98 protein-coding genes, 1 tRNA gene and 3 pseudogenes (2 of these 102 running past the window's edge) are annotated in these 115343 nt (G+C 71.2%); 57 read left to right on the top strand and 45 right to left on the bottom strand.

The features are described from left to right. Positions 1 to 251, top strand: the 3' end of a protein-coding gene (locus tag OG432_RS00560; protein ID WP_443058312.1) for an MFS transporter. The gene continues 1273 nt to the left of window position 1, outside the view; the window shows 251 of its 1524 coding nt (coding positions 1274–1524); its start codon lies beyond the left edge, outside the window; its stop codon occupies positions 249 to 251. A gap of 246 nt (positions 252 to 497) precedes the next feature. Here OG432_RS00560 and OG432_RS00565 read toward each other — a convergent pair whose 3' ends face one another. Further along, positions 498 to 1763 carry a hypothetical protein gene (locus OG432_RS00565; protein ID WP_328306550.1) on the bottom strand — a complete coding sequence of 422 codons (1266 nt, stop codon included), beginning with the start codon at positions 1761 to 1763 and terminating at the stop codon, positions 498 to 500. A 232-nt stretch (positions 1764 to 1995) separates the two neighbouring features. On the opposite strand from OG432_RS00565, the gene OG432_RS00570 reads away from it, so the two are divergent. Then, the gene (locus tag OG432_RS00570) at positions 1996 to 3243 is read left to right on the top strand and encodes a NucA/NucB deoxyribonuclease domain-containing protein (protein ID WP_328306552.1); all 1248 of its coding nucleotides are present in this window, start codon (positions 1996 to 1998) and stop codon (positions 3241 to 3243) included. Between the two features lie 128 nt (positions 3244 to 3371). Here the strand turns inward: OG432_RS00570 and OG432_RS00575 are convergent, their stop codons facing one another. Next, on the bottom strand, positions 3372 to 4127 hold the full coding sequence (locus OG432_RS00575) for an anti-sigma factor (RefSeq protein WP_328306554.1): 756 nt from the start codon (positions 4125 to 4127) through the stop codon (positions 3372 to 3374). Further along, positions 4124 to 4240 (bottom strand): annotated as a pseudogene (locus OG432_RS00580) (sigma factor-like helix-turn-helix DNA-binding protein); the annotation flags it as partial. The pseudogene OG432_RS00580 and the gene OG432_RS00575, both read right to left, overlap by 4 nt. 698 nt (positions 4241 to 4938) lie before the next feature. Here OG432_RS00580 and OG432_RS00585 point away from each other — a divergent pair. From OG432_RS00585 to OG432_RS00595, 3 genes are all read left to right on the top strand, one after another. Next, positions 4939 to 6537 carry a sulfite oxidase gene (locus OG432_RS00585; protein ID WP_328306556.1) on the top strand — a complete coding sequence of 533 codons (1599 nt, stop codon included), beginning with the start codon at positions 4939 to 4941 and terminating at the stop codon, positions 6535 to 6537. Positions 6538 to 6640: 103 nt separating this feature from the next. Next, on the top strand, positions 6641 to 7300 hold the full coding sequence (locus OG432_RS00590) for a fasciclin domain-containing protein (RefSeq protein ID WP_328306558.1): 660 nt from the start codon (positions 6641 to 6643) through the stop codon (positions 7298 to 7300). Between the two features lie 346 nt (positions 7301 to 7646). Continuing rightward, positions 7647 to 8228: a fasciclin domain-containing protein gene (locus tag OG432_RS00595; protein ID WP_328306560.1), complete on the top strand. Its 582-nt coding sequence runs from the start codon at positions 7647 to 7649 to the stop codon at positions 8226 to 8228. Between the two features lie 87 nt (positions 8229 to 8315). Here the strand turns inward: OG432_RS00595 and OG432_RS00600 are convergent, their stop codons facing one another. Further along, the gene (locus OG432_RS00600) at positions 8316 to 9368 is read right to left on the bottom strand and encodes a DUF2599 domain-containing protein (protein WP_328306562.1); all 1053 of its coding nucleotides are present in this window, start codon (positions 9366 to 9368) and stop codon (positions 8316 to 8318) included. A 312-nt stretch (positions 9369 to 9680) separates the two neighbouring features. Here OG432_RS00600 and OG432_RS00605 point away from each other — a divergent pair, with 312 nt between their 5' ends. Then, the gene (locus OG432_RS00605) at positions 9681 to 11249 is read left to right on the top strand and encodes an outer membrane protein assembly factor BamB family protein (RefSeq protein WP_328306564.1); all 1569 of its coding nucleotides are present in this window, start codon (positions 9681 to 9683) and stop codon (positions 11247 to 11249) included. A gap of 52 nt (positions 11250 to 11301) precedes the next feature. Beyond that, positions 11302 to 11892: an anthrone oxygenase family protein gene (locus OG432_RS00610; protein WP_328306566.1), complete on the top strand. Its 591-nt coding sequence runs from the start codon at positions 11302 to 11304 to the stop codon at positions 11890 to 11892. A 19-nt stretch (positions 11893 to 11911) separates the two neighbouring features. Here OG432_RS00610 and OG432_RS00615 read toward each other — a convergent pair whose 3' ends face one another. Further along, positions 11912 to 14758, bottom strand: coding sequence for an AfsR/SARP family transcriptional regulator (locus OG432_RS00615; protein ID WP_328306568.1), 2847 nt, complete (start codon positions 14756 to 14758; stop codon positions 11912 to 11914). Between the two features lie 365 nt (positions 14759 to 15123). On the opposite strand from OG432_RS00615, the gene OG432_RS00620 reads away from it, so the two are divergent. After that, positions 15124 to 15501 (top strand): SH3 domain-containing protein, encoded by a 378-nt coding sequence (locus OG432_RS00620; protein WP_328306570.1) that lies wholly within the window; start codon positions 15124 to 15126, stop codon positions 15499 to 15501. A 35-nt stretch (positions 15502 to 15536) separates the two neighbouring features. Continuing rightward, complete coding sequence (locus tag OG432_RS00625; protein ID WP_328306572.1) at positions 15537 to 15893, top strand: hypothetical protein; 357 nt, start codon at positions 15537 to 15539, stop codon at positions 15891 to 15893. A gap of 153 nt (positions 15894 to 16046) precedes the next feature. Here OG432_RS00625 and OG432_RS00630 read toward each other — a convergent pair whose 3' ends face one another. From OG432_RS00630 to OG432_RS00645, 4 genes are all read right to left on the bottom strand, one after another. Next, positions 16047 to 16454, bottom strand: a complete 408-nt coding sequence (locus OG432_RS00630) for a transglycosylase SLT domain-containing protein (RefSeq protein ID WP_328306573.1) — start codon at positions 16452 to 16454, stop codon at positions 16047 to 16049. Positions 16455 to 16928: 474 nt separating this feature from the next. Then, positions 16929 to 17369 (bottom strand): VOC family protein, encoded by a 441-nt coding sequence (locus OG432_RS00635; RefSeq protein ID WP_328306575.1) that lies wholly within the window; start codon positions 17367 to 17369, stop codon positions 16929 to 16931. A gap of 201 nt (positions 17370 to 17570) precedes the next feature. Continuing rightward, complete coding sequence (locus tag OG432_RS00640) at positions 17571 to 18029, bottom strand: hypothetical protein (RefSeq protein ID WP_328306577.1); 459 nt, start codon at positions 18027 to 18029, stop codon at positions 17571 to 17573. A 310-nt stretch (positions 18030 to 18339) separates the two neighbouring features. Next, positions 18340 to 18696, bottom strand: coding sequence for an STAS domain-containing protein (locus OG432_RS00645; RefSeq protein WP_328306579.1), 357 nt, complete (start codon positions 18694 to 18696; stop codon positions 18340 to 18342). Between the two features lie 553 nt (positions 18697 to 19249). Between OG432_RS00645 and OG432_RS00650 the strand changes: the two genes are divergently transcribed. Together OG432_RS00650 and OG432_RS00655 are read left to right on the top strand one after the other, a co-directional pair. Then, the gene (locus tag OG432_RS00650; RefSeq protein WP_328314951.1) at positions 19250 to 23221 is read left to right on the top strand and encodes a SpoIIE family protein phosphatase; all 3972 of its coding nucleotides are present in this window, start codon (positions 19250 to 19252) and stop codon (positions 23219 to 23221) included. Continuing rightward, a complete protein-coding gene (locus OG432_RS00655; protein WP_328306581.1) occupies positions 23221 to 23514 on the top strand; it encodes an STAS domain-containing protein in 294 nt (97 codons plus the stop codon). Before OG432_RS00650 ends, OG432_RS00655 begins: the two co-directional genes overlap by 1 nt. On the opposite strand, the gene OG432_RS00660 is transcribed toward OG432_RS00655, so the two are convergent. The 4 genes from OG432_RS00660 to OG432_RS00675 all read right to left on the bottom strand — a co-directional run bounded on the left by OG432_RS00660 (position 23511) and on the right by OG432_RS00675 (position 27753). Then, a complete protein-coding gene (locus OG432_RS00660; RefSeq protein WP_443058313.1) occupies positions 23511 to 24140 on the bottom strand; it encodes a pyridoxamine 5'-phosphate oxidase family protein in 630 nt (209 codons plus the stop codon). The genes OG432_RS00655 and OG432_RS00660 overlap by 4 nt on opposite strands. Beyond that, a complete protein-coding gene (locus OG432_RS00665; RefSeq protein WP_328306583.1) occupies positions 24137 to 25312 on the bottom strand; it encodes a globin domain-containing protein in 1176 nt (391 codons plus the stop codon). The genes OG432_RS00660 and OG432_RS00665 overlap by 4 nt, the downstream gene beginning before the upstream one ends. A gap of 263 nt (positions 25313 to 25575) precedes the next feature. Next, positions 25576 to 26433, bottom strand: coding sequence for a YihY/virulence factor BrkB family protein (locus OG432_RS00670; RefSeq protein ID WP_328306585.1), 858 nt, complete (start codon positions 26431 to 26433; stop codon positions 25576 to 25578). A gap of 468 nt (positions 26434 to 26901) precedes the next feature. After that, positions 26902 to 27753, bottom strand: a complete 852-nt coding sequence (locus tag OG432_RS00675) for an oxidoreductase (RefSeq protein WP_328306587.1) — start codon at positions 27751 to 27753, stop codon at positions 26902 to 26904. A 206-nt stretch (positions 27754 to 27959) separates the two neighbouring features. Between OG432_RS00675 and OG432_RS00680 the strand changes: the two genes are divergently transcribed. The 3 genes and pseudogenes from OG432_RS00680 to OG432_RS00690 all read left to right on the top strand — a co-directional run bounded on the left by OG432_RS00680 (position 27960) and on the right by OG432_RS00690 (position 30837). Further along, positions 27960 to 28829 carry a helix-turn-helix transcriptional regulator gene (locus OG432_RS00680; protein ID WP_328306589.1) on the top strand — a complete coding sequence of 290 codons (870 nt, stop codon included), beginning with the start codon at positions 27960 to 27962 and terminating at the stop codon, positions 28827 to 28829. A 52-nt stretch (positions 28830 to 28881) separates the two neighbouring features. After that, positions 28882 to 29979 (top strand): annotated as a pseudogene (locus OG432_RS00685) (MerR family transcriptional regulator). A 231-nt stretch (positions 29980 to 30210) separates the two neighbouring features. Then, the gene (locus tag OG432_RS00690) at positions 30211 to 30837 is read left to right on the top strand and encodes a hypothetical protein (protein WP_328306591.1); all 627 of its coding nucleotides are present in this window, start codon (positions 30211 to 30213) and stop codon (positions 30835 to 30837) included. A gap of 21 nt (positions 30838 to 30858) precedes the next feature. On the opposite strand, the gene OG432_RS00695 is transcribed toward OG432_RS00690, so the two are convergent. From OG432_RS00695 to OG432_RS00705, 3 genes are all read right to left on the bottom strand, one after another. After that, positions 30859 to 31836 (bottom strand): threonine/serine dehydratase, encoded by a 978-nt coding sequence (locus OG432_RS00695; protein WP_443058314.1) that lies wholly within the window; start codon positions 31834 to 31836, stop codon positions 30859 to 30861. A gap of 354 nt (positions 31837 to 32190) precedes the next feature. Next, positions 32191 to 32379, bottom strand: a complete 189-nt coding sequence (locus tag OG432_RS00700) for a hypothetical protein (protein WP_328306593.1) — start codon at positions 32377 to 32379, stop codon at positions 32191 to 32193. Between the two features lie 219 nt (positions 32380 to 32598). After that, positions 32599 to 33006 (bottom strand): hypothetical protein, encoded by a 408-nt coding sequence (locus tag OG432_RS00705; protein ID WP_328306595.1) that lies wholly within the window; start codon positions 33004 to 33006, stop codon positions 32599 to 32601. A 239-nt stretch (positions 33007 to 33245) separates the two neighbouring features. On the opposite strand from OG432_RS00705, the gene gdhA reads away from it, so the two are divergent. Next, positions 33246 to 34595, top strand: a complete 1350-nt coding sequence (gene gdhA, locus OG432_RS00710; protein WP_443058315.1) for an NADP-specific glutamate dehydrogenase — start codon at positions 33246 to 33248, stop codon at positions 34593 to 34595. 524 nt (positions 34596 to 35119) lie between these two features. Here the strand turns inward: gdhA and OG432_RS00715 are convergent. Together OG432_RS00715 and OG432_RS00720 are read right to left on the bottom strand one after the other, a co-directional pair. Next, entirely contained in the window at positions 35120 to 36298 is a 1179-nt protein-coding gene (locus OG432_RS00715) for an FAD-dependent oxidoreductase (protein ID WP_328306597.1), read from the bottom strand. Positions 36299 to 36354: 56 nt separating this feature from the next. Next, positions 36355 to 37920, bottom strand: a complete 1566-nt coding sequence (locus OG432_RS00720) for an MDR family MFS transporter (protein ID WP_328306598.1) — start codon at positions 37918 to 37920, stop codon at positions 36355 to 36357. A gap of 151 nt (positions 37921 to 38071) precedes the next feature. Between OG432_RS00720 and OG432_RS00725 the strand changes: the two genes are divergently transcribed. Then, positions 38072 to 38686, top strand: a complete 615-nt coding sequence (locus OG432_RS00725) for a TetR/AcrR family transcriptional regulator (RefSeq protein WP_328306600.1) — start codon at positions 38072 to 38074, stop codon at positions 38684 to 38686. 132 nt (positions 38687 to 38818) lie between these two features. Here the strand turns inward: OG432_RS00725 and OG432_RS00730 are convergent, their stop codons facing one another. After that, positions 38819 to 38992 carry a hypothetical protein gene (locus tag OG432_RS00730; RefSeq protein ID WP_328306602.1) on the bottom strand — a complete coding sequence of 58 codons (174 nt, stop codon included), beginning with the start codon at positions 38990 to 38992 and terminating at the stop codon, positions 38819 to 38821. Positions 38993 to 39314: 322 nt separating this feature from the next. Between OG432_RS00730 and OG432_RS00735 the strand changes: the two genes are divergently transcribed. Then, entirely contained in the window at positions 39315 to 40142 is an 828-nt protein-coding gene (locus tag OG432_RS00735; protein ID WP_328306604.1) for an SCO6745 family protein, read from the top strand. A 109-nt stretch (positions 40143 to 40251) separates the two neighbouring features. Here OG432_RS00735 and OG432_RS00740 read toward each other — a convergent pair whose 3' ends face one another. Further along, positions 40252 to 41211, bottom strand: coding sequence for a DUF1152 domain-containing protein (locus OG432_RS00740; protein WP_328306607.1), 960 nt, complete (start codon positions 41209 to 41211; stop codon positions 40252 to 40254). Positions 41212 to 41318: 107 nt separating this feature from the next. Here OG432_RS00740 and OG432_RS00745 point away from each other — a divergent pair, with 107 nt between their 5' ends. Further along, positions 41319 to 41972, top strand: coding sequence for a DUF7691 family protein (locus OG432_RS00745; RefSeq protein WP_328306608.1), 654 nt, complete (start codon positions 41319 to 41321; stop codon positions 41970 to 41972). Positions 41973 to 42063: 91 nt separating this feature from the next. On the opposite strand, the gene OG432_RS00750 is transcribed toward OG432_RS00745, so the two are convergent. The 3 genes from OG432_RS00750 to OG432_RS00760 all read right to left on the bottom strand — a co-directional run bounded on the left by OG432_RS00750 (position 42064) and on the right by OG432_RS00760 (position 44304). Continuing rightward, positions 42064 to 42405 (bottom strand): hypothetical protein, encoded by a 342-nt coding sequence (locus OG432_RS00750; protein WP_328306610.1) that lies wholly within the window; start codon positions 42403 to 42405, stop codon positions 42064 to 42066. Positions 42406 to 42667: 262 nt separating this feature from the next. Then, positions 42668 to 43513 (bottom strand): inositol monophosphatase family protein, encoded by an 846-nt coding sequence (locus OG432_RS00755; protein ID WP_328306612.1) that lies wholly within the window; start codon positions 43511 to 43513, stop codon positions 42668 to 42670. Between the two features lie 86 nt (positions 43514 to 43599). Then, a complete protein-coding gene (locus tag OG432_RS00760) occupies positions 43600 to 44304 on the bottom strand; it encodes a DUF4232 domain-containing protein (RefSeq protein WP_328306614.1) in 705 nt (234 codons plus the stop codon). Positions 44305 to 44783: 479 nt separating this feature from the next. Between OG432_RS00760 and OG432_RS00765 the strand changes: the two genes are divergently transcribed. The 3 genes from OG432_RS00765 to OG432_RS00775 all read left to right on the top strand — a co-directional run bounded on the left by OG432_RS00765 (position 44784) and on the right by OG432_RS00775 (position 49325). Continuing rightward, positions 44784 to 47708, top strand: coding sequence for a glycosyl hydrolase 2 galactose-binding domain-containing protein (locus OG432_RS00765; RefSeq protein ID WP_443058316.1), 2925 nt, complete (start codon positions 44784 to 44786; stop codon positions 47706 to 47708). A gap of 60 nt (positions 47709 to 47768) precedes the next feature. After that, positions 47769 to 48509, top strand: coding sequence for a dienelactone hydrolase family protein (locus tag OG432_RS00770; protein WP_328306616.1), 741 nt, complete (start codon positions 47769 to 47771; stop codon positions 48507 to 48509). A 171-nt stretch (positions 48510 to 48680) separates the two neighbouring features. Continuing rightward, the gene (locus tag OG432_RS00775; RefSeq protein ID WP_328306618.1) at positions 48681 to 49325 is read left to right on the top strand and encodes a dihydrofolate reductase family protein; all 645 of its coding nucleotides are present in this window, start codon (positions 48681 to 48683) and stop codon (positions 49323 to 49325) included. 104 nt (positions 49326 to 49429) lie between these two features. Here OG432_RS00775 and OG432_RS00780 read toward each other — a convergent pair whose 3' ends face one another. After that, on the bottom strand, positions 49430 to 50065 hold the full coding sequence (locus tag OG432_RS00780) for a TetR/AcrR family transcriptional regulator (RefSeq protein ID WP_328306620.1): 636 nt from the start codon (positions 50063 to 50065) through the stop codon (positions 49430 to 49432). A 330-nt stretch (positions 50066 to 50395) separates the two neighbouring features. Here OG432_RS00780 and OG432_RS00785 point away from each other — a divergent pair, with 330 nt between their 5' ends. The 4 genes from OG432_RS00785 (at position 50396) to OG432_RS00800 (ending at position 55359) form a co-directional block, all read left to right on the top strand. Beyond that, complete coding sequence (locus OG432_RS00785; protein ID WP_443058536.1) at positions 50396 to 51499, top strand: FAD-dependent oxidoreductase; 1104 nt, start codon at positions 50396 to 50398, stop codon at positions 51497 to 51499. Positions 51500 to 51790: 291 nt separating this feature from the next. Then, complete coding sequence (locus OG432_RS00790; protein WP_328306624.1) at positions 51791 to 52510, top strand: class I SAM-dependent methyltransferase; 720 nt, start codon at positions 51791 to 51793, stop codon at positions 52508 to 52510. A 183-nt stretch (positions 52511 to 52693) separates the two neighbouring features. Then, positions 52694 to 53146: an STAS domain-containing protein gene (locus OG432_RS00795; protein WP_328306627.1), complete on the top strand. Its 453-nt coding sequence runs from the start codon at positions 52694 to 52696 to the stop codon at positions 53144 to 53146. Then, positions 53143 to 55359 (top strand): SpoIIE family protein phosphatase, encoded by a 2217-nt coding sequence (locus OG432_RS00800; protein WP_328306629.1) that lies wholly within the window; start codon positions 53143 to 53145, stop codon positions 55357 to 55359. Before OG432_RS00795 ends, OG432_RS00800 begins: the two co-directional genes overlap by 4 nt. A gap of 101 nt (positions 55360 to 55460) precedes the next feature. On the opposite strand, the gene OG432_RS00805 is transcribed toward OG432_RS00800, so the two are convergent. Then, positions 55461 to 56201 (bottom strand): alpha/beta hydrolase, encoded by a 741-nt coding sequence (locus tag OG432_RS00805; RefSeq protein ID WP_328306631.1) that lies wholly within the window; start codon positions 56199 to 56201, stop codon positions 55461 to 55463. 531 nt (positions 56202 to 56732) lie between these two features. Here OG432_RS00805 and OG432_RS00810 point away from each other — a divergent pair. After that, entirely contained in the window at positions 56733 to 57650 is a 918-nt protein-coding gene (locus OG432_RS00810) for an endo-beta-N-acetylglucosaminidase H (protein ID WP_328306633.1), read from the top strand. A 60-nt stretch (positions 57651 to 57710) separates the two neighbouring features. Here OG432_RS00810 and OG432_RS00815 read toward each other — a convergent pair whose 3' ends face one another. Continuing rightward, positions 57711 to 58580 (bottom strand): alpha/beta fold hydrolase, encoded by an 870-nt coding sequence (locus tag OG432_RS00815; RefSeq protein WP_328306635.1) that lies wholly within the window; start codon positions 58578 to 58580, stop codon positions 57711 to 57713. Between the two features lie 107 nt (positions 58581 to 58687). On the opposite strand from OG432_RS00815, the gene OG432_RS00820 reads away from it, so the two are divergent. The 4 genes from OG432_RS00820 to OG432_RS00835 all read left to right on the top strand — a co-directional run bounded on the left by OG432_RS00820 (position 58688) and on the right by OG432_RS00835 (position 61882). Next, positions 58688 to 59296, top strand: a complete 609-nt coding sequence (locus OG432_RS00820) for a TetR family transcriptional regulator (RefSeq protein WP_328306637.1) — start codon at positions 58688 to 58690, stop codon at positions 59294 to 59296. A 138-nt stretch (positions 59297 to 59434) separates the two neighbouring features. Next, complete coding sequence (locus tag OG432_RS00825) at positions 59435 to 59974, top strand: ArsR/SmtB family transcription factor (protein ID WP_328306639.1); 540 nt, start codon at positions 59435 to 59437, stop codon at positions 59972 to 59974. Further along, a complete protein-coding gene (locus OG432_RS00830) occupies positions 59971 to 61257 on the top strand; it encodes an MFS transporter (RefSeq protein ID WP_328306641.1) in 1287 nt (428 codons plus the stop codon). Before OG432_RS00825 ends, OG432_RS00830 begins: the two co-directional genes overlap by 4 nt. 199 nt (positions 61258 to 61456) lie before the next feature. Next, positions 61457 to 61882, top strand: a complete 426-nt coding sequence (locus OG432_RS00835) for a hypothetical protein (RefSeq protein WP_328306643.1) — start codon at positions 61457 to 61459, stop codon at positions 61880 to 61882. Between the two features lie 216 nt (positions 61883 to 62098). On the opposite strand, the gene OG432_RS00840 is transcribed toward OG432_RS00835, so the two are convergent. Then, positions 62099 to 62929: a class I SAM-dependent methyltransferase gene (locus tag OG432_RS00840; RefSeq protein WP_328306645.1), complete on the bottom strand. Its 831-nt coding sequence runs from the start codon at positions 62927 to 62929 to the stop codon at positions 62099 to 62101. Between the two features lie 61 nt (positions 62930 to 62990). Between OG432_RS00840 and OG432_RS00845 the strand changes: the two genes are divergently transcribed. Together OG432_RS00845 and OG432_RS00850 are read left to right on the top strand one after the other, a co-directional pair. Next, a complete protein-coding gene (locus OG432_RS00845) occupies positions 62991 to 63590 on the top strand; it encodes a TetR/AcrR family transcriptional regulator (RefSeq protein WP_328306646.1) in 600 nt (199 codons plus the stop codon). A gap of 167 nt (positions 63591 to 63757) precedes the next feature. Next, positions 63758 to 63831: transfer RNA gene (locus OG432_RS00850), tRNA-Met, on the top strand. A 184-nt stretch (positions 63832 to 64015) separates the two neighbouring features. Here OG432_RS00850 and OG432_RS00855 read toward each other — a convergent pair. After that, positions 64016 to 65374, bottom strand: a complete 1359-nt coding sequence (locus OG432_RS00855) for an MFS transporter (RefSeq protein WP_328306647.1) — start codon at positions 65372 to 65374, stop codon at positions 64016 to 64018. Between the two features lie 987 nt (positions 65375 to 66361). On the opposite strand from OG432_RS00855, the gene OG432_RS00860 reads away from it, so the two are divergent. From OG432_RS00860 to OG432_RS00900, 9 genes are all read left to right on the top strand, one after another. Then, entirely contained in the window at positions 66362 to 72388 is a 6027-nt protein-coding gene (locus tag OG432_RS00860) for a polyketide synthase (RefSeq protein WP_328306649.1), read from the top strand. After that, entirely contained in the window at positions 72385 to 74208 is a 1824-nt protein-coding gene (locus tag OG432_RS00865; protein ID WP_328306651.1) for a non-ribosomal peptide synthetase, read from the top strand. Before OG432_RS00860 ends, OG432_RS00865 begins: the two co-directional genes overlap by 4 nt. 34 nt (positions 74209 to 74242) lie before the next feature. Further along, on the top strand, positions 74243 to 76027 hold the full coding sequence (locus tag OG432_RS00870; protein ID WP_328306653.1) for a type I polyketide synthase: 1785 nt from the start codon (positions 74243 to 74245) through the stop codon (positions 76025 to 76027). A gap of 2 nt (positions 76028 to 76029) precedes the next feature. Further along, a complete protein-coding gene (locus OG432_RS00875; protein ID WP_328306655.1) occupies positions 76030 to 77310 on the top strand; it encodes a cytochrome P450 in 1281 nt (426 codons plus the stop codon). Beyond that, positions 77310 to 77516, top strand: a complete 207-nt coding sequence (locus OG432_RS00880) for an MbtH family NRPS accessory protein (protein ID WP_328306657.1) — start codon at positions 77310 to 77312, stop codon at positions 77514 to 77516. Before OG432_RS00875 ends, OG432_RS00880 begins: the two co-directional genes overlap by 1 nt. Then, on the top strand, positions 77513 to 78208 hold the full coding sequence (locus tag OG432_RS00885; RefSeq protein WP_328306659.1) for a formyltransferase family protein: 696 nt from the start codon (positions 77513 to 77515) through the stop codon (positions 78206 to 78208). Before OG432_RS00880 ends, OG432_RS00885 begins: the two co-directional genes overlap by 4 nt. A gap of 329 nt (positions 78209 to 78537) precedes the next feature. Beyond that, positions 78538 to 79095 (top strand): hypothetical protein, encoded by a 558-nt coding sequence (locus OG432_RS00890; protein ID WP_328306660.1) that lies wholly within the window; start codon positions 78538 to 78540, stop codon positions 79093 to 79095. A gap of 88 nt (positions 79096 to 79183) precedes the next feature. Then, complete coding sequence (locus tag OG432_RS00895; protein WP_328306662.1) at positions 79184 to 79705, top strand: hypothetical protein; 522 nt, start codon at positions 79184 to 79186, stop codon at positions 79703 to 79705. Positions 79706 to 79850: 145 nt separating this feature from the next. Next, on the top strand, positions 79851 to 80615 hold the full coding sequence (locus tag OG432_RS00900) for an endonuclease/exonuclease/phosphatase family protein (protein WP_328306664.1): 765 nt from the start codon (positions 79851 to 79853) through the stop codon (positions 80613 to 80615). A 65-nt stretch (positions 80616 to 80680) separates the two neighbouring features. On the opposite strand, the gene coaD is transcribed toward OG432_RS00900, so the two are convergent. The 3 genes from coaD to OG432_RS00915 all read right to left on the bottom strand — a co-directional run bounded on the left by coaD (position 80681) and on the right by OG432_RS00915 (position 82666). After that, positions 80681 to 81157 (bottom strand): pantetheine-phosphate adenylyltransferase, encoded by a 477-nt coding sequence (gene coaD / locus OG432_RS00905; protein WP_328306666.1) that lies wholly within the window; start codon positions 81155 to 81157, stop codon positions 80681 to 80683. An 87-nt stretch (positions 81158 to 81244) separates the two neighbouring features. Next, entirely contained in the window at positions 81245 to 81655 is a 411-nt protein-coding gene (locus OG432_RS00910; protein ID WP_328306668.1) for a PPOX class F420-dependent oxidoreductase, read from the bottom strand. 117 nt (positions 81656 to 81772) lie between these two features. Further along, positions 81773 to 82666, bottom strand: coding sequence for a LysR family transcriptional regulator (locus OG432_RS00915; protein ID WP_328306670.1), 894 nt, complete (start codon positions 82664 to 82666; stop codon positions 81773 to 81775). Positions 82667 to 82807: 141 nt separating this feature from the next. Between OG432_RS00915 and OG432_RS00920 the strand changes: the two genes are divergently transcribed. Both OG432_RS00920 and OG432_RS00925 read left to right on the top strand, forming a co-directional pair. After that, positions 82808 to 83896, top strand: coding sequence for an alcohol dehydrogenase catalytic domain-containing protein (locus OG432_RS00920; protein WP_328306672.1), 1089 nt, complete (start codon positions 82808 to 82810; stop codon positions 83894 to 83896). Between the two features lie 172 nt (positions 83897 to 84068). Continuing rightward, the gene (locus OG432_RS00925) at positions 84069 to 84677 is read left to right on the top strand and encodes a hypothetical protein (RefSeq protein WP_328306674.1); all 609 of its coding nucleotides are present in this window, start codon (positions 84069 to 84071) and stop codon (positions 84675 to 84677) included. 33 nt (positions 84678 to 84710) lie between these two features. Here OG432_RS00925 and OG432_RS00930 read toward each other — a convergent pair whose 3' ends face one another. The 4 genes from OG432_RS00930 to OG432_RS00945 all read right to left on the bottom strand — a co-directional run bounded on the left by OG432_RS00930 (position 84711) and on the right by OG432_RS00945 (position 89014). Continuing rightward, positions 84711 to 85958 (bottom strand): NAD(P)/FAD-dependent oxidoreductase, encoded by a 1248-nt coding sequence (locus OG432_RS00930; protein ID WP_328306676.1) that lies wholly within the window; start codon positions 85956 to 85958, stop codon positions 84711 to 84713. A gap of 247 nt (positions 85959 to 86205) precedes the next feature. Then, positions 86206 to 86640, bottom strand: a complete 435-nt coding sequence (locus OG432_RS00935) for a hypothetical protein (RefSeq protein ID WP_328306677.1) — start codon at positions 86638 to 86640, stop codon at positions 86206 to 86208. A 72-nt stretch (positions 86641 to 86712) separates the two neighbouring features. After that, positions 86713 to 87753, bottom strand: a complete 1041-nt coding sequence (locus OG432_RS00940) for a terpene synthase family protein (RefSeq protein WP_328306679.1) — start codon at positions 87751 to 87753, stop codon at positions 86713 to 86715. Between the two features lie 241 nt (positions 87754 to 87994). After that, complete coding sequence (locus OG432_RS00945; RefSeq protein WP_328306682.1) at positions 87995 to 89014, bottom strand: SDR family NAD(P)-dependent oxidoreductase; 1020 nt, start codon at positions 89012 to 89014, stop codon at positions 87995 to 87997. A 631-nt stretch (positions 89015 to 89645) separates the two neighbouring features. On the opposite strand from OG432_RS00945, the gene OG432_RS00950 reads away from it, so the two are divergent. Next, on the top strand, positions 89646 to 90308 hold the full coding sequence (locus tag OG432_RS00950) for a deoxynucleoside kinase (protein WP_328306684.1): 663 nt from the start codon (positions 89646 to 89648) through the stop codon (positions 90306 to 90308). Positions 90309 to 90435: 127 nt separating this feature from the next. On the opposite strand, the gene OG432_RS00955 is transcribed toward OG432_RS00950, so the two are convergent. Beyond that, the gene (locus OG432_RS00955) at positions 90436 to 91131 is read right to left on the bottom strand and encodes a DUF4097 family beta strand repeat-containing protein (protein WP_328306686.1); all 696 of its coding nucleotides are present in this window, start codon (positions 91129 to 91131) and stop codon (positions 90436 to 90438) included. Here OG432_RS00955 and OG432_RS00960 point away from each other — a divergent pair. After that, positions 91130 to 91669, top strand: a complete 540-nt coding sequence (locus tag OG432_RS00960) for a hypothetical protein (RefSeq protein ID WP_328306688.1) — start codon at positions 91130 to 91132, stop codon at positions 91667 to 91669. The genes OG432_RS00955 and OG432_RS00960 overlap by 2 nt on opposite strands. A gap of 120 nt (positions 91670 to 91789) precedes the next feature. On the opposite strand, the pseudogene OG432_RS34895 reads toward OG432_RS00960, so the two are convergent. From OG432_RS34895 to OG432_RS00975, 4 genes and pseudogenes are all read right to left on the bottom strand, one after another. Then, positions 91790 to 91930 (bottom strand): annotated as a pseudogene (locus OG432_RS34895) (WapI family immunity protein); the annotation flags it as partial. 57 nt (positions 91931 to 91987) lie between these two features. Then, the gene (locus OG432_RS00965; protein WP_328306690.1) at positions 91988 to 92677 is read right to left on the bottom strand and encodes an SMI1/KNR4 family protein; all 690 of its coding nucleotides are present in this window, start codon (positions 92675 to 92677) and stop codon (positions 91988 to 91990) included. Between the two features lie 45 nt (positions 92678 to 92722). Continuing rightward, on the bottom strand, positions 92723 to 93127 hold the full coding sequence (locus OG432_RS00970) for a VOC family protein (protein WP_328306692.1): 405 nt from the start codon (positions 93125 to 93127) through the stop codon (positions 92723 to 92725). Further along, positions 93117 to 93938 (bottom strand): helix-turn-helix domain-containing protein, encoded by an 822-nt coding sequence (locus OG432_RS00975; RefSeq protein ID WP_328306694.1) that lies wholly within the window; start codon positions 93936 to 93938, stop codon positions 93117 to 93119. Before OG432_RS00975 ends, OG432_RS00970 begins: the two co-directional genes overlap by 11 nt. A gap of 184 nt (positions 93939 to 94122) precedes the next feature. Between OG432_RS00975 and OG432_RS00980 the strand changes: the two genes are divergently transcribed. After that, entirely contained in the window at positions 94123 to 94554 is a 432-nt protein-coding gene (locus OG432_RS00980) for a cupin domain-containing protein (RefSeq protein ID WP_328306696.1), read from the top strand. Between the two features lie 255 nt (positions 94555 to 94809). Here the strand turns inward: OG432_RS00980 and OG432_RS00985 are convergent, their stop codons facing one another. Continuing rightward, on the bottom strand, positions 94810 to 95250 hold the full coding sequence (locus tag OG432_RS00985) for a hypothetical protein (protein ID WP_328306698.1): 441 nt from the start codon (positions 95248 to 95250) through the stop codon (positions 94810 to 94812). 215 nt (positions 95251 to 95465) lie between these two features. Beyond that, positions 95466 to 97667, bottom strand: coding sequence for an MMPL family transporter (locus OG432_RS00990; protein WP_328306699.1), 2202 nt, complete (start codon positions 97665 to 97667; stop codon positions 95466 to 95468). A 313-nt stretch (positions 97668 to 97980) separates the two neighbouring features. Here OG432_RS00990 and OG432_RS00995 point away from each other — a divergent pair, with 313 nt between their 5' ends. After that, the gene (locus OG432_RS00995) at positions 97981 to 98499 is read left to right on the top strand and encodes a hypothetical protein (protein WP_328306701.1); all 519 of its coding nucleotides are present in this window, start codon (positions 97981 to 97983) and stop codon (positions 98497 to 98499) included. Positions 98500 to 99080: 581 nt separating this feature from the next. Here the strand turns inward: OG432_RS00995 and OG432_RS01005 are convergent. Both OG432_RS01005 and OG432_RS01010 read right to left on the bottom strand, forming a co-directional pair. Then, positions 99081 to 99749: a hypothetical protein gene (locus OG432_RS01005; RefSeq protein ID WP_328306704.1), complete on the bottom strand. Its 669-nt coding sequence runs from the start codon at positions 99747 to 99749 to the stop codon at positions 99081 to 99083. Continuing rightward, complete coding sequence (locus tag OG432_RS01010) at positions 99746 to 100324, bottom strand: RNA polymerase sigma factor (RefSeq protein ID WP_328306706.1); 579 nt, start codon at positions 100322 to 100324, stop codon at positions 99746 to 99748. Before OG432_RS01010 ends, OG432_RS01005 begins: the two co-directional genes overlap by 4 nt. 300 nt (positions 100325 to 100624) lie before the next feature. Between OG432_RS01010 and OG432_RS01015 the strand changes: the two genes are divergently transcribed. Further along, positions 100625 to 101572 carry a RimK family alpha-L-glutamate ligase gene (locus tag OG432_RS01015; protein WP_328306708.1) on the top strand — a complete coding sequence of 316 codons (948 nt, stop codon included), beginning with the start codon at positions 100625 to 100627 and terminating at the stop codon, positions 101570 to 101572. Positions 101573 to 101939: 367 nt separating this feature from the next. Further along, positions 101940 to 103208 carry an MFS transporter gene (locus tag OG432_RS01020; protein WP_328306710.1) on the top strand — a complete coding sequence of 423 codons (1269 nt, stop codon included), beginning with the start codon at positions 101940 to 101942 and terminating at the stop codon, positions 103206 to 103208. An 89-nt stretch (positions 103209 to 103297) separates the two neighbouring features. On the opposite strand, the gene OG432_RS01025 is transcribed toward OG432_RS01020, so the two are convergent. Further along, on the bottom strand, positions 103298 to 103489 hold the full coding sequence (locus OG432_RS01025; RefSeq protein ID WP_328306712.1) for a thiomuracin/GE37468 family thiazolyl RiPP peptide: 192 nt from the start codon (positions 103487 to 103489) through the stop codon (positions 103298 to 103300). A gap of 213 nt (positions 103490 to 103702) precedes the next feature. Here OG432_RS01025 and OG432_RS01030 point away from each other — a divergent pair, with 213 nt between their 5' ends. The 8 genes from OG432_RS01030 to OG432_RS01065 form a co-directional block, all read left to right on the top strand. Then, positions 103703 to 104926 (top strand): hypothetical protein, encoded by a 1224-nt coding sequence (locus OG432_RS01030; RefSeq protein WP_328306714.1) that lies wholly within the window; start codon positions 103703 to 103705, stop codon positions 104924 to 104926. Beyond that, positions 104923 to 106308, top strand: coding sequence for a hypothetical protein (locus OG432_RS01035; protein WP_328306716.1), 1386 nt, complete (start codon positions 104923 to 104925; stop codon positions 106306 to 106308). Before OG432_RS01030 ends, OG432_RS01035 begins: the two co-directional genes overlap by 4 nt. Then, positions 106308 to 109094, top strand: a complete 2787-nt coding sequence (locus OG432_RS01040; protein ID WP_328306718.1) for a lantibiotic dehydratase — start codon at positions 106308 to 106310, stop codon at positions 109092 to 109094. The genes OG432_RS01035 and OG432_RS01040 overlap by 1 nt, the downstream gene beginning before the upstream one ends. Further along, positions 109091 to 110008 carry a lantibiotic dehydratase C-terminal domain-containing protein gene (locus OG432_RS01045; protein WP_328306720.1) on the top strand — a complete coding sequence of 306 codons (918 nt, stop codon included), beginning with the start codon at positions 109091 to 109093 and terminating at the stop codon, positions 110006 to 110008. The genes OG432_RS01040 and OG432_RS01045 overlap by 4 nt, the downstream gene beginning before the upstream one ends. 81 nt (positions 110009 to 110089) lie before the next feature. Further along, a complete protein-coding gene (locus OG432_RS01050) occupies positions 110090 to 111346 on the top strand; it encodes a thiopeptide maturation pyridine synthase (RefSeq protein WP_328306722.1) in 1257 nt (418 codons plus the stop codon). Between the two features lie 203 nt (positions 111347 to 111549). Next, positions 111550 to 112782 (top strand): nitroreductase family protein, encoded by a 1233-nt coding sequence (locus OG432_RS01055; protein ID WP_328306724.1) that lies wholly within the window; start codon positions 111550 to 111552, stop codon positions 112780 to 112782. 49 nt (positions 112783 to 112831) lie between these two features. Then, positions 112832 to 114253: a hypothetical protein gene (locus OG432_RS01060; protein ID WP_328306726.1), complete on the top strand. Its 1422-nt coding sequence runs from the start codon at positions 112832 to 112834 to the stop codon at positions 114251 to 114253. Beyond that, a protein-coding gene (locus OG432_RS01065) for a TOMM precursor leader peptide-binding protein (protein ID WP_328306728.1) crosses the window boundary here: on the top strand, positions 114246 to 115343 show its 5' portion. It continues 993 nt past the right edge of the window; only the first 1098 of its 2091 coding nucleotides appear in the window; it begins with the start codon at positions 114246 to 114248; its stop codon lies beyond the right edge, outside the window. The genes OG432_RS01060 and OG432_RS01065 overlap by 8 nt, the downstream gene beginning before the upstream one ends.

The following is a 115343-nucleotide window of genomic DNA, read 5'->3' on the forward strand; positions in this document are numbered from 1 at the left end:
TCCAGGCGGTGGGCGGCTCCATCGGCGTCGCGGTCTTCGGCTCGGTGTTCTTCGCGCGGGCGAAGACCGGTGACTTCACCGGCGGCTTCCACCGCGCGTTGATCGTCCAGGCAGGGCTGCTGGTGGTCTTCCTCGCCATCACCTTCCTGCTGCCCAGGAAGGGCCGCCCCGAAGAAGAGCAGCACGGCATCAACCCCGAGACGACTGTCGACGGCACCGGCACCGGCACCGAGCAGCACGTCACCGCCTGAGCCCGGCTCACCGCGTGAGCCCCCCGAAGCACTCCGGCCAGTCGGCGGGCTGGTCGTCAGGGTGGTCACGGTCACCGGTCGGGGCCCCCAAGGCCGGTGTCGGGACTGCGACTTCGGGACAGCGACGCGCAACGCCCCGCGCGGAACCGGAAGGCCGCACCCGGAGGCCCGAACCCGCAGGCCTGGACCGGGCGGCCGGAGGTCCACGGGTTCACGTGCGGGGCGCCGCTCACGTGGTGGGGGCCGTCAGACCACGGTCAGGGTGTACGTACCCGTGCCGTCCTGCCTGCCGCTGGAGTACTGCCGGATCAACTCCCCGTCCGCGTAACGGTCGTGGCCCAACATCGAGCCGGTGTACTTGTTCTGCACACCGATCTTCGAGCTGCCCGGTACGTCACGGTAGATGGAGAAGCGCTGGAGGTCGTCCTCCCCACAGGTGGCCGTCGTCAGGTAGGCCTGCTCCTGGTTGGCGATGGCCGCCGGGATGGTCGCGCATCCGCCGTTGCCCCAGTTCCACAGGGACGCCTCGATCACCCCGTTCTGCTCCGTCACGTTGCAGAGTTTCCAGTTGTCCAGGTGGGCGCTGAAGAAATTGGATTCGCGCAGGCGGACGCCGTCGTTGGCCAGGAGCGGTGCGCTCCAGTTCAGCGGCTTGCCAGGGACGTCGATCCGGTAGACGGCGGGCTGGCAGTTCAGAGCGGCGGCCCCGACGGCGGGGGCGGCGGCCGGACCGCCGGCGGCCTTCACACTCTTCTCGGCCGTGGCGGCTCGCTCGGCCCGCTCGGCCTCGTGCCTGGCCTTGGCGGCCTTCGCCGAGGGGACCGGCCCGGCCGCGTGCTTCGCGGTGGCGGTGGCGGAGCCGCAGTCGAGGAGGTCCTGCGCCTTGCGCATGATGCTGTTGGCGGGGACCTGGTCCTCGCAGCGCACCGCGCCTTCCTCCAGGGTGGTGAAGGTGGTGTAGCTGCCGGTGTCGGATCCTTGGATCCACTTCAACGCCCAGCTGCCGTCGCCCTGTTGGACGCGGTTGCAGTTGAGGCTGCCGTAGGTGCCGGTGACCTTCTTGGTGCCCTTGTAGAGGCCGTAATAGCCGGGATTGCGGAAGTTCCACGTGACGGACGTCGACGTGCTGCTGGTGGAGGTGTAGTTCACCTGCACGTTCAGGCCGAGGCTCGCGCCGACTTTGCCGAGCGTCTCGACGGCGAAGCTGCCTTCGACGTTGCCGGTGAGGCCGACGGACACCGAGATGGTCGTCTGGACGCTGGTGTTGACGGTCTGGGTACCGGTCGAGCCGTTGGTGACGTACCAGCCGTTGAAGTGGGTGATCGTCGGGGTCACTTCGGAGGTCTTGATGTACGGGTGCCGTGTGCCGAGGTCGGCCGCCGTGCAGGCGGCGCCGGCCTCGGCCTGCGCGGTGGTGGCGGGTGCCGCCTTCGCGGGTGCGGCGGCCGAGGCGGCGGCCGGTGAGACGGCAAGTCCCACGGTGGCCACAGCGGCCGAGGCGGCACAGGCCATGAGTGTTCTGCCTATGTGGCTGACGGGTTTTGTGGGGCGCATCGTTGCCCTTTCCCCCTGGTTGTTTGTGTTCGGTCAATGGGTGAACGTAGCGGCCGCGGGGGTGGCGGCGTGAGCCCGCAACGGGCCAAAAAGGATCAAGGAGGGGCTTATTCCGCTCCTGTGCGGGCGGGCCCCTGACCGGTTCGATCCGTGGTGGACCCGTACACCACCGATCGAGGGGAACCACGCTTTGAAACGCGTCAGACACCTGCTCGCGGCCGTAGCCGCACTCGCCCTCACCGCGGCCCTCCTCGCCCTGGGCGCCTCACCGGCCGCCGCCGCACCCGCCAAGGCCGCCCCCAAGGGCCACGGCACGTGCAAGTCCACGGCCCCGGGGTCCCAGGCGCGCCGCCATGGCACCGGCTGGACCTGCGGCAAGGCGGAACCCGTCGCCGTCCCTTCCCAAGCCATTGCCAAGGCCACGGCCAAAGCCACTGACACCGAAGGCACCGCGAACGAGCCCTCGGACGGTCCATGCCCCAAGGGCCGGAACGCCGACCGGCACAACTACTGCTGGGGCGAGAAGTTCACGATCACGGCCTTCGACACCGACGGCAAGGAGACAGGCCACTCCGTCGTCGTGGCCTTGAGCTTCGCCCGCCTGAGCTCCTCCAGCGGAAAGTGGACGGAGAACCTCGCCGTCAAGGCCACCGAGATGGAGGGCGAAGCGAAGACCGTGTCGATGGACCTGTCCGCCACCTGCAGCGGCCTGTGCACCGTGGACGCACCGGCCTGGGGCGGCGCACCCATAGAGCTCTCGCTCGGTGACGAGAGGACCGGGAACCTGTCCTTCACCTCCAGCGTCACCAAGGGCACCAACTCGTTCATCTACCCCACCTACACGTCGTTCGGGACGATCCTCGAGGCGGGCGGCGGCCTTGCGAACCCGGTGAGCTGGAACGGCCACCAGCTGCGCTGTGATGCGCAGGTCGGCCAGTACCCCGGCTGCATCGTGATGGGGCACATGGCCAACGTGACCATCCGCGAATCCGCCTACGGGGCAGCCGCCATCGCCTACGCCTGGGCGCAGAGCAACCTCCATGGCGGCAACTTCGGCACCGAGACGAAGCCGCTGCAGCGCAATTCCGGAGGGAGGACGGAAGCGGCCAAGAAGCGCAGGCAGTCGTGCACGGCGGCCCCGCTGCCGTTCAAGCCGGACCCCAGTGTCGCGAACGACTCCTGCGACGAGTTTCCCTTCGCCAGCTCGGTGCAGGGTGGCACGAACGGCTCCGACTGCACGGAGATCATCCCCAGGAAGACCGACGGGGTGTGGCACGTCGATGTCGTACGGGACAGCCCCCACGGCAGTAACGCACCCTGCATCCGGGCCCATGTGCCCCTGCCCGAGAACACGGGTGCCGGGGGCGAACTCGGCCGAGCCGTCGTCGCGGACCGCATACTCGAGATGGAGTGGTACGAGGTGATCCTCGCCCCCTAGGCGGCGGGCCTCCCTCTCCGGGGCGTGGAGAGGGAGGCCCCCCGGGGCGGGCCCGGCGCGCGAGCTGATGTGGTGCCGCTGAAGTGATGTGGGCAGCCCTCGGCGGACCCCGACGGAGGCGGCGTGGTTCAGGCGTGGGGGAAGGCCATGACGGCCAGGGGTGTGGTGGTGGGGTGTGGGGAGCCGCCTGTGGGTTCGAGGGTGATGCCCATGCCGGTGGCTTGGTCGACGGGGCCGGTGAGCAGGACTGCTTCGGTGGTTTGGGTGGGGTTCATGAGTCCGGCGGGTCGCATGGTGCCGGCGTCGTTGAACCAGAGTTGGTAGACCTTTCCTGCGGGGGGTCGTGTGAGGCCGGAGGCGAGGAAGACGGCTTGGTCGCGGCTGCGGGCGATGACGAGGGTGGCGTTGGCGCCGCCTGTGACTGGTCCGGTGGTCGCTTTGGCGTCGGGGGCCGTCAGGACGTCGGCCAGTTGCCGGTACTGTTTTTGGGCGGACTTTGCCTGGTCGCGTGCGGTGTCGGCCCGCTGGTGCTGCCAGGCGGCGGTGCCGCCGAGTGCGACGGCGGCGGCGAGGCAGGCGGCGAGTGCGAGGCGTGTCAGGGTGCGCGTGCGGCCGGTCCGCGTCACGTGGGGTGCCAGGGGTGTGGTGCGGGGCGGGTCCTGGCGTACGGTGCTGATCCTGCGCAGGACGTCTGCTTTCAGCGCTGGGGGAGGTGTGGTGGTCATGGCCAGGCCGAGACGGCCTGCGGTGGCGGCGAGTTCGCGGACTTCCTGGGTGCAGGGCTCGCATTGGGCGAGGTGGCGTTCGAATTCCGTGCGTTCGTCGTCGAGGAGTGCGTGCAGGGCGTATGCGCCGGTCAGTGTGTGCAGGTCGGCTCCGGTCACGCGGTCACCCCCAGGCAGTCGCGCAGCCGGATGAGTCCGTCGCGCAAGCGGGTCTTGATGGTGCCGAGCGGCACGGACAGCAGCTCGCTGACCTCTCGATAGGTCAGCCCCCGGTCATCACGCGCGGTCCTGGCCAGGAGCTCGGGCAGGTCGGAGCCGGCCTGGCGCACACCGTCGCTGTGCGCGACCGCTCGCACCCGCTGATGCTCCTGGAAGGTTATGGCCATGACAGTGATTCGGTGCCCGAAGGCCAACGGATTGCTGCTCGCCGGGGATTTCCCGCCGCCCGGTCCGCCGTCTTCCACCCGATGCGCCACCACCACGCCGGGGATCACCGAAAAGGACAGCTTGCGCCCGACCGTCCCCTGACCGCCGCTCGCCGTCACCCGCTGGTCCTCACCTGCACGGCGCGACCGCTCTCGTCCTGCTGGCCGGTCAACTCCCATACGTACGTGGCTACTTCCGACAACACCACTCCGGGAGCCGGGAGTACGGGCGAGAGTTCGGAAGCACATGGGCAGGGCGGTCGTGCGTCGCCGCGCCGGAAGTCAGGTGTGCCGGAACCCGTCGGCGCGCGCCGCGTCCAACTCGGTGCACCGCGTGGCGAGCCTGGCGGGGACGCGGGCGGAGCGGGCCGTGCGTAGGCGCGTACACACTGCCGCCATGTGCCGATGTGGCTGCGGAACACGGCCATGCACCTGGGGTTCTGTCCGTCGGGAGGGCCCTCACGGCACGTCAGTCATCCGCGTGGCGCAACTCGTTGGGGTGAATGGCCAATCCCGCGGCCCGTCGGTTCCGAATAGGAGCCGTGATGAAACTTCTGAGCAGAGGGTTCCGCCTTCCGCTCGCAGCCCTGTCCGGACTGCTCGCCGGGTTCGCCGCGCTGGCCGTCGCCGAGCTGGTGTCCGCTGCGGTCCGGCCCGAATCCGGGCCGGTGATCGCGGTGGGCGGCGCGGCCATCGACCGCACGCCTCCCGCGCTCAAGGACTGGGCGATCCGCCACTTCGGCACCAACGACAAGCTCGTCCTTCAGCTCGGCATCCTCGGCGTCCTGGCCCTGCTGGCCCTCGTGCTCGGTGTGCTGGCGCTGCGTTTTCGCCGGATCGGGGCCGCCGGGATCCTGCTGTTCGGGGTCGTGGGGGCTCTGGCGGCCACCAGCCGCCCGGACTCGACGAGCGCGGCGGACGCCCTCCCGTCGGTGGTGGGCTCCCTGGCGGGCGCGGGACTCCTGTACCTGCTCATCGGGCGTCTCACCACGCCGCAGAGCACCGCCGAAGCCGAGGGACCGCCGACTGACCGGATGTCCGTGCGTGCGGACGGCTGGGACAGGCGCGGCTTCGTCATCGCGGCGAGCGCGGCGGCTGCCGCCTCGGCCGGCGCCGGGCTGCTGGGTAGGTCCCTGAACAATTCCCGAGGCCAAGGAGCGGTCGCCTCACGGGGCAAGGTCCTGCTCCCGGCGCCTGCCTCCGCGGCCCGGCCGATCCCGCCCGGTGCTGTGCTGCACACCCCCGGCATCAGCCCGTTCGTCACCCCCAACGGTGACTTCTATCGCGTCGACACCGCCCTGGTGATCCCGAAGGTCGATGCCACCGCATGGCGGATGAAGATCCATGGGAAGGGCGTCAGCCGGCCTCTCACTCTCACCTTCCAGGACCTTCTGAAACGTCAACTGATCGAGCGGGACATCACGTTGACATGTGTCTCCAACGAGGTCGGCGGCCCCTATGTGGGGAACGCGCGGTGGATCGGGGTGCCGCTGGCCGACCTGCTCAAGGAGGCGGGGGTGCGGCCGCCGTCTCGCGGCGGCCCGGCCGATCAGCTCGTGGCGCGTTCGGTGGACGGCATGACGATCGGCACGCCGGTGGAGGACATCATGGACGGCCGCGACGCGATGCTCGCCGTCGGCATGAACGGCGAACCTCTTCCGTTCGTGCACGGCTTCCCGGTCCGCATGGTCGTGCCGGGTCTGTACGGCTACGTCTCGGCGTGCAAGTGGCTCCAGGATCTGGAACTGACGACGTTCGCCGACTACGACTCGTACTGGGTCAAGCGGTCCTGGGCGCAGAAGGCGCCGATCAAGACCGAGTCCCGCATCGACACCCCGAAGCCGTTCGCGCGCCCGAAAGCCGGGACGGTGATGGTCGCCGGGGTGGCCTGGGCACAGCACCGCGGGATCGACCGGGTCGAGGTCCGCGTGGACGACGGCCCGTGGACGCGGGCCGACCTGGCCGCGGAGGACACCACCGACACCTGGCGCCAGTGGTCCCTGCCCTGGAAGGCCGATTCCGGGCCCCACACCCTCACGGTCCGGGCCACCGATCGCACCGGTCGGACACAGACCGAGCAGCGCACCCCCACCATCCCGGACGGTGCGAGCGGCTGGCACTCGGTGGTGATCACCGTGGACTGACGCACCCCGCTCCGGGATCGCGGGAGCCGCGCACCCCATGCCGTCCGGGCCCACCGGCCCGTCTCACCCTTCGCACACCTCACACGTCACCACAGGAGAAGTCATGAACACCCTGAGTTTCCGCCGTGCCGCGATCGCCGTCACCGCCGCCGCCGTTCTGCCGCTCGTACTGACCGCCTGCGGAGGCGACGACAGCAAGAAGGACAGCTCCGCCTCCGCGTCGGACGCCCCCGCGGCCCCCGCACCCTCGGGTGCGCAGTCGTCGGCGGCCGGAGACTCGTCGATGACGGACAAGCCGTTCGGCTCGGCCTGTGCGACGGTGCCGAAGGACGGCGCGGGGTCGTTCGACGGCATGGCCAAGGACCCGGTCGCCACCGCCGCCTCCCACAACCCGGCGCTCTCCACGCTGGTCGCCGCGGTCAAGAAGGCCGGCCTCGTCGACACCCTCAACAACGCACAGAACATCACGGTGTTCGCTCCCACCAACGACGCCTTCGCGAAGATCCCGAAGGCCGACCTGGACAAGGTCCTCAACGACAAGGCCACCCTGACCAAGATCCTGACCTACCACGTGGTGGGCCAGAAGGTCACGCCCCAGCAGCTGCAGAACGGCTCCTTCGACACCCTGGAGAAGGGCAAGGTCACCACGTCCGGCTCGGGCACCTCGTACAAGGTCAACGACTCCGCCAACGTGGTCTGCGGCAATGTGCCCACCGCCAACGCCACCGTCTACATCGTCGACACCGTCCTGATGCCCAAGTAAGCGAGAGCACACCGCGGCCACCGAGCCGTGACGGCGCGGACGAGCCGGAGTGCGCAGGCCTTCCAGCAAGGGCCCACTCCGGCGCGTGCGCGCGTCGCTCGTCCGGGCTCGCTCGTGCGGGCCCGCTTGTCCGGCAGGTTTGTGCGGCTCGCACGAAAAAGTACAGAAACCGTGAATCGCCACCAATCCGACCGCGGCAGGCGCGCCGAATACCCAGTGCGGCGTGCGACGGAACGCGAGCCACGACCCGCCATTCCCGGCACCGGACGCTCCCTGAGGTCCACTCGGCCGGCACCTCCTTCCGAAGGAGGCGGTGCGCGTCGCGAACCCCTCGAAGGAACGAGTCATGAACAGCATCCGCATCAGGCGCTCGGCGCTCATCGGTGCCGTCGCCGTAGCGTTCCCGCTCGCCCTCGCCGTGGTGCCGCTCGCGGCGTCCGCCGACAGCATGCCCGGCCCCTTCGGCCCGGCCTGTACCAGCGTGCCCAAGCAGGGTTCCGGCAGTTTCGGCGGGATGGCCAAGGACCCGGTCGCCACCGCCGCCTCCCACAACCCGGCGCTCTCCACGCTGGTCGCCGCCGCCAAGAAGGCGGGCCTGGTCGACACGCTGAACAACGCGAAGAACATCACGGTCTTCGCGCCCACGAACGATGCGTTCAGCAAGATCCCCAAGAGCACGCTCGACAAGGTGATGAACGACAAGGCCCAGCTCACCAAGATCCTCACCTACCACGTGGTGGGACAGAAGATCACGCCTGACCAGCTGGGCAAGGGCAGCTTCAAGACCCTCGAAGGGGCCACTCTCACCACGTCCGGATCCGCCTCGGCCTACAAGGTCAACGGCCGAACCAACATCGTGTGCGGCAACGTGCCCACCGCCAACGCCACCGTCTACATCATCGACAGCGTCCTCATGCCCACCTCGTGAGCGGATGCGGGCCACACGGGACCGGGTTCTGGGAGCCCGGTCCCGGACCGCTGTCGGTGACACAAGCGTCGCGGCCGCCGATCGGTGCTACGAGTCGGTCTCCCAATTGCATTTGGAGGCGAGCATCTTCGCGAGCTTGGCGTCATTGTCCCCGGTAAGTTCGGGGCGCCAGGTTTCCAGATCCCACGTCGGACCGCCGAAGTGCCCGCCACTGTTGTTGGGGTAGGAGAACTCCGCGTGGCACATCAGCTGTTGGTAGGTCGAGTTGTTCTGGGTCTGCGTGGCGCCGGGGAACATGCGCGTGTTGGACCACACCTGCCTCCAGTCCTCGTTCACGTCACTGGCGGCGTCGTCGGTGCCGAGGACGGTCTTGAAGGCGGCGGCCGTCGGGGTCACGTGGACGGACGTCAAGCGGGTGTTGGACCAATTGATGTAGACCTCGGTCTTGTTCACCCACTTCGTGCTGGTGACGCCGCCGTAGCCGATGCACGCGGTCTGGCAGGACTCGAAGGCGTCGGCCTGACCCCCGCTCCACAAGAGGTACTTGCCGGACTGGAAGTCCTGGCGCACACCGTTGTTGTCGTCGAGATTGCCGCCGATGTGCCCGGCGTTGTACTCGTCGCTGGTGGGATAGCCGTACGTCCCTCCTTCGTACCCGTACTCTCCCCACCACCAGCCGATGTTGCCGTGCACCGCGTGTGCTCCGCTGGCGGGTGACCAGTAGACCGTGGCGTTCTGGAACTGCTGGCGGACGCCGATCCCGTCGGGGTTCTTCAGCTCGTCGGTCAGCGGGTACCCCATGTAACCGCCCTCCCAGCCGTGCTGGCCCCACTCCTGTCCGACGAGACCCCACACCGCGTGCGCCCCGGTGTTCGGGCTCCAGGAGATCGAGCCGTTGTCGAAGACCTGCCGGCGGCCGACCCCGTCGGGAAGGCCGAGTTCATCGCTGGTGGGACAGCCCAGGGACTGCTGCACACCGGGCGTCTGGGTGTACTCGGTCCAGATCGCGCCGTCGACCGAGTGGGTTCCGCAGAAGGTTTCCGCGGACGCGGGGGTGGCCTGGACGCCCACCAGCAGAGAGGCGACGGCCGCACAGGCGGCGAGCGGGGCGAGGGGCCGTACAGCCTTTGGTCTGTTCATGACCAGCAGTATCCACGGACGCGGACGGTGCGGACTGCGGGAGAAACAGCCAGAGTTCGAGCCGCCCATGGCGTCGCCGCGGTGGCCGCGATGTGCGGCGCCGCCGAGGACCACACGCCGAACCACCGCTCCGCGCACCGCAGGAACACCGAGCCGAGCTCGGCGGCGCGCAGCCCCTGCGGACGAGAGCGGCTCCCGCCCGAACCGCATCCCAACTCGGGTCATATGGTGGGGGTATGGCCCCGCGCTCTCAGCGGGGCCATGCGCCGTCCGAGCCGTCGGCACCTTCCCTTCTCCAGAGGTACATACGTCATGAGCCAGCCACCGCAGCCGCCACCTGGTGCCCCGACGGAGTTCGGGCCGCCTCCCGCGGCGTTCGGGCCGGTCGTTCCGCCCATGCCCACCGCCCCGCCGACGAGCGTCTCTCTGCCGAAGGTCCGGCGCGCGCGGCAATGGCCGGCCTTCGCCCTCATCGCGGTCGGGATCGCCCTCGTACTCGGTTCCGGGACCGTGTATCTGACGTCGGGAGGCGCCGGCGCCAAGGGCGGACCGACCGCCGGGGCGGCCGAGGGTACGAGCAAGGGGGCGGGCAGCGGCGAGCAAGGGCCCCCGCCCGAGGGCAAGTTGCTCTTCCACCAGTTCGCTCCGAAGGCCATCAGCGCCACCGACCGGGTCGCCGGTGAGTGGGCCACGGACAAGGTGTACGCCAAGGCCGGTTTCAAGGACATCACCGGCTACGACCGGGCAAGCGGCGCGCAGCTCTGGAAGCTTCCCCTTCCCACGCCGGAGTGCGCCACCACCCTGCAGAGCACTGCGGACGGTGTCACCGTGATCGCGTACGACGACGAGAAGAAACCCACCTTCGAGGGCACCGGAGTCTGCTCCAACATCGCGGCGTTCAACATCACCACAGGGAAGATGCTCTGGCACACCAGCACACCCGTTTACGGAATTTCCGCCGATGGGACCGGTGACGCACACCTCTTCGTTCAGGAGATCGCCATCAGCGGCGGTACCGCCGCGGCGGGCAGCGCAACCGACGGAGGCGCCGCCTGGGACATAGCCACGGGCAAGCTGCTGTGGAAGCCCACGGCCGGCGCCGACAACTGTCGGGACGACGGCTACGCCGGAGGACCGGCGCTGGTCGCCGTCCGCCGCTGCGGCGACGTCGACAGGCCGTCCCTCTCGGTGCAGACTCTGGACCCCGCGACCGGCCAGCCGCTGTCCACGTACAAGGTGTCCTCCGCGTTCAGGGACGTGCACGTTCTGTCCTCCAAGCCCCTGGTCATCGGCGGCTACCCCGGCGGCGACAGCTCAGGCGCCAAGGTCTCCGACATCTACTCGGTCGACGCGACCGGCAAGGAACTGGCACACATCACGATCCCCGACGAGAAGTACGCCATCGACTGCAAGCTGGAAGTGGGAACCTGCCTCGGCCCCCTCGCAGGCGGCGGCAAGCTGTTCCTGCCGACAGCCGAACACGCCAACGTCTCGCCCGACGTTCCCGGCCACACCAATGAGTTCGTCGCCTTCGACCTCGCCACCGGCCAACCGGCACCGGGCCGTGTCGACGCGGGTGACGGGGGAAAGCTGTTCCCCATCCGCATGGACGGCGACAACGTCATCGCCCTGCGCACGCCGCCCGTGTACGGGCACGGCGAGGTGGTCCGCATCGAGGGTGCCACCATGAAGAAGACCGTCCTCATGCAACTCCCGAACGACGACAAGGTCTTCAACCGGGCCATCGAGATCTACGACTACCGCAACGACGACCTGCTGTACGACAGAGGCCGGCTGTACGTCGGCGATCGCCTGATGGACAAGTCCGACGACGAGATCGACGGGCCGCACTACCTGATCAGCGTTCTCGGAACCACCTGACCCCCCAACGGGGTTGGGCCATCTTTCCCGACACCCCAGATGAGGATGCGCGATGAACCGCAACCCGGCCACTGGACCTCAGCAGTCCCCCGGCCACGGCCCGAGCCCCCACCCGGCTCCGCCGGCGCCGGCGACCGTCGGCAGGAGCAAGGTGGCGACGGGCCTTCTCCTGATATCGACGGTCCTCATCGGCTTGATGGCGGGCCTCTTCTTCGCCTTTGACATCTCCGTGATGCCGGGTCTGGCGGCGGCCGACGAGCATACGTACGTCATCGCGATGCGGTCCTTCAACAAGGCGATCGACGGCAACGGGCTGTTCGGCATGGTGTTCGTGGTCGCCCTGCTGACGTCCGCGGGCTCGGCCGTCGTCGAGTTCCGCAAGGGGCGCCGCGGTGTGGCGATGTGGGTGGCGGCGGCGTCCGTGGCCTACCTCGTCGTCCTGGTGATCACCTTCTCCGTGAACATCCCGCTGAACAACGAGCTGGCCGACGCCGGCAACGTGGCGAAGATGACGGACTTCTCGATCGTCGACAGGTTCAAGGGCACCTGGGCCACCACCAACATCGTGCGCACCCTGCTGTGCACCGCTGCCCTGACGGCCCTCTCCCGTGCCCTCGTCCTCTACGGACGTGCCACCCGCTGAAGCCCGCGGGCCGGCCTTCTCAGGTGCCCGGTTCAGCCAGATGCGCGGCGACGCGGCGGGCGTCGTCCGTGCGGTGCTGGCTGCGGTAGAGGCTCAGTGCGGTGGTCCACTCCGTGCGGGCCTGTTCGAGGTCGCCGCGCTCGGCGTGGATGTCCGCGAGGTTGGACCGGATGTCGGCCTCCCGGTTGGCGTTCCCGATGGCCTGGAAGTGGCCGAGGGCCTGACGGTAGGCGTAACAGGCGCGTTCGGTCCGTCCGGTGCGCCAGGCGATGTGGGCCAGGGTGTCCCAGGTGGCGGCCTGGCCCTCGCCGTCGTCGTGGAGCCGTAGCAGCGGCAGGGCCTGCAGGCAGTGCTCCTCGCCGCTGCTGTACCGGCCGAGGCGGGCCAGCGCCCACCCCGTGCCGTTCAGCGCGTTGGACTCGCCGACCTGGTTGCCCAGGCGCCGGTATCCCTCGACGGCCTGCGCGAAGTGCGGCAGGGAACTCTCATAGGCGTTGATGCGGACGTGGACTTCGGCGAGCGCATGGTGCGAGCGGGTGCGGCCGGGCAGGTCGTCGTGGTCCGTGAAGTGGGCCAGCGCCGCACCCAGATGGGGCAGCGCCTCCTCGTGACGGCCGGCCTGCGCGAGGGCGACGGCGAGACGCTGACGGGTGTGGGCGGTCAGGGAGGCGTCTTCCGTCGCACGCGCGGCGTCCAGGGCGAGGTGCCAGGCCCGGATGCTTTCGGCGAAGAGCCCGCGCCGCCACCGGAAGATGTGCAGCGAGGACACCAGCTGGCACAGCTGCCGGTGCGCTCCGTGGCTCCTGGCCGTCGTGACGATCTCCTGGAGGCACGCGTACTCGTCCTCGAACCACTCCAGGGCGCTGTCGGCGTCGGCGAACCGCAAGGGCGCGGGGCCCGGCTCCGAGCTGCCCAGGGGGTCCTGTGCCGTGCGGTGGGGGTCCAGGGCGCTGTGTGCCGCGTGGGCGGTGTGGACGTAGAAGTCGATGAGCCGCCCCGTGAGTTCGGCGCGCGTTCCGCTCGCCAGACCCGAGGCCCCTTCCCGCGCGTACAGCCGGACCAGGTCGTGCATCTGGTAGCGCCCAGGGCGGTTCTCGCGCACCAGGCAGGCCTCCTCCAGCCTGCGCAGGATCCCCCGGGTGCGGGCGGGCGGACGGTCGGCGAGATGGGCCAGCGCGGCGAGGGACGCGTCGTGGTGCGGGACGAGACCGAACAGGTTGAGCAGGTCCGCGGCCGCGGGGTCCAGCGCGTGCTCGGAGGAGGTGAACAGGGCGCGCAGGTTGAGGGACATGTCGCCCGCGTCGAGGGCGTCCAGGCGGGTGCGGGGATCGCGCAGGTCCTGGGCGAGCTGGTCCAGCGAGGCCGGCGGGAGGTCCACGGTGTGCGCGGCGGCGATGTCGAGGGCGAGGGGCAGCCCCGAGCAGGCCCGCACGATGTCACGCATCGCCGGTGCGCGGGCCGCGGCGGTTTCGCCGACGCGCTCGGCGAACAGGCGCGACGCCTCCGCTTCGGACAGCACGCCCAGCCGAACGGTGTCGGCGCCGTGCCGGACCTTGAGGCCGTTCAGAGTGTTCCTGCTGGTCACCAGGGTCCGGCAGCCTTGGCCTCCCACCAGGAGCGGCAGTACCTGTGCGCTGTCCCGTGCGTTGTCGAGGACGACAAGGACGCGCCGGCCGTCCATGAGCGTGCGGTACAGCGCCGCCCGGCCCTCCTCGTCCGGAGGCAGCTCGTGTGCGGCGGCGCCCAGGGCCATGAGGAACGCTTGGAGGACGTCGGCGGGGGCGGCGGGCCGGGTGTGCGGGCTGAAGCCGTTGAGCTGGGCGTAGAGCTGGCCGTCGGGAAACGCCTCGATGTGCTGGTGCGCCCAGCGCAGCGCCAGCCACGTCTTGCCGATGCCGCCCATGCCCGTGATCGCACAGACCGCGGGCTGGTCCGCCCCGGTCCGTGCGGCCAGGGCGTCCAGCAGTCGCAGTTCGTCCCGCCGCCCTAGGAAACCTGCCGGAACGGCGGGGAGTTGGCGCGGGACGCGCGCCGGGGCGGGTGCGGGTGGACGGGCTGCGGACGGGCCGGTGGCGACGGCGGCGGACGGGCCGGCGGCGGGCGGGCCGGGCGAGGGAAGGTCCAGGGTGTCGTCGAAGACGAGGATGCGCTGGTGGAGCTCTTGGAGGCGGGGCCCGGGATCCGCGCCCATCTGCTCCACGAGGTCCGCCCGCAGCTGCTCGTACGCGGCGAGGGCGGCGGCGGGCCGGCCGACCCGGTAGAGGGCCAGCATGTGCTGATGAGCGAGGAGTTCGTCCAGTGGGTACGCGTCGGCAAGGGCCTCCACGGACCGGACGACCTCCGCGTGGCGGCCCTGGTCGAGCAGGAGATCGTGCCGGGCGACGGTGGCGTGCAGGCGCTCGGCGTCCAGGGTGAGGCGGTGCCGGTCGAGCCAGTCCGAGTGCACGCCGGCGAGCGGACGTCCGCGCCACAGTGCCAGCGCCTGCTCGTAGGCGGGTCCGGCGTCCTGCCAGGTCGCGCCGCGCGCTCGCTCGACCAGGTCGCGGAAGCGGAACAGGTCCACGGCCGCCCGTTCGGTGCGCAGCACATAGCCGGCGGTCGTGCGCTGGATGTCCCACTCGTCGCGGCCGGACGAGGACGCCCGCAGGGCCCGGAGGCGCGACATGTAGCTGTAGAGCGCGGCGACGGCACGCGGTGGCGGCTCCCTCCCCCACACCCGGTCCACCAGCGTGTCGACGGGGACGGGCCGGTCGGCCTCCAGGAGGAGCACGGCGAGAACGCAGCGCTGGCGTGGAGTCCCGGGTACGACGTCGGATCCGTCGAAGCTGATGCCGACATCCCCCAGGAGTCTGAATTCCGTACCCATAGGCCCCTCGTCCGTGTGGCCCCTTGTTCGTCCGGCTCCTCGAAGCGACCCCGCAGGCCGGGCCGCCCTTCGCGCCGGTCGTTCCTGCCTCTGCAAGAAGATAGCAAGGTCGTTGCAGGGCCGGTGCGGGACGTTGGTACGGCTCGAAGACGCCGCTCGGCGGCGTTGCTCGAAGACGCCGCTCGGAGAAGGGTGGGAGGCGGGGCCGGGCCGTGCCGGAGCCACCGAATGGCCGGAAACCGCCCCACGGGGGTGGGCGACGACCGGATCAGGCTCCGCGGCAACGCGTCCCGACGCCCGCGCCCCCTTCTCCGTACGGCGACCCGTCGCGCTCCGCTCCCGGGGCCCCACTGGCAGGGAGAACCATGAACAAGCACGCCGTACGCACCGGACTCATCGGCCTCTCGGCCGCCGTCGGCCTGGTCACCGCCACGGCCGGTGTCGGCCATGCCCAGCCGCTGACCACCGCCCGGCCCGCGGCCGCGGCGCTGCCGGCCTCCGGCTACAGCGTCGTCCCGTACGAGAACGTCAACGTCCGCAAGCTTCCCCGGAAGAACGGCGCCTACCTGGCCACGCTCACCGCGGGCAGGACCTACACCGCCTACTGCTGGACCCTCGGCGACACCGTGACCGACCACGGGATCACCAACAACATCTGGATCGGCTTCGCCGACGGTTACAGCAGCGCCGTGTACTTCAAGGGCAACGAGTACGCCAACCTGCCTGTCTCCGCCCGCTGCTGACGCCCCGACAACTCACGTACACAGAGGGGGACTTCATGCGTACTCCATCACGAGGGGCGGGCGTCGTCGTCACCGTCGGCGCCGCGCTGGCGTGCCTCGGCGTATCCGCCCCCTCGGCCTCGGCCGCGGATGCCTGCGTCGTCAACGGGCCCGCCTACTACTGCCACAACGCCTACGGCGCGGCCGTCTACGACAGCTTCGACCATCCGGGCAAGGTCGTCGGCCGCATGTACACGACGTACAGCTGGTTCAGCTGCCGGATCGACAAGGGAGCGTACGTCGGTGGGCCGCACCCCTACCGCTGGCTGATGACGAAGGCCGACAACGGGGTCTGGGGTTTCATGAAGGACACCTCCATCAGCTCCGAGACCAACCCGGTGATCTCCTGCTGACGAGGGGTGCGCCGCACGCCGCCCCGGCCGGCCCCGGCCCGTCGCCGCCGCCGGCCGGGAACGCGAAAACGCTCGGCCGGGAGATCCCGGCCGAGCGTTTCGTGCGTCTGCTGCCCTCTGAGGGCTGCCAGTGACGGCTACCGCCAGAGTGGCTCAGTACCAGTGGTGGGCGGACCAGAAGTTCCAGGCGCCGACGGGGCTGCCGTAGCGGGAGTTCATGTAGTCCAGACCCCACTTGATCTGCGTGGCGGGGTTGGTCTTCCAGTCCGCGCCGGCCGAGGCCATCTTCGACGCCGGCAGGGCCTGGACCAGGCCGTAGGCACCCGAGGAGGAGTTCGTGGCCTTGTGGTTCCAGCCACTCTCGTGAGAGACGATCTTGCTGAACGCCTCGAACTGCGCCGGGTCCTTGATCATCTGCTGGGCGATCGCCTTGGCGTTCGTCGGGGCCGCCGCCTGGGCGGGAACCGTGGCGAACAGGGAACCGGCGACACCGACGGCGACGACGGTACCCGCGAGGGTCTTCTTGGAAGCGGCGATGCGGCGGATGACTGCGTTGGACACAAGAGGCCTTCCGAAGGGGACGAGGACGGTCGCGGCATGTCGAGGACATGAGGGAGCCACTCACACGGAGGAGAGGGGTTCGTCTGCGGCGGGTGAAGCACCCGTGCCGCCTGGCGACTCATCCAGTTCTACCGATGCCCGCACCGCCTGGCAACGCCCCCCTCCTACTAGCCGCCTTCGCAGCGAAGGACGTCCGGCCCGCTCGCACGGGTGGGAATATCTGCAGGTGAGGCACCCTACGGCCGACCTTCATCGCATCACTTGGGCTACTAACACAACCCATATGTGACGTGGGTCCTGTGGGCCGCCTCACCATATTTCTGCCCGAAAGTGACAGATTGCTACGATTCATACCCTTTAAAGGGATGGGTTCGGGCGGTCGCAGACCCCGGATATCGAAGGCATACGGGAGGCAGGGCCACGGATCGCCATGGGCGTGTCACGCCACGTGGCTGCCCTGCCGACGGCTCGGCCTCAGTGCAATTGCTCGGCCAGTCCGATGATGATGCCCGCCGGGCCGCGGAGGTAGCAGAGCAGATAGCTGTCCTCGAACCGGGCGATCTCGCCGAGGAGTTCGGCGCCGTGGGGGCGCAGACGGGCGACGGTGTCCTCGATGTCGTCGACGGCGAACATGACGCGATGCGTGCCCAGAACGTTGTGCGGCCGGTCGCGCGGACCGGTCCCGATCAGCGCGGGGCTGCGGTATTTCGCCAGTTCGAGCCGGCTGTGGCCGTCCGGGGTGCGGACCATCGCGATGTCACAGTGGACGCCGTCGAGTCCCGTGCACTGGTCGGCGACGAGGCCCTCGACCTCGGCCCTGCCTTCCAGCTCCATGCCGAGTTCCACAAAGAACGCGATCGCGGCGTCCATGTCCTCGACGACGATGCCGATGTTGTCCATCCGCTGAATCGCCATGCCGGTCTCTCCTTCTTCTACGCGGCCTCGTGCCGCCTCGTGCGGCCGGGGAAGGCCGCTGGTGTCCCTGGGACGGAGCCGGTGGCACGTTCTCGACATCCGCAGCACACCGAACTCCGAAAAAGCCGGTCCCGAGCGACGTGCGAGCGGAACACCCGCCGGAGCGCCTGTCTCCGTGGATGTTCCGCGCCCCCGGTCGCGTCAGGCCCGAACGGTGAGCCAGGCGCCCAGACCGCTGCAACCTCGCGCGTCGTGCGTGGTGCTGCGGTAGCCCGCGGGGATCGGTGAGTACGGGCAGGTCCAGATGCCGTTGCGGACCACCTGGTGGTACCAGCCGCCCACACCGCTGCAGCCGTTGCGGTCGTAATTGGTGATGACGTAGCCCGACACGATCGGCGACCCCGAGCAGGTCCATATTCCGTCGCGGACGGGCTGCTGCAACCACGCGCCCGCGCCGTTGCAACCGCTGCTGTTGAACATGGTGATGACGTATCCGGGCGGAACGGCCACCCCGGGGCAGGTCCATCCCCCCACCGCGGCGGCCCGCGCGCCACCGTCCGCGGCGGCTGCCGTGCCGGCGCCCGCCCCGGTGAGCACCGCCGCGAGCAACGCGACCGCCCCCGCCACCGCAGCCATCCTGGCGCGGAACACCGCTCTCACGGAACGGCTCCCTCTGTGACCGACTTGGCCCTTCACTGCACACCAGTCCTCTCGGTTCGCTCGGTTGACGCCGACCGGAGCCGTCCTCCTTGGACGACGCCGATCCCCCCTCGCCCCGTCATCCAGTCGAGGCGCCAGAGGCTCCAGAGGCGTCTGGGGCCGAACCTAGACGTCCACCCCCTCGTTCCGCCCCGGGTCGGTGCCGCCGGTGACCGGTTTCGGCCACCCCCGTCGGTCGTCGACACCACGCCTGCGCACGCGAGTTGGCGCGACACCTCCACCAGCCGTCGAATCCGGCCCCCGAACCCCGTCAGGCGTACAGGGCGTTGATGGCGTCCTCGACCGTGGGCCGGAAGGTGAAGAGCTGGTCGAGGCCGATGATGCGGAACACGTGCATCAGGTCGTCGGGGACACCGACCACGGACAGCGGGGTTCCGGCGTCGCGCGCACGCCGGTCGGCGCCGATGAGCACGGTGATGCCGGTGGAGTCGCAGTACGCGAGGTCGGACAGGTCGATCAGTACCGGGACGCCGGCGTCGAACGCCGTTGCCTGGATGACCCGGGAGAGCTCCGGCGCGGTGTGGTGGTCGAGCTCACCGGCCACGACCACCACCCTGGCCCCCCGAGCGTGGGTGTGGCTGGAGGCGGTCAAAAGGCGATCAGTCACTTGTTCTCCTGGGCTGTTCTCCTGAGCGGGCCGAAGTGCTCGGTGGGGCGGGACGGGCAGGGCGAGCCACGCGGTGACGTCACTCTCCCGGTACCCAGATCGGCGAAGAATTCGTGCACCGTGGCCGTCGGATTGCCGGCCTCGCGGCCGGCGTGGGGTGTCAGGTGGAGGGCCGGTCCTCCCGTCGGGTCACAGGTCGTCCTATCCTACGGATCACGTCAACGAGCTTTCCCTGGATGAACCACGGTCACCCGGGTATCTCACAGGTCGTGGCGATCAAGGCGCTCGGCTGCGGGGACCGTCGACCGGGCGCCGAAAGGCCGTGCTCGCGCACCGGCCGTCATGAACGAAGGGGTGGGCAGTGACGCGTTCCGAGGGTGCCGGCCCGGAGGCGACGGGTGCGGGTACGACCGATGTGTTCGCCGCGGACACGGTCGTCGGCCGGGATCTGGCTCTGGTGGACTGGGCGGGCTCGACCCCGCTCGGGGACCCGGAGGGCTGGCCGCAGAGCCTCAAGACGACCGTGAGCATCCTGTTGTCGTCCAAGTTCTCGATGTGGATGGCCTGGGGCCCGGAGCTGACGTTCTTCTGCAACGCCGCCTACCGGCGCGACACCCTGGGCCGCAAGTACCCGTGGGCCCTGGGGCGGCCGGCGAGCGAGGTCTGGGCGGAGATCTGGCGCGACATCGGCCCCCGTATCGACACCGTCCTCACCACGGGCGAGGCCACCTGGGACCAGGCGCTGCTGCTGTTCGTGGAACGCTCCGGCTATCCGGAGGAGAGCTACCACACGTTCTCCTACAGCCCGCTGCGCGACGACGCCGGCCTCGTGGTCGGGATGCTGTGCGTGGTCAACGAGGAGACCGAACGGGTCATCGGGGAACGGCGGATGGCCACGCTGCGCGACCTGGGCTCCGATCCCAGTGTGGTGCGCACCGAGCAGGAGATGCTCGACTTCGCGCGGGCACAGCTGAGCCGCAACCCGCACGACCTGCCGTTCACGCTCACGTATCTCTTCCAGGACGACGGCGCCGCGGCGCTGGCCTCCGTCACCGGAATGCGCCCCGGCCACCCGGCCGCCGTGCCGCTCATCGCGCCCGGCGCCGGTACGGTGTGGCCGGCGGATCTTCCCGCCCGGGGCGAGACGGTGGTGGTCCCGTTGGACGGCGCCGTGTTCGCGGACCTGCCTACGGGCGAGTGGGCCGAAGCGCCTCTTGAGGCGCTGATCGTGCCCCTGAAGCAGCAGGGCGGCGACCCGTACGGATTCATGGTGGTGGGCCTGAACCGGTACCGGGACCTGGACGACGGATACCGCGGCTTCGTCGAACTGGTCGCCGGGCACGTCGCCACGGGAGTGGCCAGCGCCCGCAGCTACCAGGCGCAGCAGCGCCGTGCGGAGGAACTCGCGGAGCTGGACCGGGCGAAGACGACGTTCTTCTCCAACATCAGCCACGAGTTCCGTACGCCTCTGACCCTGATCATGGGGCCGGTGGAGGAGCTGCGCCAACGCCAGGGGGACACGGGCGGGCGTGAGGAACTGGAGGTCATCCACCGCAACGGGCTGCGCCTCGGCAAGCTGGTCAACACCCTCCTGGACTTCTCCCGCATCGAAGCGGGCCGGATGCAGGCGAGTTACGAGCCGGTGGACCTGGCCGCCGTGACCAGCGAGCTGGCCAGCGTGTTCCGTTCCGCCGTGGACCGGGCCGGCCTGGACTTCCTCGTGGACTGCCCCGCACTGCCCGAACCGGTCTTCATCGACCGCGGCATGTGGGAGAAGGTGATTCTCAACCTGCTCAGCAATGCGCTGAAGTTCACCTTCGAGGGCTCGATCAAGGTCGCCGTGGGTGTCGAGGACGGTGTGGCGACGGTGACGGTCGCCGACTCGGGGATCGGCGTCGCCGCACAGGAGATGCCCCGCCTCTTCGAACGTTTCCACCGCATCGAAAACGCCCGTTCCCGCTCCAACGAGGGCAGTGGCATCGGTCTGGCCCTGGTGAAGGAGCTGGTCGCGCTGCACGGCGGGGAGATCACCGCCACTTCCGTCGAAGGCCGGGGCACCGAGTTCACCATCCGTCTGCCGTTCGGCTCCGCGCACCTGCCTGCCGATGCCGTGGTCGCGACGACGCATCCCGGCGCGGCTCCCACCGTGACCGAGCCGTTCGTGCAGGAGGCCCTTCGCTGGCTGCCCGGCGAACAGACCACGGCCGTGTCCGGCGCGGTGGAGAGCGTGGCGGCCGAGAGCCCCGACGGCCAGGTCCCCGCCCCGGATTCGGCCCATGTGCTGATCGCCGACGACAACGCCGACATGCGCGAGTACCTCACCCGCCTGTTGCGCGGGGCTGGGTACCGGGTCAGCTCGGTCAACGACGGCCTGGAGGCGCTGCGGGCCGTCCGCGCGCACACGTTCGACCTGGTCATCAGCGACGTCATGATGCCCCACATGGACGGGCTCGAACTGCTCGCGGAGCTGCGGTCCCACCCCCGGACCGCGTCGGTCCCCGTCGTGCTCCTGTCCGCGCGAGCCGGGCAGGAGGCCTCCATCGAGGGGCTGCAGGCCGGTGCCGACGACTACCTGGTCAAACCGTTCGCGGCCGCCGACCTCCTCGCCCGGGTACGGGCGAACATCGCGTTGGCACGGCTGCGCAGCCATCACGCGCGCTGGCGCACCGCGCTGGTGGAGTCCTTGCAGGAGGCCTTCTTCGTCTGTGACGAGGAGGGGGCCGTCATCGAGATCAACACGGCGTTCACGGACATCCTCGGCTACGGGGCGGAGGGCCTGCCCTACCGGCCGATCCACCCGTGGTGGCCCGACGCCGTCACCGACTCCGAGGCGCACCGCCAGGTCGGCGACGCCTTCGCCGTGCTGCTCGGCAGCACCAAGGGCTCCTACACCATTCCGATAACCCACCGGGACGGGCACCGCCTGTGGGCGACGGCCACGTTCAACCAGGTCGACGATCCCGACACCGGACGCCGCGTGACGGTCGGCACCTTCCGCGACGTCACGGCCGAGCACTACGCCATCCAGCGCGAGAGCGCCCTGGCCGCCCTCAGCACGTGTCTGTCGCGAGCCACCAGCCTGTCCGAGGCCCTCGCCGGGGCCCTGCGCGAGCTGAAGAAGCTGTGGCGCGCCCGGTCGGTCGTGGCGGCCGTGTTCGACCACGGAGACGAACCCGCGCTGACCTCCACGGACCCGGCCCTCATGTGGCCGGACCTTCCCGCCGAACGGCGCGGCTCGCTCAACGCCCTGCGGCACGGGCCGATCCTGACGCCGGTCGTGGAGGCCACCGGGGCCGGCATCCTCCTGGAGTTCCCCGACGGCCCGCTCGCCCTGTCGATCGACCTGGGCGAGAACCGGCCCTTCACCGGGGAGGACCAGCTGCTGCTCTCCCTCCTGGCCGGTCACCTCGCGCAGGGGCTGAACCGTGCCCACCAGATCGACCAGCAGCGCGAGACCGCCATCGCCCTGCAACGGGCCATCCTCGGCCCCTCTCGGCTGCCCGACGGTTTCGCCGTGCGCTACGAACCCGCCACCCAGCCCCTGGAGGTCGGCGGCGACTGGTACGACACCGTGGCCCTTGCCGACGGTCGTATCGGCATCGTCGTCGGCGACTGTGTCGGCCGGGGCCTCGAAGCCGCCAGCGTCATGGGCCAACTGCGCAGCGCCTGCCGCGCCTTGCTGCTCCAGGACGCGAGCCCCGCGCAGACGCTGATGGCCCTGGACCAGTTCGCGGCCGGCGTCCCGGGCGCGGTGTGCACGACCGTCTTCTGCGGCGTCCTGGACGCCGAAACCGGCCGGCTGACCTACTCCAGTGCCGGCCATCCGCCCGGCATCCTCGTCCGCCCGGACGGCACCACTCAGCTCCTCGAAGACGGCCGCTCGCTGCCGCTGGCCGTCCGCGTGGGCAGTCGGCGTCCCGAGGGCACCTGTGTCATACCGGCCCGGTCGACCCTCCTGCTGTACACGGACGGGCTCGTCGAACGCCGGCGGCGGCCGCTCAGTGCCGGTATCGACCAGGCAAGTGAGGCCCTCCAGGACGGCCGCAACACCGCCGTCGACCAACTGGCGACCGACGTGATGTCGAAGCTCGCTCCCGCGGGCGGCTACGACGACGACGTCGCCCTGCTGCTCTACCGGCATCCCGCGCCGCTGGAGATGTCCTTCCCCGCGGAGTCCTCGCAGCTCGCCCCCGTACGCAAGTCGCTGCGCAGCTGGCTCGACCAGTGCGACCTGCCTCCCACGATGGTGCAGAACATCCTGGTCGCCGCGGGCGAGGCCTGTGCCAACGCCATCGAGCACGGCCACCGCGACGCCCCGGGCGACACCATCCACTTCCGGGCCGAGGCGTTCGTCGACGATCTGCACCTGACCATCGCCGACAGCGGCAGCTGGAAGGCTCCGCAGCCGGAGTTCAACGCCCACCGCGGCCGTGGCATGGGCCTGATGCGGGCGCTGATGCAGCGGGTCACCGTCACCCCCGGCCCGTCCGGTACCACCGTCGACATGCACACGAGGATCTCCTGATGACCACTGCCCTGACGCTCACGCACGATGACCGGCCCGACGGCACCGCGCGGGTGACCGCGGTCGGTGAGATCGACATGAGCAATGCCGGTGAGCTGGCCGCCGCCCTCGCGCGCACCGCCGGGCCCCTGGTCCTCGATCTCACCGGCGTCGAATATCTCGACAGCGCCGGCCTGAGCGTGCTCTTCCCGCACGCCGGCCGTCTCCAGCTCGTCGCCAATCCCCTGCTGGACCCGGTCCTGACCATCTCCGGTCTGGCCGGCCTCACCTCCGGCGACGACACCCGGCGCTAAGTCCACGCGGCCGAGGGCTGGGCGGGGGACGGAGCCGCGGACGGGGCGGTGAAGTAGTCGCCGTCCTTGGGGCGTTGGTCCGAGTCACGGCGGGGGCGCAGGGCGGGTTCCAGGTGGGGTATGTGCTTCGAGCAATGGACGTACGCCTCCTGCACCGTGATGTAGATCCACAGTTCGGGCTTGCGGCCGGGGGCGGTGTCGAGGGGAATGCGGGCGTGGGCCGCGCGCGGGTCACCGGCAGCCACCACGGCGGCGGTCCCGTTGATGTGCAGACCGATGTGGTGGTGGGTGAAGTCCATGAAGAGCAGGCCGATATGGGGGTTTTCCATGATGTTCCCGGCGCTGGCCAGGACCCCGTTGCCGCGGTATTCGGGATAGGTCAGGGTGCCGTCGTCGAGCACGGTGACGAATCCCGGTGGTCCCGCCCGGAAGCTCGCGTCACAGTGCCCCGTTCTGCCGGCGGTCGAGATGAACATCATCGACTGGCGGCCGATGAAGTCCCGCATCGGCGGTGTCAGAGCGCTGTGCACCTGGCGCGAGTAGAAGGAGTCCGCGCGCTCCTGCGTGTCGAGGTGTGCCTGAAGGGCCCGCTCCCCCTGGGAGGGCATGGGGTGGGAACTGTTCACAGCGGTGCGTTCTCCTGGGGGTCTCGTGCCGGAGCGAGCGGCGTGTTGAGGACGGGAGTGTCGAGGGGGTCGTGGTGGATTCTGGCCATGGGCACGCCGCTGCCCAGGAGGGTACGGGCCGCGGAGATGACCATGTCGGGCGGCCCGCAGAGGAACGCCTCGTGCTGGTCCCAGGGTCCGAACTCCCGCAGCACCTGCGGGAGCGTCCCCTCGCGGCCCACGATGTGCTGGTGGGAGACGGCGGCCCGGACGGACAGCCAGTACTGGCGCTGGGCCATGCGCAGCATGTCGTCGAGGCCGTAGAGCTCCTCCGCGGTGCGGGCGCCGACGAAGAGGTCGACATAGCGGCGCATACCGCTGCGGGCCGCCTCTTCCAGGATGGCGCGAATGGGGGCGAGCCCCGTGCCGCCTGCCACACACACCAGGTCGCGGTCTTCGGCCGCATCGAGGGTCATGTCCCCCTGCGGGGGCCCGAGTTGGACGATGTCACCCAGGACCGCATGATGGACCAGGGCGCTGCTGACGGTTCCGCCGGAGACGGCACGGACGTGGAAGGTGAGCGTGTTGTCCGGCCGCGGGGCGTTGGCCGGAGAGTAGTGGCGCCAGGCCAGCGGTCTCCAGGACGTTTCCATGCTGACGTACTGACCGGCGGCATAGGGGTAGTTCTGGTCGGGCCGGACGGTGATCTCGGCGATGCCGTGGCCGCGGGGCACGTGGCCGACGATTTCCGCCTTCCATGTGGCGGGGCGCAGGCGGCTGTCGTCCTCTGCCGCGAGGATCATGACGCGGGCCGCCGTGTTGTAGGCGTGGGTCCAGGCCGAGGCCATCTCCTGGCTCCAGGCGGTCCCGGCGTACCGGGCCAGCGCCGCGAGCAGGCATTCGCCGACGGCCGGGTAGTGCGCTTCGAGCGTTCCGAACTTGCGGTGGTCGCGGCCGAGGAGCGTGCAGAACTGGACGAGGCGGGGCGGGTCGTCGACGAGTTCGATGATGCGCAGCAGGCCCCGCAGCAGTCTGTCCCGCTGGACGTCCATGTCGGCGGGGAAGAGCTCGCGTACCTGCGGGTAACGTGAGAAGAGGATGGCGTAGAAGTAGACCGTCACCTCACCCGCCTGCGGTTCGATCACCGCCAGGCCGGCGCGTACCAGGGAGATCTCCCGCTCGGTCAGACCCATCGTGTCCGGCCCGGGAGCGGGGCTCTGCGGCGGAAATGCAGCGGAGGGGGCCGTGGGGGGATCGTAGGTTCTCGGCGGCGTTCGTCGGGGCACAGAGTTGTCGCAATCGCAGAGACCGCCGCATCAGACGTGCTGAACGGCGGATGGACGGGGACATGGTGGGTCAGGCGGTTCACCTTCCGGCAGTGGCGATGAGACGACAATGATCGTCTTCCCCTGTATTACTGCGCCAGTCATCTCTGAGCCGTTACCGCACGGCCGTCCTAGCGGGGAAGCTCCGGGTCCTGCCCGGCGAGCCCGTCCCGCGCCGGCGCCTCGACGGAGGCGGTCCCGCTCAGCTCCGCGTTGAACTGGGCGCCCATCAGGAGCGCCAGGTTGGAGAGCCACAGCCAGATCAGGAAGATGACGAGGCCGGCGAGCGAACCGTACAAACGGTGGTAGGTGCCCACATGGGAGGCGTAGACCGCGAATCCGAGTGAGGCGGACAGGAGCAGGACCACCGCCAGGGCACCTCCCGGCGCCATCTTCCGTGCGGCGCGCGACGAGGCAGGGCCCGACCGGTAGAGCACCAGCACGAGGAGAACCGCCACCGCGCCCAGCACCGGCCACCGCAGGGCGTCCCAGGCCGCCTGCGGCACCTGCCCCCAGTTCAATGCCCGGCCCACTCGCTCGGCCAGGTTCCCGGTCACCGTCAGGGAGATGATGGTGACGAGCAGCAGGGCGATCAGGGACACCGCGGTGAGGATGATGCGCGGGGCGGTCCTCCACACGGGGCGGTTCGCGTCCTCACGGTGCATCGCGTGCAGCGCACGCCTGAACACGGCCAGATAGCTGGAGCCGGACCACAGGGCGCCCACTCCTCCGAACACGATCAACAACCACGCGGCGGACGTCTGCTGCGACATGTCCTGCAGATTGCTGCGCATCAGGTCGCGCGCCTCGGGCGGAACAGCCAGCGTCACCCGGGCAATTACTTCGGGGGCGGCCGTCGGTACGGCCAGTCCCAGAACCGAGAGGATGACCAGCATGACGGGGAAAAGGGCCAGCACGGAGTAATAGGTCAGAGCGGCGGCCCAGTCGGTGACGTCATTGTTCCAGACCGCAATCGGAGTTCTCCGCAAAGCGCTCCACCATGAGCGTTTCATGTAGCTACCCACTCCCCTGCTGCGCGTCGGCCTCCCGTGCGGCAACCTTACGGCTCCCGCGCACGGCATCGACCTGGGGGTTCGGGCGGGTGCGGCCAAGCCGCCAGCACAAGAGCCCCGGCCGACCCGGCTCCCTTCTACCCCCGAACGGGCCGGCCACACGGCCGTGTCAGGGGCAAAGTCGGCGCGAATCCTCGACGCGGCGACCGCGGAGGAAATTGTGGCCGGATGGCGCACGGCACGGATACGGCCGCATAACCGGCGCAATGGGAACGGAATTGCGGCACATGCAAGGGCGCGAGAACGAAATCGGTCCGATCACCGGCGGCGCAATGGGTCATACGGCTGGGCTGTGCGGAGCGCGATTGCTCGGCGCGGAGCGCACACGTGCCGGGGGAACTTCCGCTGTATCCCCGCCGCGTGGCGCTCCGCCCGCGCGTGGTGTCAGGCGGACCGGCCGGCGTCGTCGAAGTCGGTCGAGGCCGACAACTCGGCCCATGCCAGCAGGTCCCGCTCGAAGGCCTCACGTCCGGCCCGGACGAGCCGAAGCGCGTCGTTGCCGAGCAGCAGGCGCGTCGGCGGCCGGTCGGCCGCCACGATGGCCAGCACCGCGTCCGCGGCCTTGCCCGGGTCGCCCGGCTGGTGCCCGCTGCCCTGGACGCGCCGGGCGCGCAGCGGCTCGAACAGCTCGTCGTAGTCGGCGATCGTGCGGGGTGCGCGGACCATGGAGCGGCCGGCCCAGTCGGTCCGGAAGCTGCCCGGCTCGACGGCGGTGACGTGGATGCCGAAGGCGGCGATCTCCTTGCCGAGTGCTTCGAGGATGCCCTCCACCGCGAACTTGCTGCCGTGGTAGAAGCTGAGGCCCGGCATGGTGATCAGGCCGCCCATCGAGGTGACGGCGATGATGTGGCCCGAACGTCGTTTGCGCATGTGCGGCAGCACGGCCTTGATCAACGCCACGGTTCCGTAGACGTTCACCTCGAACTGACGGCGAAGGTCGTCCATCGACGACTCCTCGAAGAGGCCGTCATGGCCGTACCCGGCGTTGGCGACGAGCACGTCGACCGGACCCAGGTCGCGCTCGGTCTCGTCCACGACCGTGTCCACCGCGTCGTGGTCGGTCACGTCCAGGATGCGGGCGTGCGCGTCGCCGGTGAGCGCCTCGAAGGCGAGGGCGTCGGCGGGTGTGCGCACCGTGCCCACCACCCGATGACCCGTGGCCAGCGCCGCGCGCGCGAGTGCGCGGCCCAGGCCGGTACTGACGCCGGTGATCAGGAATGTCTTGGTGTCCGACACAGGGGTTCCCTTCGTGCGATGCGAACAGGGGGCGGCCGAGGGCGAGTTGGGCCACGACCGGTCCCGATGCGTTTCACTTCAGCACCGAAATCCGCCGCCGACCGGCTTCCTGGGGGTCCGCTTCGCCCCGGGGACCGCCGGACCGGGGGACTGCCAGACCCCCTTTCGCCGGCCGTCGGGGCGATCGTGGGCCCTATCGTGAACGCATGGACCGCAACACACTTCTCGGTGAGTTCCTCCGCTCCCGGCGAGCTCGGATCACGCCGCGCCAGGCGGGCCTGTCCGACGACGGCGGCCACCGGCGCGTGCCGGGACTGCGCCGCGAAGAGATCGCACATCTGGCGGGTGTGAGCGTCGATTACTACATACGCCTGGAACGCGGACGCCGGCTGAACGTCTCCGAGACCGTGCTTGACGCCATCTCGCGCGCGCTGCGCCTCGACCCCGTCGAACGCGCGCATCTGTTCCAGCTCGCCAAGCCCGGCCCCGGCAGGACCCGCCGCGCGACGACGCGACCGCAGCCGGTGCGCCCTGGGCTGCGCGACCTGCTCCGGATCCTCGATCACACCCCCGCCCTTGTGCTGGGGCGGCGACTTGACGTACTCGCGTCCAACCGGATGGCACGTGCGCTGCTCACCGACTTCGAGGCGCTGCCGCACCGCGAGCGGAACCTGGTGCGGTTCATGTTCTGCGACGAGACCGCCCGTTCGCTGTACACCCACTGGGACACCCACGCCCACGACATCGTCGCCTCGCTCCGGCGCGACGCGGGACGCCACCCCCACGACCCGCTGCTGGCCGAACTCGTCGGCGAACTCTCCATCGCGGACGAGGACTTCCGCGGCTGGTGGGCCGACCAGAACGTGTATCGGCACACGCACGGCACCAAACACTTCCACCACCCGGTCGTCGGCCCGCTCACCCTCAACTACGAGTCGCTCACCCTGCCCGCCGACCCGGACCAGCGGTTGAGCGTCTACACCGCCGAGGCGGGCACCGGCTCCGAAGAGGCGCTGCGGCTCCTGGACGCGTGGATGCGCCGGCCCGAGGCTCAAGAGGTTCAAGGAGGCTCTTGACCCTCACGTGGCGTCAGGCCGCATAGTCGGTGCCGTGGAAGATCACTGGATCGTGGGACGCGTGGCGGAACTGGCCGGCGTGAGCGTCCGCACGCTGCATCACTACGACGAGATCGGGCTCGTGCGCCCGTCGACGCGGACCGCGGCCGGGTACCGGGCGTACTCGGCGGACGACGTGGAGCGGCTCAGGTAGGTGCTGGCCTACCGGCGGCTGGGCTTCGCCCTGCGCGACGTCGCGGAACTGGTCGACGACCCGTCCACCGACGCGGTCGCGCACCTGCGCCGGCTGCGCGGCCTGCTGGTGGAACGGCGTGATCGCGCCGACTCCATGGTGGCGGCCCTCGACAGGGAGATCGAGACACGGGCGAAGGGGCTGACCGTGACACCGGAGGAGCAACTGGAGATGCTGGGTCCGCAGTTGTACGACGCGATCGGCGGCGCCTACCCCGCGACACGGTGTACCGAGCCACGGATCGCCGCGCAGATCTGGGACGCGCTCGGGGACGCGCGGACGGTGCTGAACGTGGGGGCCGGCACCGGTTTTTACGAGCCCACCGCTCGCGATGTGACCGCGGTGGAGCCGTCGGCGGTCATGCGGGGACAGCGGCCCGCCGGCTCGGCGCCGTGTGTGGCGGCCGCGGCGGAGAACCTGCCGTTCGAGGACGAGTCCTTCGATGTCGCGATGGCCGTGTCGACCGTTCACCACTGGGGGGAACCGTTCGCGGGGCTGCGCGAGATGCGGCGCGTGGCCCGCCGCGTGGTGGTGCTGACGTTCGACACCGACGAGCCCCGGTGGCAGGACCGGTTCTGGCTCACCCGCGACTACCTGCCCGAGTTCGCCGGCGTCCTCGCGGACTTTCCCCCGCTCGCCGCGATGGCCGGCGCGATCGGCGCCCGCGTCGAGCCGGTGCCCGTCCCGTGGGACTGTGCCGACGGCCTGTTCGAGGCGTACTGGCGCAGGCCGGGGGCGTATCTGGACGATCGCGTGCGCCGTGCGATGTCGGTGTGGACGAGGGTCGGGCCGAAGGCCGAGGAGCGGGCGGTGCGCAGCCTCGGGGACGACCTCGACTCCGGCCGCTGGGCCGAACGCAACAAGGACCTCGCCGACCTCGACGCGGCAGACCTCGGCCTGCGCCTGCTCATCGCTTGACCTCGCCGTGCGACGGTGAGATCGGCGCTGGGGTCGCTGAGGTCGATGTTCCGCACGTCCTGCCGCGCTGGGCGTACCTGGTCTCGATCGCGCCGAGCGCGGCCACCCTCCGCAGTCGTTGCGGCAGGCCGCCCCCGCCGCGTGAGTACGTGACTCGGATACGTAACTGAGTAGGACACCTGAGTAGGACAACGGTGCCGGCGGCCCTGGCCCGGCTGCTGGGATGGCCCCATGACGCCGACCCCGAATCCCCCCTCCGCCCAGGTCCCCGCTCCCTCCGGTGAGGGCTCCGCTTCACACGGTCTGGGTCCTGCTCTGTGGCTGTCCGGTGCCGCAGCCGCCGTGATTCTGCTGTTCGTCGGGGTCGCGGAGGGCTGTACGGCCATGTCGGGCGGCTCGGTCCGCTCCGAAGCGCAGTTTCTGGAGCACGTTCGCGATACGCAGGCTGCCGGCGAGGACGTCGTCCGCTCCCTGGGCGCGATTCCCAGCTCCGTGGTCCTGGACAGGTCCAGCTCCGACGCCTCCTGCAAGGACGACCTCGGCGTCGACGGGGACGACACCGAACGCGATCAGCCGACCGTCACCTGGGCCCCGGACTTCGGTGACGGCGACGCCGGGTACCGCGCCGCGGTGGTCACCCTCCGCAAGAGGTGGACCGAGCAGGGGTTGAAGGTGACCACGCGGCCGCAGGCGGATCCCGTGACCGGCAAGGAGACGGGCCTGCAGGAGATCCGCACCACCGATGACGGGGTCACCCTGTCACTGAGCCCCGGCCGGCGCACCGGCGAAGGCCTGGTTGTCGCCGACGGCGGCTGCGTGCGACACCACGGCGTCTGGACCGATCAGGACGGGAAGTAGCACGAGGCGTACGCGGCGCGGTCAGCGCAGCCCGAAGCGTTCGGTCCAGACGGCGACGTCGGCGGGGGTCGTGTTGCCGCCGCACACCACCAGGCCGAGCCTGGCATCCGCGCCGACGCGTTCCAGTACCTGGCGTGCCGCGGGAAGCAGGCAGCCTGCGGCGGGCTCGGCCCAGACCTTCGCGTGGTCGGCCAGATCGAGGGTTCCCTGGACCGCCTCGGCGTCGGTCACTGTCAGGACGTCGGTGACCAGCGCCGAGACGTGCTCGTAGGTGAGCCGCGAGGCGCTGGGGGCACTCAGCGTCGAGACGATCGAGGACAGTTGGACCGGTACGGGCCCACCGGAGGCCAGGGCCTCCGACATCGCGCGTGCGCCTTCGGTCTCCACGCCCCAGACGCGTACGCCGGGGCGACGCGCGTGCAGGGCGGTGGCGACGCCGGAAATCAGGGCTCCGCCGCCGATGCTGACGAGTACGTCGGTGAACTGCCCGGCGTCTTCCGCGAATTCCAGACCGACCGTGCCCTGGGCCGCGATGACGACGGGGTCGTCGAAGGGGTGGACCAGGGTGAGCCCCTTGGTCCGTAGCTCTTCCACGAGGGCGAACGCGTCGGCCATGGTGTCGGCGAGGATGACGCTCGCCCCGGCGGCCTCGGCGATTTCCACGGCGCGGCCGGGGGCGGACCGGGGCATGACGACGGTCGCCCGGATGTCCAGCGCGCCGGCCATGACTGCCACGGCGATGCCGTGGTTGCCGCCGCTCACCGCTGCGACCCCGGCGGCGCGTTCGGCGTCACCGAGGGAAAGCAACTTCGCCGTCGCGCCCCGCGCTTTGAAGGAGCCTGTGCGTTGCAGGAGTTCCAGTTTCGCGGTGACCGGCGCACCCAGGAGCGCGGAAAGACCCGGGCTTGTCACCGTCGGGGTCCTGATGACATGCCCGGCGATCCGCTCGGCCGCGGCTTCCACGTCCGCGACAGTGATCAGCACATTCGCCTCCGTCATAGGAATCACATGAATTCGAGCGCCGCCCGCGCCGGTTGCCGCGTCCGGGCCGGATCGTCCACGACAGCGGGCGGCAGGGCGGCATCCGTACGGCATCGGCAGCGCGGTGACCGGCCGCGCGACAGTCCGGTCATCCTACGTCGGCCCCTGTGGGCCGCCGCGCGGCCGCGGAACCCCCGCCGCGCACCGTCCGGCGCGGTGCGGCCGCTGAGCGACCCGCCGGGGCTGGTCCGCGCGGGCGCGGTACGCCAACCGCGGCTGCGCCCCCGCGTCCTCGCGGGGGCTGCCGCACGACCGGGACACGGCCGACGTGGCGGTCACCTTCCCGGCGATCCCGGGCCGGGGCGGTGCGGGTCAGGCAGGCTCGACTGTTTGCACGAGGCGTTGGAAGACAGTCATGCAAGGCAGGCAGTGGTGGTCGGTCTCCTTGTTCTCCGCAGGCTCGAAGGGTTGACCACACAGGGTGGTCCGCTGGTTGTGGGCGACGACGTGCCACACCTGATGGGCACCGGTGACGGCTGCGCCGACGTGCATTTCGTACATGGCGGCCTCCTTGAAGTGGCAGCACTCCAGAGCACCACGGGCGCCCCGGCCCGGCCCCGATGAACAGGCATTCGGGTGAACGTCCACCCCAGGCGCGCTCTGCGGCGCGTACCAGAGGGCGCCCCGGAAGGGACCGGACGGCCGGAAGCTCCGGACCGCCCCGACGGGCGGAGCACGCGGGCCGGCCTCCCTCGGGGCGGCCTCTCCCGCCTGTCTCGCTCAGCTCCCCTCCTCGGCTTCCGGCACCGGAATGAGGGCCACGAACCCTGCCAGCGCCACCACGTGGACGAGCACGATGACCGCCCCTCCCGCCACCAGGACGAAGCACAGCGGGAGAAGCAGGAAGAGCCCCGTCTGCACCCTGAGTTGCTCCATGGGTACTTTTCGGGCTCGGCATGCCATCACCATCAGGATGAGCAACGACGGCACACCGATCCACAGGAAGAAGCCGGGCGCAGCGGACATGTAGTCCTTGAAGGAGTCGAATCTCGACATCTCCACGAACCTGCCCGGCTGATGCGGATCGTCACCCGGAGGGCCACACACCGCCGTCACGATCCAGCCGATCCCGAACACCGCGCAGTATCGGACAGCGCAGGTCCGAAGCCACCCCTCGTCCATCACCACTCCCCCGCTCCACTTGGTCTCCCCCCAACCCTACCCTCGACTTGAACACGTTCAACTACGGACCCGGCCGTCACCCGGCGCACATGGCCGGAAGCCGTCGCGTGGCGCAAGTCACGTGGCGTGGCGCAGCCTTAACGGCATTCCCGAGGGATGGACCGCCGGCGACGGGCGGGGCGAGGTGTGGCACTGTGATCTGGGCCCGCACGCCCTCGGATCAGGCTTCGGAGAGGAAACTGATTGTGACCGACCCCAAGAACAGGCTGGACGCACTGCGGGCGGACATCGAGCGCCGCAATCCCGGCCAGCCCGAGTTCCACCAGGCCGTACGGGAAGTCCTGGACACCCTGGGCCCCGTCATCGCGGCCCGCCCCGAGTACGCCGAGGCCGGGCTCGTCGAGCGGCTCGTGGAGCCGGAGCGGCAGATCATCTTCCGGGTGCCGTGGACCGACGATCACGGCCGGGTGCACGTCAACCGCGGCTACCGAGTGGAGTTCAACAGCGCGCTGGGCCCGTACAAGGGCGGCCTGCGCTTCCACCCGTCGGTGGACATCGGCGTGGTGAAGTTCCTCGGCTTCGAGCAGATCTTCAAGAACGCCCTGACCGGCCTCGGTATCGGGGGCGGCAAGGGCGGCAGCGACTTCGACCCGCGCGGCAGGTCCGACGCCGAAGTCATGCGCTTCTGCCAGTCGTTCATGACGGAGCTGTCCCGGCACATCGGCGAACACACCGACGTCCCGGCCGGTGACATCGGCGTCGGCGGCCGCGAGATCGGCTATCTGTTCGGCCAGTACCGGCGGATCACCAACCGCTGGGAGGCCGGCGTCCTGACCGGCAAGGGGCAGGGCTGGGGCGGTTCCGTGATCCGCCCCGAGGCCACCGGTTACGGCGCCGTGCTGTTCGCCGCCGAGATGCTGAAGGTCCGCGGGGAGTCCCTGGAGGGGCTCAGCGCGGTGGTTTCCGGCTCCGGAAACGTGGCTCTCTACACGATCGAGAAGCTCCAGCAGCTGGGCGCCAACCCGCTCACGGCATCCGACTCCTCCGGCTACGTGGTGGACGAGAAGGGCATCGACCTGGCGCTGCTCAAGCAGATCAAGGAGGTCGAGCGGGGCCGCGTCAGCGAGTACGCCACCCGGCGCGGCCCGTCCGCCCGCTTCGTGCGCGAGGGCCGGGTCTGGGAGGTGCCGGCGGACGTGGCCTTCCCCTCGGCCACGCAGAACGAGCTGGGCGCCCAGGACGCGCGCACGCTCATCGCGAGCGGCGTCAAGGCGGTCTCCGAGGGAGCGAACATGCCCACCACGCCCGAGGCCGTGCACCTCTTCCAGGAGGCGGGTGTGGCCTTCGGGCCGGGCAAGGCGGCCAACGCGGGCGGTGTCGCCGTCAGCGCGCTGGAGATGGCCCAGAACGCGAGCCGGGTCTCGTGGAGCCGTGAGCGGGTGGAGGACGAGCTCGCCGGCATCATGCGGTCCATCCACGCGGTCAGCCACGAGACGGCCGAGCGCTACGGCGCCCCCGGCGACTACGTGACGGGCGCCAACATCGCCGGCTTCGAGCGGGTCGCCGACGCGATGCTCGCCCAGGGCGTCATCTAGCGCATTCCCGCGAGACGTCCAGCGGGGCCCGTCGGCGTTGTCCGGCGAGTCCCGCCCGGTCGTCCGGCGCGGGCCCGACGGGTGTCCGGCGGCACCCGTCGGGCCCGCCAGGCGGATGGCGGCGCGATCTCGCCCGGCCGGTGGGCAGCGCGTTGTCGGCGTCGTCGTGCATCTCGACGGTGCAGCGGGTGGGACAGCAGCGTCTGGAGCGTGCTGGAGACGAGCGTGGCCCGTTGGATGCGGTGGCGCTGCACGGGGCCGAGCCGCTCCTCGGGGTCGAACCAGCTTTGCGGCACAGTGAGTTGAGGGCTTGTCGACTGCCAGCCCGCCAGGATCACGATCAGCCCGTAGGCATGCCCGTAGGCATGAGGGAGGGGCAGCGGGACGAGGGTGCGGGTCATCCGCTGTCTGCTCGCCGAACGCGACCTGACGCGGGCCCTGTCCGGACACGCCACGCCCGGCATGCTCGGCGGGGAGATCCTCGCGGAGACCTGACCGAACGCGTCGGGGGCAGCCGCGTCGGCTCAGCGGGCTTCTTGGGGGGCGGCCAGGGCGGCGTCTTGGGGGGCTTCTTGGGCAGCGAAGTCGGGGAGGCCGGTGGAGAGCAGCTCTTCGGCGCCGTGGTCCAGGAGCCGCTGAATGTCGGTGGAGCGGGGCAGCATCGTCTTCTCGTAGACGCGGACGGCCTCGGCGACGCCGTCGCTGTCGGACAGGGCGAGGGCGAGTTCGCATGCGTCGAGCAGGGCGAGGTTGACGCCGCCGCCGAGCGGGGGCATGAGGTGGGCGGCGTCGCCGAGGAGGGTGACGGTGGGGTTGTGTTCCCAAGTGTGCGGAACGGGAAGGGCGTTGATGGGGCGGTCGACGTAGACGCCGTCGTTGTCGGTGATGAGCCTGCGCAGAGCCGGTGACCAGTCCCGGTACTGCTCGAGGAGGTGGGCGCGGACGGCCTCGGTGTCCTGGACGGTCAGGCCGCTCGCGGCGATCCAGTCGGCGGGGACGCGCTGGATGACGTACACGCGGATGTGGTCACCGCTGTTGCGCTGGGCGAACAGGCCGCGTTCGCCGTCGGCCGCGGCGGCGCCGCCCTGACCGACAAGTGCGGCGACCTCGTGGTGACGGCTCTCGACGTCGTGGAACCATCCTTCGAGGAAGCTGACGCCGGTGTATTCGGGGAGGGCCGGGGAAACCGCGCGGCGCACCGTCGACCAGGCGCCGTCGGCGCCGATGACGAGGTCGGCTTCGATGGCGCTGGCGTCGTCGAAGCGCAGCCGACGGGGGCCTTCCGCGGAGCCGTCGACGGACCGCAGGGTGTGGCCCCAGCGGACGGTGCCGGGTTCGAGCGAGTTCAGCAGCAGGTCGCGGAGGTCACCGCGGTCGATCTCCGGCTTGAAGCGTTCGCCCTCGTCGGGGGTGTGGCGGAAGAGGATCGTGCCCGCGGGGTCCAGCTGGCGCATCTCCTGCCCCTCGGGGCGGCAGATGCGGAAGAACTCCTCCAGGAGCCCGGCCTCGCGCAGGGCGATCTGGCCGTTGTCCTCGTGCAGGTCCAGGGTCCCGCCCTGGTCCCGGGCGCCGGGACCGCTGTCGCGGTCGTACACAGTGACGGCGATGCCGTGGCGCTGGAGAATGCGGGCGCAGGTCAGACCGCCTGGGCCGGCTCCGATGATCGCGATGCGGGGTGCGGGCGCGGTGGGAGTGGTGTTCATGGTGGTGCTCCTTTCGCAGGGTCCGGCAGTGCTGCCGGACCCTACGGGCGTGGGTGTCAGCGGCCGGGGGCGACGGGGGCCTTCCCGGAGATCTCGGAGGGCTCGCGGCCATCGGCGGGCGCCGGCGGGCCTGCCTTCTTCAGCGGGACTTCGATGACGAAGAGCGCGGCGGCGAAGGCGAGGGCGCAGACGAGCGCGGCGGTGAGGAAGATGTGACCGGTGCCGTCCGTGACCGCGGTGAGGTAGGCATCCTTGGCTCCGGCGGGAAGGTGTCGCAGCGCGTCCGGGCCGGGGTCGCCGCCGGCCGGGAGGGCGGGCCGGACGGCACGGGTGAACAGCGAGCCGAACACCGCGACTCCGAGGGACCCGCCCAGGCTGCGGAAGAGGTTGACCGAGCTCATGGCCGCGCCCATGTCGCGCAGGGAGACGCTGTTCTGGGCGATGGTGCCGGCCATCTGCATCGTGAAGCCGAGGCCGATGCCGACGAGGACCATGTACAGGCCGGTGAGCAGGTACGAGGTGTGGACGTCCATGGTGGCCAGCAGGCCGAGCCCGGCGACCAGGAACAGGGTGCCGACGACGGGGAAGACCTTGTACTTCCCCGTGGCGGACATGACCTTTCCGGCGAGGGTCGAGACGATCACGACGGGGATCATCATCGGCAGCATCAGCAGGCCGGAATTGGTCGCCGATGCTCCCTGGACCGTCTGCTGATACAGCGGCAGGTAGAGGCCCGCGCCGAACAGGACCACACCCGCGGCGAGGATCATGACCATGGCGAGCGGGTAGTTCCGGTGTCCCGTGAACACGCTCAGCGGGAGCAGAGGCTCATCGACGCGCTTCTCGACGAAGACGAACAGGGCCACACTCACGGCCACGACCGCGCCCAGCGACAGGATCTGCCAGGAGCCCCAGGCGTAGGTGCTGCCCGCCCACGTGGCGGCCAGGACGATCGCGGTGATGGACAGGGTCAGCAGCGCGATGCCCGCCCAGTCGATCTTCGCCCGGATGCGCTGGGCGGGCAGGTGCAGTTTCAGTCCCAGCCACACCAGGGCGGCCAGACCGAGCGGCAGGTTGATGTAGAAGGCCCAGCGCCAGTCGAAGTGGCCGGTGACGAACCCGCCGAGGAGCGGGCCGCCGATGGTGCCGATCGCCATGACGGAGGCGGTCATGCCCTGGTACTTGCCGCGCTCGCGCGGCGGGACGAGGGCGCCGATCAGCGCGAAGGCGCCCGCGCCGATGCCGCCGGCGCCGATGCCCTGCACGACGCGGAACGCGATCAGCTCGCCCATCGACTGCGCGGCTCCGCACAGGGCGGACCCGGCGATGAACACGGCGATCGAGGCCAGGTAGAGGGACTTGCGACCGAAGAGGTCGCCGCATTTGCCCCAGATCGGCGTGGTGACGGCGGTGACGAGCGTGTAGGCGGTGACGACCCAGGAGATGTGCTCCAGGCCGCCGAGGTCGCCGACGATCGTCGGCATCGCGGTGCTGACGACCATGTTGTCGAGCATCGACAGCAGCATCGCGAGCATGACGCCGAGCAGTACCCAGCGCACGTTTTTCGGTACGGCCGGTACGGCCGTGGGGCCTGCGGAAGGCAGGGAGGCGGTCGTGGGCATGGCCGATCACCCCTTTCGGGCGTGAGAGGGAAGACAGAGGGGCGGGTCCCGGATCCTGCCCGGTGCCCGCCTCCCCAGAAAAGCACAACGGATTAATAAGTGCAACAGTTCACCTTTTTCATCGACACAACCAGAGAGGTAGGGTGGAGGCATGCCCGAGAAAGAGACCTCCCTCGCACCGGTCGCGCCCGTGGGGCGGCGCGAGCGGAAGAAGGCCGCCACCCGCCAGGCCATCGCGGACGCAGCGCTGCGCCTGTTCCTGGAGCGCGGGTACGACGACGTCGGCATCCGCGAGATCGCGGACGCCGCCGATGTCTCCACGACCACGCTCTTCAAGCACTTCCCGGTCAAGGAGGCCCTCGTCTTCGACGAGGAGGCCGACAAGGAAGCCGGATTGCTGGCCGCGGTGCGCGACCGGCCCGAAGGCCGGTCGATCCCCGCGGCCCTGCGCGAGCACGCACTGAGCACCCGCATGGCGGCGATCCACGCCGATCCGCGCTTCAGCGAATTCTTCGCGCTGATCAACAGCACCCCGGCACTGCGCGACTACCAGCAGGCCATGTGGCTGCGCCACACCGACGCTCTGGCCCGCGCCATCCAGGAGGAATCCGGGCTGCCCCAAGACGATCCCGCCTGCAGGGCCCTGGCCCACTTCGCCCTCGAAGCGCCCCGCGCCGCCCGCGGCCACGACGATTCCCGTGAAGCCGTCGTCCGCGCCTTCGACCTGCTCGAAAACGGCTGGGCCGCGCTCCAACCGGACCGGTGAGGCGGGCGGCGGGAGTCGTCCGGCCGTGGCCGGTCACCCTGCGGCCACGGCCGGGGAAAACACGGAGGGAGCGCGGCGTGTGCCGGACTGCCTCTGACGATGCCGACGGTGCACGCGTCGCGCACCTGGGCGTCACTCACTGGCGGCCAGCAGTTCGTACTGAGCCCTGCGAGCCTCCAGGAGAACCTGCGCCGCCACCGACTTGTCCGTGTCGGAACCGGTCGCGGCGACCTGGCCGATCGCGGTGCCGAGCTGATGGACGCCGTCACCCAGCAGTACATGGACGGCCGGTACGGCTGCGTCCACGCCGCCCCGGGGCCGGGCGTACGGGGCGACCGTGCGCCGCGCGTCGCCATGGGTTTCGGGCCGCTCCAGCAGCGCAACTGCACCGCGCGAAGCGGTAGTTACCGGGCGCGATGCGCCCAGGGGCGCCGCGGACGCAATGCCGGGGCCGCGCCCCGCGCCCCTTCGACGGCCGCGCGGACGTCCGCGCGGACGGAGCCTCTGCCGCCCCGGCCCGGGACGGATCCGGCCTTCCGGCGCTCGGGAGCGGGGCGCGGGGCGCGGGGCGGAACCGGCCTTCCGGTGCTTGGGGACGGACTCGAATCGCTCGCGTCATGATGGGGCCATGACGCACACCGCTCGCCGCATGTTCGAGCTCCTGGAACCCGTCTGCCTGGTCACCTACTGCGCCGACGAGTGCAACCAGGAGCTGGCCGCGCTCGGCCACCCCACCTACTGGGACGGCTACTTCGCCAGCCGCGCGGCGCCCCTGGGGCGGGTGCCGGCGCAGGTCGTGCACGCGGCCTTCTACAACTTCGCCGAAGGTGAGGCCGCGCGGCACATCCCGCGCGCGTGGGAGACGATCCCGCCCGAGGCGTCCGTCGCCGCGCGGGAGCGTGGCAGCGCGGCATCCCTGCGCAGGATCCTCGGCGAGCGGCTGGCCGGCTCCCCCGGTCTCGTACGCGCCGCGGACCTCACCGCGAAAGCCGCGACGAGCGCGCCCACGGAAGGTCGGGTGATGTACGCCGGGATGCGCACCATCGCGGTGCCGGGCGATCCGGTCGCCCGGCTGTGGCATTGCGCGACCATGCTGCGCGAGCACCGCGGTGACGGCCACGTCGCCGCTCTCGTCGGCGCACGCATCGGCGGCACCGAGGCCCACGTTCTCTCCGCACTGGCGCAGGGCATCCACCCGCCGCAATCGTTCGGCCGCATCCATCACCTGCCCGAGGAACGGCTGGCCGCGGTCATGAACGGCTTGTACGAGCGCGGACTCGTCGACACCGACGGCCGGTTCACCGATGCCGGCCGCCGGACACGGCAACGCATCGAGGCCCTGACCGATGAGCTCGCCGCCCCACCCTACGACGCGCTGTCCCCCGCGGAACTCGACGAGCTGATCAGGGAACTCGAACCGATCACCGCGACGCTCGTGGCCGCGGGGTCGCAGTGACGCGATCGGCCGTCGCGCCGACGCGGGGCAAGCGGCAAGCGCTCCCTCTGCCGAGGGGGCAGGACCCCCGACGGCCCGGCCGGCGCACAGCGGGCGTGACCTCGACGGGTTAGTGCGGGAAGCTGCGTGGCGGACGGGTCACGACGGTTTCGCGGAACTCGGCGATCCGCGCGTGCACTTGGCGCATCAGATGGGTCTCCTCGATCCGGTCGAGATAGAGGCAACGGGCTGCCAGGCCGGGGAGGTCGAAGGCGAAGTACAGGGACATCAGCGGGTTCACGAACAGCTCACTGCCCCGGGTGCGGTCGGTGAACCGGACGTCTCCGAATTCGCCGCGCACGGCCGCCGCGACGGAACCGTTCACGATGCTGGGACGCTCCGCGGTGTGCTGCTCCGCGTGCGTCACCGCGTCGAGGTAGAGCCCGCCCTCGCGAGTGGCTCGCGGAATGGAGAAGGCGCCGAGGTAGGCGCCGTCGCGCTCCAGCGCCGCGATGTTCTCCAACACCTGTACGTGGTTGACGCCGTGGTACGCGTCCACACCGAAGCCGACGGAAACGACGAGCCGCGTCGGTATGCCGTCCAGGGCCGCCAGCGCCGCCACGCTGGCCATGTCCTCCTCGGGAGTGCCGAGCCCGGCTTCGTCACCGCGCATCAGAATGTCCGTACCGCCGTCGACCAGCACCACGGCGTCGATGTGGTGCAGCTCCGTCAGCGCCTGGTAGGCGGCGCGCAGCGGACGCACCCCGGTCTGGGGAAAGGCGTACACCGTGGACGGGTAGCCGTGCCGGCGGAGCCACTGAGCGAGGGTCCGCTCGGGGAAGTACGCCTGGTGCAAGGCGGTTTCCGGGGTGACGGCGGCCAGGTCGGGGGCGGCCCAGTCTTCGCTCGGGAGACCTTCGAGTGCGCTGAAGGAGAGGTTCGCGAGATACACCTGCTTGCCCTGGTGCAGGAGCGAGAGAGCCAGCGGCAGCCCGGAATAGATGTCGAAGCCGCCGCCCGCGCCCGCGACGAGGATGCGTTCGGCCTCGGCGAGCCGAGCGAAGAGGGGGTTGGAGTGGAGAGACGTCATGACGATCATTGTCGGTCGGCTCCGGAGCAACGTGCTGCGACGTCGGAACCCGGTGGAACGCCCGACCCCCAAGGGGGTTTGTCAGTGCGGCCGGGTAGCGTCGTGGCATGAGTCGGATCATCTCGTACAGCACGGCGGATACATCGCACGTCATCGGATTCCTGGGCGCCGCAGGGCGATTCACGGATGAGCAGCGGCGGCTTGCGGGCATCATGCGCGAGGAAGCGCGGGGCGCGCAGAAGGAGATCGACAGGCAGGATCTGGGGTGGGAACTGACGGTGCCGGAGGCGCTGGAGCACCTCCTGGCCGGGCACGCGTCCTCAACCGCCGTTGCCGCCGGCAACGCGTATGCGGCCGCCATGCAGGTCGTCATCGACTGCAACGCGTCGGACCCGATGGACTTGGGGACGTTCTCCAGGCCCGCCACCTTCTTCGGCGAGCTGGACAAGGAGTTGCTCCGCCTGGGCGTGCCTGCTGACCTGCTGCCCGGGGGTTTCATCATGGGCGGCCTGCCCGCCGGGTTGCCCTTCTCGCTGCCGTCGACCGAAGACGCCATGGAACGCTTCGGCTACTGGCCGCTGGAGAAGACGCTGCCCGCGGCCGATGCCTACCGGGCGGTTCTGGACCGTGTCGACGAGGCCTTCACCTACGATCTCGACCAGCTCGTCGAGAAGCTCACTTGCGAGCACGAGGAATGGGTGGTGAGCCAGGACATCGACTGGTACACCCAGGACACCGTCTTCTTCTCCATCACCGGCTGACACACAGCCGTCCCCGCCGCATGGGGTTGGCCACGCCGTTTTCGCTGGTGCGAGGGCTGTCCGACGGGCCGTACCGGGTCGGGCCGGGCCGTCAGGGCTCGGCGTGGCCCCCGATGGTCAGCTCGACGTCGTCTCCCGCCCGGCTGAACTCTCGGATCAGCCAGGTGCGGGGGTCGATGGCGGTGCCGGCACCGGTGGTGTAGGCGGGGACGGCGAGCACGGGGCCCGGCCCGTCTTCGGTGCGCAACTCCGCCTCGGTGACCACGTCGTCGGACAGACGCAGCCGCAGTTCGACCGGCCACGGGTCCGCCGCGAAGGCAGAGGCGTCAGGAAGCCCCTGGACGCGGCAGCGGGCCCCCGGGAAGAGGTGTGTGTGGCTGCACACGGCCAGGAAGGTGTCCGCTCCGGCCGGTCCGGCGGAGGGCTGGTTCATGGCGGGGCTCCTCTATCCACGGCGGCGACGGGCACGGGTCACTCTCGCGTCCACGACGGCTGAGCCACGGCATTCCACGGGCGAGCCGCCCGGCCGCCACCCGGTCGGAGCCGCGGGAGGGTTCGGATCGGAGGGGCGGGCTGCCGATCGAGCCAAGCCGTGACCGACCGGTCCGGGACGGAGGGAGTGCGGCGTCAGAGCCCCTCCGTACCCCCCCTCCACTCCCGCCACGGCCTGCGGCTGCACGTTCACGCCCTTCGCGCTACACACCGTCATCCAGGGCGCGCAGGTCACGGCTGCGCGGCAGGTCCTTGACCAGGTCCAGGACCGCATCGTGCAGCAGGCCGTTGGTGGCCAGCACCGTCATGTCGCCTTCCAGTACGGACCCGCCGCCCAGGTCGGTAACCCGGCCGCCTGCCTCCGCCACGATGACCGGCAGGGGAGCCACGTCTTCGTACCCCATCGGCGGACCGGCGACCACGACGGCGTCCGCCCGGCCGGTGACGAGGTCCACGACGCAGCCCATCGACGCCATCAGGAAGACTTCCCGGTGAAGGGCGGTGAGTAGTTCCTCGGGCCAGCCTGCCGGGTTGAGCGCCTGGGTCCTCGCCCCACGCGTGCTGGTCCGTCCGGTGACCCGGGCAGGGTGGCCCGACGCCGGATCCGGGTTCTCCCCGGTCAGCACCCAGCAGCCCAGACCGCGTCCGGCCGCGACCATCTGCCGGCTCATGGGCAGGTTGATCACGCCTATCGCGGGGCCGTATTCGTCCTCGTAGGCGATGTCGTTCGAGAACACCGGCCACCGGCGGGTGAACGACGTGGTGCCGTTGATCGGGTCGATGATCCACCGCCTCCCCGACATCCCGGCCGTCGCTCCCATCTCCTCGACGTAGACGCCGTCCTCGGGCACGTGGCGGGCCAGCTCGCTCCTGACCAGTTCCTCGACCGCCAGGTCGATCTCGGTGACCTCGCTGCCGTCGTCCTTGCGGCGGCTCCCCCATTCCCCGAAGAAGCCCCGCGCGGACATCTGCCCGGCACGCGTGGCCAAGTCGACGGCGAAGTGCAGGAGTTCACGGTCCGCGGGCGGGGCATCGAAGGTGTGATCCATCCGATGAGCCTGCCACGACTCCAGCTCATCCGGCGACCCGAGCCCCGGTCGGCCGGGCGCTCGCTACCCGTTCCGCCCCCGACCGTTCACGGACTCTGGCCCGGACGCAGCGCCGACACGTCGAAGGCCGCTCCGCATATCCGCAGCGAGTTCGCCGGAATGCGCAACGCCACGGTGGAGCCCGGTGGATAGGCCTGGATCCACGTCGCGCTCTGCCAGCAGGGCTTGTCCGACACGCCCTCGTTCACCGTGTGCAGCGAGGCATAGGCGGGCTTGCCCGGCGACAGCAGGACGAGCGGCAGAGCGCCTCCCTCACGCTGCGCCGGTGCACCGATGCGAGCACCGGAGGCGGAGAGGAGCGAGACACCCGGGAAGCCCAGCAGGCCGCAGGCCGACGTGCCCGTGTTGGTGAACACCAGGGGTACGTAGATGTTGCCCGCACCGGGTGAGATCCGGCCGAGGGAGACATGGAGCCGACCGGCCGCGCAGCGCGGGGCTCCGGCCGTGGAAGCGGATGACGGACGGGCGGCTGCGGGGGTGCCGGCGGGCGGCGTGGCCGCCGGGGTGTGCGGCGCGGAGGCCGTTGCGCTCGGCATGGACTCGCTCGCGCTCGGCGTCGAGTCCGTCGGGACCGGCGTGGTGGTGATGTGTTGCGGCGTCGAGGGCGACTGGGAAGCGGAGCCGCCACCCTCACCGCAGGCCGTGGCCACCGTCAGCGTGGCGAGCACGACGGCACCGATCGGCGGCAGACCTCGCCAGGAACGCCGTACAGGAACGAGGGACCTGTGCATGAGACTCCTTCCGTGCGGGCGGGCCCCGGCACGGTGCCCCCGGCCGGACGGCCCCCATCACTCCCTGTCCTCCCTGGGCAGAGGGGCGGGAGCCGGACGCGTACGAGTTCTCTCAGTACTGCGGCTTCCCGGGAGTGCGCCGTTCAGTCATCGCACGGCCATCGCACTGTGATCGCACTGTCCTTGCCCTGTGCGAAATGGCGGCTTACGGCACCCTCCATGGCGTCGCGGTCCCGGTCGCCCGAGCCGGCCCACACCGGACAACCCGGCCGACGGCCGCTCAGGATGGCGGGAGCACGCGGGTCTCGTCCGCTCGCTCCGTGAGCCCCGCATGCTCCATCTGTTTCCTGTGCCCCATATGCCTCTCGCGCCTCCCCCACCCGCCGATCTGGAGTCGAGAGACTTCGGCACCGTCCTCGAACCGCCCGGCGGATGCTCCCCACGCCCAATTCCGGGCATCCAGCCCCTCGGAGACCATCGTGTTCCAGCGCGCCAGATCCGCCCGCACCGGCACCGGCACCCGCACCCGCACCCGCACCCGCACCCGGCGGCGGTGTCCCACGAGCCTTCTGGCTCTTCTCGGGTTGCTGGCCGTGGCCGCCGCCTCACCGATCGCGGCCCCTGACGCTCGGCCCGGACCGCCCAACTCGGCGTCCACGGTGATGTCCTCGACCGTGGGCGCGACTGTGCGTGCGACGGCGGGTGGTTCGACCGCCCTGACCGGATACGCGATCCAGTCCACCGCCCGAGTCCCCGATACGGCGGCCTCGGTATCGTCACCCGGCTTCCCGACGGTCGGCTGGCACCGAGCCACCCGCCGCTCCACCGTGCTGGCCGCTCTCGTCGCCGACGGCACCTACCCCGACCCGTTCTACTCCACGGATCAACAGCGCATCCCGGCGCGCGAGTTCGCCGTACCGTGGTGGTATCGCAGCGACTTCGTTCTCACCGGCGCCGGGGCCCGTACCCACCTGGACTTCAGCGGCGTGGTCTCCGCCGCCGACGTCTACCTCAACGGCCGCCGCATCGCCGACGCGGGTACGACTGCCGGCCTCTACCGGCGGCACGACATCGACGTCACGAAGCTCGTGCACGCGGGGGTCAACACGGTCGCCTTCCGAGTCCGGCCCAACGACCCGCGCAAGCACTTCACTCTGGGATGGCTGGACTGGCTGCAGCCGCCACCGGACGCCAACATGGGCATCGTTCGTGACGTCCTCGTTCGCCGCTCCGGACCGGTGACCCTCCACGATGCGCACGTGCTGAACCACCTGTCCGTCCCCTCACTCGCCAGGGCCGAGCTCACCGTGAAGGCCCAGGTCCGCAATGACTCCGAAGTGGCCGCCACGACCACGGTCACCGCGGTGGTCTCGCCCACAGGCCCAGCACGCACCGCCGCCGCCGCCGCCGATTCCACCCCTCTCGCCTCGCCCGCCCCTTCGTCCACCTCCTCCGCCCCGCCGGTCGCCGTGACCGCGCGTGGCGGCGGAAGGATCGTGATGCGGCAGAGGGTCACCCTGCGGCCCGGCGAGGCCAGGACGCTCGTCTTCGACCCGGGGCGATATCCGCACCTGCGCCTCCACCGGCCCAAGGTGTGGTGGCCCGCCGACATGGGTGCCCAGAACCTCTACCGCCTCGACCTGACCGCGACGGCTGCGGGAAGACTCTCCGACGCCGTCGGCCACCCCTTCGGCATCCGCGACATCAAGGCCCCTCTCAACGCCGCCGGCGCACGCCAATACGCGGTCAACGGCCGGCCCCTCCTGATCCGCGGCGGAGGCTGGTCGGCCGATGAACTGCTGCGCTGGGACACCGTCGCGGCCGAGGACCGCATCGAGGCGGCGCTCGACGCCGGGCTGAACACCCTGCGTCTGGAGGGCCACATCGAGCCGGACGAGTTCTTCGAACTCGCCGACCGGCACGGGATCCTGACACTGCCCGGCTGGGAATGCTGCGACAAGTGGGAAGCGCAGGTCAACCACGTCGACACGGGCGAGCAGTGGACCAGTGCCGACCGGGTGACCGCACGGGCCTCCATGGCGTCCGAAGCTGCCCGGCTGCGCGACCACCCCAGTGTTCTGTCCTTCCTCGTCGGCAGCGACTACCCGCCCGACCTGCGGACCGAGAAGGACTATCTCGACGTCTTGCGCGCCGCCGACTGGCGCACACCGGTCGTCCCCGCGGCATCCGACGTCACCACGTCCCCGAGTGGCCCGTCGGGCATGCACATGACTGGCCCCTACGACTGGGTTCCCCCCGCGTACTGGTACGACAAGCGCGAAGGCGGCGCGAGCGGCTTCAACTCCGAGACCAGCGCCGGCCCCTCCATCCCCACCCTCGACACCCTGCGTCGCACGCTCTCCCCCGCCGAACTCGACATCCTCTGGACGAAACCGTCCGCCCCGCAGTACCACCGTTCCCCTTCACCCGTCTTCAGCACCCTGGCGCTGTTCAACGACGCACTCGCCCATCGCTACGGCCCACCGCGCAGCCTCGCCGATTACACCGCGAAGGCGCAGCTGGCCCAGTACGAGAACGTCCGGGCCCAGTTCGAGGCCTACGCCCGCAACGCCACGGACACGACGGCGCCGGCGACGGGGGTCATCTACTGGATGTTCAACAGCGGCTGGACCTCGCTGCATTGGCAGCTCGTCGACCGCTACCTCGACCTGGGCGGCGCCTATTACGGCGCGAAGAAGGCCAACGAGCCCCTGCACATCCAGTACTCGTACGACGACGCGAGCGTGACCGTCATCAACCGCCGGCCCGGCCCCGCCACCCGGCTGCGCGCCGACATCACGCTGGCCGGCATGGACGGCGGCACTCGATACCACCGCGTGGTCAGCGACATCCGGGTCGCCGGGGGCGGCGCGAAGACCACCGTGCTGACCCTTCCCTCCCACGCGGGTGGCCCGAACGGCACATACCTGGCACGGCTGATCCTCACCGACCGTTCCGGCCGCGAGGTGAGCCGCAACGTCTACTGGCTCTCCAGCCGGCCCGACACCCTCGACTACGGCGCCACCGACTGGTACCACACCCCCACCACCAGCTACGCCGACCTGACGGGCCTCGACTCCCTGCCGCCCACCGCGGTGACCGCCACCGCGCACACGACCCGTCACGCCGACGCCACGTCCACCACCACCGTCACTCTGCGAAACCCGGGCGTCGGCCAGGGCGGAACCGGCCCGCCCGCCCTGATGACGGACGTCCACCTCGTCGACCGCAACGGCGCCCCCGTACTCCCCGTCCGCTGGAGCGACAACCACGTCACCCTGTGGCCCGGTGAAACCACCACCCTCACGGCCACCTACCGGACCCGCGCACTCCGGCACGGTCTCCCCCGCGTCCGGCTCTCCGGATGGAACACCCCCACCTCCGATGTCGTCCCCGGCCGATAGTGCGGCAGCGCCTCCTCGTGTTGACTGAAGGCTGAACACACCGACATGACAGGAGCATTCATGCCCACCAAGGCGCTGCAGATTCCCACCGCCGACGGCCGGTCAGACGCGTTCGCCGCCTTTCCCGAGGGCGGCGGCCCGCACCCCGCGGTCCTCATGTACGCGGACGGCTTCGGCATCCGGCCGGTGCTGCGGGACATGGCCCTCGAACTGGCCGGCCACGGCTATTACGTGCTCGTACCCAACTTCTTCTACCGGCACGGCCCGGCGCCGGTGATCGAGCTGCCCGAGTTCATCGGAGCCGAAGAGCGGCCCGCGGTCTTCGCGCAGCTGATGCCCCTGATCCGGGAGCACAGCGCCGAACGCACCGTCCGCGATGCCGACGCCTATCTCCGGTTCCTTCACGCCCAGCCCGAGGTCGCCGCCGGGCCGGTCGCGGTGACCGGCTACTGCATCGGCGGCCTCCTCGCGGTGCGCACCGCCGCGGCCCATCCCGGGCAGGTGGCCGCCGTCGCCGCGTTCCACGCTCCCGTGAGCGCGGACGGGACCGATCTCTTCACCCGGCTCGCCGCCCCCGTCCACTTCGGCCACGCCGCCGGCGACCTGACGCCCGAGGCCCTGGCCGAGCTCAACCGGGCTCTGGATTCGGCGGGTGTCGAGTACACCTCCGAGATCTATCCCGACAGCGTCCACGGCTTCACCATGGCCGACACCGACGCCTTCAGCCCGGCGGCGCGGCAGCTCCACTGGGACCGGCTGCTCCCTCTGCTGGACCGCACGCCGGCCGGCCGCCGAGGGTAGCGTGGAAAACCTGCGTCAGGGCGTGGGTGCCGTGGACGTCGCCCGTCAACGATCTCGGTAAAGGTCGTGGCTCGGTGTCGATGCGGCCCGGTGTCGTTCGACGTCATGGTGAGGGCGCCGCCTGCGGCGGCCCGCTCGCACGATGACGCGACAGGACCTGAGGAGAAACCCATGGAACAGCTGCTGAGAGTCATGAACTTCAACGTCTCCAGTGACGGCATCGGCGCCGGTGAGCACCAGAGCCTTGAGCAGCCGTTCGGCCTTGAGCGCCCGGAGAGGTTGTTCGCGTGGGCCGGAGCCACGGCGAGCGGTCCCCTGCGTACGGAGTCGGGAGGGAGCCGGGGGCTCGACGACTACTTCACGCGGGACTTCGCGCGCAACATCGGTGCCGAAATCATGGGCCGCAACAAGTTCGGGCCCCAGCGGGGACCCTGGGAGGATGACGAGTGGCGCGGCTGGTGGGGCCAGGAGCCCCCGTTCCGCACTCCGGTGTTCGTGCTGACCCATCATGAGCGCCCCTCGTTCACGCTCTCCGACACGACGTTCCACTTCACCGACGGCGACCCGGCCTCGGTCCTGGAGCGAGCGCGGGAGGCCGCACAGGGCAGGGACGTCCGACTCGGCGGCGGGGTCACGACGGTTCGGGATTTCCTCGACGCAGGCCTGATCGACACCCTTCACGTAGCCGTCTCGCCCCTGAAACTCGGCACCGGACTACGCCTGTGGAACTCCCCCGACGAGCTCACCGACCGGTACCACCTGGAGGTCGTGCCAAGCCCCAGCGGCGTGACGCACCACCTGTTCTGGCGCAAGTGACACAGGAGTGACACAAGGCCGGTACGCATCCGGTCCCGCAGGTACGTGCTCCCCTTCGGACGCGTACCGGGCCGCTTCGGATGCGTACCGGTGCGAGCCGGCCGTCATCTCACCCCGTCTGCGCGGCGACCGGCCCGTTGGGGGCGGGAGGCGTCGACGCGGGCCGTCGCGTTCCAGCCCGCCTCGATGAAGGCGAACGTGTCGTCGATGATCTGGGCGGCCCCGTCGAGGTCGCGGAGCGAAGGGATGGCCCCCAGGCAGGTGCGGGCCAGGAGCCGGCACGCGACGTCGGGGGCATCGAGACCGAGCTCGGCGGCGATGGCCTGGGCGAGCGCCTCCTCGTGACGCAGCCACATCCGGGCCGAGTGCTCGCGCAGGGCCGGAGTGGCGTCGATGAGCCCGTGGAAGCGAGCGAGTTTCGGTTCGCTGCGGGCGATCCGCACCACCTCGTGCAGCCAGCCGCGCAGCGCCTCGGGGATGGAGACTCCCTCCGGCCGCCGGCGCACCACGTCGAGGAGCGCCGCTTCCTGCTCGGCGTCCTGGTCGAAGACGAGGGCCTCCTTCGACGGGAAGTGGGCGAACAGGGTCGCGACGGCGACATCGGCCTCCTGCGCGATCTCCCGTATCCCCACGTCGTCGTAGCCGCGCTCGAAGAAGAGCCGCAGAGCCGTGTCCGCGATCGTTCTGCGCGTCTCCGCCTTCTTCCGTTCACGGCGGCTGACCTGCTGCGTCGTTCCCATAGGTGGACTATAACAGTTGTATAATCAGAACTGTTCTGTTTATAGTGCTGTTCTGGGTCGGGCGGCGGGAAGACCGCCATGAGCACCGCACGGGTCGCCGCGCCGGAGTCGGTGAACGCCCCATGCGCGTTCCTCGTGGCGCCCCTGCTCGGCGGCCACTGCGACCGCATCGGCAGGCGTCCGGTCCTGATCATCAGCACCTTCGGCGCCGCCGCCGGCTACGCCCTGTTCGGCGTCGGCGGCGCACCACCGCCCGCGGAGTCCATGCCGTCCGAGGCACCTCGGACACCCCGCACATCCCCCGACAACCCTTCCGCGAAAGGACCCCTCATGAGTGAGAACACCCCGCGCATCGCCGTCATCGGCGCCGGCCCCGGCGGCCTGCTGTGTGCCACCGTCCTGCGTCAACACGGCATCGAGGCAACCGTGTTCGAGCGCGACACCACCCCTGCCTCACGCGACCAGGGCTGCAGCCTCGACCTCGACGAGCACACGGGGCAGGCCGCCCTGCGTGTCGCCGGCCTCCACGACACCTTCCTGTCCCTGTCCCGGCCCGAGGGCCAGGAAATGCGCGACTACGACCACACCGGCCGCCTCACCGCCCACACCTTGGAGTCCGCCGGCCCCGCTCGCCCGGAGATCGACCGCACCGATCTGCGCGACATGCTGCTGGGAGCGCTCGGCACGGACCACATCCGCTGGGACAGCCCCGTACGCGCGGTGGCCCTCACGCCGGACGGACGGGCCCGCGTCATCCCCCAAGCCGGCCCTGCCGAGGAGTTCGACCTGGTCATCGGGGCCGACGGCGCCTGGTCCAAGGTCCGTCCCGTCCTCTCCGACGCCGTCCCCCTGTACACCGGCAGCACCTTGATCGAGACGTCGTTCACCGATGTCGACCGCCGCTACCCCGACCTCGCCGACATGGTCGGCCACGGCATGATGCTCGCCGGCGACCCCGCCGATTCGACCCACATGCTCATCGGGCAGCGGGACGGCAAGGACAGTGTCCGCGTGTACGTCGGGCTCAAGTGCGAGCGCGACTGGGCCGAACGCGCCGGTGTCGACCTGGCCGACACCGAAGCCGTACGCGCCCACTTGCTCACCCATTTCGCCGGATGGCACAAGGACCTGCTGCGCCTGCTCATGGACAACGAGGGCCCGTTCATCAACCGCCCCGTCTTCCGCATGCCCTATCCGCACACCTGGACGCACACCCCCGGCGCCACCTTGCTCGGTGACGCCGCACATCTCATGCCTCCCGCCGGCCAAGGCGCCAACCTCGCCCTTGTCGACGCGGCCGACCTCGCCACCGCCATCGTCGCCGCCGTCGAGGACGGCTCCGGCCTCGACGCCGCCGTCGACCGCTACGAACAGGTCATGCACCCACGCGGCGCACAGGCCGCGGAGGAATCCGCCCGAGCCCTGGAGCAGTGACTCCCCGCCCCACCGGCCCGGGTCACCGGCACGCGTCGATGCCGAGCGACCCGCCCGCCGGATGACGACGCGTATCGCCCGTGCCGTCGTATCGCTCGTACGAGGGGGCATGGCCGGAACATCAATGCCCGCGCCCTCTCCTCGACTATCGTCCGAACCCGGGCCCGCCTCCCGCCGGGCAACTCCCGTGCGGGCACTGCGTTTCACGCCGGTCAGCGCAAGCGTGGCCGGCCGCCCTCGGCACCATCCGAACCCCGCCCCTCACCCGCCGCACACCGCACAGGAGACGCCATGACCGTGTCCGACCGTTACCGCACCTCCTGGGACGGCTTCTGGGAACAGAGCTCCGGCGAACCGGGCGAACCCTTCTGGGACGCGGACCCGGCCCTGACCGCGCGACGGGACCTCGACCACCTCGCCCCGTACGCCGACCGCTCACTCCCGATCGCCGACCTCGGCTGCGGCAACGGCACCCAGACCCGCTTCCTGGCCACGCGCTTCGCCCGCGCCGTCGGCGTCGACCTCTCCGCCGCCGCCGTCGCCCACGCCCGCCGCGCCGACCCGGACGCCACCGCCGCGTACGAGCAGCTCAACCTCGCCGACCCGGTGCAGGCAGGCGCCCTGCACGAACGCCTCGGCGACACCAACGTCTACATGCGGGCCGTCCTGCACCAGAGCGACCCCGAGGACCGCCCCGCGGTGGCCGCAACCGTCGCCCGGCTGGTCGGTGCGCACGGCCGCGCCCTCGTTCTCGAACCGACCGGCGCGGCCAAGGAGGTCATCGCCGCGATCGCCGCGCAGCCCGGCGGCCCGTCACTCAAACTGCGCCGGGTCAAGGAGCACGACCTGCGCCCCGGTGAAGTGGCCGAGGGCGAAGTCGCCGCCCTGCTGCGCGCGGCCGGCCTCACCGTCCTCGCCGAGGGCACGACCGCCCTCGTCATGAGCGAGACCCACGCCGACGGCACCCCGGTGGAACTTCCCGCCCGCTGGTTCGTGGCCGGCCGCCCCTGACCCGCAGCCCCACGACGCCCCGTCGCCCGCCGACAGGTGGGTCCGGCGGAGCGAGCAGTGGGGACGAGCTGCTCATATGGGGCCGGTGGGGTTCCATGTGGTGCTTCCGGGGTAGGCGGGGCCGGAAGCCGGTTTCTTCCCCTGGGGGTTGGCGGTCAGCGCTTCGCACGGAGGAAGCTGAGGGTGTTCACGGTGGACGTCAGGCGGGACGGGCGCAGTGTGGTGTTCGCGCTGCGGGGAGAGCTCGACCACGACAGCGTGGCGCAGCTGCGCGAGGCCGGGAGCACCGAGCTGGTCACCGGGCGGACGGCGGGGCCGGTGGTCGTCGACTGTGCCGCGCTGTCGTTCTGTGATTCCTCGGGCATCGGTGAACTCGTGTGGCTCCACCAGCAGATGTCCTTGCGGAGCCGGGCGATGCGGCTGGCGTCCGTGCCCGCGAAGCTGTCCCGGTTGTTCGAGTGGACGGGTCTGCATCAGGTGCTCTCCGTATACGCCGATGTGAACGGGGCTCTGGCCGCGGACCGTGGTGCGGACAAGGGCATGTGCCGCGGTACAGGCCGTGGTACGGCCCGGGATGACGCCTTTGCTGCCGGTACGGAAGTCCCGGCCCAACCGAATGAGGGGCACCACGCATGACGCGTGTACCGGAGCCGCAGCTCGACCGGCCTTTCGTGGCCGCGGGCGCATCGGGTGCCGCCGGGGCCGGGGCGGAGGAAGATCTTAGGGCGCTGTTCGGACAGTCGACGGCCGTGTTCGCTTCTCTGGCCGGTCCGGCGCACATGGTGGAGACGGCCAACAGCGCGTTCTTCGCCGCCATCGGCGGCGGGACCGTGCGCACCGGCATGCCGTTGGCCCAACTGATACCGGAGCCGGCCGCGCAGGGGTTCGTCGCCGTGCTGGACCGCGTCTACCGCACCGGAAAACCCCACACGGGGCGCGATGCCCGCGCGCTGCTGGGCCACGGCGACACGGCGCGGGAGGCGTTCTTCGACTTCTCCTACGAACCCCGCTTCGACGCCGGCGGGAACGTCATGGGCGTGCGCATGATCGGGGTGGAGACCACCCAGGTCAAGCACGCCCAGCGCCTGACGGCGGAGCACCGGGCCCTGCTGGAGCAGATCGCCCGCCAGGCCCCTCTCCTGGAGGTGCTGGACGGGATGGCCCACGTCATCGAGGAGTTGGCGCCCGAGGAGGTGCTGGTCTCCGTCCTGCTGGCGGACGCCGACGGCCGGCACCTGCGCCACGGCGCGGCCCCGAGCCTGCCCGACTTCTACAACCAGGCCATCGACGGCATCGCCACCGGCGAGGGCGTGGGCTCGTGCGGCACGGCCGCGCACCGGCGGCAGCCGGTGATCGTCACCGACATCGGTGCCCATCCCTTCTGGGACGACTTCCGCGACCTGGCCGGCCAAGCCGGCGTGGCCGCCTGCTGGTCCACCCCGATCCTGGCCCGCGACGGGTCCCTCCTGGGCACCTTCGCCATGTACCACCGCGTGCCGCGGGCGCCGCAGGAGGCCGACCTCGCGCTGGCCCGCGTCTTCGCGGGCACCGCCGCCCTGGCCATCGAGCGCGACACGGCCGAGAAGGCCCGGCTGGCGGCCGAGGCCCGCGAGAAGGCCGCCCGCGCCGACCTCGCCTTCCTCCTGGATGCCGGCGCCGCTCTCACCTCCGACCTGGACGCCGGCCAGACCCTCCAGCGCCTCGCCGCCTCGTGCGTGCCGCGGCTGGCTCCGCTGTGCGCGGTGGACGTCATCGAGGGCGGACGGGTGTGCCGGGTCGCCACCGCAGCCCCCACCGTCGCGCAGCAGGACCTGCTCGCCTCGCACGTCCCGGTCTACGACGCCGCCGACGACGCCGTTTCGCGCGTGCTGGCCTCCGGCACGAGCGAAGTGGCCCGCCGAGTCCCCACCGGGCCCGGCCCGTGGCACGATTTGGGAGTCACCGGCTACCTGTGCGTTCCCCTCATGGACCGCGGCAGCGCGTTCGGCACCGTAACCCTGCTGTCGACCGGCGAGCACACCTTCGACGGGCACACCGTCGCCCTGGCCGAGGAACTCGCCCGCCGCGCGGGCTCCGCCGCCCACAACGCCCGCCAGTACACCCACCGCGCCACCCTCGCCCGCGACCTCCAGGCCGGCCTGCTCCTGCCGGACCTGCCGACCGTGCCGGGTACCGATGTGGCCACCTACTACCACCCCGCGGGCGAAGGGCTCGACATCGGCGGCGACTTCTACGACGTCTTCCCCCTCGACGACGGCCGTTGGGCCTTCCTGCTCGGCGACGTCTGCGGCCGCGGGGCCATGGCGGCCACCACCACCGCTCTGGTCCGCCACACCGCACGCGCCGTCGCCCCGTTCCTGCCGGGCCCCGAGGACGTCGTGAAGGCCATCAACCGGGCCCTGACCAACCGGCCCGACAGTCACGGCGGGGGCTTCGTCACTCTCGTCTACGGGCAGCTCTCCCCCACACCGGAGGGGCTGGACATCGAACTCGTCCGCGCCGGCCACACTCTCCCCCTCCACATCGGCGACCGAAACACCGCCCGGCCGGTCGAAGCACACGGTTCCCTGCTCGGCATCTCCGCCAATCCCGACGTGACACCCCACCATCTGCGCCTGCGCCCGCACGAGAGCCTGCTGCTCTACACCGACGGCATCACCGAGGCCCGGGACGCCGACGGTGAACAGTTCGGCGAGCAGCGCCTCGCCGATGCCCTGACCGAAGCGCCGCACCGGCCCGGTGCCCGACACGCCATCGACGCCGTGATCGGTGCCGTGCGTACGTTCACCGGCGGCCAGGACATCGACGACGACCAAGCCGTCCTTGTCCTGACCGCCACGACGCCCTGAGCCGGCAGGCGCGCGAACCCCGCCGCGGCCCTCCTGCTTCGGAGGTCACCCCCTGCGGAGGGGGACGCCCTCGGACGGCAGCCTTGTCCGAGGACCCGGTCTCACTTCAGATGGCGAGTGAAGAACTGGGCCGCGGCGTCCCCGGCGAACTGCGGGACGCCGGTGTGCCCGCCCATGTTGGCGTGCAGGGACTTCTCCTTGGAACCGAAGGCGTCGAACAGGTCCAGGGCCGCCTGCCGGTCGTTCCCTTCGTCGTCCCATTGGAGCAGGACGTGCAGGGGAACGGTGACCCGTCGGGCCTCCTCGAACATGGCGCGCGGCACGAGACTCCCGGCGAAGAGGCCCGCGGCCACGATGCGCGGCTCGACCACCGCCAACCGGATGCCGATGGAGATGACTCCTCCGGAGTACCCGACCGGGCCGCCGATGTCCGGCAGGGAGAGAAGGGCGTCCAGGGCGGCACGCCATTCGGGGACCGCCCTGTCGACGAGCGGAAGGACGAGGGCGTCGATGATCTCCTCGCTCACCGGCTCGCCGGCGCCCATGGCCCGGCGCAGGTCGGCGCGGGCCTGGTCGACCGCCGGCCAACGGGGCCGGCTGCCGCTTCCGGGGAGCTCGATGGTGGCGGTGGCGATGCCCTGCGCCGCGGAGTGCAGGGCACGGGCCACCAGCCGGGGATACATCTTGTCCAGCCCGAGGGGAGGGTGCCCCAGAAGGATCAGCGGCACCGGCGCGGCAGATGAGGCGCATGCGGGTGTCCACAGGAAGCCCGGGATCTCGCCGAGGGTGAATGCTCGCTCGGCGACGCCGTCGTCGAGCCGTCGTTCAGAAGTGAAGTGCATGGTCGTGCCTTTCGGGAGTGACCGGAACGGCGCTCCCGGACGACGACCTATCGCCCGACCGTGACCCCGGAGGGGAGCACCCATGTCGATACTGCGTTCACGGGTACCACCTCCTCCATCTCTCGCACGGCCACCGGAAATGTACCAGCGGCCACCCCGCGCCGGTCAACCGGATTTCGGGCCCGTTCGTCCGGCCGGCCACGCCCCCTCGCGCATCGCGCCCCGTCCCCGCCGTTCCGGTGCCGGCCGTCGGCGCGCCCAGGAAAAAGACATCGTTGTCGCGGCGCCCTATCCGTGCCGCATCCGTTGTGGCAGGCTCCCGTCTGGCCGGATCATGCGGCCGCGTACGGCGTCCGTACGAGCACGGTCGGCCACGTCCACGTCCAGCTCCTCGGGCCGGGTCCCGCGGCCGTGCGTACCGCATCGCGGAGCGCCGCCGCGCGGCGCAGACCGGTGGGCGGGTATGCGGCTGCCGCTGGTTCGGCGGACGCGTTCCTGAGGGAAGTCCAGGCGACAGGAGGCTGATCCACCATGCGCATCTTCGATCGGAGCAGAGTGCGGACCGCCGCACTCGCGCTCGTGGCTGCCGCGGCCCTGGTGGGCGGCGCGGCGGCGACCGCCCCGGCCGCGACCGCGCCGGCGCCGGCCAAGAAGGGGCCGACCTCGGTGGCGTACGTCGAGGTGAACAGCGAGAGCATGCTCAACGTCGGCAAGTACACCCTCGCCAACGGCGGAGGCAATGTGTTCGACGTGGCCGTCATCTTCGCGGCGAACATCAACTACGACACGACCAAGAAGTCGGCGTACCTGTACTTCAACGACAACGTGCGGCGCGTCCTCGACAACGCCCAGACGCAGATACGACCGCTGCAGGCCAAGGGCATCAAGGTGATGCTGTCGGTGCTCGGCAACCATCAGGGCGCCGGCTTCGCCAACTTCCCGTCCCAGGCCGCGGCCACCGGGTTCGCCAAGCAGCTGTCCGACGCCGTGGCCAAGTACGGCCTCGACGGCATCGACTTCGACGACGAATACGCCGAGTACGGCAACAACGGCACCGGCCAGCCCAACAGCAGCTCTTTCGTCTACCTGGTCTCCGCCCTGCGCGCGAACATGCCCGGCAAGCTCATCTCCCTCTACAACATCGGCCCCGCGGCGTCGAGCCTGTCGTACGGCGGCGTGAACATCTCGTCGAAGTTCAACTACGCCTGGAACCCGTACTACGGAACCTGGGGTGTTCCGGGCATCGCGCTGCCGAAGTCGGGCCTGTCACCGGCGGCCATCGACTTCGCGTCGACGTCGGCGAGTACGGCGGCGAGCCTCGCCAAGCGCACGGTGAGCGGGGGCTACGGCGTGTACCTCACCTACAACCTGGACGGCTCCGACCGGCACAGTTACGTCTCCAGCTTCACCCAACCGCTGTACGGGAGCGACGCGGTCTACACGCCGTAGCCGCGGCTGCGGACTCCGCCGACCGGCGCGCCCGGACGTCGCAGGCGTCCCGGACGCCGGTCAGCGCGTCAGGAAGGCACGCAAGGCGTCGACGAGCGCGGCCGGGTTGTCCTCCTGCACATTGTGGCCCGCGTCCGGGATCACCACGAGTTCGGCGTCCGGAACGCACGCCACCAGGCGTTCCGCGATGGACTGCGGGAGTACCCTGCTGCGCCCGCCGCGCACCAGAAGGACGGGCAACTCGGCTAATTGCAGAGCGAGTTGGTCGATCGCGGTGAGAATGGCCCGGAAGTCGGGCGGTCGCGGGTCTCCCTTCGGCAGCCAGCCCCCGCCGGGAAGGGGGCGGAACAGGGTGCTCATGCGATAGGTGACGCTCGGCCGGTGGGCTCGCGGGTTGACCCGCATCGCGGCGTCCACGACCGCGTCGAGTCCGGCGACCGGGCCGAGCCCGGCCATGAACGCCCGTACCCGCCCGGTGCTTTCGAAGTCGACGCCGGGTGCGACATCGACGAGCGCCAGGCGCTCGACGCGGTCGGGGTACGCGTCGGCGGCATGGGCCGCGACCACACCGCCGAGCGACATCCCGACCAGTCGCACCCGGTCGAGGGCCAGATGGCCGGCCGCGGCGATGACGTCCTCGGCCAGGGTGGCGATGCGATAGTCGTCGCTCCAGTCGCTGTCGCCGTGGCCGCGCAGATCCAGGGCGACGAGGCGGGCGGCCCCGCGCAGCCCCAGGCACACGAAGTCCCAGGTGTGCGCGCTCAGCCCGCCACCGTGCAGCAGCAGGACGTCCGGGACGTGCGGGTCATGGGGGCCGGTCGCGCCCCAGTCCAACGCGTGCAGTCGGCAGCCGGCACGGGAGTAGAAGACCGCGGACGGCGGTGAAGGGTCCTGGATCGGGACTCCCAGGGAATCCGCCAGGTCCGTCATCGAGGGAATTCCGGCCCGTCCGCCCATCGGTTCGTCCTCCCCGGCCCGCTTACCTTGACATCTCAAGGTAAGCCCGCTGCCTTGAGGGGTCAAGGTAAGGTGAGCGTGTGGCTGCCCGCGTACGACGTACACCCGACGAGGCCAAGCGGCTGATCCTTGAGGCCGCGGCCGGACTGCTCGCCGCGGGCGGTCCGGCGGCCGTGCGAGTACGGGCCGTCGCCGCCGAGGTCGGGGTGTCCGACGCCGCGGTCAATCACCACTTCGGCACCCACGAGCAGTTGCTGTCCGCTCTGTTGCGCTTCGGCGGGTCGAAACTGAAGTCCGAACTGCGCACCGCCCTCGGCGGATGGAGCGACGAAGCGGCCGACCCCGCCGGGCTCGTCCGCGTCCTGTCCGCGCTGTACGCCGACGGGTTCGCCGAACTCGCCCTTGCTTTGCGGCAGTTGGGATGGCGGGACACCGGCAGCGGGATGCTGGACGAGGTCGTGGACCGCCTGCACACCACCGCTCGGGCCGCCTGTGCGACCACCGGCCGGACAGCCCCTTCGCGTGAGACCGTCCAGCTCACGGTGGCCGCACTGCACCAAGCCGTCGCGACGGAGCCGCTGTTCGGCGACGAGTTCCGCAGGAGCGCCGGCCTTGACGCGGGCGCTCGGGATCGCCTGCTCGACTGGTGGACCGAGACGCTGCGCTCCATCCTCGCCGGGACCGACTGAACCAACTCGGCACCGCTTGGCCGTAGATGGACGGCGCCGAAGCGGACGACGCGCCACAGACTCCTCCCCCGCGCCCCTCGGACATCAGCCCTGGCCGCCCTCTTGCTTAATGGTCAAGGATCGTTGACCATTAGCGGCATGCCCACTGACGATCTTCCCGAGACGCTTCACGTCACGACCGACAAGCAGCTCCGCGCCGTCTCCAGCCTCACGCGTCACCGCATCATGGCCGTGCTCCGCTTCGAGCCCGCGACGATCACCCAGATCGCCGAACGCGTGGGCCTCGCGAAGGGAAGCTCCAGCTACCACGTACGGCTGCTCGAACGGGCCGGCCTGGTGAAGGTGGTACGCACCAGGAAGGTCCGCGGGGTCACCGAGCGGTACTACGCCATGGCCGCCGGGTCGATCGTGCTTCCCGACCCGGGCGAGGGCGGACGGGACACGCTGATGCGGCACGCCGTCGCGGACCTGGAAGCGGCGCCGAAGGATGCCGAGCGGCACGTGCGGATGGCCCATCTGCGGCTCACCGACGAGCAGTTCGCGGAGCTCGGGGCGCGGCTGCACGCGCTGGCCGACGAGTTCCGGGAGCTGTCCGACCCCTCGCTCCCCGACACCTCACTCGTCTTCGCGCTGTTCCGGCCGGCGTCGCACCAGCAGCCCGAGGGGAGCGCCGGATGAGCACGGACGTACGGCAGTTGGGGACCGGGTTCGGGCGCCTGTGGACCGCGCAGACGGTGTCCTCGCTCGGCGACGGGGTGTCGCACGCCGCGCTGCCGCTGATCGCGTTGTCGCTGACCCGGAATCCGATGGCGCTCGCCGTCGTCACGGCCGCCGGAACACTGCCGTGGCTGCTCTTCGGGGTGCTCGGCGGCGCGCTGGTGGACCGCTGGGACCGCCGGCGCACGATGTGGGCCACGGACGCGCTGCGCGCCGTGCTGCTCGCGATACCGGCGGTCGCGGCCGCGCTCGACCTGCTGAGCATCCCGCTGCTCGCGGCCGTCGCCTTCCTGCTCGGTCTCGGCGGTCTGTTCTTCGACACGGCCGCCACGGCCTATCTGCCGGATCTGCTCGGCCGCGACCCGGCGCTTCTTGAACGCGCCAACTCCCGTCTGCGCGGCGCCCAGACCGCCGCGTCCGGCTTCGCGGGGCCGCCCGCGGGCAGCGCCCTGCTGGCGCTCGGGCGCGCGGTTCCGCTGCTCGCCGACGCCGTGTCGTTCGCGCTGTCCGCCCTGCTCGTACGGTCGCTGCCCGCCGCGCCCCGGCCCGTACCGCAGGTCCGTGAGTCACTGCTGCGGCAGGCGCGGGCCGGCGCGTCGTATGTGTTCCGGGACCGGTTGCTGCTCGGGCTCGCACTGCGCCCGGCGGTCGGGAACATCGCCTTCCTCGCCGTGGAGACGGTCCTCGCCCTCTTCGCCCACGACCGTCTCGGCGTCGGCACCTTCGGCTTCGGCCTGCTGCTCACGGCGGAAGCCACCGGCGGCCTGCTCGGCGCGGGCATCGCCTCCTTCCTCGGCCGGCGACTGGGCACCGGCACCGCCCTGACCTGCACGGCCGCGGTGGAGGGGCTGGCCATCCTGGGCCTCGCCGCCGCCCCGAACCCGTACGCCGCGGGCCTCGCACTCGCCGTCTGCGGAGCGGGCATGGGCGCCACGATGGTGCTCGGCCCCTCCCTTCGGCAGGCGATCGTCCCCGCCCACCTGATGGGCCGGGTCGCCTCCACCTCCCGCATGCTGGCCATGTGCGCCGCGCCGTTCGGCGCCTTCCTCGGCGGCTGGCTGGCCCACGCGTACGACGTGCGCACCCCGATCTGCACCGCCGCCGCCCTCCTTCTCACCATGACCGCCATCACGGCGACCATGACCAGCAACCGCCGGGTCGAGGCGGCGCTGCGCACCGCGGCCCCGGCCGGCGATCCCGACCGGCCGGCGCCTTTGAATCCCGCGCAGCAGAGCGCCAGTTGACAGCCCACGCGGCCCGGAGGGGGCAGCGCCCCGACGTCCCGTGCCGGCGCCGCGCGACAACCCCCCAGCATCGCCGGGGCCGGGCCCTGGGCCTGGTCGTCGAACCGTACGGGTTCCGCGCCGGGGAAGCCCTGGTGGTCCACGGGGCGTGCGGACGGCTCTTGTCCGCAGGGGTGACCGCCTGCCACACTCTGCGCCCATGACTTCGAACGTGCGGCGTGCCGCGGGAACGCAGACCTTCTCCGACACGCTGCTTCGCTGGTTGTGGATCAAGCGGCCCTCGACGGCGAAGGACAGCGAGGACTACCTCGCCGGAACCACGCTCAAGGTGTCCTGCTTCTCGCGAACCCTTGCGGAGGGCTCCGCCCGTCGCCAACCCGGCTACCTCCACCTCACCCACGGGCAACCGATCACCTGGCACCGTTCCGGCGGCCGATCCGTAGTGCTGAGCCCGCCGTTCGCCCTGCGCCCGTCCCAGGCAAGGTCCGGGCACTGGAAGTTGGCTTGCTTCGACCTCGACACGGCAGAGGGCTCCCGCGACCTGGTCATCCCCAAGGCCGACGCCGTTCTCGTCCAACAGGCGCTGCTGGCGGCGGCCCAAGAAGCCGGCGGGGCTGTAGGTTGAGCCGCTCCCTCAGCAGTGGGTCCTGCTGAAACTCCGGATTCCATGTCGCGTCAGCAGTGGGCCGATCGGCTGATCTTGAGCAATCGTGCCGGTCGCCGGGACGGACCGTTGGGTTGAGGTCCGGTGCAACAAGCGGAGAATCTTTCCCGCTTCCCCGGAGGCGTCGCCGAGTTCATGAGTCTGCTCGTGCTCGGCGACGCCCGACGTTTGCGGTGGTCAGGCCGTAGGGGAGCGGGTCGCGGTGATCACGACGGATGTGTAGGGCATGGTGGCGTGGCCACCGAGCTTGTCGATCGCGGTCCCGGTGCTGTCCAGGACCTGCGCCATTTTGTCCGCGGGGAGTTGGGTGAGGCCGCCGAAAGTGGGGAGCTGGTCGAGCCACTCCTCCCGGGAGTAGGTACGCTCCCAGGCGAAGCGCCACTGTTCCGGCTCACTGAAGCTGCCGGTCTGCCGGATCCCGTTGGCGATCTTCGCGAACAACGGCTGGTAGGCGTCCGCGGCCGATCCTCTGAGCAGGCCGGGGTTGAACGGGGAATCGGGGGCGACCCGTTGGAGTGCTTCGGTGAGGGCGTCGATCACCTCGGCCGGGAGCTGGGGGACGTGGTGGAAGGGGGCGAGTCGGCCGCCGGGCCTGAGCACCTGGGCCGCCTTGGCCGCGCCGGCGACGGGGTCCACCCAGTGCCAGGCAGTTCCGGCGATGACCGCGTCGAACTGCCGCCCGGCCGGCTGCCAGTCCTCGAACCTGGCGACCTCGACCTCGATACGGCCGCGTCGCGCGAAGGCGGCCATCCGCTCGTCGGGCTCGACACCGAGCACCGTGCAGCCGGCCGCCCGGAACTGCCGGGCCTCGATGCCGGTTCCGGCTCCGACGTCGAGGACGTGCCGGCCGGGGCTTGCCGCGACGATCCTGTCCACCAGGGCCTGGGGATACGGCGGTCGGGCGCGGTCGTAGCGTTCGGCGTCCACTCCGAACGACTCGGCCGTCTGCCGGTGGCGGTGGGGCTCGGGTCCGGACGTGTCCGGCTGTCCCTGCGATAAAGTGGGCATGCGCCCACACTAGTGGGCGATTGCCCACTTGTTAAGGCGGGGCGACCCGGAAAGGGAGACAATGCCGTCAGGGGTGCACCTCCACAACGTGCGCGGCCAGTTGTTCGAAGCCGCCGAGCGTGTCCTGCTTCGGGACGGGCCCGACGCGTTGACCAGCCGGGCGGTCACGGAGGAGGCGAACTGTGCCAAGGGTGTGCTGCACCGGCACTTCGCCGACTTCGACGCCTTCCTGGCGGAACTGGTCCTCGATCGTGTCCGCGGCATCGAGGACCGGACCACGACTCTGCGCGCGACCGCCGGGACCGGGAGCGTGGTGGACAACCTGGTCGACGCGCTGCAGGATCTGTTCGGTCCGGTCACGGTGGCGATCGTCGCGCTCATCACCTTCCGCGACGGCCTTCGCGCCCGGCTGCGCGAGGCCGGTCTGACCGGCATCCCCCTGGCCATGCAGGGCACCGCCATGATCGCCGCATACCTCACCGCTGAGCGGGAGTTGGGGCGCCTGGCCGGTGACGCAGACATCGACACACTCGCCCCCACCCTCGTCGGGGCCGGGCACCTGCTGTTCGCCGACCGGACAAGCGCCCCACCACAGACCGCCGCCGTCCGCAAGATGGTGACCACCGTCATCGTCGGCGCCTTGCGACCGCCCCAGCCGTAACCTGAACGCCCAGGTCGCCGACCACAGGTGCTGCTCACGCGACCCGGAGGATTGCCAGCCGACTGCTAGAGATCGACCGACACTGCTAACGCGGACCCGGAACCTACAGGGGCTGGGCGAGCGGTGGTCGGGAGCGGTCCGCCGAGCACGTAGGATGGTCCTACCGACGCGGGGTGGAGCAGCTCGGTAGCTCGCTGGGCTCATAACCCAGAGGTCGCAGGTTCAAATCCTGTCCCCGCTACTGCACGACAAGAGGGCTGAGAACCGGACAGGGTTCTTCGGCCCTCTTCTCGTTTCCCGTGCCCGGATCCCGGCCGATCTGCGGATGCGGCGCCTGATGTGAGCGGGGAACCGTCGGCCGGACCGCCCCCGTGGGCGCGGCCCGGCCGCGGTGTTGTGAGGAGTCACCACTTCCTGACGATGTGTCAAATAGCTTTGTCGCGGCGCCCCGTCGTGGCGATGACCACCGCACCCAGCACACAGGCGACGCCGGCCGCGAGGTAGGCGAGGTGGTAGCCGGTGAGTTGGTCGTCGCTGGTTGCCGCTATCAGGACCATGACCGCCACGCCGACGCTCGCGCCGATCTGTTGTGCCACCACGTTCACCGCGCCGGCGACCGCGTGGCGCTCGGGCTCGACGCCGGTGAGGCCCGCGGACGTCATCGAGGGGAAGTTCAGTCCCTGGCCAATGCCGCTGATCACCAGGCCGGGCAGCACGTGCAGCACGTAGTCGCCCTGGTGGGGCGTGCTCATCCACAGCGCCGTCCCCACGCCGATCAGGACGAGCCCGACGGTCATCAGCGTACGGGGCGTGTACTTGGCAAGGAGGCGCCCGGTGGCGAAGTTGGCGGTCAGGAAGACGCCCGCCGACATCGGCACCAGGGCGAGCCCGGACTCGACCGGCGAGTACTTCAGCATCCCCTGCAGATACAGCGGTGCGAAGAACAGCATCCCCACCGAGCCCATGTACTGGAGGAACGCCGCCAGGCTCGCGGACCGCACCGAGGAGAGCCGGAAAAGTCCCAGCGGAAGCACCGGGTCGGGCGTGCCGCGCTCGCGTGCCACGAAGAGCACCAGGCACAGCACCGCGGCGCAGAGTGAACCCCACGCCACCGCACCACCACTGCTCGCGCCGACGACCAGCAGGGTGAGGCCGATCGTGCCCGAGATCGCTCCGGGCAGGTCGAGGCGGCCGCCGCGTCCGACACCGCCGGGCAGCCCGGCGCGCGTCGCGGACAGCACCGCCACGCCCACCGCCACCGAAAACCACAGCACCGAGCGCCAGCCGAAGAACTGGGTCAGCACACCTCCCAGCATCACACCGCCGCTGAAACTCGCCGCGCCGACCGCGGCGTACACGCTGAAGGCCCTGTTGCGTTCCGGTCCGGCCGGGAACACCTCGGTGAGCAGGGCCAGCGCGGCCGGTCCCGACAGGGCCGCTCCGATGCCCTGGGCCGCTCGCGCACCAAGCAGCATCGCGGTGCTCGGTGCGACGGCGCCGACCAGCGCGGCCAGCGTGAACAGGGCGATCCCGGCCTCGAACACCCGGCGCCGGCCGAACACATCGGCCAGCCGTCCACCCACCAGCAGGAAGCCGGCGAAGGTGACGGCGTAGGCGATCATGACCCATTGGAGGGTGGCTTCGTCGAGGTGGAAGCGTTCCCCGACGGACGGCAGGGCGGCGTTGAGGACGCCCAGACCGCTCACGTCCAGAGCGAGCGCCCCGGCCAGTACGCCGAGTGCCAGGCCCGGCCTGTGTCGTTGCATCACGTCGGTCGTCGTCATTGGGGCCCCCCGAGAGACTCACGGCCGGCCCGCGCCGGCTCGCTGCGGCAGAGCCGTAATCGGGCGGCTGCCGGATCGGCCGGCGGGGCGGATGTCCTGGAGGGCTCGGGCGTACGACGGTGCCGGTCCGGCTTGGGTGGTGCGGCGTCGGCACCGGCCGCGGATGGCTGCTTTGCGATGGCGAGTTCTATTCGTTCGGTTCGTTCGGTGCCCACCACCGGAACACGGGCGTCGGCCCGCGCAGGCTCGTGGTCCATGATTTTCATGCCATGCAGCTTGCAGTGCGTCTGGTGCGCTGTCTACCCGAACCATGCGCCCACCGGCCGTTGTCGGACCTGGTCCCAAGGAGCCATCGGGGTAACCCCTTCCGAAACACGCGGATTTGAAAAGCGGGGAATCAGCCACTCCGGGGTCCGGAACGCGCCAGTGCACTTCTGACCCACAGGGAACTCTTGTTTTCACCATTCACTGGGTGGCAGTCTGAAGTGGTCGGTCCGGCGAGCGCCTCTCGTTGTGGTGCGGTCCATGCCGGTCACATCATTCTCCATTTGCCATTCCTTACCCGGGTGAAATCGGAGCGCCATCCGGTTCACCCAGGCGTACTCGACGGGGAGTTGATTCGCAGTGCATCCACTTGTCGTCCGCTCTCACGTCTCCACGTCCGGGACAGGGCACCCATGCCCACCCGGGCGAGCAGCCCTTCGCCTCTGACCAGGCATTACCCTCCCGACTCCCCCTCCCCTACGGCAGTCGTCACATCAAGGCGCCCTTTCCCGCGCCATGAGCCATTCCCATGGCCGTCCCTGTGAGCACCGAATATCAGTTCCGGACCCTTCGACGTCCGCGCTCTTCGTCGCGATACCACCGTGCGCGCGGCAACTGCCCGTATTACGCAGCCATTTCATGGCTCACGGAATAAAAGAGCCCTTGACCATTCGGCCGCAAAGCGTCACCGGCCCATTACGCCCGCCCTGTTGAGGAGCCGCAATGCCCCACGAGCGCGCAGTGCGAGATGCGCATGCCCTGTCAGAGATTCTGCTGTCGCGTGTCGCCGAGCTGATGGACTCACCCGATGAGGCCGTGGATCGCTGGACACCGATGCACCAGTACGGCCTCGACTCCGTCAAGTTCTCCACGCTCGCCGCGGCAATGTCGGATCTGCTTGGCTGGAAAGTGCCCGTCACGTGGATGTGGCAGTACCCGACGGTCGACGCACTGTCCCGTGCACTCGCCGAAGGCCCGCGTTCCGCGACGAAGTCCGCTCCGAGCAAAGACCACCGGGCGGCGTCGCACGAACCCATCGCCATCGTGGGCATCGGCTGCCGCTTCCCGGGCGGACCGGACCCGTCCGCGTTCTGGCAGCTGCTGTCCGAGGGCCGGGACGCCGTCGGCCCGGTGCCGGCCGCGCGGCGCGACCTGCTGGGCGACGCGGTGCGCTGGGGCGGATTCATCGACGGCATCGACCGGTTCGATCCGCTGTTCTTCGGCATCTCGCCGCGCGAAGCCGTCCAGATGGACCCCCAGCAGCGTCTGATCCTGGAACTGGCCTGGGAGGCACTGGAGGACGCGGGCATCGCGCCCGGCAGCCTCGCCGGCACCGAGACCGGCGTGTTCATGGCCTCCTGCTGGGGCGACTACGCGGCGCTGGCGCACTATCGCGGGCCCGACGTCCAGATCACCCCGCACACGGCGACCGGCATGCACGACGGCATCATCGCCAACCGCGTCTCCTACGTACTCGGCCTGCAGGGCCCCAGCATGGCCATCGACGCCGCCTGCGCGGGATCCCTCGTCTCCGTGCACACGGGCTGTCAGTCCCTCTGGATGGGCGAGAGCGACCTGGTGCTGGCCGGCGGAGTCAACCTGAGCTTCGTCTCCGACTACTACACCGCCATGGACGCGATGGGCGCGCTCGCCCCGGACGGCCGCTGCAAGTCCTTCGACGCACGGGCCGACGGCTATGTCCGCGGCGAGGGCGCCGGAGTGGTCGTCCTTGCGCCCCTGAGCGTGGCCCTGGAACGCGAGCTTCCGGTGTACTGCGTGATCAAGGGCAGCTCGTCCCAGAACGACGGCGTGAGCAACGGGATGACCGCGCCCAACCCGCAGGCGCAGGAACTGATGCTCCGCAACGCCTACCGCCGGGCCGGCATCGCACCCGCCCAGGTGGACTACATCGAGTGCCACGGCTCCGCGACACCTCTCGGCGACCCCATCGAGGCCAACGCCATCGGAGCCGTCCTGGGCGGCGACCGCAAGGACCCGTTGCTGCTCGGCTCCGTCAAGTCGAATGTCGGACACCTGGAAGCGGCCGCCGGCATCGTGGGTCTGGTCAAGCTCGCCCTGTCGATCCGCAACGGCGTCCTGCCGCCGAGCCTGCACTATGCCGCGCCCAACCCTCAGATCATGTTCGAGGAGTACAACCTCGCCGTCCAGGACCGGTTGACGCCATGGCCGCGGCGGTCCGACGCGCGCCGGGGCGGTGTCAGCTCGTTCGGTTTCGGCGGCGCGATCAGCCACGTCGTGGTGGAGGAACTGCCGCGCCCCGAGGGCGCGCTCGTCCTGCTGGCCGGGGACTCCCGGGAGGCGCTGGCCGAGCGGGCCGCGGCGCTGCGGGACGAGACCGATCTGCGTGCGGTCTGCCAACGGGCGCCCGGTGAGGGCGGGTTCAGGCTCGCGGTCACGGCGCGCTCCATGCCCGAGCTCAGGACCAAGCTGGATGCCTTCCATGCCGGCGCTCCGGCCGAAGGACTGAGCGTCGGCGAGCCCGCCGCGCGTGCGCCGCGCGTGGCGTTCCTGTTCTCGGGCAACGGCTCGCAGTGGGTGGGGATGGGCAGGCAGCTGCTCGCCGGCATGCCCGTGTTCCGCCGGTCGATGATGCGCTCCGACCGGCGGATGCGGGAGCTTGTGGGCTTCTCGCTCGTCGAGCAACTCCTCGCGCCCGACGGCCGCATCGACGACATGGACGTCTTCCAGCCGCTGCTGTTCTCCCTCCAGGTCGCGCTCGCCGACGCATGGCGCTCGCTGGGGGTGGAGCCGGACGTCGTCGTGGGGCAGAGCGTCGGCGAGTTCGCCGCCGCGCACATCGCCGGTGCGCTCGACTTCCAGGACGCGTCCCGGCTGGCCGCCCACCACGGCCGGCTCCTGCAGCACCTGGCCGTCGGACGCGGTGACGGCCTCGCCGTCATGGCCGGCGCCGACGTGACCGGGCAGTACCTCACCGAAGGCCTCACCCTGTCCGGCTACAACGGCCTCAACTCCACCCTCGTGACCGGCACTTCGCAGGACATCGACGATCTCGCACGGCACCTGACCGAGGACGGCGTCACCAGCCACCGGGTCCGGATGGGGCACGCGCCCCACTCACCCCTGATCGACCACGTCCTCGCCCCGCTCACGGCGGAGCTCGACGGCATCGTGCCGCGCACCACGCGCATCCCGATGATCTCGACGGTCACCGGCGAACGCGTGGACGGCGCGGAGCTCGGCCCCGGCTACTGGGCCGCCAACCTGCGCCAGGAGATCCACATGGTCGGCGCCCTGACGGCCCTGCGCGACCACGACATCGACGCGGTCGTCGAAATCAGCCCGCACCCCCTGCTCCTGAAGTCCGTCTCGGAGATCCTGCCGGCGGCCACCCTGCCCTCGCTGCGGCGCGGCGCCGACGAAGCGTCGACCCTGCTCGGGTCGCTCGGCGCGCTGTACGCCGCCGGGCTCTCCGTCACGCCCGCCCCCTTCCTCGCGGGAGACGGGGGACGGCACGTCGCCCCTGGCCGGGGCGGTGGTGCCACGGCCGAGGCGCGGCCGTACCTCGTGCCCGTCACGGCGCGTACGGCCGCCGCGCTCACCGACACCTGCCGCGAGCTGTCCAACCACGTCGAGCGCCACCCCGGGCTGCGGGTCAGCGACCTGTCCTACACGCTCGCGACCCGGCGCACCCACCACAACCACCGGATCGCGCTGTTCGCCCGCGACCGGCAGGACGTCCTGGACGGACTCGCCCGGATCGCCGCCGGCCAACCGCACCCCGACATCGTCACGGGTACGGTCACCGGCGGCGGCGACCGGCGGGTGGCGCTGGTGTTCTCCGGCGGCGGTACGCAGTGGGTCGGCATGGGACGCGAACTCATGGCCTCGCACGCCGGGTTCCGCGGGTGGATGAACGCCTGCGACGCGGCCGTGCGCGCCGCCGGCGGCTGCTCGGTGCTCGACGAGCTCGTGGCCCCGGCGGACCGGTCCAGGTTCGAGGAGATGGACTTCCAGCAGCCCGTGCTGTTCGCCTTGCAGGTGTCGCTGGCGAAGGTCTGGCTCGACCTGGGCATCGAGCCGGCCGCCGTCGTCGGGCACAGCCTGGGCGAGGTCGCGGCCGCATGTGTCGCGGGCGCGCTGTCGCTGGAGGACGCGGCGCGTGTCGTGGTCGCCCGGTCGCACCTGCTGGAGCGGAAGGCGGCCGCGGGCGCCATGATCTCGGTCGACCTGCCGGAGCACGAACTGCTGCCGCGGCTGGTCCCGTACGCGGAACACGCGGCGATCGCCGTGGTGAACAGCCCCACCAGTGCGGCGGTCTCCGGGTCGCCCGAGGCCGTCGCCGCGCTGGAGGCCGACCTCGAGCGGGACGGGATCTCCACCCGGCGGATCCGCGTCGAACGGCCGGTGCACAGCCCCGGCATGGACCCGCTGACCGAGCCGCTGCGCGCACGCATCGACGGGATCACCCCGCGGGCGAACACCATCGAGTTCCGTTCCACCGCGCTGGCCGACACGGTGAACCCGGTCGTGGACGTCGACTACTGGGTGCACAATCTGCGCAACCAGGTGCGGTTCGCCGAGACGATCGCCTCGCTGGTGGACGACGGTGTCGGCACGTTCATCGAGATCGGCCCGCACGAGACGCTGCGCGGCGCCGTCGAGGAGATCGCGCTGGCCCGCGGTGTGCAGGTGCACGCCGTCAACTCCCTGCGGCGCGACGAGAGCGACGTCCGCTGCCTGCTCGGCGCCGCCGCCTCGCTCTACGTCAGAGGCCTCCCGCTGACCTACGACTCCTTGTTCACCGACGACGTCGAGGTCGTGGAGACCCCGCTCGTGCCCTGGCAGAAGGACCGCTACTGGCTGGACACGGCGCCCCGCCCCCAGGCCCTTGCCTCAGCGCCCGCCGCCGAGCCCGCCGCCGAGCCCGTGGCGGCGACCGTGCGGCCGGCGGCGGCCGAGGCGGCGCCGGGCCGGCCGCTGGGTGACGTTGTCCTCGACGAGATCGCCGACGCCGTGGGCGTGCCGGCGAGCCAGTTCGGCCAGGGCACCCACCTGCGCGAGTTCGGCCTCGACTCGATGCTCGCGCTCCGCCTCGTCAACAGGCTGCAGTCGCTCTTCGGACACCGGGTGTCGCCCGTGGTGTTCCTGGACGGCCGCACCGTACCGGAGGTGGTCGGCCACATCGTCGAAACCATCGAAGGGCCGGCCGCGGCCCCGCCCGCTGCCGCAAAGGACCCCGCCCCCGCCCCCGTCCCCGCCGCGAAAGCGGCGCAGGTCCCGGGGCCCCGGGACTTCCTGGACGACCTGTCCGAGCTCGACGCCGAGGAACTGGTGGAGGAACTGGTCGCGCGCGGACTCCTCGATCCCGCCGACACCCCCGCGGCGCAACGGCTGCGCGCCGGCGGTCTCGGCCTCGCGGTGGCGCCGGCCTCGCACGGCCAGGCCTCGCTGTGGTTCATGCAGATGGTCGCGCCGGACGCCGTGCCCTACAACTTCATGGTGGCCGCCCGGATCCGGACCAAGGTGGACGAGACGGCGCTCGAGGACGCCGTACGCACCGTGATGGAGCGCCATCCGGCGCTGCGCACCCTGTTCGTGGAGGCGGGCGGCAGCCCGTACCAGGTCGTCCTCGACGAGCCGGTGTACGAGTTCGTCGTGGTGGACAGCGCGGACCTGGACGACGAAGAGGCCCGTGAGGAACTGGCCGAGTACGGACACCTGCCGCTCGACATGGACAACGGGCCGCTGGTCCGGGTGGTCCTGATGGCGCGCGGACCCGCCGACCACTACCTGCTGGTGCTCGTGCACCACATCGCCTCGGACGCCGCGTCCGCGGACGTGATGATCCGGGAGCTCCAGGAGTACTACGAGGGCGCCGACCCCGCGGACGGCGAACCGGTCTCCCCCTACACCGAGTTCGTCGAGTGGGAGCGCCAGTGGCTGGCCGGCCCCGCCGCCGACGCGGCGCTGCGGTGGTGGTCGCGCGAGCTGGCCGATCCGCCCGCCCGTGTCGAGCTGTCCTCCATGGAGCGCCCGCCGGGCGTCACGTACGAGGGCCGCGACCTGACCCTGCGCTGGAGCCGCGAAGAGACCCGGCTGCTACGGGAGTTCGCGGTACGCGAAGGCGTGTCGATCAGCAGTGTCGTCCTGGCCGGCTTCTTCGCCACGCTCAACCGGGCGGCCGGAGCCGAGGACTCCGTCCTCGCCACCGCCATCGCCCAGCGCGGCGAGCCCGGCTGGGAGTCCGCCATCGGCTACTACCTGAACACGGTCCTGGTGCGGGCGCATCCCGCGGGCGACCGGAGCTTCCGCGATCTGCTGCGCGAGGTCCACGCCTTCTCGCTGGGCCTGTTGGAGCACATGAACTACCCGCTCGACCTCCTGGCGTCCGCCCTGAAGCCACCGAGGGCCGAAGGGCGCTCTCCGTGGTTCGACGTGGTGGTGAACTGGCTGTCCTCGGACGCCTTCCCCCGGTCGGTGAAGCTCTTCCACGGCATAGGGGACACCATCGAGCCCGACGGCGCCCTCCCCCTCGAACCGCTTCAAGTGCGCAGGCACCTCGCCAAATTCGACCTGGAGATCTCGATGGCCGACATCGACGGCGAGGTGGTCGGCCACATCCAGTACAAACCGAGCTACCTGGAAAGGCAGACCGTGACGGACCTGCTCGCGCTCTACCGCACCGTGCTCTTCGACTCGATCGCCCGCCCCGACCTGGCACTTCAGGACGTCGCGCCGAGCATCCGCCCCCAGGGGGCGGACCAGTGAGCGACACCCTGCACGCCGCCTTCGTCGAGCAGGCGGTCAAGAATCCCGACGCGCCCGCGGTCTACTCCGACGCCGGCGTCCTGACCTACGACGAACTGAACGAGCGGTCCCGCGCGCTGGCCGAACGGCTCGTCGCCGACGGCGCCGGCCCCGGAGTGCCGGTCGGCATCTGTGTCGAGCGCACCCCCGACCTGGTCGTCGGCATCCTGGCCATCCTGCGGACCGGCGCCTGCTATCTGCCCCTGGACCCCAACTACCCTTCCGAGCGGCTGGCGTTCATGGTCCGCGACAGCGGGACCCGGATGCTGCTGACCACACCCGCGTCCCGGGCCGGCTGCCCCGCCGGGCCGACCGTGGTCGTCCTGGGCGAGACCGTGACGACGGAGCCCGGCGAGCGGCCCGTGCCGGTCGTGCCCGATGACACCGCCTACATCATCTACACGTCGGGATCCACCGGCCGGCCCAAGGGCGTGGCCCTCCACCATCCCGGCTGCGTGGCCATGCTGGCCGAGATGGACCGTCTCTTCGAGGGACGCGACCTGAGCGGTGTCTCGGCGGCGAGTTCGGTCTGCTTCGACATGTCCGTGATGGAGATCTTCGCCGCACTGTGCCGCGGCGGCGCCGTCGTGCTCGTGGAGAGCGCCGTCCACCTGCCGGACAGCCGGTACGCCGACAGGATCACCCACCTCAACGTCGTCCCGTCCGTGATGAACAGCCTGCTCGACGCGGGCTCGCTGCCACCGAACGTGCGTACCGTGGTGTTCGGGGGCGAACCCCTGCGGCGCAAGCTCGTGGACCGGGCCTACCGGGAGACCGGCGCCGATCGCGTCTACAACGCGTACGGCCCCACCGAGGGGACCGTGTTCTGCTCGGTCGAGCTGGTGCCCGAGGACGAGAGCGATGAGCCCACCATCGGCCCGCCGTCGCCCGGCGTCCGCGCCTACGTGCTCGACGAGAACCTGCGGCAGCTGCCGGCCGGCGTGAGCGGCGAGCTGTACATCGGCGGCGTCGGCCTCGCCCACGGATACGTCAACCGGCCGCGCACCACGGCCGAACGGTTCGTGCCGGACCCGTTCCTCGACGGCGAACGCATGTATCGCACCGGTGACGTCGTCGCGTTCACCGAGGACGGCGCGCTCCGGTTCGGCGGCCGCGCCGACCACCAGGTCAAGCTGCGCGGGTTCCGCATCGAGCTGGAAGAGGTCGAGGCCCGGCTGACCGGCTGCCCCGAGGTCCGCGAGGCGGCCGCCGCCGTACGGGGCGGCAGGCTCATCGGGTACGTGGTGCCGGAGGGCGACGCCCGCGAGAGGGTCTGGTCGGACGCCGCTCTCCAGTCCGCGATCACCGGCAGGCTCTCCACCCAGCTGCCCGACCACATGGTGCCGGCAACGGTCGTGTTCCTTGCGGCACTTCCGCTGGCGCCGGGCGGCAAACTCGATCGCTCCGCGCTGCCGGAGCCCCCCGCCCCGGCGTCGTCCGGCGGGCCCATGGCGGCTCCGAGCACCGCGACCGAGATCGCGCTCGCCGAGATCTGGGGCGAACTGCTCGACCTGGAACCGGCGGGCATCGACGTCCATGCCGCCTTCTACGACCTCGGCGGTGACTCGCTGCTGCTGATCCGGCTGGCCCGGCTGATGACCAGGCGGTTCGACCGTCGCGTCCGGGTGCCCGATCTGTTCAGTTTCCGCGACATCTCCTCCCTCGCCGGCTGGCTCGACGACGACAGCGGCGCGGCACGCGAGGCCGTCACGTCGGCCCGTCTGCGCGCCGGCACCCGCCGCGCGGCGCTCCGTGGCCGCGCCGCGCCATCCGGCCGCTGAGCCCCACCCCTCGACCCGAAGCAGGAGCCCTCTCATGACCGACAGCCCCGAGCAGGACTACGACCCGGGCGATGTTGCCGTCATCGGCATGTCGCTTCGCGCCCCCGGAGCCAGGAACAAAGAGCAGTTCTGGGACAACCTCGTCAACGGCAGGGAGTCCGTGTCGTTCCTCGCCAAGGACGACATCCTGGTCGACGAGACCCTGATCCACAGCCCGTTCTACGTGCGTGCCTGCGGCGTGCTCGAAGGGTACGACCAGTTCGATCCGTCGGTGTTCGGCATCAGCGACCGCATGGCGGCGGCGATGACCCCGGAGAACCGGCTGTTCCTGGAGAGCGCGTGGGAGACGCTCGAGGACGGGGGGTACGACCCGGACCGCCTGAAGGCCGAGATAGGCATGTACGGCGCCAACAACCCGCAGACCGCCGCGCTCTACAGCTCCCCGCCGGACCGGGTGTCGGTCGGCCCCGAGGCGATCGAGGCGAGTCTGGCGTGGTCGCCGGACACCATGACGTCGAACGCGCTGTACTACATGGGGCTGACCGGGGAGGCCGTCACCGTCGCCGCCGTCTGTGCCGGTTTCCACTACGCGGTGCACCTGGCCTGTCAGTCGCTGCTGCTCGGCCAGACCGACATGGCGATCGCGGGCGGCGCGATGGTCCGCCTGCCGCACCCGCGCGGTCACCTGTGGGAAGAGAACCGCGTGCTGTCCAAGGACGGCCACTGCCGCCCCTTCGACGCCAACGGCACCGGCACCGCACTGTCCAGCGGCGTCGTCACGGTGCTGCTGAAGCCGGTCGCCCAGGCCGTCGCCGACCGCGACCACATCTACGCCGTGGTCAAGGGCTCCGCCGTCAACAACAACGGTGTCAGCGCGATGGCCTATGGCCTGGCCCAGCCCGAGCGGCTCAGCGCGTGCATCGCCAACGCCATGGAGGTCGGTGGCGTCACCCCGGACACCGTGTCGATGTACGAGGCCAACGGCCTCGGCCTGCCCATGACCGACGAACTGGAGGTCCACGCGGCGGACATGGCGTTCGGCAAGCAGACCGCCACCACCTCGATCGGCGGGGTCAAGGGCAATGTGGGCCACGGCGGTGTGGTGTCGGGAGGCTTCGGCGCGATGAAGGCCGCGCTGGCCCTCTATCACCGCAAGCTCCCGGAGACCATCAACCTGACGGAGGTCAATCAGGACATCGACTTCCCCAGCACCCCGTTCGTCCCGCAGCGCGAAACGGCGGACTGGGATCCGGAGCCCGGCATCCGCCGCGCGGGCATCACCTCGCTCGGGGGCGGCGGTTACAACGCCCACCTGGTCCTGGAGGAGCCGCCGGCCCTCGCCGGGCGCGCCCCCGAGGACGCCGGCAGGCCACGGCTCGCCACGCTGTCCGCCCTGGACGACGACGCACTGGCCCGTCAGCGCACGAGGCTGAAGGAGTGGCTCGCGGCCCATCCCGAGCAGCGTCTGGACGACATCTGTTACAGCCTCAACCTGGGGCGCAAGGTGATGGCCCGCCGGTGGGCGGCCGTCGTGCGCAGCCGCGACGAGCTGATCGCGGCCCTGTCCGAGGAGTCCCCCGGCGGCGGGGTCACCTCGACCGCCGCCGCGCCGCACGTGGACGCGAGCTCCTTCCAGCGCGGCGACAACGGGATCCTGAGCTCCGGGACGGACACGCGGGCGCTGTCGGGTCTGGCGGCCGCCTGGGTGAGCGGCGAGCGGGTCGACTTCGGCGCCCTGCACCTGGGGGAAACCAGCCACCGCGTGCCGCTGCCCACCTATCCGTTCCTGCCGCGCCGGTTCTGGCGTACGGACTGGTGAGCGTGAGCACTCCGGCACTTGACCCTGCTCTGCACCCGGCTCTGGAACCGGCACTCCACCCGGCACCGGACACCGTGGACCTGGGCGATCCCGGCACCTTCGCCGGCCGCGGCCTCGACGGGTTCTGGCGCACGCTGCGCGACACCGCCCCGGTGCACTGGAACGGCCCGGCCGACGGGCGCCGGGGGTTTTGGGTGCTCTCCCGCTACGACGACATCATGGCCACCTACCGGGACAACGTGAACTTCACGTCCGAGCGCGGCAATGTGCTGGTCACCCTGCTGGAGGGCGGCGATGCCGGCGCGGGCAAGATGCTGGCCGTCACCGACGGGCGGCGCCACCACGAGTTGCGCAAGATCCTTCAGCGGGTGCTCTCGCCGAGGGTCCTCGATCAGGTCGCCCGTACGGTACGGACCAACACCCGCCGCCTGGTGCGCGAGGCCGTCGAGTCCGGCGGCTGCGACTTCGCCGAGGAGATCGCCGGCCGGATCCCGATGACCACGATCGCGAACCTGCTCGGCGTGCCCGGACAGGACCGGGAGTTCCTGCTCTCGCTGACCAGGACGGCGCTGTCGACGGACGACGAGGGCGTCGACGAGGTCGAGTCCGAGATGGCCCGCAACGAGCTCCTGATGTACTTCATGGACATCGTCGAGGAGCGGCGCGCGGCCCCCGGCGACGACGTCATCAGCATGCTCCTCGGCAGCTCCATCGACGGTGTCCCGCTGTCCGACGAGGACGTCGTGCTCAACTGCTACAGCCTGATCATCGGGGGCGACGAGACCAGCAGGCTCACGATGATCGACTGCGTGCGCACGCTCGCGCGGGAGCGCGTGCAGTGGCAGCGGCTCAAGGAAGGGAAGGTGGCGATCGACACGGCGGTGGACGAGGTGCTGCGCTGGGCCTCGCCCACGATGCACTTCGGGCGCAGCGTCGTCCACGAGACCGAACTGCACGGGGTACGGCTGCGGCCCGGCGAGATCGTCACGCTCTGGCACGCGTCCGGCAACCGGGACGAGCGCGCCTTCGAGCGGCCCGGGGTGTTCGACCTCGGCCGCGCCCCCAACAAGCATCTGGCCTTCGGCTACGGCCCGCACTTCTGCGTCGGCTCCTACCTGGCCAAGGTGGAGGTCTCCGAACTCCTCATGGCACTGCGGGACTTCACCACCGGCTTCGAGCAGACCGAGGAGGCGCTGCGCATCCGGTCGAACTTCCTGACCGGGTTCTCCACGCTGCCCGTGCGGTTCTGGCCCGATCCCCCTGGACTGAAAGAGGTCGATTGATGAGCGGCAACCCTTTCGATGCCGGCGGCGAGGCCGACTGGCTCGTGGTGACGAACACCGGCGGACAGCACGCGTTGTGGCGGCCCTGTCTGGACATGCCGCGGGGCTGGCAGGTCGTGCACCGCGACCCGGACCGCGACGCCGCCCTCGACTACGTCGAACGGCACGCCACCACGGTGGCGGGAGCACACCGGGGGCACGAGTGAACATCTACCTGTCGGGGCGGGGGGCGTTCGCGGTGCAGGTCGGGGACGCCCTGCTGGACGAAGGACACAAGATCGTCGGCGCGGCCGCGCCCCGGCTGCGCCGGGGGCAGTGCGACGAGAGCAACGCGATGTCCTGGGACCGGCTGCGTTCCTGGGCGTACCCGCGCAGCATCCCGTGGACGGACTCGGCCGAGCTGCGGGCGATACACGTCCCCGACGGCGTGGACATCATCGTCGCCGCGCATTCGCACGCCTTCCTGGGCCGCCGCACGCGCGCCAGGGCCGCCGTCGCCACCATCGGCTACCACCCCAGCCTGCTGCCCCTGCACCGTGGCCGTGACGCGATCCGGTGGACGATCCGGGACGGCGACAAGGTCACGGGCGGGAGCGTCTACCACCTCACCGAGCGGACCGACGCCGGACCGCTCGCCGCGCAGGAACACCTGCTGGTGCCGCCGGGCTCGACCGCGCAGAGCCTGTGGCGCGAGCACCTGGCCCCGCTGGGCGTGCGGCTGCTCCTGAAGGTGGTCGCCGATCTCGCCCAGGACAAGCGGATCGAGGTTCCTCAGGACGAGACGCTGGCGACCTGGGAGCCGGCGATGGATGCGAAGCCCCTGTTCAAACCGGAACTCATCGCACTGCCCGGCTCGGCCCCGGTCGACGGCAGCAAATGGGCGCTCCACCAGCACTGAAGCACGCCCGCTCCGCGCATCGTGCTCCTTGTCGTCGGCGCCGACAAGGAGCACGATGGGTACCGGAGGCAGAACGTCCGCATGGGTCGGACCTGGCTGCCGTACGTACTGCCGTACACGTGTCGGGTGCGCACGCACCCTCCCCAGGCCGAGCCCGCCGTTGTGGACAGTGGACATCGGCACCATTGCCGGAGAACAAGGGCCGCCCTGCGACAACCGGTCGGTCGTACGACAACCGGTGGGTCGTCGTACGACAACCGGTGGGTCGGGGCATCGGCCGGCCTCGCGGGGCCACGGTGCGCCGGGTCGGCCAACGAGCGGAGGACTCGATGTCCCTCACCGTCATCATCATCATCGTCGCCGTCGTGGTGGTGCTCATCGTCTGCGCGGTGGCGGCACGCAGGGTCATGGTGCGCCGCCGCGGGTTGCAGGAGCGGTTCGGCCCCGAGTACGAGCGCACTGTGGAAGCGCAGGACAGCCGCCGGGCGGGCGAGCAGGAACTGCGTGAGCGCGAGGAGCGTCACGACGCGCTGGACATCAAGCCGCTGCCCGCCGCCGCCCGCGACCGCTACTCCCGGGACTGGGCCCACGTGCAGGAGCAGTTCGTCGACCGGCCCGACGAGGCCGTCCACGACGCCGACCGGCTCGTCACGACGCTCATGAGCGAACGGGGCTACCCCACGGAGGGGTACGAGCAGCAGCTCAGGGACCTGTCGGTCGAGCACGGAAAGACCCTGGAGCACTACCGCGCCGCCCACGACGTCAACGACCGCAGCAGCAGCCACCGGGCGACCACCGAGGAGTTGCGCGGCGCGATGGTGCACTATCGCGCGCTGTTCGAGGAGCTGCTCCACGACGGAGACCGGCCGGGCAGGGACGCGGCATGAGACGGCGGCCGAGGGACGGCGGGCGCGGGTGCGTCGCGGCGAACGCCGTGGCGCATGGAAGGACGAGAGCACGGATGGATGTGCGGCGATGAACAGCATGGAGACACCCCGGCCCGGCGGCGGCGACGCTCTGTCCACGGAGGATCTGACCGGAGCCGGGCGGCGGGACACCGACGGCCGGGACACCGAGAGCGCGGCACCGGACCTCACCGACACCCCGCCGGCCTACCCCGGCGAGGCCACGGCTTCGGCCGGCGCCGGCCCCGAGGACCGAAGGGACGACGCGGGGCAGGCGCGGGCATCGGCCGACGAGCCCCGCCGGGCCGCGGAACCGGCCGGGGAGGAGGAGCCGCTGCTCGGTGGGGAGGAAGAGGAGTTCCGCGCGAGGTGGCAGCAGATCCAGAGCCGGTTCGTCGACGACCCGCGGGAGTCCGTCAACGCGGCCGACCAGCTCGTCGCCGAGACGATGCAGGCCCTCGCCACGACCTTCTCGGCGCACAAGCGTGACCTCGAAGGGCAGTGGCATCGCGGCGAGGAGGTGGCGACGGAGGATCTTCGCGTCGCGCTGCAGCAGTACCGCTCGTTCTTCAACCGCCTGCTCAGCACCTGACGGCCGGACGGAGGGCCGGTGGCGCGAGGCCTGGCGGCACGGCGATCCGGTGCGTGCTGTGCTTGGGTGTGGGTGAGATGCCGAGCGGTAGGCGTGCGACGTCAGCGACTGCCTGCCGCCGTCCACCGATGCCAGGAGGGGAAGCGTGGAGAGGGAGAGCCTGCGGGATCTGCCCGAGTCGGCGACGGAGTCCGACGGTTCCGCCGTGGTGCGTGTGCTCAGCTACAACGTCCGCTCCATGCGCGACGACGTCGCGGCCCTGGCCCGGGTGATCCGGGCCTGCCGGCCCGATGTCGTCTGCGTACAGGAGGCGCCGCGCTTCTTCCGCTGGCGCAAGGCCGCCGCCCGTCTCGCCAGGGCCTCGGAGCTCGTGTACGTCTCGGGCGGCGCCACCGCATCCGGCCCCATGATCCTCTCCTCCCTGCGTGCCCAGGTGGAGCGCACGCAGGACATCCTGCTCCCCCGCACCCCCGGCCTGCACCAGCGCGGCTTCGCCACCGCCGTCCTGCGGTTCGGCGGCGCGAGGCTCGGGGTGCTCAGCTGTCACCTGAGCGTCAGCGACCAGGAGCGGTTCCAGCAGGGCGGTCTGCTCCTCGGTCAACTGGCCGCCCTGGACGTGCCGTACGCCGTGGCCGGGGGCGACTTCAACGACCGCCCCGACGGCCGCACCTTCGGCCTCTTGGCGCACGCGCTCCAGGACGGCTGGGCCACCAGGCCGTGGGGACGCGAACACACCACCCGTCTCGGCGATCCGCTGCAACGGATCGATGCGGTCTTCGCGACACCGGGCGTGGAAGTCCTCGGCTGCGGGGTGCCGATGGGGCTCGCCGGAGTGGCGGAACAAGACCTTCGCACGGCCACGGACCACTTGCCGGTGCTGGCCGCGTTGCGGGTACCGGCGGTTGCGTAGACGGTGCGGATACCTGCGGTTGCGTAGATGCCGGTCGGGCCGGTCCTGACCGCACCGGCCGCGCCTCAGGAACCCGCGGCTGCGCCCCCGCCCGCCGGAACGGGCTCGCTCGTGTCGTCGTTCGGCACACGGTCCTGTCGGCTCATCGTGGTGACGAGGGTGGAGGAGATGTGGGCCAGGGTGGGGTCCGCGGCGATGAAGAGCGTTTCGACTCCGGCCAGTTCGCGGTTCATGCGGGCCATCGGCATCTCGTAGTCCAGGTCGGCGACGCCGCGGACTCCGCGGACGACGACGCCGATTCCGGCCCGGCGGCAGTAGTCGACCAGGAGGCCGCCGGTGTGGGAGTCGACCGTGACGTTGCCGAAGTCGGCTGCTGCCGCGCGGAGCCGCTCCAGCCGTTCCTCGACGGGGAAGCGGCCGGTCTTGTTCGCGTTGACCATCACGCACACGACGACCTCGTCGAACAGGCGGGCAGCACGCCGGAGTACGTCCTGGTGCCCCTGCGTGACCGGGTCGAAGGATCCTGGGAAGAGGGCTCGCATGATCGGAGAGCGTAACAAGCTGACCGGTCCGGCCGGCCCGGCCCGGCCGGTTCAGCCGGTTCAGCCGTTTCAGCCGTCTCAGCCGTTTCAGCCGGCGAAGGTTCCGGCCAGGCGCCGCGGGGTGATCCTGACGACCACGCGCACCACCTCCGCGGGCAGTTCCACGTACTCCTCACCCGCGCCGGGCCCCTCGTACTTCTCGGCCAGGGCGACGGCCACCTTCCGGCCCAGGTCCTCGGCCACGGTCGCGCTGCCGCGTACCTCCAGGTAGCGCTGCGGGTCGGCCCGGTCGTAGACAGTCAGGCTGACCCGCCCGTCGCGTTCCATGTTGGTGATTTTGCGGCGGCCCGCCGCCGAGGAGATCAGCAGGTCGTCGCCGTCCCGGCCGACCCAGACCACCGAGGTCTGCGGGCTGCCATCGGGATTGACGGTGGCCAGCACCGCGGGATGCGCGGCGTCAAGAAGCTCGCGGGCGGCGTCGTTCAGCGTGATCGTCACGGCCGCGACCCTAGCCACCGGCGTAGATCGGTGTCGACCGTTTTCCGCGGCCGGCTCCCCCGCCGGACACACCCGTCCGCGCCGATCACGTGAAGCGCGCTCCGCTCCGGCAACGGTTCAGGTGGCCGACAGGATCGCTCGCGTCACGGCCGTGACCGACGGGGCGGGGCGGCCCGGGAGGCGGGCCACGAGCAGCCGGCGGACCTCGGGGGGTGCGCCGTCGACGCGCAGCAGGCTCACCCCGGCCGGCAGCAACGGCGCGAGCCGGGCCGGCACCGTCGTCACACCGAAGCCGCGGGCGACGAGGTGGAGCTTGGTCAGCCAGTCGCGCGCGGAGTGAACGATGCGCGGCCTTCCCGGCAGGCCGGGCCAGGCCCCGAGCATCGGCTCGGTGCTCGATGACGGGGTCGCGATCCACGCCGCTTCGAGCAGCTCGTCGACGTGAACCGCGGTGCGCCCCGCGAACTGCCCGGCCGACGCCGCGGCCACCAGCAGTTCGGTGTCCGCGACGGTTTCCACGCGCAGGCGCGGCGCGTCGCCGTCGAAGGGCCGGTGAGGTGGCCGGGACGTGAGTACGGCGAGGTCGAGCGAGCCGGCGCGCAGCGCTCGCGTCAGGCTGGGGGTGGTGCCCTCGCTGGTGGTGACCGTGATCTGCGGACTGGCCGCGGCGAGATGGGCGAGCGAGGCGGGCAGGATGGCCGCACCCGCGCTGAGGAACACCCCGAGCCGTACCACTTCGGTGCTCGAAGCGGCGCCGGTGAGCTCGCGCTCGGCCGCCGCGAGCGAGGCAAGGACCGTGTGGGCGTGCCGCAGCAGGGTCAGGCCGGCGGGGGTGAGCCGCACCCCGTCCGGGCGGCGCTCGAACAGGATGGTGCCCGCGCCGCGTTCGAGGGCGGCGGCCTGCCGTGAGACGGCCGACTGCGTGTAGCCGAGGCGGGTGGCCGCCGCGGTGAAGCTGCCGGACTCGGCGATCTGTCGCAGGACCCGTAGTCCCGTAGTGGAGACGTCCATGCGAACTACGCGTACCAGGGATGCCGGATCGTCGCTTCCCGCATGGCCGGACGGCTCCTAGTGTCGGATCTACCGGCACGGACGAACGCGCGCAGAGCAGCGTGAACGTGCTTGATCTGGAACGGACTTGGAGGTCATCCCGTGCGAGCGGCAGTTCTGACGCGGTTCGGCGCCCCGCTGACGGTCCGGGAGGTGCCCGACCCCGAGGCGGGCGGCGGCGAGGTCGTCGTCGAGGTCCTCGCCGCCTGCGTGGCGCCGTACGCAGCCGAGGTCTTCGACGGCCGGCGCAACTATCCCCTCGCCCCTCCCGTCGTGCCCGGTGTCGGCGGCGTGGGGCGGATCCTCCGCGTAGGCCCGGACGCGACGAGGCTGCGCGTCGGCGACCTGGTGTGGTGCGACCCCACGGTGCGCTCGCGGGACGATGCCCTGACACCCGACATCGCGCTGCAGGGCTGGAGTTCGCGCGGCGAGGGCGGCGCGCGGCTGGCCGAGTACATGCACGACGGTTCGTTCGCCGAACGGATGCGGGTTCCGACGGAGAACGTCTTCCCGCTGCCCGCCGAGGCGGGCGACGACCCGGCCCGCTGGGCGGCCCTCACCGTGCACGCCATCGTCTACGGCGGGCTCACGGCCGGCGGGCTCGCGGCCGGCGAGACGCTGCTCGTCAGCGGGGCCACCGGCAACCTCGGCAGCAGCGCGGTCGCGGTCGCCCTCGCGATGGGAGCGGGCCGCGTGGTCGCACCGGGCCGCAACCAGGCCGCGCTCGGCCTCCTGGCCGACCGGTTCGGGCCGCGGCTGCGCCCCGTCGCGCTGACCGGCGACGAGCACACCGACCGCGCGGCGATGTCCGCGGCGGCGGCCGGCCCGATCGACATGGTGATCGACCTGCTTCCGCCGAGCGCACCCGGTACGGCGTCGCGCGCGGCGGCGATGACCGTGCGCGAGTACGGCCGTGTCGTCCTCATGGGCGGCGTCGGCATGCTGGGCGGCGACGACCTCGCGCTCCCGTACCCGTGGATCATGCGCAACTCGATCACCGTGCGCGGGCAGTGGATGTACCCGCGCCCGGCCAACGCCGGCATCATCCGGCTCCTCGCGTCGGGCACGCTCGATCTCGCCCCGGAGCGGGTGCGGTCGTTCGGCCTCGATGCCGTGAACGACGCCGTCGCGTACGCCGCCGCGCACAGCGGCCCGTTCGACCGGACCGCTCTCGTCCCGGCGGCCGGCTGATGACCGGCGGGCCGCCGCCCTGGCGCAGAGAATGGGCGCGCGGGACCGCTTTCGGGGAATCCGTCATGTCTGGGGCCGAGTTGCGGCAGGGTCGTTCCCGCGTCCGTGTCGGGGCGCACACGTGCCGGACACGCACGGCACGCGCAGGCGACGGACAGCTGGAGGGCCCGCCATGAGTGAGCAGGAGACATGGACGACGGAGGAGTTCGGCCCGTCCCACACCGGCTCGGTCGGCGTGCTCCTGGCCGACGGCACCGTCCCGCCCCCGGTCCACCTTCCGACGAATTCGGGTGCGGGCGGCCCCTCGGTGTCGCAGTGGAGCGTCTATGACGGTGCGGGCTTCGGGCACGGGCCGCGCGCGGTCGCGCTGCGCGCCGTGTGCTCCTGCGGCTGGAACGGCCCGGAGCACCCGCTGGACTGGAACGAGATCGCGGACCAGGACTTCTACGAGGCGGGCGCCGGCTCGGCGGACACCTGCATGCGGGACTGGGACACGCACACGGTCGACGTGGACCGCTCGGCCACTCCCCTGCCCGAGGCGGTGGACGACCTGCTGACCCAACTGCAGGACAGAGTCGAGAAGTTGACGAAGACATCACCACTGGCGGCGCTGCGCGCGGCCCGTCGCATGGAAGTGGCCGCCGCCGAGGCCGGGTACTGGGCCGCCCACGGTGCCCGCAGTGACGCCACCGTGGCCCAGGCCGCGACGGCCCTTGGCCTGAGCGAACACGAAACGAAAAAGGTGATGGCCCGCTTCGGCCGCTGGAGCCTGTACCACTGAGCACGGGCCGTGCGGTGCATGGGCCGAACCGAGCTAGTGCGAGCGCCCGGGGGCGGCCGCGGTGAGCACTTCGCGGGCGGCCCGGGTCCCGGACGCGAGGGCGCCCTGGACGGATCCGGTGGCCCGGTGGTCGCCGCACACGTAGCGCCCGGGGGCGACGCGGGTGGTACGGGTCAGCGGCCAGGGAGGGATCATGGCGGGCAACGCCCCGTGCACGGTGTCGACATGGAGCAGATCCCAGCCGGCGGTGTCGGTGCCATAGACCTCGCCGAGGGCGGCACGCACCTCGCCCTCGCGCTCGACACCGCTCTCGCCGAGGACGGACGTGCAGACGAGGGCGCTGCCCGCGGGCGCATAGGTGGGTGCGACATCGCTCTGCACACAGGTGTTGAGGAATCGGCGCCTGCTGTCGAGGACCAGGGTCGGTTCACCCAGCGGGGACGCCGGGGCCACGTGGTGGTACGTGGACACGGTGCGGGTGGGTGGAATCTCCAGGCCCGGCAGCAGTCGCGCCGCCGCGAACGCCCCGGTGGCCACGACGACCGTGGGGGCCTCCCAGTGGCCACCGTCCTCGGTCCGCACACCCTTGTCCGTCAGGGCCTGCGCCGCGGTGTCCAGGACGAGGCAGTCCGGTGGAAGGGACTCGGCCAGCTGTGCGGGCACGGCGCCGATGCCCTCGGCGGGCAGGCACAGGGTGCCGCGGAGCATGCTGCGCCAGACCAAGTGGAAGAAGCGGGAGGAGGTTTCCAGTTCCTCCTCCAGGAAGACACCGGACAGGAAGGGCCGCAGGAACGTCTCGATCAGTGCGGGCGAGATACCGGCCGCGGCGAGCGCGGTCTCGGTGGTGCGCTCAGGGCCGCGCTTGAGGGCCCGCACCGGGCTCAGCATGTCCAGCGCGCTGACCAGGCCGAGAGCCATCAGGTCGCGGCCCGATGCCAGGCGGCCCGGGACGAGGTCGGCCGTCCGGCGGGGCCGGCGGGTCGGATCGGTGAAGAGGCGGGAGCCCTGCGGGGTGTGGATCAGGGCGCCCGGCGTGAAGGGCCGCAGCCTGAGCCCACGGAGATCGAAACGGCGCTTGACCTGCGGATAGGAGGTGTTGAACACCTGGAATCCGCGGTCCAGGAGAAACCCGTCGACCCGGTCGGTGCGGACTCGCCCGCCCACGGCGTCGGACGCCTCGAGCAGGCGTACGGTCATGCCCGCGCGCGTCAGATCGGCCGCACAGGCGAGCCCTGAAAGGCCGGCTCCCACGACGACGGCATCGGCCTGTGTGCTGGTCACGTTTCCTCCGGCGTCATCGCGAACCATGGCAGAGCGCTCAGCGTGCCACGCCGACGGGCGACCGTGCGGGTAGGCCACGCACCCGATCCGCCCATCTGCCGATCCGCGTCGCGACGTCGCGTGCGAGTGCGTCACGAGCCCGGTGACCAAAGGGCGATGGCGGGGGGTGTGCGCGGTGCGACCGATCGGGTCGCACCGCGCACACCCCCCGCCATCGGACGGCTTCGGGCGCCTTCGGACGGCTTCGTCAGAAGCGGCCGCCCGTGGCGCGGGTGAAAGGCCCGTGTCCGCGCCGGGCGGTCACCCGACCGAGACTGTAGGCCCCCGCGAGGGCCGCCAGGACGCCGCCTCCGAGACCGGCCGCTATCTGCTTCCGCTTTTGGACCACCGTCCAGGCGGTCGACGCGGCGTGAAGCGACTTGCCGGGCATCGCGGACAGCCTGGCGCCACCGGCCTTGGCCTTGGAGCGCAGTGCCACCACACCACGGCCCGTGGTGTCCTTGGCCTCGGATGCCGCCGACTTGGCCTGGTTCGCAGCCGACTTGGCGGGGGCCGCAGCCGATGCAGCCTTGGTCGTAGCAGACCGAGCTCCGCCGCTCGCGGAGCGAGCCGTGCTCTTGGCCGCGGCGCTCTTCGTGGCCTCGTTCTTCTTCGCTGTTTCCGACTTCGCTGTTTCCGACATGCAGTCCGTCTAGCCGCGCTTGCGCAATCGAAACAAATGGCTGGCAAATGAATCCTGTTCCGCGTCGGCCTTTCAGGAAGCGTGGTGACAGGGTGCGTTGACGGGTCGTGTGTGCAGGATCTGGTCGAGGTAGCCGGGACCCGACGCCGGAACGACCTGTGGGGCGGTGCGGTAGCGGAGCGTTTCGGTCTGCCAGGCGTGGTAGCCGCTCATCCATGTGGACATGATGTCGACGTACGTGGTCACGGCGGACCGTTCCGCCCGGCCGAGTCCGAGTTGGACGCACAGGGCCGGCACCTGTCCGGCGAGTTCGCCGAAGTGCCGGACACGCGAACTCACGTGTCCGCACGCGTCGTTGATGGCCTCGTCACGGGTGAGGTGCCGTGCGGATTCGAGGACGAGGACCAAGTTGTCCATGTCGCCGCGTGCCTCCTCCTTCTCCACGGAGTACACGTCGTTGCACATCAGTGTGACGTCGATGGAGGCCTGACGCATGATGCGCAGTTGAGGCGCGTGGAACGCGGCAGCGGGAACGGCGATGTCCACGGCGCGTTCACCGAGGGAGAGCGGAATGTCGGTGCCGGCGATGCCCCGGCGGACCTGGAGGTAGGTCTCCATGTCGGCCGGGGTGCCACGGAGGCGTCCTATCGCTTCGTGGGCCTGCGCGGCGAAGTAGTACTCCCACTCGTGGGCGGTCCGCGCTGTCCAGGCCGGACGGGCGCCGCGGGTCCCCCGGGCCCGGATGTCGGCGAACGCCGCCGTGCACGGGTCGGCGCCGGTCGGTACGGCGCCGCCGTGGGCGATGTCGATCAACTGCTGGCATACGCGGGCGGTCCGGGCGGGGTCGCGGCCGAGCGGGCCGTCGAATTGGTCGTCGAAGATGAAGAAGAAGGCCATCGCGTCCGCGCACAGATCGAGGGCGGGCCCCTCGGCATGAGGAAAACCGAGGGCGGCCAGGCGCGGCATGTCCCAGGAGTCGTACCACGCCGCCGAGCGGTCGTCGGACACCAGGCCGAGACGGCGGACCCATGCGGCGTTGTGCCGACGGGCCCGGTCCAGGCCGGGGCTGATCCGTGCGGGGCCGGGGAGGTCGAAGTCGATGTTCTGGGGCATGGGTCCTCCCTGTCGCGCGGAGCATGCGTACGCGGGGCGTGGGTGCGGTGGGCGGGCGGCTGGCCGGGTCGCGGGGCAGCGCCCGGCTGGGACCGGCGCGACAGCAGGGGGTGGTCGCCTCTGCCGAGCCGCCCCGCTCGGCGAAGCTCCTCGGCCGAACGCTGTGAGCTGGACGAGGCGTGCGGCAGGTGAGGGTCCCCGTCCCGCGCGCCATTCGCGGCCGGGTGCCCGCGGTCGTGGTTCAGCCGCCGGCGGGGCCCGGCTGCTCCGTGCTCTCGGGGGCGGACGGCGACTTGAGGTCGAGCGCGAGGGGTTCGGCGCCGGGGCCCACACCCAGCCGTGCGAAGGAGTGGGCCATGGACACGCTGACGCTCTCCGGCGTTCGGAACACCTCGGTGCTGCGGATCGCGGACAGGTGCTCGCGGATCGACTCCGGTGTGGGTTCCTCGTCCCACAGCACGCCTTCGGTCGCGCCCAGGAAGATCCGGGCGACGCGACGACCCGCAGCGTGCAGCAGTTCCCCCGTGCAGGGCACCGAATCGTGGGCCAGGAAAGCCACCACGGCGGCCACGCGCCGGGCCGGGAACAGGTCGGTGAGCAGGGCGGCCGTCACTGCGTCGTCGTCAAGGGCTTCGAGGGACATGCGGGTGGCGGCGATGGGTACGACGGCGTTGACCTTGATGCCGTGCGCGGCTCCCTCGGCCGCCAGCGAGGTGGTCAGACCGAGGACGGCGCCCTTGCCCGCGGCGTACACGCTGAGTCCGGTGTCCCCGAACAGGGCGTCGGAGCATGTGTTCACGATGCGCCCGTACCGCGATGCGACCATATGTGGCCACACGGCACGGAGCATGCTCAGTGTCCCTCCCACATGTGTGTTCAGCACACGTGCACACTCCTCGTCCTGGAGCTCGCCCAGCGGGCGCAGGATCGAGATCCCGGCGTTGTTGACCAGCACGTCCAACCGCCCCCAGCGGTCCGTCGCGGTCCTGGTGAGCGCTTGCGCGCCGGCGGCGGTCGAGATGTCCTGGACGTCCGCCACGGCCTCCCCGCCGCGCCGTCGTATCTCCTCGGCGACCTCGTGTGCGGGCGATGGTGACGCGCCGCGCCCGTCGGTCCCCGTTCCCATGTCGTTGACGACCACACGTGCGCCCCGCGAAGCGAGGAGCAAGGCGTATTCCCGGCCAAGCCCACGGCCGGCGCCCGTCACCACCGCCACCCGACCGTCGAAACGGACCTCGTCGACTGCCCCCACCCCGCCCACCGCCCTCCCGGAGGACGTGTGATTCCCCCGCGCCGGGATTCCCGCCCACGGTGATTCCCGCGCACTGCGATTCCCTCGCACACCATCGCCTGCCGGAACGAATTCGGCCAGGGAGCGTGGAAGACCGTCCGACGCACCCACGGACACCCCGTGCGCGCATGAACGCTCCTCCACGCGCCGTTGTGCGCACGGCAATTGTGTGCCCGCGCGCAGTGGCCGGCTCGCCCTCGGAACGGGGCGAACCCGGGGGTCCAGTGCCGGCCGGGCGGCGCTGCTCCCCCCTGGCGCCGGCGTCGGCGTCCGGCGTGCCGGACGTCATGAGCCCGTGCCGACGGCCCCGCGGCGGGGGCCGCCACCGCTCCGGCCGAGGCCGGTTTCGCGTCCTCTATGCTTCAAGGCGGCCGCGGCACGGTGGCTCGTCGTCGCACGCGGCGCTGGGGCACGGGTCCGTGGGACCGGGCCCCGGACGGCGTCGGGGACGGTGGCCCGTACCGCAGCCCTGGTCCGGGCCGGGACCGCGTGACGCCGCTCACGAAAACCTTGGGGAACCGCGGGACCACCGACAGGTGTCCCGGCCCTGTGGGGTGCCCGGCCCGCCCCAGTACAGAAGACCCCCAGGGAGAAGCGAGGTATGCCGGTGATCTGCGTCGGAGGCATGATCGGGATCGGCAAGACGAGCGTGGCCGAACTGCTCGCCAAGGAGCTGGGCAGCGAAGTCTTCTACGAGAGCGTGGACGACAACCCGATCCTGCCGCTGTTCTACACGGCGAGCCCCGCGGAGATCCAGGCCAAGCGCTACCCCTTCCTGCTCCAGCTCTACTTCCTGCAGACACGATTCGCCTCGATCAAGCAGGCGTACAAGCAGAGCGACAACATCCTCGACCGGTCCATCTACGAGGACTGGTACTTCGCCAAGGTCAACCACGACCTCGGCCGGATCAGCTCCCTCGAAATGCAGGTGTACGAGGGGCTGCTCGGCGAGATGATGCGCGAGATCGACGAACTCCCCTACCGCAAGGCTCCCGACCTCATGGTCTACCTGAGGGCCGACTTCGATACGGTGCTGCACCGGATCGGGCTGCGGGGCCGCGACTTCGAGCAGGACGAGGCCCTCGTCGAGTACTACCGGACCCTGTGGTCGGGCTACGACGACTGGGTGCACACGCACTATTCGGCGAGCGATGTTCTCGTGATCGACATGAACCACACCGACGTGGTGGGCAACCCCGACGACGCGGCCCGGGTGGTCCGCGAAGTCAAGGACGCCCTGGCGACCAGCGCACACCGAGGCTGATACGGGGCGCACGCGCGGACGGTACATGCGCGGCGGGAGTCGCGCGGGCGGTGCCGGCACGGTCGGCTGCCGCCCATGGCCCTGCGCGACCGGCAGCCGACCTCGTTGGTGTACCGAGCACACACGCTCACAGGCTGCGCGCGGTGATGTCGCCGCAGGCGGTCGTCGCGCGGATGTTCAGGGCGGCCGCAGCGCCTTCGGTGTTCCTGAGCGCGTTGCTGACGCGGCCGTAGGACGTGCCCGCGTCCAGCGTCGCCGAGGCACCCTGGGCGGCGCCGACCGTGATCGCCCCGTAAGCGGTGTTCAGGGTGAGGGCACCCCGCGCGGCCTCGGTGATGTGGATGTCGCCCGCCGCCACGGTGATGTCACCGTCGCCGACGAGGCGGCCGACCCGGACGTCCCCGGCGTGGACGTTCAGCCGAAGCGTTGCGGCCTCCTCGATGTGAGCGGCGCCGTGGGCCCCGTCGAAGGTGACGTCGCCGAGGGGCCCGGTCGTGCGGAACTCGGCCGCACCCGCCGTGGCCACGACGCCCGAGCCAGCCGGGAGCCGCACGGACACGTCCAGTGCGCCCGAGGCGCCGAAGTACTGGTTCTTCACCGGGGTTTCGATCCGCAGGACCCCGTCCGCGAACACGACCGTGGTCTGGGCCGCGGCCTGCACGTCGCGTCCCTTTGCGGCGTCCGCGGGCTTGACCTCGACGGTCACGTCGGCCTGTGCGGCGGCGGTCACCCGGACCCGGCCGGCCGGGATGTCCAGAACGGCGGTGACGGGGGCGGTGGTGGAGAAGGTGGAGGTGGAGGTGGAGGTGGTGAGCTTCTGCATGACTGACTCCGAGCGTCTCGTTGTCTTTCGCGGTGTGCGGCTTGTCCGCCGCGTTGTGCTGCAGACAATGCGCGGCACGGGTTTCAGTCGGGCATCACTGCGGATTCAGTCGGATTCAGCCGGGTCCAGCCGCGTCATGCCGGCCCGGATCCGGCAGGTGCCCCAGGTGCCCCAGGTGCCCCTCGACACGCTCACGCAGAAGGAGGTGGGCCTCCCAGCGACGCGGCAGCGGGCCCGGCGGCCCTTGGACGACGCGAGCGGCGGTGACACTCTCGCCGTCCTGGAGGTGAGAAACACGCTCGAGGCACCTGCTCGTGAACCGCTGCACCGCCATGAATACCGACGCCCGCTCGTCTCGCGCGGCGCGATCGGGGACGTGTTCACCGTGCTCGGGCCGAGTGGGCAGAAAGTTCGCATCGACCGGATGCTCCACGAGGCCCAACTCACCGCAGATCCGCTCCACGCGAGCCGGGAAGGAGTCCAGGACAAGATCCCATCGGGCGGCCTCGCGAAGCAGTGCTGCAGGATCCAGCCGTAGCTCCACGAAGTACCGGTAGATGTCTGCCCTGTCATTTCCCTGCTGCCATGGGGGCGCCTCCTCATCGCCACCGTCCCGGCGGCCACCGCCCACAGCCACAACGGACACCTGGCGGGCTTCATGAGCCAGTAGGCATGGATCAGCAAAGGACCGACTGCCCTGGGGAGTGGCCACCGACCCACCAATGACCAGCCAGTTGTCGTCGTAGGAGTCGCCCCGGACCGCGGCGAACCGATAGCGCAGCGGACGGAGCTCGACACTGCTCGCGTGATCCCCTCAGAAGCACTGCCACGGGATGCCGCGGCCCGGATGCGTGATTCAGGAACCTACGGAGGACTGCCGGACATCGTGCTCGGCCCTGTCCAGCCATTTGGTGAACCAGCCGCTGAAGGTGACGGGCTTGCCCTCCGCGTCGACGAGGGGCTCAAGATCCGCGTCGTCCGCTCGGGGATCGGACCACATAGTGCCGCGGTGGGAGCCGCTGATGACCAGCCAGTCGCGCTGAGCACAGCCGCGGTCGCAGATCACGATGGCGCCGGCGGTGCGCTCGGGGTTGAACATGACGGCTTCCCATCGTTCATCCCACGCCTCGATGGCGGTATCGAAGTCCTCGATTTCCTCGAAGTCCTCCTCCTCGGGACGCTCGGCCAACAGCCGTTCGAGGACCTCTGGGTCCGGGCCCTTGTCGGGGAACGGTTCAGCAAGCTTGGACAGATCGGCCAGGTCGGCACCGTCGCCCTCCCAGCGCCAGCGGCCCTGAATGCGTCGCACGGGAAAGACGCCATAGGACGGCCCCGCGCCCCCGGCGGCGACCGTCGCGAGGTAGTCCCGGTACTCCGAGGGCAGCCGCACGCCTATCTGGCCTTCCAACTCGACGATCTCGTCCTCGCCAAGCGGATCCTCGAGCATCCACCGATGACCGAGTGTCCCGAACACCTTCTGGCTCGCCGGGAGCGTGCTCAGCTCCACGATCCGCTTCCTCACTCCGGCCCAATCCAGATCAACCATGCGGCGACCCTGTTCCGCCCCTCCCATGGACCCCCGACGCCCCCTCTACGCAGGAGACTGGGCGGGCCTGGCGTCGGAGCTGAGCACCCACAGGTGACCGAACGGATCCCGCACCCTGCCCTGTCGCTTGCCATAGGGGCGGTCCTCCACCGCGACGACGATTCCGCCGCCGAGCTGGGCCATGCGCTCCGCGGTCGCCGCCGGATCGGGCAGGTCGATCGTGAGCAGGACGGGTGAGCCGCCCACCGTCAGCGGGTCGTGCCAGCCCCACTCCTCGACGCTCTGCGCGAGCGCGAACGCCCCGGCGCCGAGGGACAGTTGGGCGTGCACCACGAGCCCGTGGTCGTCGGTCACCCGCTCTGTCAGGGTGGCTCCGAGTGCCTCGACGTAGAAGTCGATCGCGGCGTCGGGATCGCGGACGAGGAGCTTGGGCTGAAATTCACTGGTCATGGTTCGAGGGTGGCGGTGGAGAGCGCCTTCCGCCTTGTAGATTTCGGCCCTCCTCCGCCAGCCAGGCGGTCGGGGTGGTGCACATCAGGTCCTGGAAGTCGCGCACCAGGTGACTTTGATCGTGGTACGAGCCCTCTGCCGCGATCTGCGCCCAGGATGCGGCTCCCTGTCCCGTGCGGCCCACGACGGCGCCGAGCCGGGCGATCCGAGAGGCGAACTTCGGGCCGATCCCCATCGCGTCGCCCATGACCTGCCGCAGCCGGCGCGGGCCGAGGTGGACCTGTCGTGCGAGCTCCTCCACGGAGAGCTGGCCGTGGCTCGCGCGTATGGCCTTCAGCGCCTCGATCGCGTACGGGGAGAACTCGGGCTCGGCGGCCCGCGCCAGACGGTCGAGGAGCCTGCGGCGCATGAGCGGAGCCCGTTGATCGGCCGGCAGGGCGGCCAGTTCCTCGCTCAGAAGGCCGAGCCAGGGCAGGAGTTCACCGGCGTCGACCCCGCCCGCGTCCACTTCGTCGAGCGGGATGCCGGTCAGTCGTTGAGTGGCCCAGGGTGCGAGTTCCGCGTACACCGTGGGCTGGCCCGGACGGAGGGTGAGGGAGGGCGTGGCCGTGCCGGGTCGCATCATGCCGGTCACCACGGCCTGAACGCGCCAGGCGCGGCCGGCGTAGCCGATGTCGAGGGGGCTCCCGAGACTGACGACCAGGCGTGAGCGCAGTAGGGGAACGGCTCGGTGCAGGCGAGGGGGTCCGGTGTGCTCGCTGGCGAAGACCGCGCCCATGCCGACCGCCCGACAAGCCTGACTCAGCTCCACGGCACCAGTCTCTCACCGGCGCGTGCCTCCGACGACGCGGCCGACCGGCAGGCCGGATGCACGATGACGCGACCATGCCGTACGCGGCTCATGGACAGGTGCGGAATGGTTCCAGAGACAGCGAGTGGTGTTACGGGCCGTGACCGTTGTGGCGGGTCCGTGCCGTGCGCCAGTATGTGTGGACATGAGCGAGATCTCCGACCTGGTCGCCCTCCTCGGACTCGAACCGCATCCGGAAGGCGGGTGGTTCCGGGAGACGTGGCGCACCGGACCGAGCGCCGTTCCGGACGGCTATCCGGGGCGGCGCCCCTTCGCGACCGGCATCTACTTCCTGCTGCATCCCGGCGAAGCCTCCCGCTGGCATCGGGTGCGCTCGGACGAGCTGTGGCTGTGGCATCGGGGCGGCCCGCTGACGCTCCGCCTCGGTGGCGGCGCGGCCACCCCGGGGACGGAGTCGGTCGCCGTGCTGGGACCCGACATCGCATCCGGGCAGCTGCCCCAGCTCCTGGTGCCGGCCGGCGCGTGGCAGTCCGCCGAGCCGGTCGGCGCCGAGCCGGTCCTGTTGTCCTGCGTCGTGGCACCAGGCTTCGACTTCGAGGACTTCGAAATGCCGTAAAAGCTGTAAAGGCTGTAAAGGCTGTAAAGGCTGTACGTCCGTGCATGCCGTAGGTTCCCCGTTGCGGGTGATGTCGCGGCGGCGCTCCGCCGCCCCCGCCACCCAGCGTTCGGCGCCCCGGGCCGGCCGGGCCGCCGCGAGAGGGCGGGTTTGTGGCCCGCCGCTCTCGTGGCGCTGCCCCGGCCCGCGGGGGTGGCGTCATGCCGGCTCCGCGGGGCCGGGCCGCGGATGTTCAGCGCGGGCGCTGACGGGTCCTCAGCGGACGTGCACCGTCACCACGTCCGAGGCGTGCAGGCGAACGGGCTTCTGGTCGTGCTTGCTGGTCAGGCCGTACAGGACCGCGCGGAATCGCAGATCGCCACCGCGTGCCGACGTGCCCTGAGCGGTGACCCGCGCGTCTCCCTTGGCGGGGGTGCTGCACGTCTCCTGGTGCCACCCTTCGCCGAAGCCGTTCTCCTCCACGCACAGCTGGTGCAGGTATCCGGCGCTGTCGTCGCCGCCGTGCGCCGTGACGGTGATGGTCTTGCCGACCTGAACGGTGTGCGGGGCTGTGATCTCCACCGCGCCCTTGGCGAAGGCCGGCGCGACGGCCAGCGACACGGAGGCAAGACCCAGCGCCCCGATCACAGCCACCCGGCCGGCGCGCGCCTTCATCCCGCTCTTGCCGCTCGTGCCGCTGGTGTTCGTCCTGGTCATGCACTTCCCCTTCCACGGATGTCGACGGAGCCCCGCGGACGGTGAGGTCCGCCCCGTCGCGAAGGCGCCCAACGCGCCTTGCCGTCCTGCCAGATGGGCCTGCGGGACCGCCCGTTGCGGTGCCGCCCGCGTCGTTACGAATTCACGACAAAACCCGCCGGTCCGGGGCCGATCCGGCCAAGGCTCATCAATTGCTCGGCCCGGTGGGCCGGAGGCTACGCAACGGTCTCCGTCGGCGCCTCGTGCGGGCCTTCGGGGTCGAGCCGCGGAAGCACACGGTCCAGCCAGCCGGGGATCCACCAATTGGTGCGTCCGAACAGGTACATGGTCGCCGGGACGAGCAGCAGGCGCACGACCGTCGCGTCGAGGATGACGCTGACGCCGAGCCCGAGAGCCAGCATCTTCACGACGACGTTCGGCGAGAGCATGAACGCGAGGAACACGCTGGTCATGATGAGGGCCGCACAGGTGATGACGCGGGCCGTCGCGGCAAGACCGGTGGCGACGGCCAGGTGGTTGTCGGCGCGGTGCAGCCAGGTCTCGCGGATGCGGGCCAGCAGGAAGACCTCGTAGTCCATGGAGAGGCCGAAGATGATGGCGAACATCATCATCGGCACGTACGACTCGATCGGTACCTTCTCCGAAACACCGACCAGGTCGCCGCCCCAGCCCCACTGGAAGACGGCGACCACGACGCCGTACGCGGCGGCGATGGAGAACAGGTTCAGCACGGCGGCCTTGAGCGCCACCAGGGGGCTGCGGAACACGCAGAGCAGCAGGACGAACGCGGCGGCGACGACCACGCCGATGATCAGCGGGAGTTTCGAGACGAGGGTGTCGGTGAAGGTCTGGCCCGACACGGTGGGGCCGGTGACGTAGCTGGTCGCGCCGGTGCCGGCCAGCGCGTGCGGCACGGTGTCGTCCTCAAGGGTGTGGATCAGGTCGGTGGTGGCCTGGTCCTGCGGACCGGTGGCCGGGACGACCGTACTGACCAGGAGGGCGTGGTCGGGGCTCGGCTTCGGGGGCGTCACCGACGCGACGCCGTGCACGGTCGACAGGTCGTGCTGCAGGGTGTTGGCGAGGGTCTGGCTCTGTGCCGGGTCGGCGGCCTGCTGGCTGTCGAGCCGGGTGACGACCGTGACCGGGCCGTTGGCGCCGGGCCCGAAGCCCTCGGTGATGAGGTCGTAGGCGCGCCGGTCGGTGCTGGTGGTGGGTTCGGCGCCGGCGTCGATGTGACCGAGGTGCATCGAGCCCACCGGGATGGCGAGGATCCCGAGCACGGCCAGGCCGCCGATGAGGAAGAGCCACGGCCGGCGGCCGACCTTGGCCGCCCAGCGGTGCCATACGTCGTTGGTGCCGGTGGGCTCGGCGACCGGCGTACGGACGTGCAGGCGGTCGATGCGTCGGCCGAGAAGCCCCAGGAGGGCGGGAGTCAGTGTGACGGACGCCGCCGCGGCGACGATCACGGTCAGCCCGGCCGCGGCGCCCAGGGTTCCGATGAAGCTCATACCGGAGACGTACAGTCCGGCGAGTGCCATGGCCACGGTCGCTGCGGCCACCAGGACCGAGCGCCCGCTGGTGGCCACGGTCCGGCCGACCGCGTCCGTGGGTTCCGCGCCTTCCTGGAGGAGTGCGCGGTAGCGGGTGGACAGGAAGAGCGCGTAGTCGATGCCGACGCCCAGGCCCATCATCGCGGCCAGGGTCGGGGCGGCCTGCCCGAAGCTGAACTGGGAGGCCAGCAGGCCGAGGCCGCCGAGGCCGACGACAAGCCCCACCACCGCGGTCACCAGCGGCAGTCCGGACGCGGCCACGCTGCCGAAGCCGATCAGCAGCACCAGTACGGCGACGCCGAGGCCGATGGCCTCCGAGGTGAGGTCGGCGGCCTTCGGCGCGGCCAGCTGGCCCAGCGGATCGCCGTAGTCGACGCTCACGTGGTCGGAGCGCAGCGGCTGGACGGCGTCGTCGACCTTGCCGACGTACGCGTGGTCGAAGCCGGCCGGGTTGCTGGTGAACGTGACGTTGATCTGAGCGATGGTGCCCTTGGCCGAGACCGCGCCGGGTGTCGTGAGCGGGTTGCTCACGGCGGTGACGTCCGGCAGCTGCTGCAGGTTCTTCACGGCGGCGGCGACGGCCGCCTGGTGGTCGGCGACCGAGCCCTGATCCGACTTGATCACGATCGGCGCCGAGGTTCCCGATGTGACGCCGTGCGCCTTGAGCAGGTCGGCGCCGGTCTGGGTGCTGGTGCCGGGCAGCGAGAAGCTGTCGGCGAAACTGCCTCCCCAGCGCCGGTCGGCCACCGTGCACGCGACGAGCAGGACCAGCCAGAGGATGACGATCCGCCAGGCGTGCGTGGCGCACCAGCGTCCCAGGCGGTGCAGCCGTCCGGTGCCACCGTCGGCGGCCGATGCGTTCTTCATGGTCGTGACCCTGTCTGCCGGGTGTCCGGTGCCTGTTGGTCTTCCCTGCTGGTCCCAGCGTCAGTCAATGGTCATCACTGCGTCCCGTTCTTCGTGCCGCGCTCGGTCACTCGCCTCCACTCTCCGTGCCACCGGGCCCGGACCCTCAGCGTTGCTGGGCCGTACGGGTCATCATCGTGCGGCGGTGCGGGGGCGCGGCGTCGGGCGATGTCGGCTGAGCCACTTCCCTTGCGGCCCGCCGCGTTGAACCCTTGGAGCAGTCTTCCGGCCGTGACGCTCCACGGTCGGGCGGCCATCCTGAAGGGGGCAGGGCATGATCGGAACGGTTGTAGCGGGGCTCGCAGGACTGGCCGGTGTGATCCTGGGAGGATGGCTGTCGATGCGGGGCCAGGACCGCATGGCACAGCGCGAACACGAACGGCAGTGGCGCGACGTGCGACTGCGCTTCTATTACGACTTCTTGGCGGCACACCGGAAGTACGTGGCGTTCGTTCAGGAGCCGACCGCCCGTATCTCGGCGAAACCCCACCCCCGTTCCCCCGGGCACCTCATGCCACTGTTCGACGAGGCGGGGCGTCCCTACAAGGAGATGCTGGAAGCCGGGTTCACCGCGATGCGACTCGTCGCCCTCAGCCCCGAGACGGTCGGCACGGCCGTGCGCATGGTCGCGGACGCACGCCAACTGGCGGCGATGCGTGCCACGTGCAGTGCGACCGAACTGCCGTCGGATGTGTTCCGGAGCCTGTGGGAGGAGGAGCAGCGGTTCCTCAACGCCATCCGTGGGGAACTGGGGCTCCAGCCGATGGAGCGCGACCCGAACGCCACTCGTTGAGTTCCCGCTCACGCCCCGCCTCCTCCGCGCTCGGTGCTGCGCGCTCGGGCATGCCTGTGGACGCTCCACGTCCTTGCGGCGCCGCCGGGACCCTGCTTGCCTTGGGTGGCCTCGGGGACGGGGAACGACGTCATGACCAGGGAGGCGGGGAACATGGTGGGCCTGATACTGCTGGGCGTGCTGGCACTTGTTGTCGGCGGGTGCGTGTGCGTGGTGTGGGCGGGTCGAGGGGGACCGGCCTGGGTCCGTGGCGTGGCGGCGGTGACGCTCGCCCTCGGCGACGTGGTCCGTGGCTCCGAACGCAGGCGCAAGCGTCGCCGGAGCTTGAACGGGAACCCCAGCGGCGAGGGCTGACGACTCCTGCGCAGCGGGGACAGCCGCGGGAGCGAGCCGCGGGAGCGAACGGCCCTGGGCCGGGATGCCTGGCGCGGTGCGGGATGATCGCCGGCTCGCGGCGCCGCCTCGGGCCCGGCGGGCCGGCGCTCCCGCGGGCCGCGCTCGACGCACGCACGTGGCCTGCGGCCCGCGTGGCTGTCCGCCCGGCCTACCCGGCTGTCCCTCAGCCCGGCTGCCCGGCCGGCCTACGGATTGGTGCCCGGGGGGACGTAGCCCTCGCCGATGCCGTTGTCCGTCTCCGGGACGCAACCGGGGACCTTGCGCACCACCGACATCTGCAACGTGCCGATCTGCCCTTGGGCCGCCGTCGTCGCCACGAACAACAGGTGGTCACCGGCCGGGACGGCGCTTGGCCTGATCAGGGAGTAGCGCCCGTCGATCCCGTTCTCGCCACTCCCTGGAGGGAACACCTTCATGGAGTCGACGTCGCCGTCGTAGACGACCTTGGTGCGGCACGAGGCCGAGAACGTCGTCACCGTCGCGGGAATGCCCGCCTGGGCGAGGGCGGCCTGCAGCCCGGGGACGCCCTTGGGGCTCATCACCCGCACCGCGAGCGTGCCGTCGGGCACGGACTTCACCGCGTAGTCGGCCGTGACGATGTCCAGGCCGCCGCCTGTGGACTGGCCCGACGGCGCGGCCGCTGTGCCGGTGGCGGTCTGCTTGCCGTGCGTACCGCCGACAAGCGGCACGCCGACGGCCACGGCGACGGCGGCCGCGACGGCGCCCAGCGTGAAGCCGAGGCGACGGCGCGGAATGCGCGTCCGGGCGCGCAGGCCCGTCCGGGGAGCCAGGGCGGCCGCGCGAACGTCGAGTTCGTTCGCGAGTTGCTGCTTGAAGTGCACGGGGACGTTCACCGGGTGGCCTCCAGAACGGCTATGCGATGGTCGACGCGGGTCCGCTCGGCGGCTCGCAGGGACTTACGGGCGCGGTGCAGGCGTACCCGGGCGGCAGTCGAGCTGATGCCCAGGGCCTGCGCGGCCTCTCGTGTGGTCAGCCCGTCCAGGGCGACCAGGTCGAGGAGTTCGCGCAGCGGGTCGGGCAGCGCGGCATGGGCGGCCGCCATCTGCCGGACGGAGCGGGCGGCGTCGATGCGCCCCTCGATGACCCCGATGTCCTGGTCGTCCAGCAGCCTTCGGCCGGAGATCCGGGCAACCGCGTGCTGTTCGCGGACGCTTCCCCGGAAGTGCGCGGAGATGACGTTGCGGGATATGCCGTACAGCCAGGCGACGGGTGCGCCGCGCCTGGCGTCATAGGTGTGCGCGTTCTCCAGCGCGGCCAGGAAGATGTCCGCCGTGAGGTCGGCCGCCAGGTGCGGGCTGTCGACGCGCCGGGTGACGAAGCCGAGCACGGTGTCGAATTGCTGCTCGTAGAAAGCGGCGAACCCGGCGGGGTCGCGCACGGGTGGTGCTGTCGAATGCTCCGCTGGCACGGATTGCTCCTTGGGGCAGGCGGCGTGTGGTGCCTTACACCTCTTCTTGGCCGCGGCGCCCCGAAGCGTTACACGCTGCGTACGGATTCCCGACTCGCTCAAGAAGTTTCGTACGGTTCGGTCATATTTCTTGAAACACGGCCTCATATGGGCGAATTGACGGGTTGTCCGACTACAGGATGGCACTGTGATCAGCCTGTCGACGACAGGTGTCCCGCGCTGGCCTCGTGGGCGCGCGGCACATATGTGCAGAGGCCACCCCCCGAAGGTGTGGCCGTTGATGTCCTGAGGAGCACCTTGATGACCGTCACCGAAGTCCCGACGAAGGCCTTCCCGACATGTCGAGCCGCCGCGCCCTTCTGGCTGCTCCTTGGCGGTGGGCTGGACCAGGATCGGATCACCGCCGAACTCGTGGGCGGTTTCGAGCGCGTTCTCGGCGACCGCAGTGCGGTGGTGCGGACCAGCGACCTCGTGCTGGGCATCTGCGAGGGGCGGCTGACGCTTCATGACCTGCACGGCACACAGCTCGCCGCTCCGGAGCTCGCCTACGCGCGCCTGTCCACGCCCAGACTCTCCACGGACCGGGAGATCACCCTGCTGCGGCACCTGGAGGCGATGGGCACGGTGCTGCTCAACCCCATCGACGCCGTGCTCGCCTGCGTGAACAAGTTCTGGCATCTGCAACAACTCGCGGTCGCGGGGCTCCCCGTACCCGACACCCGCAGCTATGTCGACGCGCCGATGACGGACGTGCTGCGGGCGGGGGTGCCCGAGCCGTGCGTGGTGAAGTCGGTACGGGGCCATCGCGGGCGACGGGTGTTCCTGGCCCCGGACACGGCGATGCTGCACGACGTCCAGGGCAGCCTCAGCGACGAGGCGCCCTACCTGTTCCAGAAGTACGTGCGTTACTCGCACGGACGGGACCTGCGGGTCATCGTCGTCGACGGGCGGGCCGTCGCGGCGCAGGTGCGGGTGGCCGCGGGCGACGGGCTCAAGTCGAACCTGGCCCAGGGCGGAACCGCCACGCCGTGCACCGGCCTTCATCCGGCCGGGGAGGCGTTGGCCGTGGCGGCGGCGGAGGCGCTGGGCCTGGGCGTCGCCGGCGTGGACCTGCTCTTCGAACCGGACGGCAGCTTCACGATCTGCGAGGTGAACGCCAACGTCGGATGGCGAGAGCACCTCCATCAGGTCGTGCCGGCCATCGCCGAGGCGTGCGACGCGCGATTGCGGTGCCCGACCGCGCGGTGACCGGGTGACGTGACCCGCTCGGTCGGGCCTTTCCTGCGAGGCCTTCGCCCGCGCGTACGGAGCGAGGCACGGGCAGGCCGCATCGCAGCGCACCGCGTCGCCCCGGCGGAACCGCACAACGCCGTTACCGGGCCTGCCTGTTGAGTTCCGGGCAGGTCTGTTGAGGCGACCCCTTGAGGTCCGTCGTCGCCGACGCGTTTTCCTGACATGCGGCGCACGTAGTCGAGACTCGCTGTCGACGTCCCGTGCGTGCGCCGACGAATCCGAAGCCCAGGAGGATACGGTCGTTCGCCCCAACACGCCCTGCGACAAAGGCACCGCCGGCCCCACGCACGCGCCCGCTGCGGGCGGTGACGGGAGCCGGCGGATGCTCAGGTCCCTGCGGCACCGGGAATTCAGGCTGCTCACCCTCGGCCAGCTCGGCTCCCACACCGGTACGTGGATACAGAAAGTGGCCCAGGCCTGGCTGGTTCTCGACCTGTCCCACGGTGACGGCACGGCGCTCGGCATCATCACGGCGCTCCAGTTTCTGCCGCTGCTGCTCTTCGGCCCCTGGGGCGGGGTCCTCGCGGACCGGTGTTCACTGCGGAAGATCCTGCTCATCACGCAGTCGGTGCTGTGCCTGGTCTCCCTGGCCCCGGGGATCCTGGCCGTCACCCATGCGGTGAGTCTCCCGGCCGTCTACGCCTTGGCGCTGGCGATGGGGCTGACCCTGGTGGCCGAGAAGCCGGCGCTGCAGTCCTTCATCGCGCAGACCGTCCCCACCGTCGACCTCCCCAACGCGGTGGCGCTCGACACCGCGGTGTTCAACCTCGCCCGGATCGCGGGACCCGCCCTGACGGGCCCCGTGATCGGCGTCTTCGGTGTCGCCCCCGCGTTCTTCCTCAACTCCTTCTCCTACCTCGTCGTGCTCGGCGCCCTGCTCCGCATGAAGCCGAGACACCGGCACGGTGATCCGGGGCCCGTCCGGGCCCCGCGGTCCACCGGCCAGGTACGGGAGTTGCTGCGTTACGTGCGGGCGCGCGCGGACCTCGGCGCCCCGCTCGTACTGGTCGGCGTGGTGGCGGGGTTCGGCATGAACTTCCAGATCACCACCGCCCTGATGGCGAGCGACGTCTTCCACACCTCGCCGGCCGCTTTCGGGCTCGGCTCGACCGCGTTCGCGGTCGGGGCGGTCACGGGCTCCGCGGCCGCGGCCCGCAGAGGCACCTGTGGGCCCGGATATCTCGTGGGCACCGCGTTCGGGTTCGGTGTCCTGGAAGTCATCACGAGCACGATGCCGAGCCATGCGGCCTTCCTCGTGATGCTGGTGCCCACCGGCGCCGTACTGATCCTGTTCATGACCGCCGCGAAGTCGGCGCTGCAACTCGGCACGGACGACGCCATGCGCGGCCGGGTCATGAGCCTGTACACCCTCGCCTCGCTGGGCACCACCCCGCTGACCGCCCCGCTCATCGGCTGGATCTCCAGCACGACGCACCCCCGGGCCGGACTCGCGGTCGGCGGCCTGGCCTCGGCGCTGGCCGCCGGATGCGTGGGACTTGGCCGACAGCGGGCACAGCACCAGTGGCCCGCCCTCTTCCTGCACCCGGCCGGTGGCGTGGCACGTGCCTTCCACCGGCTCGCGGGACGGTAGACCACGCGCGAGGACGGGAGGCGACACCGGTCATCGCCGAGGGCGACGCGCGTGCCGGGCGATGCGCTCGCCCGGCACGCGCTACCCACTCAGGAACAGCTGCAGTTACAGCAGTTCGGCGGCGGAGCGCAGCAGAAAGACGCGCTCACCTCCGTCATGCCGTGGCCTGCCGTGAGCGACTGGCTGTGCTCGTCGCCGGCCAGCGAGTCCAGGTCGAGGTCCAGCGCGAGGTCGGCGACCGCCGCAGCGAGCGAGGGTGAGCCGTTGCCGTTCTCGTTCATCAAAGCCCTCCTTTCGAACCTAATGGAGCATCAACGGGCGTATGTGGACGTCCAGTTGGGACACTAGCGTGACGGTTGGGGAACTGGGAAGGGGGTGGACTAGACCATTCGCCTCGGCTAGTGTCGGCCGCCCGGAGGCCGCGAGCGCAGCCTCGACCGGCGCGTTCACGCCTGCCAGAGCGCGTCCACGCCGCGCGATCCCCAGGAGGTGCGATGAAGCCGAGACTGCTTCCCGACACCCATCTCCTGCCCTCCGACCGGGGCGTGGTGATCAGTGGACCCGGACGCACGGCCGCCCTCGCACAACCGGGCATCTACCCGTGGCTGGAGCGGCTCCGTCCCTTCCTGGACGGCCGCAGCACCCTGGACTCGCTCACCGCCGACCTCCCGCCCCAGGCCGCGCGGCATGTCCGCACCCTGGTGGAACTGCTGGCTCGGGAAGGCTTCGTGCGGGATGCGGCCGCGGACCTGCCCCATGGACTGAGCCCACAGGTGCGGGCACGCCACACCGCGCTGATCGACTTCATCGCGGCGCGCGCGGACTCGCCCGAGTACCGCTTCGAGCTCTATCGCCATTGCGCACCCCTCGTGGTGGGTTCCGGACACATGGCCGGCGCCGTGGTTGTCGCCCTGCTCGCCTCGGGTGTGGCACACGTACGCCTCCGGCCCGGCGAGTCCCGAGGACATCCCGCGAACGCGACGGACATGACGCGGCTGCGCGCATGCGTCGCCCTGCTCCAGGAGGACGTCGGGTCCTTCCGCTACGAGGAGTTGAGCGGCGACCTCCCCCAACTCCCGGCGGATGTGGGCGTGGTGCTCCTCGCCTCCGACGCACCCGACCCGGAGTCGGCGCATCTGGCCCACACGCTCACCCTGGGTGGCGGGCTCCGGTACGGCCAGGCGGTCGGCCGGGGCGACTGCATCGCGATCAGCGCGGTCACCTCCCCCATGCATGCCACGGGCCCCACCGCCTTCGGCGGGCCGCCGGGCGCCGAGGCCCATCCGGGGGCGGCGAGCGCCGCGAGCACCCCGAATACGGCCAATTCCCGCGCGGGTGAGCGGAGTCCGTACCTCGGCGGCCCGACGGCGGCCCTCGCAGCCAACCAGCTCTGCATGCACCTGCTGCGCCAGATGGCGGGGCTGGACGTGCCTGGGCTGGACGCACCGGGACTGGACAAGTCGGGACTGGACATATCGGGTCTGGATCATGACCTGGACGACGGTTCGGACGCCGGCCCGGACGGCCACCCGGCTGTCGGCCCGGACGGCCACCCTGGCGACGATCCGAACGAAGTCCCCAAGCGCGACCGCGCCGACAGCCCGGCCGGCACCCCGATCACCACGGCAGAAGGTGTGGCCACACAGTGGTCGGCGGCGGCCGGGGGCGCGCTGCTGGACCTGGTCACCGGACGCTTCCTCGGCGCGGAGTCGACATGACAGGCGAGCTGACAGGCGCACGGACCGGCGAGCTCACCTGCGCGCCGGCCGGGCCGCTGGACGTCGAGCCGAGCGGCGTGACCGAGCGGGCCCCCCGGGCCCCCGGGCGCACCGAGCCGTTCCCCCCGAAGCTCTGGGCCGATGCGGTCTACTCCCGCCGAGCCATTCCGGCCACGCTCGCCGCAGGCCACCCCGCGCCGGGACGGGCCGACGCGGACCTCGACCCGCCTCTCCAGGGGCTGCGCCTTCCGCTGGAGCCGCCGCCGCTCCACCTGGCGCCCTCCCCCGGCTCCCGGGCCGGCCTGACCGAACCGGCCGTCCTCGCCGCCCTGTTGCACTACTCCTACGGCCTGCTCCAGCACGACGTCACTCCTGGCGGCCGGCCCCTGCACCGCGCGGTCGCCTCCGCCCGGTGCCGGTACCCGAGCGAACTCACCCTGGTCACCCCCACCACGGCGTTCCGCTTCGATCCGCTGCACCATCAACTCGTCCAGATCAACGGGTCAGTGACGACGAGTCAGCATGCGCAGCCCGGCGCGTCCCAGTACGCCGTCATCACCAGCCGATTCGCCCGCACGGCACGGCTCTACGGCGACTACGCTCCGCGCCTCTGCGCCCAGGAGGCCGGCATGCTGCTTGGCGCGGTGCACCTGACGGCCGCCGCGCTCGGTCTGGCCACCCGGCCCGGTCAGGACCGGGACACGCTGGACGGTCTCTGCGCCGACCGGCTGCCGGCGGCCGAGCATCCCATGGGCTACCTGGAGATCCTGCCCACCACGCAGCCCCCGGCGGCCGGGCCTTCGTGGCTTTCGGCCGGCCTCGCACCGGCCCTGCGCGCCCGTCACTCCGGAGCCGCGATATTCGACCCCGACCCTGCCCCGGCGCCCCGGGCACTGCTCGCCGATCTGGGGGCCACCCTGGCGGCCGCGCCGTTCACCGACTTCTCCTGCCATCTCCTGGTGCGGCGGGTCGCCGACTCCGCCTCCGGCCACTACGTCCACAGCTACGGCCGCCTGTGGCAGGTCCGCGACGGCGACCCGCTCGCACTGATGGAACGGATCGGGCAGACCGAGGGCCGGGTATCGGTCAACTTCCGCTCGACGGCGTGCACCGCCTACATCGCCGTACGGCGCGGCACCGCCGTCGCCCGGTACGGCACGGACGCCTTCCGACGACTCCACCTGATCGCGGGATCGGCGGCGCACCTGCTCTGCGTGGCCGCCGCGCGCCATGGCCTCTCCGCGCGGGTCCACAACGGCTATGACGCCGCCGCCGCGGAGCGCCTGCTCGGCCTGACCATGGACGAGGAGACCGTGCTCTTCCAGGTGGCCATCGGCGCGGCCCGGCCGGGAGCCGCCTTCCGTGTCCCGGTGGTGTTCTGATGGACCGGATCATCACGTCCACGTCTCCGCATGCGGGCACGGGCACGAACGCGAGCACAAGCACCGGCATCGGCCCCGGCATCGGCACCGCGCCGGAACCTCTCCGGCCCCGGGTCGGCGTCCGGACCGCCGGGCTTCCCACCACCGCGCTCGACGCGTCCCGCATCCCGCACAGCACCGAACTCGCGCTGAATATCGTGGCGTTGGACCGACGACTGGCCGACGATGCGGACCGACTCAGCGATGCGCTGCACGCGCTCATCGGTACCGAGCGCGCCCGCCCGTACAAGGCCAGGCTCGTGGGCCTGCGCCGCGCCGTGCACCGCGGCGCCCGCATCGGCCCGCTCGTGGAGGCGGCCGCCCCGCGGGAGGTGCTGGGTGCCGCACTCGCCGAGCACCTGCGCTCTCATGCCGCTCTGCACGACTCGCGCGCCGACCTCTTCGCCGCACTGGAACGCGTCCTGCCGGCCGAGACCCGCTCGGCGTCGCGGGCGCTGGGCGCGCTCGTCCGGGATCCGGCGTTCGCCACCGGTCTCGACCACTCCAGCCCGGACCTGTACGAGGATCTGCTGCGCTGGGGCGGGCGTGAGGGGGCGCGACGGCGTCCGCTGGACGGAGCGGCCGTCCGGCTGGCCAAGTACGCGGGCCGCGCGATGGCCAAACCGAGCCCTTCGACGACCTTCGCCGCCAGTGGCTTCGGCGTCTGGGCATCCACCGGCGTCGGCGTGCTCCTGCACGGTCACGCTACGGCCCAGGTGGCGGAGGCGGCTCTGCTGCCGCTGTCGCGGATCGCCGCCGCTCTCGCCCTCGTACCCGAGCTGGGTGACGCCGTTCACCTGCGCGTCAATCCGTCGGCCACACCGGCGCCCTCCCCCGAGGGTGAGCAATGGGTGTTCACCGCGCCCGGCCCCTCGGGCGCGGTGCGCACTCTGGCCGCCACGCCCGCGTTGACCGCGATCCTGTGCGCCGTCCGTGAGGCAGGCAATCCCCGACGACTGCGCGACCTGCTCGGTGCGGCCGGCCCGGGTGATGTCGCGAACGCCGTCATCGCCCGGCTCGTGCGGCTCGGCATCCTGGAGGTCCGCCTCGGCCTGCCCGACCAGAAGCTCGACGCCGCCACGCTCTGCGAGTGGCTCGGCAGGCATCTGCCCGAGCAGCGGCATGACGACCGCCTCTCCCTCCTGCACGCCGATCTGCGCGCCGTCCGCGACCAGGTCGACGCGGCCCGGAGCGCCGCCCCCGGTTCCCACCGACGTATCGCCTCCGCTGTGCGGCGTCACCTCGCCGACGCCGCACAACGCCTCCAACTGACCGGTTTCGAGGGGCATTTGGGGGCGGGTCCGTCGCACTTCCATCACACGGTCGCCGTCGGCCCGGCCGCCACGCTCGACCGGGTCGCCTGGCAGCCGGCCCTGGCCGACCTCGCTCTCGTACCCGCCCTGCTCGCCCCGTTCGACACCCTCGCGCCACCGCGCGCATCGCTCCCGCGGCACGCCGTCGCCGCCTACGGTCCGGGTTTCCAACGGTCGTTCACCCGCTTCCTCCAGGACTTCGGCGCCCGGTGGGCGGCCGCGGCGTCGCAGGCGCCCACCGCGGGCGACGCGCGGCGACAGGACGAGCTGCGCCGCCTGATCCGCGACACGCCGACGGCGCCCGACGGCACCCTGCGCCTCGACCCGCGAGCCGTACGCGACCTCAGCGGCGCCTGGCCCGACCCGGCCGCCTCCCGTGACAGCCACGCCTGTTACGTCCAGACCGTGCCCCACGCGACCGGCGGTCTCGGCCTTGTACTGAACACGGTGACCTGCGGCCACGGCACCGGCCTGTCCCGGATCTCGCGTCTCCTCGCCGAACCCGCCCCACCCGGTGACCGAATGGCCGACGATGATCCGGGCGGTCCCCTCTACGCCGAGTTCGACGCCGTCTTCGGAAGCGCCCTCAACCAGCGTGCCCCCGCGACCCGTTACGCGATCGACCTGGACGGCAGCACCTCGCACCGGCCTCCCGAGCTGCTGATCCGCCCCGCCGACCTGGACGTCGTGCACGACCGGAAGACGTGGCGCCTGCATCTGGTGCACCGGCCGACGGGACGCGTCGTTCGGCCGCTGCACCTGGGGCTGCTGGCCACGCCGCTCCTCCCCCTGCAGGCGCGGGTGCTGGTGGAGGCCTTCGGGCAGACGTCGTACGCCTTCTGGTCGGACTGGCCGCAGCTGTGGCGCCTCCTGCCGCCCGATCGGACCGCGAGGGTCGGTCGGGACGCGGACGCGGACAAGGATGCGGCGCCCGGTGCGGGTGCGGGCTCGGGCTCGGGCTCGGGCTCGGGCTCGGGCTCGGGCTCGGGCTGGACGGCCATGCCGCGTCTCGCCGTCGGCACCGTGGTGGTGCGGCGGGCGACGTGGTTCGTCGACCCGGGCCGCGCTCCCGCCCGCGCCCCCGGGGAGCGGGACGCCGCCTATCTCGTCCGTCTGCACACCTGGCGCGCGGGGCTCGGCCTGCCGCAGCGCTGTTTCCTGCGCGTCCTCACCCCGCGTCCCGCCGACGGCTTCACGGGCCCCGCCCTGCACGACAAGGACCGCAAGCCCCTGTATCTCGACTTCGCCCACGCCCATCTGCTGCGGGTCTTCGAACGGGCCGCGGCCACGGGCCGCCCACTGCTGCTCACCGAGGCGCTGCCCGACCTTCACGACGCGCCGGCACGCCAGGACGGCCGGCGTCACGTCTCCGAGTTCGTGGTCGAGGTCACCGCCGCCCCGCTCCCGGCGGCACACCCTCGGGAGCGCGCATGACGGCCCGCCCGAGCCGGAACCTACCGACACCGGTCACACCGGAGGCGCAGGACCGCTGGGTCGGCGCCCACGTGTTCACGGGCCATCCACTCGACCTGGTGGTGAGCACACTGGTCCCCCAGGTCGTCGCGGAGCTGCGGCGGCAAGGCCTGGCCGACCGCTTCTTCTTCATCCGGCACTGGCAGGGGGGCCCGCACGTGCGACTGCGGGTGCGTCTCACCACGCCGCCGGCCGAACCCGCGGTACGCCTCATCCTCCACGACCACGCGGCGGCGCTGTTCCGCCACCTCTCGCCGTCACGACCGATGACGGAAGGTCACTACCGGTTGCTGGCGCAGGAGTTGGCAGCCTTCGAGCCGGAGACCGAGCCCGGTGTCCTCGCCCCCAACGACAGCCTCGCCTTCGAGACCTACCGCCCCGAGCACGGCAAGTACGGCCATGGCGTCGCCCTGCGTGCGGTCGAGGACGCGTTCGCCCTCTGCAGCGAGCTGGCCGTCGCGGCCGTAGGGGCCCCATGGAGCCCGGCGCAGCGGACGGCGCACTGTTTCGCCCTGCTCGCCGGCGCCCTGGACCACGGGGACGAGCCGGGGCGGCCGACGGCGGACGTGCTGACCCAGTACGGCGCCAGGCGCGCCGCGCTGCTCTCCGTCGCCCGCGCGGCACGCGCAACGGTGCCGAAGGACGCCGCTCCGGCCGGCGCCGACCCGGTGCGCAGATGGCTCGCGGCCTGCCGCGGCGCGCAGCGGCACGCGGCCCAGCCTGCTGTGCTCGCCGGCCATCTGACCCACCTGGCCTGCAACCGCCTCGGCATACGACTGGGCCAGGAAGCCACTCTGCGCGCCCTGGCCCTGCTGGCGGTGGCGGAGTTGACGAGCGGGAGCACCCCGCGTCGGCGCGTCGCCGAACCACCGTGACCGCCCCCTGATCGGGACAAGGACGGGCCGGACAGCCGGCCGGCCGGACAGCCAGCAGAGAACCGCCAAGGAGCGACTCGCGTGACAGCCATCCCGCCCAGAGAAGTGCCGCAGTGGCGCGCGGCCCACATCGCGTACTTCGGGGACGACACCGACCAGCTGATCCTGCACGCCGTGCGGCCCGTGATCGAGCGCTGTGCCGGCCACGTCGCATCGGCGTACGTCCTGCGGCACTGGCGCCGGGGCCCCCATCTGCGCCTGGTCGTCCGGGCCACGCCGACCGTCTTCGACGAGCTGGTGGCACCGGCCGTCTCCGAGCTGATCGGGGGACATCTCGGAAGACGGCCGTCCACCGCGGCGCCCCTGGACGAGAACGCTCTGCTGCCGCTGCACCGCCGGCTCGCCGCGGCCGAACGCGAGCCAGGACCGCTGACCCCCTTCTACGCGGACAACTCGATCACCTGGGAGGAGCACGACCGCCGGGTCGATGTGCTGGGCTGTCCCGTCGGCGCCGACGAGCTGGCGCTCTTCTACGAGGAGACCAACGGCCTGCTCTTCGAGCACTTGGAGTCGGTCGCCGCGGGAATGCCACGCGAGACGCTGGCCCTGCGCCTGATGCTCGCCACCGCGCACACCCTGTGCCGGCACCCGCAGGACCCGTCGATCCGCCGCGGTTTCGTCTCCTTCCGCTCCCACGCGGAGGGCTACTTGAGCACGGTCGGCCCCGAGGTGCGGCACGCCTTCGAGCGGCGGTACGCGGCCAACCGCGCGGCGCTCACCGCTCAGGTGCGGGGTGTGGTCGCGGCCTTCGACTCCACGGCGCCGGGGGCCGCGACCGCGCCCGGCGAAGCGGCGGCCCTGCACCGCTGGGTGTCCACGATCGATCCGCTGGGCGGCCGCTGGACCGCGCTGTACGAGGCCGGCGAGATACCCGAGGCGGAGATACCGACCGACGAGGAGAACGGCACCGGCCACCTGGTCACGGCCAGCCAGCTGCACCGGGTGATCAGCCGCAGCGCGACGTACAAGCGGATGATGTACCGCGATCCCCGCTTCCTGCGCTACCGCTTGATGCTCAACTACACCTACCTCCATCTCTCCCGCCTCGGGCTGCCCGGTCTGACCCGCTATCTGCTCTGCCACCTCGCGGCCGACGCGGTGGAGGAGGTCTACGGCGTCAGCGCCCTCGACCTGGTCCTGGCCACCGCCGCGGACGGTTCCGGCGAGCCGGACACGACGGCATCGGCGCACGGTTCCGGCGAGCCTGGGACGACGACCGCGGCCCAAGGCCCCGATGCGCCGGCCACCGTCCGCGCGGCGGCGAGGACCGACGGATGAGGGCCACCTCGTCGACTCCCCCGTCCGACGTCCGCCCCTCGTCCGACGCCCACCCTGTGTCCGACGCCCGCCCCTCGTCCGACGCCCACCCTGTGTCCGACGCGCGCCCTGTGTCCGACGCGCGCCCTGTGTCCGACGCGCGCCCTCCGTTCGGCGAGACCGGAGGGGCGTCCGCCCGTCGCTTTCACGCACGTCACGGCAGCGTGCTGCCCGTCATCGACCCGGCGGCGGGCAACACCGCGCCCAAGCACCATCCGGGCGTGCCCGTCCTGCCCCTGCCGTTCCCCGCGGCCGTGCCATCGCTCCCGGGCATCCGCGTTCCGGACACCTTTCCGGAACGTCTGGGCGCGCTCCTCGCTCTGCTCAACGGCGTCACCCGCATCGACTGGACCGGCTCCGGGGCGCGTGCCGGCCGGTCGGTGCCGTCCGGCGGCGGCGCCTATCCGGGCGAGGTGTACGTGGCCACCGGCTCGGGCCTGTTCCACTATCTCCCCTCGGCTCACGCACTCGAACTCCTCGGCGGCGTCGACCTGCGCGGCGACCTCACCCGCGCACTGGACCGGCCACCGGTGCAACAACCCGAGTTCATGGTGCTGATCACGAGTCGCCTCGATGCGAACCTGGGCCGCTACGGCCCCTTCGGCCACCGTCTTCAGGCCCTCGACACCGGCGTGCTGACCGGGCAGGCGCTCACCTTGCTGGAATCGGCCGGCGCCGCGCCGATGGCGCACGCGCGTTTCGTGGACGAGGAACTGGGCCGTCTGCTCGGCCTCGATTCCCGGGCGGAGCACGTCCATGCGGTCGTCACCGCCCGGTCGCCCGGCGCGATCGCGCCCGGGGCGTCGCTGCTTCGACGCCGTACCGCGCGGTGCGGTTTCGAGCCGGCGCCCGTCCCGTTGGGTTCTCTGCTCACGGTCCTGGAGGAGGCTTCACGGCCGCTGCCCCTCGATCATGCCGCTCCGGTCGGCTGCGACGTGTACGTGGTCGCCCAGCGCGTCAGCGGCCTCGCTCCCGGCTGTCACCGGCGCGAGGCGCGTACGGGTCGCCTCGTACCGGTCGACGGGGACGTCACGCCCCGGGGTCTCTTCCCGCCCGGCGGTCCGGGAGAACTGGCGGGCTTCGAGGCCGCCTGCGCCGTGCTCGTCACCGGCGACTACGAGGCGGGCTATCCCCTGTACGGCGACCGTTGGTACCGGATGCTGAACCTGCGGGCGGGTGTCGTCGGCCAGCGGATCGGCCTCGCCGCGGCGCGCGCAGGGCTCGGAGCGGGGCTGCGCTGCGACGTCGAGACCGCGGCCGCCGATGCCGCACTGAGCGCGTGTCCCGACCGCACCACGTTGTTCGCGGCGTTGCTCGGCCAGGAACGCGGCAGCGGCGCACCGGCCTGTCATCTGTCCGGCCGGAGCCGCGAGGCCGGCCGCAAGGGGGCGCCGTGATCGTGCCGGACATCCCGGCCGCACCGAACCCTCTCCGGCCGAGGACACCGTGATCACTTCCGCGTCCGTTCTCCTTCTGCGCTCCGACGTCTTCCTGACTCCGAGCGGCAGCGGCACCGTCCACGTGCGGTCCAGCCGCGGCACCGATCTGATCGCGGCGCCGGGCATCGCCGGCTGGCTGGACCGGCTCGCGCCGTTCCTCGACGGCACCCGCACGGTGGACATGCTCCTCGACGGCCTCGACGGGCCCCGTCGCTCCGTGGTGCTGCGCGTACTGCAACGCATCGACGGGCACGGCCTGTTGGAGGACCTGGCGGCGCGCGAACCGGACCCGCGCACCGTGCGCTACCCGCGCGTCAGGGCGCTGGTCCTCGGCACGCCGGCCGCGGTGGGCGCCCTGACCGACGCGCTGCGGCTCACCGGCCTGTCGGCCATCACCCCGGTGACCGACCCCGAGGCCGCACGGAAGGAGCTGGCGACGGGCGGCCACGACGCGCTGCTGCTGCTCGCGCGGGGCGACGATGCGGGGACCGTCGCCCGGCTCGACGACGAGTGCCGGGTACGGGGCGTGTGGTTCGCCGCCGCCGTCCGGGACGCGGAGTCCTGGTGGCTGGGCCCGATGCTCGCCCCCGGCGCGGACCGTGGTGCCGGCGGCTGGCTCGGCGGCTGGCTGCGCGTGCACGGAACGCGGAGCACCCCTCGCATCCCTCATGTTCCGTGCGGGGCAGCCGAGTTCGCCGCCACTGTGCTTGCCCACCATTTCCAGCGGGACTTCCTCGCCGCCACCACGGCAGCGCCGGACGGGCCGGGGCGCCTCACCCGGCTGGACACCGCGACCCTGACCACCACCAGCCACCTCTACCGCCCCCACCCTGCCGCGGTGCCGGCCGCGCCGGAGTCGGCGGCGCGGTTCCTCGCCAGGATCGCTTCCCTGCGCGCGGGACCTGCCGTCGGCCCCGAGGAATTCTCCCGGCGCGCCGCGGGCTGCATCGACGAGCGCGGCGGGCTGCTCGCGGAACTCGACGAGGGCGCTCTGCCGCAGTTCCCCCGGCATGCCGCGCGGGCCGTGGTCCGTGATCCGCGCACCGGCCGGCCTGAGCACCAAGTCCACGCCACCGGGGGCGACTTCAGCGCGGCTCGGCTGCGCACCGCGCGCCGCGCATTGGCTCGGTACGCGCTGCTCGCCCTCGACCCGCGACGGTACGTCGCGGCGCCCGCGGGCCCCGCACTGTGGGCCTGGTCCCCCGGACGCGACACCGCCCACCTGGTCCCGGCGGCCTCCGTGGGCGCGCGGGGGCAGCGCCCGCCGCGGGGCCTCGGCGCCGGTGCCACCTTCGACGAGGCGGTGACGGAGGCGCTGCGCGACCTGCGCGGCCCCGCGCGCGACCCGCTGATCGTGCCGCTCGATCACGATCCGGCCGCGACCGACGTCCTGCCCTATCTGCTGAGAGCGGTGCCCTGCGATGGCTGATGATCTCCTGTCGGACGCCGTGCGGGTGCACCACGACGGCGGTCTGCTCGGCCAGGCCCTTCTGCGCCGGTCGCGGGCTGTGGCACAGCCCCGTTCCGGGGTGCGGATCGTCGCGGCCGACTCACCTGACGCCGTGTCACAGTGCGTTCCGGGTCCGCCGGGCGGCGGGCAGGCGTACCTGTTCGTCGTCGCGGAACTGGACCGCGTGGTCATCGGCCCGCTGGTGCGCCCCGGCACACCCGGCTGTCACCGCTGTCTCGCCGCGCGCCGCGCGGGGGCGCGCGGCGACGCGGCCGAGGAAGCGGCGCTGCGCGCCACGTACGGCAGCCGCCTCACCGGCACGGTCTCGCCGCTGCTCACCCCGATCGCCGCCGACCTCGCCGCGCGCCTCGCCCTGAGCCGGCTCGCCTCCACACCGCCGGCAGAAAGGACCGTAACCGAACGGCACGTGACCGCCGGCCCGCACGACATCGCCCCGCACACCGTCACCGGGCGGCCCGACCCCGAACGCGATGTCACCCCGCACACCCCCGGCGCGCATGCCGTCACCATGCTGCGTCTGGACGGCTTGGAGATCAGCCGGCACCTCTTCGTGCCCGACCCCCACTGCCCGGACTGCGGCGGCCTGCCCGACGATTCCCCGGGCGGCGCCGTGATCCCGCGCGTCGCCCGGCCCAAGCCGGACCCGGCGGTCCTGCGGGTGCGCGACCTGCGCACGGAGCGTGCGGTGCTCGAAGCCCGCTACGCCGACGACGAGACCGGCGTGCTCAAGGGGCTGCGCACCCGTGGACTGCACACCCTGCCGTTCGCCGAGGCCAAGGTCGGGCCGCCCGAGTCGGTGGACGGGGGGTACGGCCGCGCCCTGGACTTCCGTACCGCCCGGGTCACGGCGATCGCCGAGGCTCTGGAGCGCCTCGGCGGCGGGCGCCCGGGGGGACGGCTGACCGTGGTGCGCGGCAGCCATCGCGAGCTCTCCGCCCGCCACCCCGGCAGTGTCCTCGACCCGGCGGCCACCGGAAGCCACGAGCCGCACCGCTACCAGGAACCCGGCTTCCCCTTCCAGCCCTACCATCCCGGCCTGGTGCTGCCG

Origin of the sequence: Streptomyces sp. NBC_00442 (genome assembly GCF_036014195.1) — a bacterium.
In the GTDB taxonomy this organism is placed as follows: domain Bacteria; phylum Actinomycetota; class Actinomycetes; order Streptomycetales; family Streptomycetaceae; genus Streptomyces.

Excerpts from the sequence above, each read along its gene's own strand:
- OG432_RS00565 (WP_328306550.1), bottom strand. The coding sequence starts at position 1,763 with ATGGCCTGTGCCGCCTCGGCCGCTGTGGCCACCGTGGGACTTGCCGTC.
- OG432_RS00585 (WP_328306556.1), top strand. The coding sequence starts at position 4,939 with ATGAAACTTCTGAGCAGAGGGTTCCGCCTTCCGCTCGCAGCCCTGTCC.
- OG432_RS00590 (WP_328306558.1), top strand. The coding sequence starts at position 6,641 with ATGAACACCCTGAGTTTCCGCCGTGCCGCGATCGCCGTCACCGCCGCC.
- OG432_RS00595 (WP_328306560.1), top strand. The coding sequence starts at position 7,647 with ATGAACAGCATCCGCATCAGGCGCTCGGCGCTCATCGGTGCCGTCGCC.
- OG432_RS00600 (WP_328306562.1), bottom strand. The coding sequence starts at position 9,368 with ATGAACAGACCAAAGGCTGTACGGCCCCTCGCCCCGCTCGCCGCCTGT.
- OG432_RS00605 (WP_328306564.1), top strand. The coding sequence starts at position 9,681 with ATGAGCCAGCCACCGCAGCCGCCACCTGGTGCCCCGACGGAGTTCGGG.
- OG432_RS00610 (WP_328306566.1), top strand. The coding sequence starts at position 11,302 with ATGAACCGCAACCCGGCCACTGGACCTCAGCAGTCCCCCGGCCACGGC.
- OG432_RS00615 (WP_328306568.1), bottom strand. The coding sequence starts at position 14,758 with ATGGGTACGGAATTCAGACTCCTGGGGGATGTCGGCATCAGCTTCGAC.
- OG432_RS00620 (WP_328306570.1), top strand. The coding sequence starts at position 15,124 with ATGAACAAGCACGCCGTACGCACCGGACTCATCGGCCTCTCGGCCGCC.
- OG432_RS00625 (WP_328306572.1), top strand. The coding sequence starts at position 15,537 with ATGCGTACTCCATCACGAGGGGCGGGCGTCGTCGTCACCGTCGGCGCC.
- OG432_RS00635 (WP_328306575.1), bottom strand. The coding sequence starts at position 17,369 with ATGGCGATTCAGCGGATGGACAACATCGGCATCGTCGTCGAGGACATG.
- OG432_RS00650 (WP_328314951.1), top strand. The coding sequence starts at position 19,250 with ATGTGGATGGCCTGGGGCCCGGAGCTGACGTTCTTCTGCAACGCCGCC.
- OG432_RS00655 (WP_328306581.1), top strand. The coding sequence starts at position 23,221 with ATGACCACTGCCCTGACGCTCACGCACGATGACCGGCCCGACGGCACC.
- OG432_RS00665 (WP_328306583.1), bottom strand. The coding sequence starts at position 25,312 with ATGGGTCTGACCGAGCGGGAGATCTCCCTGGTACGCGCCGGCCTGGCG.
- OG432_RS00680 (WP_328306589.1), top strand. The coding sequence starts at position 27,960 with ATGGACCGCAACACACTTCTCGGTGAGTTCCTCCGCTCCCGGCGAGCT.
- OG432_RS00690 (WP_328306591.1), top strand. The coding sequence starts at position 30,211 with ATGACGCCGACCCCGAATCCCCCCTCCGCCCAGGTCCCCGCTCCCTCC.
- OG432_RS00695 (WP_443058314.1), bottom strand. The coding sequence starts at position 31,836 with ATGACGGAGGCGAATGTGCTGATCACTGTCGCGGACGTGGAAGCCGCG.
- OG432_RS00700 (WP_328306593.1), bottom strand. The coding sequence starts at position 32,379 with ATGTACGAAATGCACGTCGGCGCAGCCGTCACCGGTGCCCATCAGGTG.
- OG432_RS00715 (WP_328306597.1), bottom strand. The coding sequence starts at position 36,298 with ATGAACACCACTCCCACCGCGCCCGCACCCCGCATCGCGATCATCGGA.
- OG432_RS00720 (WP_328306598.1), bottom strand. The coding sequence starts at position 37,920 with ATGCCCACGACCGCCTCCCTGCCTTCCGCAGGCCCCACGGCCGTACCG.
- OG432_RS00725 (WP_328306600.1), top strand. The coding sequence starts at position 38,072 with ATGCCCGAGAAAGAGACCTCCCTCGCACCGGTCGCGCCCGTGGGGCGG.
- OG432_RS00735 (WP_328306604.1), top strand. The coding sequence starts at position 39,315 with ATGACGCACACCGCTCGCCGCATGTTCGAGCTCCTGGAACCCGTCTGC.
- OG432_RS00740 (WP_328306607.1), bottom strand. The coding sequence starts at position 41,211 with ATGACGTCTCTCCACTCCAACCCCCTCTTCGCTCGGCTCGCCGAGGCC.
- OG432_RS00745 (WP_328306608.1), top strand. The coding sequence starts at position 41,319 with ATGAGTCGGATCATCTCGTACAGCACGGCGGATACATCGCACGTCATC.
- OG432_RS00750 (WP_328306610.1), bottom strand. The coding sequence starts at position 42,405 with ATGAACCAGCCCTCCGCCGGACCGGCCGGAGCGGACACCTTCCTGGCC.
- OG432_RS00755 (WP_328306612.1), bottom strand. The coding sequence starts at position 43,513 with ATGGATCACACCTTCGATGCCCCGCCCGCGGACCGTGAACTCCTGCAC.
- OG432_RS00760 (WP_328306614.1), bottom strand. The coding sequence starts at position 44,304 with ATGCACAGGTCCCTCGTTCCTGTACGGCGTTCCTGGCGAGGTCTGCCG.
- OG432_RS00770 (WP_328306616.1), top strand. The coding sequence starts at position 47,769 with ATGCCCACCAAGGCGCTGCAGATTCCCACCGCCGACGGCCGGTCAGAC.
- OG432_RS00775 (WP_328306618.1), top strand. The coding sequence starts at position 48,681 with ATGGAACAGCTGCTGAGAGTCATGAACTTCAACGTCTCCAGTGACGGC.
- OG432_RS00780 (WP_328306620.1), bottom strand. The coding sequence starts at position 50,065 with ATGGGAACGACGCAGCAGGTCAGCCGCCGTGAACGGAAGAAGGCGGAG.
- OG432_RS00785 (WP_443058536.1), top strand. The coding sequence starts at position 50,396 with ATGAGTGAGAACACCCCGCGCATCGCCGTCATCGGCGCCGGCCCCGGC.
- OG432_RS00790 (WP_328306624.1), top strand. The coding sequence starts at position 51,791 with ATGACCGTGTCCGACCGTTACCGCACCTCCTGGGACGGCTTCTGGGAA.
- OG432_RS00800 (WP_328306629.1), top strand. The coding sequence starts at position 53,143 with ATGACGCGTGTACCGGAGCCGCAGCTCGACCGGCCTTTCGTGGCCGCG.
- OG432_RS00805 (WP_328306631.1), bottom strand. The coding sequence starts at position 56,201 with ATGCACTTCACTTCTGAACGACGGCTCGACGACGGCGTCGCCGAGCGA.
- OG432_RS00810 (WP_328306633.1), top strand. The coding sequence starts at position 56,733 with ATGCGCATCTTCGATCGGAGCAGAGTGCGGACCGCCGCACTCGCGCTC.
- OG432_RS00815 (WP_328306635.1), bottom strand. The coding sequence starts at position 58,580 with ATGACGGACCTGGCGGATTCCCTGGGAGTCCCGATCCAGGACCCTTCA.
- OG432_RS00825 (WP_328306639.1), top strand. The coding sequence starts at position 59,435 with ATGCCCACTGACGATCTTCCCGAGACGCTTCACGTCACGACCGACAAG.
- OG432_RS00830 (WP_328306641.1), top strand. The coding sequence starts at position 59,971 with ATGAGCACGGACGTACGGCAGTTGGGGACCGGGTTCGGGCGCCTGTGG.
- OG432_RS00835 (WP_328306643.1), top strand. The coding sequence starts at position 61,457 with ATGACTTCGAACGTGCGGCGTGCCGCGGGAACGCAGACCTTCTCCGAC.
- OG432_RS00840 (WP_328306645.1), bottom strand. The coding sequence starts at position 62,929 with ATGCCCACTTTATCGCAGGGACAGCCGGACACGTCCGGACCCGAGCCC.
- OG432_RS00845 (WP_328306646.1), top strand. The coding sequence starts at position 62,991 with ATGCCGTCAGGGGTGCACCTCCACAACGTGCGCGGCCAGTTGTTCGAA.
- OG432_RS00855 (WP_328306647.1), bottom strand. The coding sequence starts at position 65,374 with ATGACGACGACCGACGTGATGCAACGACACAGGCCGGGCCTGGCACTC.
- OG432_RS00860 (WP_328306649.1), top strand. The coding sequence starts at position 66,362 with ATGCCCCACGAGCGCGCAGTGCGAGATGCGCATGCCCTGTCAGAGATT.
- OG432_RS00870 (WP_328306653.1), top strand. The coding sequence starts at position 74,243 with ATGACCGACAGCCCCGAGCAGGACTACGACCCGGGCGATGTTGCCGTC.
- OG432_RS00880 (WP_328306657.1), top strand. The coding sequence starts at position 77,310 with ATGAGCGGCAACCCTTTCGATGCCGGCGGCGAGGCCGACTGGCTCGTG.
- OG432_RS00890 (WP_328306660.1), top strand. The coding sequence starts at position 78,538 with ATGTCCCTCACCGTCATCATCATCATCGTCGCCGTCGTGGTGGTGCTC.
- OG432_RS00895 (WP_328306662.1), top strand. The coding sequence starts at position 79,184 with ATGAACAGCATGGAGACACCCCGGCCCGGCGGCGGCGACGCTCTGTCC.
- coaD (WP_328306666.1), bottom strand. The coding sequence starts at position 81,157 with ATGCGAGCCCTCTTCCCAGGATCCTTCGACCCGGTCACGCAGGGGCAC.
- OG432_RS00915 (WP_328306670.1), bottom strand. The coding sequence starts at position 82,666 with ATGGACGTCTCCACTACGGGACTACGGGTCCTGCGACAGATCGCCGAG.
- OG432_RS00925 (WP_328306674.1), top strand. The coding sequence starts at position 84,069 with ATGAGTGAGCAGGAGACATGGACGACGGAGGAGTTCGGCCCGTCCCAC.
- OG432_RS00935 (WP_328306677.1), bottom strand. The coding sequence starts at position 86,640 with ATGTCGGAAACAGCGAAGTCGGAAACAGCGAAGAAGAACGAGGCCACG.
- OG432_RS00940 (WP_328306679.1), bottom strand. The coding sequence starts at position 87,753 with ATGCCCCAGAACATCGACTTCGACCTCCCCGGCCCCGCACGGATCAGC.
- OG432_RS00950 (WP_328306684.1), top strand. The coding sequence starts at position 89,646 with ATGCCGGTGATCTGCGTCGGAGGCATGATCGGGATCGGCAAGACGAGC.
- OG432_RS00960 (WP_328306688.1), top strand. The coding sequence starts at position 91,130 with ATGACTGACTCCGAGCGTCTCGTTGTCTTTCGCGGTGTGCGGCTTGTC.
- OG432_RS00955 (WP_328306686.1), bottom strand. The coding sequence starts at position 91,131 with ATGCAGAAGCTCACCACCTCCACCTCCACCTCCACCTTCTCCACCACC.
- OG432_RS00965 (WP_328306690.1), bottom strand. The coding sequence starts at position 92,677 with ATGGTTGATCTGGATTGGGCCGGAGTGAGGAAGCGGATCGTGGAGCTG.
- OG432_RS00970 (WP_328306692.1), bottom strand. The coding sequence starts at position 93,127 with ATGACCAGTGAATTTCAGCCCAAGCTCCTCGTCCGCGATCCCGACGCC.
- OG432_RS00980 (WP_328306696.1), top strand. The coding sequence starts at position 94,123 with ATGAGCGAGATCTCCGACCTGGTCGCCCTCCTCGGACTCGAACCGCAT.
- OG432_RS00985 (WP_328306698.1), bottom strand. The coding sequence starts at position 95,250 with ATGACCAGGACGAACACCAGCGGCACGAGCGGCAAGAGCGGGATGAAG.
- OG432_RS00990 (WP_328306699.1), bottom strand. The coding sequence starts at position 97,667 with ATGAAGAACGCATCGGCCGCCGACGGTGGCACCGGACGGCTGCACCGC.
- OG432_RS00995 (WP_328306701.1), top strand. The coding sequence starts at position 97,981 with ATGATCGGAACGGTTGTAGCGGGGCTCGCAGGACTGGCCGGTGTGATC.
- OG432_RS01015 (WP_328306708.1), top strand. The coding sequence starts at position 100,625 with ATGACCGTCACCGAAGTCCCGACGAAGGCCTTCCCGACATGTCGAGCC.
- OG432_RS01020 (WP_328306710.1), top strand. The coding sequence starts at position 101,940 with ATGCTCAGGTCCCTGCGGCACCGGGAATTCAGGCTGCTCACCCTCGGC.
- OG432_RS01025 (WP_328306712.1), bottom strand. The coding sequence starts at position 103,489 with ATGAACGAGAACGGCAACGGCTCACCCTCGCTCGCTGCGGCGGTCGCC.
- OG432_RS01030 (WP_328306714.1), top strand. The coding sequence starts at position 103,703 with ATGAAGCCGAGACTGCTTCCCGACACCCATCTCCTGCCCTCCGACCGG.
- OG432_RS01035 (WP_328306716.1), top strand. The coding sequence starts at position 104,923 with ATGACAGGCGAGCTGACAGGCGCACGGACCGGCGAGCTCACCTGCGCG.
- OG432_RS01040 (WP_328306718.1), top strand. The coding sequence starts at position 106,308 with ATGGACCGGATCATCACGTCCACGTCTCCGCATGCGGGCACGGGCACG.
- OG432_RS01045 (WP_328306720.1), top strand. The coding sequence starts at position 109,091 with ATGACGGCCCGCCCGAGCCGGAACCTACCGACACCGGTCACACCGGAG.